At 66.5% G+C, this 112,697-nt stretch carries 102 protein-coding genes, 2 pseudogenes and 3 riboswitches (1 of these 107 cut by a window edge); of the genes and pseudogenes, 57 read left to right on the forward strand and 47 right to left on the reverse strand.

The window, feature by feature from the left end; genetic code table 11:
* Window positions 1–22: 22 nt before the first annotated feature.
* The 8 genes from ABLE91_RS04320 to ABLE91_RS04355 form a co-directional block, all read right to left on the reverse strand.
* The gene (locus ABLE91_RS04320; protein WP_348928747.1) at window positions 23–676 is read right to left on the reverse strand and encodes a 2-hydroxychromene-2-carboxylate isomerase; all 654 of its coding nucleotides are present in this window, start codon (window positions 674–676) and stop codon (window positions 23–25) included.
* Between the two features lie 25 nt (window positions 677–701).
* Window positions 702–1,430: an ABC transporter ATP-binding protein gene (locus tag ABLE91_RS04325; protein WP_348928749.1), complete on the reverse strand. Its 729-nt coding sequence runs from the start codon at window positions 1,428–1,430 to the stop codon at window positions 702–704.
* Window positions 1,427–2,176, reverse strand: a complete 750-nt coding sequence (locus tag ABLE91_RS04330; RefSeq protein ID WP_348928751.1) for an ABC transporter ATP-binding protein — start codon at window positions 2,174–2,176, stop codon at window positions 1,427–1,429. The genes ABLE91_RS04325 and ABLE91_RS04330 overlap by 4 nt, the downstream gene beginning before the upstream one ends.
* A complete protein-coding gene (locus ABLE91_RS04335; RefSeq protein ID WP_348928753.1) occupies window positions 2,176–3,123 on the reverse strand; it encodes a branched-chain amino acid ABC transporter permease in 948 nt (315 codons plus the stop codon). Before ABLE91_RS04335 ends, ABLE91_RS04330 begins: the two co-directional genes overlap by 1 nt.
* Window positions 3,120–3,986, reverse strand: a complete 867-nt coding sequence (locus ABLE91_RS04340) for a branched-chain amino acid ABC transporter permease (RefSeq protein ID WP_348928754.1) — start codon at window positions 3,984–3,986, stop codon at window positions 3,120–3,122. Before ABLE91_RS04340 ends, ABLE91_RS04335 begins: the two co-directional genes overlap by 4 nt.
* 118 nt (window positions 3,987–4,104) lie before the next feature.
* Window positions 4,105–5,295, reverse strand: a complete 1,191-nt coding sequence (locus tag ABLE91_RS04345) for an amino acid ABC transporter substrate-binding protein (RefSeq protein WP_348928756.1) — start codon at window positions 5,293–5,295, stop codon at window positions 4,105–4,107.
* 56 nt (window positions 5,296–5,351) lie between these two features.
* Entirely contained in the window at window positions 5,352–6,122 is a 771-nt protein-coding gene (locus tag ABLE91_RS04350; protein ID WP_348928758.1) for an ABC transporter ATP-binding protein, read from the reverse strand.
* Window positions 6,098–6,859, reverse strand: coding sequence for an ABC transporter permease subunit (locus tag ABLE91_RS04355; protein WP_348928759.1), 762 nt, complete (start codon window positions 6,857–6,859; stop codon window positions 6,098–6,100). The genes ABLE91_RS04350 and ABLE91_RS04355 overlap by 25 nt, the downstream gene beginning before the upstream one ends.
* 224 nt (window positions 6,860–7,083) lie before the next feature.
* On the opposite strand from ABLE91_RS04355, the gene ABLE91_RS04360 reads away from it, so the two are divergent.
* The 4 genes from ABLE91_RS04360 to ABLE91_RS04375 are packed head-to-tail and all read left to right on the forward strand — an operon-like array spanning window position 7,084 to window position 10,141.
* On the forward strand, window positions 7,084–8,148 hold the full coding sequence (locus tag ABLE91_RS04360) for an LLM class flavin-dependent oxidoreductase (protein ID WP_348928761.1): 1,065 nt from the start codon (window positions 7,084–7,086) through the stop codon (window positions 8,146–8,148).
* Between the two features lie 13 nt (window positions 8,149–8,161).
* Complete coding sequence (locus ABLE91_RS04365) at window positions 8,162–8,581, forward strand: carboxymuconolactone decarboxylase family protein (protein WP_348928763.1); 420 nt, start codon at window positions 8,162–8,164, stop codon at window positions 8,579–8,581.
* Window positions 8,582–8,615: 34 nt separating this feature from the next.
* Window positions 8,616–9,566, forward strand: a complete 951-nt coding sequence (locus tag ABLE91_RS04370) for an ABC transporter substrate-binding protein (RefSeq protein ID WP_348928765.1) — start codon at window positions 8,616–8,618, stop codon at window positions 9,564–9,566.
* Between the two features lie 32 nt (window positions 9,567–9,598).
* Window positions 9,599–10,141, forward strand: a complete 543-nt coding sequence (locus tag ABLE91_RS04375) for a flavin reductase family protein (RefSeq protein WP_348928767.1) — start codon at window positions 9,599–9,601, stop codon at window positions 10,139–10,141.
* 57 nt (window positions 10,142–10,198) lie between these two features.
* Here ABLE91_RS04375 and ABLE91_RS04380 read toward each other — a convergent pair whose 3' ends face one another.
* The 4 genes from ABLE91_RS04380 to ABLE91_RS04395 all read right to left on the reverse strand — a co-directional run bounded on the left by ABLE91_RS04380 (window position 10,199) and on the right by ABLE91_RS04395 (window position 14,005).
* Entirely contained in the window at window positions 10,199–11,158 is a 960-nt protein-coding gene (locus ABLE91_RS04380) for a D-2-hydroxyacid dehydrogenase (protein ID WP_348928769.1), read from the reverse strand.
* A gap of 67 nt (window positions 11,159–11,225) precedes the next feature.
* Window positions 11,226–12,221: a Bug family tripartite tricarboxylate transporter substrate binding protein gene (locus tag ABLE91_RS04385; RefSeq protein WP_348928771.1), complete on the reverse strand. Its 996-nt coding sequence runs from the start codon at window positions 12,219–12,221 to the stop codon at window positions 11,226–11,228.
* Between the two features lie 36 nt (window positions 12,222–12,257).
* Window positions 12,258–13,064 carry an N-acyl homoserine lactonase family protein gene (locus tag ABLE91_RS04390; RefSeq protein ID WP_348928772.1) on the reverse strand — a complete coding sequence of 269 codons (807 nt, stop codon included), beginning with the start codon at window positions 13,062–13,064 and terminating at the stop codon, window positions 12,258–12,260.
* Between the two features lie 50 nt (window positions 13,065–13,114).
* Window positions 13,115–14,005 (reverse strand): isocitrate lyase/PEP mutase family protein, encoded by an 891-nt coding sequence (locus ABLE91_RS04395; protein ID WP_348928774.1) that lies wholly within the window; start codon window positions 14,003–14,005, stop codon window positions 13,115–13,117.
* Between the two features lie 168 nt (window positions 14,006–14,173).
* On the opposite strand from ABLE91_RS04395, the gene ABLE91_RS04400 reads away from it, so the two are divergent.
* Window positions 14,174–14,890 carry a GntR family transcriptional regulator gene (locus tag ABLE91_RS04400; RefSeq protein WP_348928775.1) on the forward strand — a complete coding sequence of 239 codons (717 nt, stop codon included), beginning with the start codon at window positions 14,174–14,176 and terminating at the stop codon, window positions 14,888–14,890.
* Window positions 14,891–15,199: 309 nt separating this feature from the next.
* Here ABLE91_RS04400 and minE read toward each other — a convergent pair whose 3' ends face one another.
* From minE to ABLE91_RS04420, 4 genes are all read right to left on the reverse strand, one after another.
* Window positions 15,200–15,463 (reverse strand): cell division topological specificity factor MinE, encoded by a 264-nt coding sequence (gene minE / locus ABLE91_RS04405; protein WP_348928777.1) that lies wholly within the window; start codon window positions 15,461–15,463, stop codon window positions 15,200–15,202.
* Window positions 15,460–16,275 carry a septum site-determining protein MinD gene (gene minD / locus ABLE91_RS04410; protein WP_348928779.1) on the reverse strand — a complete coding sequence of 272 codons (816 nt, stop codon included), beginning with the start codon at window positions 16,273–16,275 and terminating at the stop codon, window positions 15,460–15,462. Before minD ends, minE begins: the two co-directional genes overlap by 4 nt.
* Before the next feature lie 33 nt (window positions 16,276–16,308).
* On the reverse strand, window positions 16,309–17,043 hold the full coding sequence (minC, locus tag ABLE91_RS04415) for a septum site-determining protein MinC (protein WP_348928781.1): 735 nt from the start codon (window positions 17,041–17,043) through the stop codon (window positions 16,309–16,311).
* Window positions 17,044–17,267: 224 nt separating this feature from the next.
* Window positions 17,268–18,011, reverse strand: coding sequence for an SDR family oxidoreductase (locus tag ABLE91_RS04420; RefSeq protein ID WP_348928782.1), 744 nt, complete (start codon window positions 18,009–18,011; stop codon window positions 17,268–17,270).
* A gap of 97 nt (window positions 18,012–18,108) precedes the next feature.
* Between ABLE91_RS04420 and ABLE91_RS04425 the strand changes: the two genes are divergently transcribed.
* Window positions 18,109–19,011 carry an AraC family transcriptional regulator gene (locus ABLE91_RS04425; RefSeq protein ID WP_348928784.1) on the forward strand — a complete coding sequence of 301 codons (903 nt, stop codon included), beginning with the start codon at window positions 18,109–18,111 and terminating at the stop codon, window positions 19,009–19,011.
* Between the two features lie 164 nt (window positions 19,012–19,175).
* Here the strand turns inward: ABLE91_RS04425 and ABLE91_RS04430 are convergent, their stop codons facing one another.
* The 5 genes from ABLE91_RS04430 to ABLE91_RS04450 are packed head-to-tail and all read right to left on the reverse strand — an operon-like array spanning window position 19,176 to window position 24,236.
* Window positions 19,176–19,982: an ABC transporter ATP-binding protein gene (locus ABLE91_RS04430; protein WP_348928785.1), complete on the reverse strand. Its 807-nt coding sequence runs from the start codon at window positions 19,980–19,982 to the stop codon at window positions 19,176–19,178.
* On the reverse strand, window positions 19,979–20,773 hold the full coding sequence (locus ABLE91_RS04435; RefSeq protein WP_348928787.1) for an ABC transporter permease: 795 nt from the start codon (window positions 20,771–20,773) through the stop codon (window positions 19,979–19,981). The genes ABLE91_RS04430 and ABLE91_RS04435 overlap by 4 nt, the downstream gene beginning before the upstream one ends.
* On the reverse strand, window positions 20,770–22,176 hold the full coding sequence (locus ABLE91_RS04440) for a dihydroorotase (RefSeq protein WP_348928789.1): 1,407 nt from the start codon (window positions 22,174–22,176) through the stop codon (window positions 20,770–20,772). The genes ABLE91_RS04435 and ABLE91_RS04440 overlap by 4 nt, the downstream gene beginning before the upstream one ends.
* A 27-nt stretch (window positions 22,177–22,203) precedes the next feature.
* Window positions 22,204–23,235: a CobW family GTP-binding protein gene (locus tag ABLE91_RS04445; protein WP_348928791.1), complete on the reverse strand. Its 1,032-nt coding sequence runs from the start codon at window positions 23,233–23,235 to the stop codon at window positions 22,204–22,206.
* A 26-nt stretch (window positions 23,236–23,261) separates the two neighbouring features.
* Entirely contained in the window at window positions 23,262–24,236 is a 975-nt protein-coding gene (locus ABLE91_RS04450; RefSeq protein WP_348928792.1) for an ABC transporter substrate-binding protein, read from the reverse strand.
* A gap of 156 nt (window positions 24,237–24,392) precedes the next feature.
* Between ABLE91_RS04450 and ABLE91_RS04455 the strand changes: the two genes are divergently transcribed.
* From ABLE91_RS04455 to ABLE91_RS04485, 7 genes are all read left to right on the forward strand, one after another.
* Complete coding sequence (locus ABLE91_RS04455; RefSeq protein WP_348928794.1) at window positions 24,393–25,151, forward strand: IclR family transcriptional regulator; 759 nt, start codon at window positions 24,393–24,395, stop codon at window positions 25,149–25,151.
* Between the two features lie 433 nt (window positions 25,152–25,584).
* Window positions 25,585–26,268, forward strand: coding sequence for a class II aldolase/adducin family protein (locus ABLE91_RS04460; RefSeq protein ID WP_348928796.1), 684 nt, complete (start codon window positions 25,585–25,587; stop codon window positions 26,266–26,268).
* A gap of 34 nt (window positions 26,269–26,302) precedes the next feature.
* A complete protein-coding gene (locus ABLE91_RS04465; protein WP_348928797.1) occupies window positions 26,303–27,457 on the forward strand; it encodes an LLM class flavin-dependent oxidoreductase in 1,155 nt (384 codons plus the stop codon).
* A 57-nt stretch (window positions 27,458–27,514) separates the two neighbouring features.
* Window positions 27,515–28,519, forward strand: a complete 1,005-nt coding sequence (locus ABLE91_RS04470; RefSeq protein ID WP_348928799.1) for an ABC transporter substrate-binding protein — start codon at window positions 27,515–27,517, stop codon at window positions 28,517–28,519.
* Window positions 28,516–29,343: an ABC transporter ATP-binding protein gene (locus tag ABLE91_RS04475; protein WP_348928801.1), complete on the forward strand. Its 828-nt coding sequence runs from the start codon at window positions 28,516–28,518 to the stop codon at window positions 29,341–29,343. The genes ABLE91_RS04470 and ABLE91_RS04475 overlap by 4 nt, the downstream gene beginning before the upstream one ends.
* Window positions 29,340–30,206, forward strand: a complete 867-nt coding sequence (locus ABLE91_RS04480) for an ABC transporter permease (protein WP_348928803.1) — start codon at window positions 29,340–29,342, stop codon at window positions 30,204–30,206. Before ABLE91_RS04475 ends, ABLE91_RS04480 begins: the two co-directional genes overlap by 4 nt.
* Before the next feature lie 9 nt (window positions 30,207–30,215).
* Entirely contained in the window at window positions 30,216–31,265 is a 1,050-nt protein-coding gene (locus tag ABLE91_RS04485) for an ABC transporter substrate-binding protein (protein WP_348928805.1), read from the forward strand.
* A 72-nt stretch (window positions 31,266–31,337) separates the two neighbouring features.
* Here ABLE91_RS04485 and msrA read toward each other — a convergent pair whose 3' ends face one another.
* A complete protein-coding gene (gene msrA / locus ABLE91_RS04490) occupies window positions 31,338–31,856 on the reverse strand; it encodes a peptide-methionine (S)-S-oxide reductase MsrA (protein WP_348928806.1) in 519 nt (172 codons plus the stop codon).
* Window positions 31,857–31,938: 82 nt separating this feature from the next.
* On the opposite strand from msrA, the gene ABLE91_RS04495 reads away from it, so the two are divergent.
* The gene (locus ABLE91_RS04495) at window positions 31,939–32,583 is read left to right on the forward strand and encodes an alpha/beta hydrolase family protein (protein WP_348928807.1); all 645 of its coding nucleotides are present in this window, start codon (window positions 31,939–31,941) and stop codon (window positions 32,581–32,583) included.
* On the opposite strand, the gene ABLE91_RS28930 is transcribed toward ABLE91_RS04495, so the two are convergent.
* The 3 genes from ABLE91_RS28930 to ABLE91_RS04505 all read right to left on the reverse strand — a co-directional run bounded on the left by ABLE91_RS28930 (window position 32,580) and on the right by ABLE91_RS04505 (window position 34,777).
* Window positions 32,580–32,933 (reverse strand): porin, encoded by a 354-nt coding sequence (locus ABLE91_RS28930; RefSeq protein ID WP_510181907.1) that lies wholly within the window; start codon window positions 32,931–32,933, stop codon window positions 32,580–32,582. The two genes, ABLE91_RS04495 and ABLE91_RS28930, sit on opposite strands and share 4 nt — an antisense overlap.
* 93 nt (window positions 32,934–33,026) lie before the next feature.
* Window positions 33,027–33,974, reverse strand: a complete 948-nt coding sequence (gene tehA, locus ABLE91_RS04500) for a dicarboxylate transporter/tellurite-resistance protein TehA (protein ID WP_510181908.1) — start codon at window positions 33,972–33,974, stop codon at window positions 33,027–33,029.
* Between the two features lie 170 nt (window positions 33,975–34,144).
* On the reverse strand, window positions 34,145–34,777 hold the full coding sequence (locus ABLE91_RS04505; protein WP_348928811.1) for an isochorismatase family protein: 633 nt from the start codon (window positions 34,775–34,777) through the stop codon (window positions 34,145–34,147).
* A gap of 240 nt (window positions 34,778–35,017) precedes the next feature.
* Here ABLE91_RS04505 and ABLE91_RS04510 point away from each other — a divergent pair, with 240 nt between their 5' ends.
* The 10 genes from ABLE91_RS04510 to ABLE91_RS04555 all read left to right on the forward strand — a co-directional run bounded on the left by ABLE91_RS04510 (window position 35,018) and on the right by ABLE91_RS04555 (window position 46,394).
* Window positions 35,018–35,941 carry a LysR substrate-binding domain-containing protein gene (locus tag ABLE91_RS04510; protein WP_348928812.1) on the forward strand — a complete coding sequence of 308 codons (924 nt, stop codon included), beginning with the start codon at window positions 35,018–35,020 and terminating at the stop codon, window positions 35,939–35,941.
* Window positions 35,942–36,044: 103 nt separating this feature from the next.
* Window positions 36,045–36,923, forward strand: coding sequence for a pirin family protein (locus ABLE91_RS04515; RefSeq protein ID WP_348928814.1), 879 nt, complete (start codon window positions 36,045–36,047; stop codon window positions 36,921–36,923).
* 144 nt (window positions 36,924–37,067) lie between these two features.
* Window positions 37,068–38,015 carry an alpha/beta hydrolase gene (locus ABLE91_RS04520; protein WP_348928816.1) on the forward strand — a complete coding sequence of 316 codons (948 nt, stop codon included), beginning with the start codon at window positions 37,068–37,070 and terminating at the stop codon, window positions 38,013–38,015.
* Between the two features lie 42 nt (window positions 38,016–38,057).
* Window positions 38,058–39,569, forward strand: coding sequence for a GMC family oxidoreductase (locus ABLE91_RS04525; protein WP_348928817.1), 1,512 nt, complete (start codon window positions 38,058–38,060; stop codon window positions 39,567–39,569).
* A gap of 211 nt (window positions 39,570–39,780) precedes the next feature.
* Window positions 39,781–40,155, forward strand: coding sequence for a hypothetical protein (locus tag ABLE91_RS04530; protein ID WP_348928819.1), 375 nt, complete (start codon window positions 39,781–39,783; stop codon window positions 40,153–40,155).
* Between the two features lie 65 nt (window positions 40,156–40,220).
* Window positions 40,221–41,492, forward strand: a complete 1,272-nt coding sequence (locus ABLE91_RS04535; RefSeq protein WP_348928821.1) for a TolC family protein — start codon at window positions 40,221–40,223, stop codon at window positions 41,490–41,492.
* On the forward strand, window positions 41,489–42,463 hold the full coding sequence (gene ihpB / locus ABLE91_RS04540; RefSeq protein ID WP_348928822.1) for a divalent metal ion exporter adaptor subunit IhpB: 975 nt from the start codon (window positions 41,489–41,491) through the stop codon (window positions 42,461–42,463). Before ABLE91_RS04535 ends, ihpB begins: the two co-directional genes overlap by 4 nt.
* A gap of 30 nt (window positions 42,464–42,493) precedes the next feature.
* Window positions 42,494–45,703, forward strand: coding sequence for an efflux RND transporter permease subunit (locus ABLE91_RS04545; RefSeq protein WP_348928823.1), 3,210 nt, complete (start codon window positions 42,494–42,496; stop codon window positions 45,701–45,703).
* A gap of 19 nt (window positions 45,704–45,722) precedes the next feature.
* Window positions 45,723–46,100 (forward strand): hypothetical protein, encoded by a 378-nt coding sequence (locus tag ABLE91_RS04550; protein WP_348928825.1) that lies wholly within the window; start codon window positions 45,723–45,725, stop codon window positions 46,098–46,100.
* A gap of 18 nt (window positions 46,101–46,118) precedes the next feature.
* Window positions 46,119–46,394 carry a hypothetical protein gene (locus ABLE91_RS04555; RefSeq protein ID WP_348928827.1) on the forward strand — a complete coding sequence of 92 codons (276 nt, stop codon included), beginning with the start codon at window positions 46,119–46,121 and terminating at the stop codon, window positions 46,392–46,394.
* Between the two features lie 77 nt (window positions 46,395–46,471).
* On the opposite strand, the gene ABLE91_RS04560 is transcribed toward ABLE91_RS04555, so the two are convergent.
* The 4 genes and pseudogenes from ABLE91_RS04560 to ABLE91_RS04575 form a co-directional block, all read right to left on the reverse strand.
* Window positions 46,472–47,647 (reverse strand): alpha/beta fold hydrolase, encoded by a 1,176-nt coding sequence (locus ABLE91_RS04560; protein WP_348928829.1) that lies wholly within the window; start codon window positions 47,645–47,647, stop codon window positions 46,472–46,474.
* 257 nt (window positions 47,648–47,904) lie between these two features.
* A complete protein-coding gene (locus tag ABLE91_RS04565; protein WP_348928831.1) occupies window positions 47,905–49,356 on the reverse strand; it encodes a DUF1254 domain-containing protein in 1,452 nt (483 codons plus the stop codon).
* A gap of 25 nt (window positions 49,357–49,381) precedes the next feature.
* A pseudogene (locus tag ABLE91_RS04570) lies at window positions 49,382–49,558 on the reverse strand (efflux transporter periplasmic adaptor subunit); the annotation flags it as partial.
* A gap of 80 nt (window positions 49,559–49,638) precedes the next feature.
* Window positions 49,639–49,884: a DUF3302 domain-containing protein gene (locus ABLE91_RS04575; protein ID WP_348928833.1), complete on the reverse strand. Its 246-nt coding sequence runs from the start codon at window positions 49,882–49,884 to the stop codon at window positions 49,639–49,641.
* A gap of 166 nt (window positions 49,885–50,050) precedes the next feature.
* Between ABLE91_RS04575 and ABLE91_RS04580 the strand changes: the two genes are divergently transcribed.
* The 11 genes from ABLE91_RS04580 to ABLE91_RS04630 all read left to right on the forward strand — a co-directional run bounded on the left by ABLE91_RS04580 (window position 50,051) and on the right by ABLE91_RS04630 (window position 60,858).
* On the forward strand, window positions 50,051–51,610 hold the full coding sequence (locus tag ABLE91_RS04580) for an arylsulfatase (RefSeq protein ID WP_348928835.1): 1,560 nt from the start codon (window positions 50,051–50,053) through the stop codon (window positions 51,608–51,610).
* Window positions 51,611–51,693: 83 nt separating this feature from the next.
* Window positions 51,694–52,635, forward strand: coding sequence for a SphA family protein (locus ABLE91_RS04585; protein ID WP_348928836.1), 942 nt, complete (start codon window positions 51,694–51,696; stop codon window positions 52,633–52,635).
* Between the two features lie 62 nt (window positions 52,636–52,697).
* On the forward strand, window positions 52,698–53,627 hold the full coding sequence (locus tag ABLE91_RS04590) for a formylglycine-generating enzyme family protein (RefSeq protein ID WP_510181909.1): 930 nt from the start codon (window positions 52,698–52,700) through the stop codon (window positions 53,625–53,627).
* Window positions 53,628–53,637: 10 nt separating this feature from the next.
* Complete coding sequence (locus tag ABLE91_RS04595; RefSeq protein WP_348928838.1) at window positions 53,638–54,657, forward strand: HAD family hydrolase; 1,020 nt, start codon at window positions 53,638–53,640, stop codon at window positions 54,655–54,657.
* Window positions 54,654–55,646 (forward strand): AAA family ATPase, encoded by a 993-nt coding sequence (locus ABLE91_RS04600; RefSeq protein WP_348928839.1) that lies wholly within the window; start codon window positions 54,654–54,656, stop codon window positions 55,644–55,646. The genes ABLE91_RS04595 and ABLE91_RS04600 overlap by 4 nt, the downstream gene beginning before the upstream one ends.
* A 12-nt stretch (window positions 55,647–55,658) precedes the next feature.
* Entirely contained in the window at window positions 55,659–56,603 is a 945-nt protein-coding gene (locus ABLE91_RS04605) for a DUF58 domain-containing protein (protein ID WP_348928840.1), read from the forward strand.
* Window positions 56,600–57,073, forward strand: a complete 474-nt coding sequence (locus ABLE91_RS04610; protein ID WP_348928841.1) for a DUF4381 domain-containing protein — start codon at window positions 56,600–56,602, stop codon at window positions 57,071–57,073. Before ABLE91_RS04605 ends, ABLE91_RS04610 begins: the two co-directional genes overlap by 4 nt.
* Window positions 57,067–58,059, forward strand: a complete 993-nt coding sequence (locus ABLE91_RS04615) for a VWA domain-containing protein (RefSeq protein ID WP_348928843.1) — start codon at window positions 57,067–57,069, stop codon at window positions 58,057–58,059. The genes ABLE91_RS04610 and ABLE91_RS04615 overlap by 7 nt, the downstream gene beginning before the upstream one ends.
* Window positions 58,056–58,958, forward strand: coding sequence for a VWA domain-containing protein (locus ABLE91_RS04620; protein WP_348928844.1), 903 nt, complete (start codon window positions 58,056–58,058; stop codon window positions 58,956–58,958). The genes ABLE91_RS04615 and ABLE91_RS04620 overlap by 4 nt, the downstream gene beginning before the upstream one ends.
* The gene (locus ABLE91_RS04625) at window positions 58,955–59,605 is read left to right on the forward strand and encodes a tetratricopeptide repeat protein (RefSeq protein ID WP_348928846.1); all 651 of its coding nucleotides are present in this window, start codon (window positions 58,955–58,957) and stop codon (window positions 59,603–59,605) included. Before ABLE91_RS04620 ends, ABLE91_RS04625 begins: the two co-directional genes overlap by 4 nt.
* Window positions 59,602–60,858, forward strand: coding sequence for a hypothetical protein (locus tag ABLE91_RS04630; protein WP_348928847.1), 1,257 nt, complete (start codon window positions 59,602–59,604; stop codon window positions 60,856–60,858). The genes ABLE91_RS04625 and ABLE91_RS04630 overlap by 4 nt, the downstream gene beginning before the upstream one ends.
* Before the next feature lie 106 nt (window positions 60,859–60,964).
* Here the strand turns inward: ABLE91_RS04630 and ABLE91_RS04635 are convergent, their stop codons facing one another.
* Window positions 60,965–61,747 carry an acyl-CoA thioesterase gene (locus ABLE91_RS04635; RefSeq protein ID WP_348928848.1) on the reverse strand — a complete coding sequence of 261 codons (783 nt, stop codon included), beginning with the start codon at window positions 61,745–61,747 and terminating at the stop codon, window positions 60,965–60,967.
* Window positions 61,744–64,095, reverse strand: coding sequence for a 5-methyltetrahydropteroyltriglutamate--homocysteine S-methyltransferase (gene metE / locus ABLE91_RS04640; RefSeq protein ID WP_348928849.1), 2,352 nt, complete (start codon window positions 64,093–64,095; stop codon window positions 61,744–61,746). Before metE ends, ABLE91_RS04635 begins: the two co-directional genes overlap by 4 nt.
* A 107-nt stretch (window positions 64,096–64,202) precedes the next feature.
* Window positions 64,203–64,427, reverse strand: a riboswitch (cobalamin riboswitch).
* 149 nt (window positions 64,428–64,576) lie between these two features.
* Between metE and zigA the strand changes: the two genes are divergently transcribed.
* The gene (gene zigA / locus ABLE91_RS04645; protein WP_348928851.1) at window positions 64,577–65,785 is read left to right on the forward strand and encodes a zinc metallochaperone GTPase ZigA; all 1,209 of its coding nucleotides are present in this window, start codon (window positions 64,577–64,579) and stop codon (window positions 65,783–65,785) included.
* Window positions 65,786–65,789: 4 nt separating this feature from the next.
* Here the strand turns inward: zigA and ABLE91_RS04650 are convergent, their stop codons facing one another.
* Entirely contained in the window at window positions 65,790–66,908 is a 1,119-nt protein-coding gene (locus tag ABLE91_RS04650; RefSeq protein WP_348928852.1) for a ribonucleotide-diphosphate reductase subunit beta, read from the reverse strand.
* A 20-nt stretch (window positions 66,909–66,928) separates the two neighbouring features.
* Window positions 66,929–69,820: a ribonucleoside-diphosphate reductase subunit alpha gene (locus tag ABLE91_RS04655; RefSeq protein WP_348928854.1), complete on the reverse strand. Its 2,892-nt coding sequence runs from the start codon at window positions 69,818–69,820 to the stop codon at window positions 66,929–66,931.
* A 116-nt stretch (window positions 69,821–69,936) separates the two neighbouring features.
* Window positions 69,937–70,156: riboswitch (cobalamin riboswitch) on the reverse strand.
* A 100-nt stretch (window positions 70,157–70,256) separates the two neighbouring features.
* Window positions 70,257–70,467: riboswitch (cobalamin riboswitch) on the forward strand.
* 107 nt (window positions 70,468–70,574) lie between these two features.
* Here ABLE91_RS04655 and ABLE91_RS04660 point away from each other — a divergent pair.
* The 5 genes from ABLE91_RS04660 to ABLE91_RS04680 are packed head-to-tail and all read left to right on the forward strand — an operon-like array spanning window position 70,575 to window position 75,893.
* On the forward strand, window positions 70,575–72,569 hold the full coding sequence (locus tag ABLE91_RS04660; RefSeq protein WP_348928855.1) for a TonB-dependent receptor plug domain-containing protein: 1,995 nt from the start codon (window positions 70,575–70,577) through the stop codon (window positions 72,567–72,569).
* Between the two features lie 9 nt (window positions 72,570–72,578).
* A complete protein-coding gene (locus ABLE91_RS04665) occupies window positions 72,579–73,409 on the forward strand; it encodes an ABC transporter substrate-binding protein (RefSeq protein ID WP_348928857.1) in 831 nt (276 codons plus the stop codon).
* A complete protein-coding gene (locus ABLE91_RS04670) occupies window positions 73,406–74,389 on the forward strand; it encodes a FecCD family ABC transporter permease (protein WP_348928859.1) in 984 nt (327 codons plus the stop codon). Before ABLE91_RS04665 ends, ABLE91_RS04670 begins: the two co-directional genes overlap by 4 nt.
* Window positions 74,386–75,171, forward strand: a complete 786-nt coding sequence (locus tag ABLE91_RS04675) for an ABC transporter ATP-binding protein (RefSeq protein ID WP_348928860.1) — start codon at window positions 74,386–74,388, stop codon at window positions 75,169–75,171. The genes ABLE91_RS04670 and ABLE91_RS04675 overlap by 4 nt, the downstream gene beginning before the upstream one ends.
* Entirely contained in the window at window positions 75,168–75,893 is a 726-nt protein-coding gene (locus tag ABLE91_RS04680) for a DUF6925 family protein (RefSeq protein ID WP_348928862.1), read from the forward strand. The genes ABLE91_RS04675 and ABLE91_RS04680 overlap by 4 nt, the downstream gene beginning before the upstream one ends.
* Before the next feature lie 25 nt (window positions 75,894–75,918).
* On the opposite strand, the gene ABLE91_RS04685 is transcribed toward ABLE91_RS04680, so the two are convergent.
* Window positions 75,919–76,884: a GntR family transcriptional regulator gene (locus ABLE91_RS04685; RefSeq protein WP_348928864.1), complete on the reverse strand. Its 966-nt coding sequence runs from the start codon at window positions 76,882–76,884 to the stop codon at window positions 75,919–75,921.
* A 113-nt stretch (window positions 76,885–76,997) separates the two neighbouring features.
* Between ABLE91_RS04685 and ABLE91_RS04690 the strand changes: the two genes are divergently transcribed.
* The 5 genes from ABLE91_RS04690 (at window position 76,998) to ABLE91_RS04710 (ending at window position 84,809) form a co-directional block, all read left to right on the forward strand.
* Window positions 76,998–78,065 carry a Bug family tripartite tricarboxylate transporter substrate binding protein gene (locus ABLE91_RS04690; protein ID WP_348928866.1) on the forward strand — a complete coding sequence of 356 codons (1,068 nt, stop codon included), beginning with the start codon at window positions 76,998–77,000 and terminating at the stop codon, window positions 78,063–78,065.
* Between the two features lie 13 nt (window positions 78,066–78,078).
* Window positions 78,079–78,831, forward strand: coding sequence for an MBL fold metallo-hydrolase (locus ABLE91_RS04695; protein WP_348928867.1), 753 nt, complete (start codon window positions 78,079–78,081; stop codon window positions 78,829–78,831).
* Window positions 78,828–79,865, forward strand: a complete 1,038-nt coding sequence (locus ABLE91_RS04700) for an Ldh family oxidoreductase (protein WP_348928869.1) — start codon at window positions 78,828–78,830, stop codon at window positions 79,863–79,865. The genes ABLE91_RS04695 and ABLE91_RS04700 overlap by 4 nt, the downstream gene beginning before the upstream one ends.
* A gap of 70 nt (window positions 79,866–79,935) precedes the next feature.
* Complete coding sequence (gene acnA, locus ABLE91_RS04705; protein WP_348928871.1) at window positions 79,936–82,548, forward strand: aconitate hydratase AcnA; 2,613 nt, start codon at window positions 79,936–79,938, stop codon at window positions 82,546–82,548.
* A gap of 218 nt (window positions 82,549–82,766) precedes the next feature.
* Window positions 82,767–84,809 carry a calcium-binding protein gene (locus tag ABLE91_RS04710; protein WP_348928873.1) on the forward strand — a complete coding sequence of 681 codons (2,043 nt, stop codon included), beginning with the start codon at window positions 82,767–82,769 and terminating at the stop codon, window positions 84,807–84,809.
* Window positions 84,810–84,871: 62 nt separating this feature from the next.
* On the opposite strand, the gene ABLE91_RS04715 is transcribed toward ABLE91_RS04710, so the two are convergent.
* From ABLE91_RS04715 to ABLE91_RS04740, 6 genes are all read right to left on the reverse strand, one after another.
* Window positions 84,872–86,086, reverse strand: coding sequence for an efflux RND transporter periplasmic adaptor subunit (locus ABLE91_RS04715; RefSeq protein WP_348928875.1), 1,215 nt, complete (start codon window positions 86,084–86,086; stop codon window positions 84,872–84,874).
* 82 nt (window positions 86,087–86,168) lie between these two features.
* Entirely contained in the window at window positions 86,169–89,357 is a 3,189-nt protein-coding gene (locus tag ABLE91_RS04720; protein WP_348928876.1) for an efflux RND transporter permease subunit, read from the reverse strand.
* 281 nt (window positions 89,358–89,638) lie between these two features.
* Window positions 89,639–90,886: an MFS transporter gene (locus ABLE91_RS04725; RefSeq protein WP_348928878.1), complete on the reverse strand. Its 1,248-nt coding sequence runs from the start codon at window positions 90,884–90,886 to the stop codon at window positions 89,639–89,641.
* Window positions 90,887–91,192: 306 nt separating this feature from the next.
* Complete coding sequence (locus tag ABLE91_RS04730) at window positions 91,193–92,122, reverse strand: dihydrodipicolinate synthase family protein (protein WP_348928880.1); 930 nt, start codon at window positions 92,120–92,122, stop codon at window positions 91,193–91,195.
* Between the two features lie 11 nt (window positions 92,123–92,133).
* Complete coding sequence (locus ABLE91_RS04735; RefSeq protein ID WP_348928882.1) at window positions 92,134–92,919, reverse strand: SDR family oxidoreductase; 786 nt, start codon at window positions 92,917–92,919, stop codon at window positions 92,134–92,136.
* Between the two features lie 157 nt (window positions 92,920–93,076).
* Window positions 93,077–93,982, reverse strand: coding sequence for a LysR family transcriptional regulator (locus ABLE91_RS04740; protein WP_348928884.1), 906 nt, complete (start codon window positions 93,980–93,982; stop codon window positions 93,077–93,079).
* Window positions 93,983–94,105: 123 nt separating this feature from the next.
* Between ABLE91_RS04740 and ABLE91_RS04745 the strand changes: the two genes are divergently transcribed.
* The 10 genes and pseudogenes from ABLE91_RS04745 to ABLE91_RS04790 all read left to right on the forward strand — a co-directional run bounded on the left by ABLE91_RS04745 (window position 94,106) and on the right by ABLE91_RS04790 (window position 105,708).
* Window positions 94,106–94,768, forward strand: coding sequence for an RraA family protein (locus ABLE91_RS04745; RefSeq protein ID WP_348928885.1), 663 nt, complete (start codon window positions 94,106–94,108; stop codon window positions 94,766–94,768).
* 79 nt (window positions 94,769–94,847) lie between these two features.
* On the forward strand, window positions 94,848–96,011 hold the full coding sequence (locus tag ABLE91_RS04750) for an alpha/beta hydrolase family protein (protein ID WP_348928887.1): 1,164 nt from the start codon (window positions 94,848–94,850) through the stop codon (window positions 96,009–96,011).
* 84 nt (window positions 96,012–96,095) lie between these two features.
* A complete protein-coding gene (locus tag ABLE91_RS04755) occupies window positions 96,096–97,106 on the forward strand; it encodes a Bug family tripartite tricarboxylate transporter substrate binding protein (RefSeq protein ID WP_348928889.1) in 1,011 nt (336 codons plus the stop codon).
* Window positions 97,107–97,120: 14 nt separating this feature from the next.
* A complete protein-coding gene (locus tag ABLE91_RS04760; RefSeq protein ID WP_348928891.1) occupies window positions 97,121–98,029 on the forward strand; it encodes an amidohydrolase family protein in 909 nt (302 codons plus the stop codon).
* 21 nt (window positions 98,030–98,050) lie between these two features.
* Window positions 98,051–98,734 carry a cysteine hydrolase family protein gene (locus ABLE91_RS04765; RefSeq protein WP_348928893.1) on the forward strand — a complete coding sequence of 228 codons (684 nt, stop codon included), beginning with the start codon at window positions 98,051–98,053 and terminating at the stop codon, window positions 98,732–98,734.
* A gap of 21 nt (window positions 98,735–98,755) precedes the next feature.
* Window positions 98,756–99,934 (forward strand): alpha/beta hydrolase family protein, encoded by a 1,179-nt coding sequence (locus ABLE91_RS04770; protein WP_348928895.1) that lies wholly within the window; start codon window positions 98,756–98,758, stop codon window positions 99,932–99,934.
* A gap of 12 nt (window positions 99,935–99,946) precedes the next feature.
* Window positions 99,947–100,414, forward strand: a complete 468-nt coding sequence (locus ABLE91_RS04775) for a (2Fe-2S)-binding protein (protein WP_348928896.1) — start codon at window positions 99,947–99,949, stop codon at window positions 100,412–100,414.
* The gene (locus tag ABLE91_RS04780) at window positions 100,411–102,561 is read left to right on the forward strand and encodes a xanthine dehydrogenase family protein molybdopterin-binding subunit (RefSeq protein WP_348928898.1); all 2,151 of its coding nucleotides are present in this window, start codon (window positions 100,411–100,413) and stop codon (window positions 102,559–102,561) included. The genes ABLE91_RS04775 and ABLE91_RS04780 overlap by 4 nt, the downstream gene beginning before the upstream one ends.
* Before the next feature lie 210 nt (window positions 102,562–102,771).
* Window positions 102,772–103,962, forward strand: a pseudogene (locus tag ABLE91_RS04785) (FUSC family protein); the annotation flags it as partial.
* A gap of 123 nt (window positions 103,963–104,085) precedes the next feature.
* Complete coding sequence (locus ABLE91_RS04790; protein ID WP_348929600.1) at window positions 104,086–105,708, forward strand: ABC-F family ATP-binding cassette domain-containing protein; 1,623 nt, start codon at window positions 104,086–104,088, stop codon at window positions 105,706–105,708.
* 53 nt (window positions 105,709–105,761) lie between these two features.
* Here ABLE91_RS04790 and ABLE91_RS04795 read toward each other — a convergent pair whose 3' ends face one another.
* From ABLE91_RS04795 to ABLE91_RS04825, 7 genes are read right to left on the reverse strand one after another with little or no spacing between them, the layout of a single operon-like run.
* Complete coding sequence (locus ABLE91_RS04795) at window positions 105,762–106,724, reverse strand: dihydrodipicolinate synthase family protein (protein ID WP_348928899.1); 963 nt, start codon at window positions 106,722–106,724, stop codon at window positions 105,762–105,764.
* A gap of 24 nt (window positions 106,725–106,748) precedes the next feature.
* A complete protein-coding gene (locus ABLE91_RS04800; RefSeq protein WP_348928901.1) occupies window positions 106,749–107,456 on the reverse strand; it encodes an ABC transporter ATP-binding protein in 708 nt (235 codons plus the stop codon).
* Window positions 107,449–108,174 (reverse strand): ABC transporter ATP-binding protein, encoded by a 726-nt coding sequence (locus tag ABLE91_RS04805; RefSeq protein ID WP_348928903.1) that lies wholly within the window; start codon window positions 108,172–108,174, stop codon window positions 107,449–107,451. The genes ABLE91_RS04800 and ABLE91_RS04805 overlap by 8 nt, the downstream gene beginning before the upstream one ends.
* The gene (locus ABLE91_RS04810) at window positions 108,171–109,097 is read right to left on the reverse strand and encodes a branched-chain amino acid ABC transporter permease (RefSeq protein ID WP_348928904.1); all 927 of its coding nucleotides are present in this window, start codon (window positions 109,095–109,097) and stop codon (window positions 108,171–108,173) included. The genes ABLE91_RS04805 and ABLE91_RS04810 overlap by 4 nt, the downstream gene beginning before the upstream one ends.
* Window positions 109,094–109,972 carry a branched-chain amino acid ABC transporter permease gene (locus ABLE91_RS04815; protein ID WP_348928906.1) on the reverse strand — a complete coding sequence of 293 codons (879 nt, stop codon included), beginning with the start codon at window positions 109,970–109,972 and terminating at the stop codon, window positions 109,094–109,096. Before ABLE91_RS04815 ends, ABLE91_RS04810 begins: the two co-directional genes overlap by 4 nt.
* 14 nt (window positions 109,973–109,986) lie before the next feature.
* Complete coding sequence (locus ABLE91_RS04820) at window positions 109,987–111,165, reverse strand: ABC transporter substrate-binding protein (RefSeq protein ID WP_348928908.1); 1,179 nt, start codon at window positions 111,163–111,165, stop codon at window positions 109,987–109,989.
* 51 nt (window positions 111,166–111,216) lie between these two features.
* Window positions 111,217–112,113 carry an amidohydrolase family protein gene (locus ABLE91_RS04825; protein WP_348928909.1) on the reverse strand — a complete coding sequence of 299 codons (897 nt, stop codon included), beginning with the start codon at window positions 112,111–112,113 and terminating at the stop codon, window positions 111,217–111,219.
* A gap of 102 nt (window positions 112,114–112,215) precedes the next feature.
* Here ABLE91_RS04825 and ABLE91_RS04830 point away from each other — a divergent pair, with 102 nt between their 5' ends.
* Window positions 112,216–112,697, forward strand: partial view of a GntR family transcriptional regulator gene (locus ABLE91_RS04830; RefSeq protein WP_348928911.1) — the 5' portion only. The gene runs 223 nt beyond the window's last position; the window shows 482 of its 705 coding nt (coding positions 1–482); the start codon lies at window positions 112,216–112,218; its stop codon lies off the right edge, out of view.

Here is a 112,697-nt window from a genome sequence, read left to right on the forward strand (position 1 = left end):
AGGCCGCGTGCAGACCGGGGCGCTAAAGTTCGGAGCGCGCCGGTGGCAGGATGGGCGGGCGCCCGGAGGTGATTGCCGCCTCCAGCAGATCGAGCCGGTCCTGTCCCCAGAACGGTTCGCCCTTGTAGAAATAGAAGGGCGCGCCGAACAGATCGCGGGCGATGGCTTCTCGCGTCAGGCCTGCGGCCTTCTCGGCAAAGGCAGGGGCGTCGGCCGCGGCGAGCAGCGCGCGCCCGTCGAATCCACCGCGTTCGGCGAGGCCGACCAGCGTTTCCGGATCCTCCACATTCAGTTCGTCCGCCCACACCGCCTTCAGGCCGAGATGGGCGAAGGCGCCGAGATCTCCAGCGCCTCCCGCGCCGGCCTGCGCCGCGAGGAACATGCGGTGGCCGAGGCTCGGATCGGCGGGATAATGCTTCGGGTGCAGCACCAGGGGAATGTCCCGGAGGTCGCGCCAGCGGCGCATTTCCAGCAGGCGGTAGGCCTGCCGCTGGATCGGCCGCTCCTTGACGGGCTTTCCCCCGCCCGCCGCGAATACGGCAAGCAGGTCAATGGGCTTGTATTCGACCTCGAGATCTTGCCGGCGCACCAGATCCTGGAAGACGAGGCTCCCCACATAGGACCAGAGGGAGATGAACGAGAAATAATACTCAACCTTGCGCTTCGGTCCGGACATTGCGTGCTCCAGGGCAAGAAGGGTTTCAGATGCCGAGATAGGCGCGGCGGACGGCGGGATCCGCCGCGACGTCTGCGACAGGGCCGCCCGCACCGGAGCGTCCCTGGTCGAGCACATAAGCGAGGTCGGCAAAATCAAACGCTACAGCGACGTCCTGCTCGACCACGAGCAGGCTGGTCCCGTCGCGATTGATGCGCTTCAGGGCGGTAATCAATTCCTCCACCACCGAGGGGGCGAGGCCGAGTGAAAGCTCGTCGATCAGCAGAAGACGGGGTGCCGCCATGAGACCGCGTGCGATAGCGCACATCTGCTGCTCGCCGCCCGAGAGGGTGGAGGCGTCTTGCCGTCGCCGCTCCGCAAGCCTGGGGAACAGGGCATACATGCGCTCCACGTCCCGCTTCGCCTCGGCCTTGTCGGCGCGGGCATAGGCGCCCAGCAGGAGGTTGTCGTAGACCGACAGCCCGGTGAACAGGCGGCGCCCCTCAGGAACCAGCACAAGGCCGCGCCGAACCCGGTCGCGGGCCGTATCGCCGGTGACATCTGTGCCGTCCACTCGGATGGCGCCTTGCCGGGGCGGCAGCGCACCGGCGATGGTCCGCAGCAGCGTCGTCTTGCCGGCGCCGTTCGAGCCGATGAGGGCGACGATGCTGCCTTTCGGCACCATGAGATCCGCCTGCCAGATAACCTCGACATCTCCATAGGAAACCGCGAGGCTGCGGACGTCGAGAAGAGGGGCTTCCCGGTGATCGTTCACGATGCCGCCTCCCTCATCCTCTGGGCGTAGCCCTGCCCCAGATAGGCTTCCACCACGTTCCGGTCGGCCATGACTTCCGCGACGCCGCCATCGGCGATGAGGCGCCCCTGGTGCAGCACCACGATGCGGCTTGAGACACGCGTCACCACCTTCATCAGGTGCTCGATCACGAGCACGGTGATGCCACGGGCGGCGATCGCCTGGATGAGCGCGATGGCGTGGTCGATCTCTGCCGCATTGAGGCCGGCATTCACCTCGTCCAGCAGCAAGAGTTTCGGGCGCTGGGCGAGGCTTTTCGCAAGTTCGAGCCGCTTGCGGCTCGCGAGCGTGAGTGTCGACGCGCGCTTGTGGGCCTCCTGGGATAGCCCACAGAATTCCATGGCCTCGCCGGCCCGGTGCCGGGCCTCTTCGAGCGAGGCCGCCCCTCCCGCGAAGAGGGCGGCGGCCGCCACGTTCTCCAGCGCTGTCATCCGGGGAAAGGGCTGCACGATCTGGAAAGTCCGGGCGATGCCGCGCCGTGCGATCAGGTCCGGCCGGAGGCCGTCGATGCGTGCGCCGTCGAAGGCCAGGTGTCCGGCATCGGGCCGGTACACGCCGCTGATCACGTTCACGAGCGTCGTTTTCCCCGCTCCGTTGGGGCCGATCAGCCCGATCACCTCCCCCGCCTCCACGCTGAGCGAGACGTCGTCGAGAGCGACCAGCCCGCGAAAGCGCTTGGTGACGCCGTTGATCTCCAGCAGTGCCATCAGCGCCCTCCCTTCTTCGCGCGCTGCAAGCCCACGAGCCCGCGCCATGGGATGGATTTCGGTCCGTCGGGAAGGAACAGCACGAGGGCCACCACAAGGAGGCCCAGGAGGCCGGCATGGAAGGAGAGCAGGTTGCGCCAGAGAAGCTCCTCCAGGCCCAGGAAGACGAGGGCCCCCACCAGCGGCCCGAGGACCGTTCCCGCCCCGCCCAGGAGGGCCATGAGGATGGGCTTCACGGAGAGGGAGACATCATAGACATCGGTCGGGTCGATATAGGTGACCCAGGAGGCGTAGACGCCGCCGGCCGCCCCCGCGAGCATGCCCGACAGGATGAAGGCCTCCACCTTCGCCCGTCGCGTATCGACGCCGATCATCTGGGCCGCGTCCTCGTTCTGCGCGATGCAGCGCAGCGCCACGCCGAGCCGCGAGCGGTCCACCGCCAGCGTGATGCCGACGGCGCCGAGGGCCAGCGCCGTCATGACCCAGAAATAGAACTGGGCCTGCGCCTCCACGCTCCCGCCCACGAGGGGCAGGTTGAGGCCCATGCCGCCGCCGGTGAGCGCGGTCCAGGAATTCGTGACCTCTCGCAGCACGTCCGCCACCACGAGGCTGGCGATCGCGAAATAGTGGCCGCGCAGGTGCAGGATCGCGAGGCCAAGCAGTGCTGCAAAGGCTGCGCAGACGGCGCTGCCGGCGGCCCACGCCAGCGGGAGCGGCAGCCCCGAGGTCTGCGCGACCGCGGTGCCATAGGCGCCAAGCCCGAAGAATGCGGCGGTCGCGAACGAGGGATAGCCGCCATACCCGCCGATGAGATTCCACGACAGCGCGAGCGCGGAATACATGGCGAAGGTCGTGGCGAGGCGCAGGAGGTAGTTGTCCGCGAACAGCGCGAGAAGGGCGATGGCGACCGCGCCGCCAAGGAGGCCTACGATGATGCGAACGCTCATTGGAACCCCCGCCGCCCGAGGAGGCCCTGGGGGCGCACGATGAGCAGGGCGATGAGCGCGAGAAAGGCCACCGTCAGCGCATGCTCGGAGCCGAACACCAGGGCCCCGAAGCTCTCCAGGAGCCCGAGCGAGAAACCGCCGATGATGACGCCCGGCACACTGCCGAGGCCGCCCAGCACGCAGATGACAAACGCCTTGCCGAGATAGAGGCTCGAGGCGAGCGGCGAGATGGGGAAGATGGCGCTCAGCAGCGCGCCCGCGGCGCCGGCCATGAAGGCGCCGAGGCCGAAGGCGAGGGCATAGGTGGATTTGACGTCGATGCCCATCAATTCGGCGGCGTCGCGGTCCATCCGCACGGCGACAATGGCCCGCCCGAGCTGCGTTCCCCGCAGCAGCGCCCATAGGGCGGCCACGATGATGAGCCCGCATGCGGTCGCGTAGATGCGGTCCAGCGGGACGATGACCGAGCCGAGGTCGAGGATACCGAGAGGCGGATTGAGGATCACCTTTCGGTAGTCCGCGCTGAAACCCTCGATCATGAGGTTGTCGAGGAACAGGTTGAGCCCGAAGGTCAGCAGCAGGCTCATGAGCACGGGCCGGCCCATGACCGGATTGACCGCGACCTTCTGGATGGCGAAGCCCAGCACGAACAGCAGGGCGCCCGCGATCGGCGCGAACAGGAAGGGACTGATGCCCAGCGTCGCGTGCGCGAAGAAGGCCAGATAGGCGCCGAGCACCACCAGCGATCCGTGCAGGATGTTGATGATGTTCAGCACGCCCCACACCAGCGAGAAGCCGGCGGCGACGCACGCATAAAGCCCGCCCAGCGCAAGGCCGTTGGCGAGAACCTGCAACCACAGCATGGTGTTTTCCGGTCAGCGGTCGATGCCGGATCGAGGGCCTGGCCCATCGATCCCGCACGCCCGGCCACAGATGCGGGTCGTCCGCCGCGCGGCGAACGACCTGCGGGACGGCATGGCGCTATTCGCCGATGCCGGTGCGGAAGGAACTGGTGGCGACGTCCGCCGGCAGCACCACTTCCACCTTGCCCTTCTGGATCTGCAGCACGGGCGGCACGTAGCTGTCCGCAATGCCGATGGGGGAGAAGGAAATGGGCGCGAAGAAGGTCTTGAACCCGCCCTTCCGGAGCTGCTCGCGCACCTTGGCATGGTCGATGGAGCCGGCGCGCTCGATGGCGAGCTGGAGCACGACGCCGACCGCGGACCCCGAGGCCTGGGTGAAGTCGGGTTCCGTGCCGTACTTCGCCTTGAACTGCTCGACGAAGGCCTTGGTAGATCCGAACACGTCTTCGCTCGTGTAGTTCACGGCGGGGTGGAACCAGCTCGCGGTGGTCACATTCTCCGCCAGCGGGCCCACCGCCTCGATCCATTCCTTGTAGGCGGGGCCGTTGATGAGGGTGAACACCTTGGCGCCGATGCGCAGGTCGCCCGCCTGCTTGCGCACGAGGATGAGGTCGTTGATGTAGCCGGTGGCGATGATCCAGTCGGGCTTGGCGGCGCGAAGCTGCGAGAGCGCCGCGGAATGGTCGAGCGTTCCGATCGGGTACTTCTCGAAGAACACCACCTCGAAGCCGCGCTTCTTCGCGCTCTTCTCGAACTCGTTCGCCAGCGAGAGCGGGTAGAGGTCGTTGCGCGCGAGAATGGCGACGCGTTTCACCTCCGGCACCTTGGTCTTCACGAGGTCTGCGAGGGGCTCGCTGAAGGTGGAATTGTCGGTGTAGACGCCGAACAGGTTCTTATAGCCCTGGTCGAACACCTCCGCCGAGGAGGCGGACGAGGCGATGAGGGGGATCTGGTATTTCTCCGCGACGGCGCTCACCGCCTTCGTGGCGCCCGAGCCGAATGGCGAGAAGAGGAAGTTCACCTTGTCATCGGTGATGAGCTTCTCCGCCAGCTGCACCGCCTTCGGCGTGGCCGACTGGTAGTCGTAATAGACGAGATCGACCTTCAGCCGCTTGTCGCCAACCTTGATGCCGCCGGCGGCGTTCACCTTCTCCTGCCAGAGCTCATAGCCCTGGCGAAGCTTCGCCCCTTCAGGGGCGAGCGCGCCCGTCACCGGCAGGGGCGCCCCGATCTTCAGGGTCTCCTGAGCCTGCGCCGGGATGGTCGCCATGGACAGCGCCATCGCTGCGGCGAGAACCGCGATCTTCATTCGTGATCTCCAGGTATCAGATTTCAAGTGTGGTCGGGCGGGGCAGGGCTGCCGGCCTATTCGTCGGGGACGCCCAGCTCGCTGAGCAGGCCCCGGCGGAGCGGAAGGAGCTTGGGGTTGGTCCGCTGCCTTGGGCGCGGCAGGGACACGTCGTGTGCGGAGGCGATGCGTCCCTCGGCCATCACCAGGATGCGGTCGGCGAGGAGGATCGCCTCCTCCACATCATGGGTGACGAAGAGGGCGGTGAAGCCGTGGCGCCGGTGCAGGGCCATGAGCAGGGCCTGCATCTGCATGCGGGTGAGGGCGTCGAGCGCGCCGAAGGGCTCGTCCAGCAGCAGCACCTTCGGCTCGTTGAGGATCGCCCGGGCGAACGCCACCCGCTGGGCTTCGCCGCCAGAGAGGGTGACGGGGAAGTCGTCGAGGCGCGCGCTGAGGCCCACCTCCTCCAGCGCCGCCTTTGCCCGCGTGCGCCGATCGGCTTTCGAGCCCTTGTCGCCGAGCGTGATGTTCTCCCACACCCGCCGCCAGGGGACGAGGCGGGCATCCTGGAACACGTAGCTGAAGGAGGGGTCGCTGGTCACCGAGCCGGTGACGTCCGCTTCAAGCCCGCTGAGGATGCGCAGCAGGGTGGACTTTCCGCAGCCGCTGCGGCCCACGAGGGCGACGAATTCGCCCTGGTGGATGGCGAGGTTCACGTCCTTCAGGACCGTCCGGCCGGAGAAGGCCTTCCGGAGGTCGCGCACGTCCACCGCGAGCGGACGCGCATCGGCGCCGCCATGCGCCAGAGGAGCGGGGGCAAGCTTCAGGTTCGCGCGCTGGGATGCCATTTCAGGGCCGACTTTTCGAGGGAACGGACCAGTACGTCGGCGAGGATGCCGACAAGTGCGTAAAGGCACAGGCAGGCCATGATCACCGAGGTCTGCGCGAACATGCGGGCCTGCATGGTGAGGAAGCCGATGCCGGACTGGGCGTTCAGCTGCTCGGCGACGATCAGCGACAGCCACGCGGTGCCGAGCGAATAGCGCAGGCCCACCAGGATGCCGGGCATGGCGCCCGGCAGGATGATTTCCCGGATGAGCTGGAACCGGCTCAGCTTCTGCACCTTGGCGAGCTCGATCAGCTTCGGGTCGATGCCGCGGATCGCCTTGAAGGTGTTGAGATAGAGTGGGAAGAAACTGCCCAGCGCCACCAGGGCGACCTTCGATTCCTCGCCAATGCCGAACCAGATGAGGAACAGCGGCACCAGCGCGAGATGGGGCAGGGTGCGCACCATCTGGATGGTGGCGTCCAGCGCAGTCTCCGCACCCCGCAGCAACCCGACGGCAATGCCGGTTGCGAGGCCCGCAAGGCCACCCAGGAACAGTCCCAGGAAGGCCCGCCCCAGCGAGACGGCGACGGAGCCCCACAGGATGCCCTGATCGTTCAGCTCCCGAAACGCCTGCACGACACCTGCGGGCGAACTGAACCAGTCCTTCGAGAGAAGGCCCGCCCCAACGGCCGCCTGCCACGCCACCAAGAGGGCGACCGGCACCGCAGCGCGCGCCGCGAGGGATGCGCCTTTCATGAGCGCACCAGCGCGGATTTTTCCGCCTCGGCTGAAGCGGGGCGGTCATGGTCAGAGGTTGTGCTTTTCATCCTGGAAACCTGTGCGCGTCGGCGGTCGGCCGCATGCGCCAGCCTCTCGACATCGAATGGAAAATATGAAATCTATCGAAATAGTCAATTAATCAATTAACTGATTTATCTCGGGTTTTCACCCGGTCTAAACAGGCCATCGAAAGGGACATCATGAGTGGCCGTCCGCCCCGCTTCGGCATCTGGGCCTTGGCCCATGGCGTCTTCGGCTCGCGCCATCATCCCGGCGAAGTCGTGGATGCGTCCTGGAAGCGCAATCGCACGCAGGTCATCGAGGCCGAGCGGCTGGGATATGATTCCACCCTCATCCTCCAGCACACCATCAGTCCGCAGGGCGACGACAACGACGTCATCGAAGCCTGGACGGCGGCGGCCGCGCTGGCAGAAGCGACCAGCCGCATCGAGATCATCGCGGCCATCAAGCCGCTGCTCTACCATCCTGCAGTGTTGGCCAAGATGGCGCTGCAGATAGAGGCCATCAGCCGAGGCCGCTTCGCCATCAACTTCGTCAATGCCTGGTACAAGCCGGAAATCGAGCGGGCCGGCATTCCCTTCCCGGACCACGACGACCGCTATGAATACGGCGCCGAGTGGCTGGAGGTCGCTGCGGGCCTCATCGAAGGTCGAAAGGTCACCTTCAAGGGGAAGCACTTCGATGTCCGCGACTATGTGCTGAGCCCGAAGTCGGAATACCGCGAGCGGCCGACCGTCTATGTCTCCGGCGAATCCGAGCCGGCGCGGGCCATCGCGGCGCAGACGGGCGATGTCTATTTCCTGAACTCGCGGCCGCTCGAGGAAATCGCCGAATTCATCGCCGATCTGTCCGCCCGTCCCCGCAGCCGCGCGCCGCTGCGCTTCGCCATGCCCGCCTTCGTGATCGCCCGGCCGACCGAAGTGGAGGCGGAAGAAGAGATCGCCTATGCGCGCGAGCTGTTCGTAAAAGACCTGCCGGTGGCGCTGAACCGGGAGAAGCACACCGACGCGAAGTCGCGGATGCTGTTCCAGACCCATGAGAAGCTGCCGCAGATCGGCATTCGCGGCGGCACCGCCTCCGGGCTCGTCGGCAGCTACGAGCAGGTGGCGCGGCGCATCGCCCAGTTCAACGAGATCGGCATCGAGACCTTCATGCTCCAGTTCCAGCCCTTCGAGGCGGAGATGAAGCGGTTCGCAGAAGAGATCATCCCCCGCGTGCGGCGCCTGGAGCGGCGTGCCGGCTGAAGGAGAAATGGACATGTCGAAGTCGTCTCACGCCCTTGCCGCGGCGCCCGCCGGCACTGGATCGCCGGGTCGCGAGGCGGTCTACAAGACCCTGTTCGGTCATGTGCCGGAGAAGGTGCAGAAGCGCTGGCTGGTGCAGGAGCATCTCGGCCGCGCTGCGACCATCGATGCGGTCGAACACGTTCGACGGGTCGCCATCGCGGACAATCCCCTCGGCCTCAAGACGCAGCAACTGGTGCAGTTCGGCCAGCTGGCTGTCCTCAGCCATGCTGATTCGGCGCTTTTGCATGCCCGCGCCGCGCTGCGGGCGGGGGCGAGCCTTGAGGACCTCGCAGGCGTCGCGGAGACCGCGCTCATCACCGCCGGCGTGCCGGGCTATTCGCTCGGCCTGCGGATCATCGAGACCCTCATCGAAGAGCAGACGAGCCGCTGAGGCGAGCCGTGCATCCCATCATTGAAAGACTGACATGACCGTTTTGTCCCGACGCGCCGCACTGGGTGTCACCTTCGCCGCGGCCTTTTTCGCCGGCGGCCTCCTGCCTGCCTCCGCGCAGGAGACCGTCCTCAAGGTGGGCTATCTGCGCACCCAGGGCTTCATCATGGATTTCCCCGTGGAGCCGGTGAACATTCCGGGCGTGAAGCTGGAACTCTACCCGTTCGAGACCGGCAACGATGTGCTCGAAGCCGTGAATGCCGGCCGGGTTGATGTGGGCGAGACTGGGGAACCGCAGCCCATCTTCTCGCAGAATGCCGGCCGCCTCGTGAAGATCATCGCCGCCAGCGCCCCGGCGCGGCTCACCAGCCTGCTGGTGAAGGAGGATTCGCCCATCCGCACCGTCGCGGACCTGAAGGGCAGGAAGATCTCCTTCGTGAAGGGCACGAACACCCATTGGCTGACGCTGAAGGCGCTCTCCAAGGCAGGGCTGACGCAGGCCGATATCCAGCCGGTCCTGCTGAGCAGCAGCGAGGCGCTGCCCGGGCTTCTCTCCGGGCAGGTGGACGCAATCGGCCTCACGGCGCCGACCACGCAGATCGCCCTCAGCCGCGGCGCCCGGCTGCTGCTGGACAGCGAGGGGCTTGTGAACAGCTCGCTCTATTATCTCGCCACGCCGGAGACCATTCGCACCAAGGAGGCCGCGCTCGCCGGGTTCGTCGCTGCGCTGAGCAAGCACATGGCCTGGATCCCGGGCCACACGCAGGAACGGGTCGCTTATCTCGCCCCCAAGCTCGGCATCCCGCCGAACCTCCTGACCGAGATGGCGAAGATCCTTCCCTCCAAGCTCGTGCCTGTCGGCGACAGCTCGCTTGCGTCCTACCAGCAGCAACTCGCCAACGCCTTCGCCGACCAAGGCCTTGTGAAGCCGCTGGACGTCCGCGAAGAGTTCGACGGGCGCTTCGACAAAGAGCTGACGCGCTGAAGGCGCGCCCGTCTCCTCAGGAGCCTGATGTCATGACCTTCCATGTGAGCCCCCACCCCGCAGTGGATGATCGCCAGGCTTCGCTGCCGCTGATCTACCGCGCGGCCATGCGCAAGCTTGCAGGAGCCGTCTCCATCCTCACCGTCGGCGAGGGCGAGAGCCGCACCGGGTTGACCGCCACCTCGGTGTCCTCGCTCTCGGTGGACCCGCCGGTGCTGATCATCTGCGTGAACCGCGACGCCTCGGCCCGCGCCGAGATCGAGAGGCGCAATGCGTTCGCCATCAACCTCCTGCGCCCCGAACACCAGGAGATCGCCGACCGGTTCGCAGGCCGCGGCGGCATCAAGGGGGCGGCGCGCTACCAGGGGGCGCAGTGGACCACGCTCGAGACCGGCGCACCGGTGCTTTCGGACGCGCTGGCGGTGTTCGACTGCGCCATCGACGACCTCATCGAGCGCCACTCGCACACGATCATCCTCGGGCGGGTGGTCGCTGCGCGGGTCACGGAGGGGGCGGAGCCGCTCCTCTACTGGGCCGGCAGCTACGCGCGGCTGACCCGCGGCGCGGCCGAATAGGGTCGGATCCCATCCGGCGGTCCCTGGGGCCGCTCTACGGCTTCTGAGGCCGGCACTCTATCGCGTAACCACGTTGCGGGGCGCGCCGGAAACGAAGGCCTCGATATTGTCGATGAGCTGGTCCGCGAGCACCTGCATGGCCTGCTCGCCCGCCCAGGCCACGTGCGGTGTCAGAATGAAGTTGGGAAGCTCGGTCAACGCCATCAGGGGATGGTCGAGCGGCGGCGGCTCGGCGGAGCACACGTCGATGCCGGCTCCCGCGATCTTGCCCGCGCGCAGTGCATCCGCCAGCGCGGCCTCGTCGATGAGGCCGCCGCGCGCGGTGTTGATCACCAGCGGCCGGCGCGCCATGAGATCGAACTCCCGCGCCGAGAGCAGGTTGCGGGTTGCGGGCGTGAGCGGGCAGTGGAGCGTGATCACATCGCTCACCGCCAGCATTTCCTCGAAAGGCGTGTAGAGCGGGCCCATGCCGGTGGAGCCCTTATGGGCCGCGAACAGCACCCGCATGCCGAAGGCGCGTCCCAGCGCCGCCACCGACTGGCCGAGCGCGCCCTCGCCGATAATGCCGAGGGTCTGGCCGCTGAGATTCATGACGGGGTGGTCGAAATAGCAGAACTGTCCCGCTTTCTGCCAGGCGCCGGCCCGCACTGAATCCCGATAGGCGGGAAGGCTGCGGCGCAGCGCCAGGATCAGCGCGAAGGTGTGCTCGGGCACTGTATGGTCCGCATAGCCACGGATGTTGGAGACCACGATGCCCCGCTCCGCGCAGGCGTCGAGGTCCAGATTGTCGGTGCCGGTGGCGGCAACCGCGATGTGGCGCAGGTCCGGCAGCCGCTCGATCACCTGGCGCCGCACGGGCACCTTGTTGACCACGGCGATGGCCGCGCCTTCCAGGCGGGCCGCCACCTCTCCCGGCGCGGTGCGGTCGTGGTCGGTCCATTGGTGGGGGAAAGCGGGCGGGCGCAGGATGGTGCTCGGCGCGATGGTGGACCGGTCGAGGAAGACGATCCTGTGCATGGGCTCTCCGAGGTCCTAGGAACGTGCCGGCCGGCGATGCCGGCCAGCCGGTTTCGTGCCGTCCACTCTAGTCTATGGTCGCGCCGGAGGCTTTGACCACCTTCACCCAGCGGTCGATCTCTTCCTGGTTGAACTTGACGAAGTCGGCGGGCGTCTTGTCGGTGACCACATCGCTCCCGTCGGCGGCGAAGCCATCCTTCACCGACTGGAGCTTGCCGGCTTCGTTGATGGCCTTGGAGAGGGTGGCCACGACGGGCTCGGGCGTGCCCGGAGGGGCATAGACGGCGATCCATACGGACATCTTGGCGTTCTCCAGGCCCGCCTCCGCCACGGTTGGCACCTGGGGCATCAGAGGGGAGCGCGCGTCCGAGGTGATGGCCAGGGCGGTGAGGGTGCCCTTATCCACGAAGCCGCGCACCACCGCGATGGGCCCGAAGATCATGTCCACCTGCCCGCTCACCACGTCGGTCACCCCCTGCGACGTGCCCTTATAGGGAATATGGACGAGGTCGATGCCGGCTGCCTGCTTCAGCAACTCGGCGGCGATATGGGCCGTGGTTCCGTTGCCGCCGGAGGCGAAGGTGAGGGGCTTGCCTTCCGTCGCCCGCTTCTTGGCAAGCGCGATCAGCTCGGCGAGCGTCTTCACCTTCAGGCCTGGGTTGACCACCAGCACGTTGGGCGCGGCGCTGATGCGCGAGACGGGCGCGAAGTCCTTGATGGGGTCGTAGGGCAGGGACTTGTAGAGGCCCACATTGATGGCATGGGTGCTCTGGGTGCCGGCGAGCAGCGTGTAGCCATCGGGCGTCGCCTTCGACACATAGGTGGAGCCCGTAGTGCCGCCCGCGCCGGTGCGGTTCTCGACCACCACAGGCTGATGCAGGATTTCGGTGAGTGCCTGCCCGAGGCGCCGGGCGGCGAGATCGGCGGGCGTTCCAGGGGTGAACGGCGCCACCAGCGTGATGGCGCGGGAGGGATAGGTGTCCGCCTTGCCTGGCGCGGCGGCGAAGAGGCAGCCGGCCGCGAGGATGGCGGCCAGCAGGCGCTTGGACATGGATAGCGACATGGCGTTTCCCTCTTTCTGGTTGGTTTTCCTTGATGGTCAGCTCGTGCTTGGCGGCACGTCAAGGCGCACCACGATGCCCTCGAGGTCGGAGCTTGGCGCGGGATAGCGGCTCATGACCAGGGGATCGTGGCCGGGCACGATATGGGCAGGGGAGGGCGCGAGCGCGCGCAGCGCGTCGAAGCCTTCCAGCATCTGCCCCACGTGAAAAGCGGTGGGGAAGGGCCGGTTGCTCTCCATGTTCTCGTAGAAGTGCGAGACATCGATGGCGAGCACCACCCAGCCGCGCCTCGTGTGGACGCGCACGAACTGGAGGCCGGCGGAATGCCCGCCGGCCAGATGGACACTGATGCCCGGGGCCAGCTCGGCGGAGGAATTGTAGAACAGCACCCGCTGCTGGAAGTTCAGCCGGACGATGCCGCAGATGTCCTCCACCTCGAAGGAGTGCGACAGGCGCGGATAGCGCATGTAGCGGCCTGTCGCGTAGTGCATCTCCGGCTCCTGGAGATGGAACTGCGCGACCGGGAAGCGGTGGAAGTTCCCCACATGGTCGTAGTGGAGGTGGCTGATGATGACGTCCTTCACGTCGTCCGCATCCACGCCCACCAGCTTCAGGGCGTCGATGGGATCGCGCAGGAAGGTGCGCTTGCGCTTGTCGGCCACCTCCTTGGTGAAGCCGCAGTCGATGACGAATGTCCGCTCCGGCGACTTCGCCACCCACAGGAAATAATCCATGGGCATGGGACCCTCGTGAGGGTCGCCGCCGATGAAGTGATCCCGCCGCTGCGCATTGCGCATGGCATAGCGGATGGCGAACAGGTCGTATTCGGGAAGGGTCTCGGACATCTTCTCTCCCACCGAGCCGCTTGCTGTTTTTCTCTGGAGATCGCCCGCGCTCACACGGCGCGGCGGGTCTCCACGGTGCTTTCCTCGATCTCGTAATATTCATCGAGGCCGATCGCGTCCTCGATCCCCTGGCGGCACTGGACATATTGCTCGGGGGTCAGCTGGTCGTAGCGGCCACTTTCGGCCAGTTCCCGCAGCGCCTTCTCCATGTGGAAGAACGCATGGAGCATGGCGAACTGGGCCTCGATGCAGCCCGCATAGCCCATCTCCTGCAATTCCTTGCGGCTGAACACCGGCCGGCCGTCGCGGTTGCCGAGGCTCTGCACATAGATGAGCGGCACGGCCGCCATCTTGGGCGCCCGGCGCGCCTCGTCAGAGTTGCGCGGGAAAAGCAGGCCCATGTCTGCACCCACCTCCGCCGCCTTGTTGATGCGCATCACCGCCTCTTCCACGCCGTAGAAACGGCACGTGTCGGTGCGGGCGATGATGACGAAGTCGGGATCGACCTTGGCGCGCTCGCGGCACGCATAGTCGATCTTCTCCACATACTCCTCCACCGGGATCGCATGGGCCACATACTTGTGGTAGTGCGCCCGCTTCGGAAAAAGCTGGTCTTCCAGGTGCAGGCCGGCAATACCGGCGCGGGCGAACTCGCGCACCGTGCGCATGGTGTGCAGCGCATCGCCCCAGCCTGCGCCCGCATCCACCACCACCGGGATAGAGATACGCTCGGCCACATTGGCCGCCGTTTCCACCTGCTCGGTCATGGTGAGCAGCGGCTCCGAAACCGCGCGCGATGCCCCCGTGACATAGCCCCCGACGAATGCCGCCTTGAAGCCCGCCGCTTCCACGGCCCGGCCGCCGAGCCCGTCATGGACGGAGGGCATGTGGAGGAATTCTCCGGCGGCGATCAGCTCACGCAATTGACGGGTCTTGGACATGGCGGCGTCTCCTTTTTTTCAGAAATACGAGAAAATATTGATGTATACAACGGGGGTGAGCGCATTTTCCGCACCGCCCGGGCGACCGCGCTGCGGGCTTGACGGGGCATGGTCTGCAATGCGCCTTATGGGTGCAGAACGCGCGCCCGAAGCCTTAAGGAACCCGTGATGTCGCTAGGCGGAGTTGAATTTCCAGAGGCGCCCGGCAAGGAGGCCGGGCCGGCGGCGATCCAGAGCGGGCGGCGCGCGACGGCTGTCTATGAGTCCCTGTGCGAGAGTTTCCGCCAGCAGCATTTCCGCCCCGGCGAGCGCATCGTGGAGGATGTTATCGCCGAGCGGCTCGGGGTGAGCCGCACGCCCGTGCGCGAGGCCCTGAACCGGCTGCGCGCCCGCGGCCTCATCAAGCCGGCCGAGGGCGGCGGCTTCGAGGTGACGCGCCTCACCCGCCAGGAAGTGATCGAGCTCTATGCTTTCCGCGAACTTCTGGAAGGTGCGGTCAGCCGGGATGCCGCAGCCAACGCCACCGAGGCGGACATCGAGACCCTCCACGCCCTCAATGCGCGCTTCCGCGCCGCCTGGGGCAAGGATGTCACCACTCTGAGCCAGGCGAACCGCCGCTTCCACGTGGCCATCTATGATGTTGCCCGCAACCGCTATCTGCGCGCGACGCTGCACGACCTTCTGGACCATCTGGCGATCCTCGGCGGCACCACCCTGGTCTCAGCGAGCCGGTTCGAAGAGGCTTTCGCTGAGCACGAGGCTCTGATCGCGGCCATTGCCGCGCACGATGCCGAGGCTGCGGAGGCTGTCGCCCGGCGGCATGTGAGTTCTGCACAGAAGCTGCGGATCGCCCTCATCGCCCGCGGCGAAGCGGAGAGTGCCTGATCCAGCCTCTCGCCGGGCAGATCGTGGGAGGGGGCTGAGGGCTGCGCTGATCCCGGTTATGTGCTGGGTTTCGCAGCCGGGGTTTGCCCGGATTTTCATCCGCGACGAAGATGCCGAACGGCGCCCGGACGATGGTCACGTCGGGAAAGCCGAAGCTGTTGAGCGGGCTGACAGTCGCTCCTCCGCCGCAGGTCATCACATGGATGGGGCCGGCGACGGATGTCTTCGTCCCCTTGATGTGCAAGGGATCTCGCAGGAAAGGACGGTCGACGAAAACGCTTGCGGGGCCGAAGGCGACGAAGCTTTCGATTAAGCCGCCTTCTGCCCCGCGCTGAGCGGAATCTCGATGTCGACGGCGAGGGTGGATACCTGCGCGCCGCGCTCCATCCTCACGTTGACCTTTTCGTCGTCGATTTGCATGTGGTTGGCGATGACCCGAAGGATCTCGTCGCGCAACTTGATCACCAGGTCGGGGCCATCCATGGACGCGCGCTCGTGGGCAAGGAGCACCTGCAAACGTTCGCGCGCGGCCGGGGCCGATGGGGACCTGGAAAAGAGGCGGAGAAGGTTCATGCCGCTTTCCTTCCGAAGAACTTGCCGAAGAAGCCTCTCTTATCCCCGGGAATGGTTACCGGCAGGTTCTCTCCCCTGAGGCGCTTCACCGCGTCGAAATAGGCAATCGCCGGAGCGCTGTTTTCATCGGCCAGGGTGACGGGAGAGCCGAGGTTGGAAGCCCGCAGCACCTCCATGCTTTCCGGGATGATGCCGAGCAGGGGGATCGACAGGATCTCGAGGACGTCGTCCACCTTCAGCATGTCGCCGCGCTCAGCCCGGTTCGGGCAATAGCGGGTCAGGAGAAGGTGTTTCTCCATGCGCTCGCCATTCTCGGCCTTGACCGTCTTGGAGTCGAGCAAGCCGATGATGCGATCGGAATCGCGGACCGAGGAGACCTCGGGATTGGTCACGACGATGGCCACGTCGGCATGGCGCATCGCAAGCGTCGCGCCGCGCTCGATGCCCGCCGGGCTGTCGCAGATGACCCAGTCGAAGGTTTCCTTGAGGGCGCCGATGACGGTCGCGACGCCTTCCTGCGTGAGGTTGTCCTTGTCCCGGGTCTGGGAGGCGGGCAGCAGGTGGAGGGTCTCGAGCCTTTTGTCCCGGATGAGCGCCTGGGTGAGCTTGGCCTCACCCTGGATCACGTTCACGAGGTCATAGACCACCCGCCTCTCGGCGCCCATGACGAGGTCGAGGTTGCGCAGGCCCACGTCGAAATCCACGACGACGACCTTCTCGCCGCCCTTGGCAAGGGCGGCACCGAGCGCGGCTGAGGAGGTGGTCTTTCCGACACCGCCTTTGCCCGACGTGACTACGACTACCTTGCCCATCGATATCTCCCGTTTGAATGGACGCACCGTCGATCAGGCGAGTGATCCGACATTGAACGTTTCACCATCGAGCCAGAATTGGACGGCCTTCCCGCGCAGGCCGGGTCCGAGGTCGTCCGCCGTCTTGTAGAGGCCGTCGATGGAAACCAGTTCGGCCTCCAACCTGCGGCAGAAGATGCGCGCCTCGGCATTGCCCATGGCGCCGGCCAAAGCCCGACCCCTCAGCGTGCCGTAGACGTGGATCGATCCTCCGGCGATGACTTCCGCGCCGGACGCGATCGACCCGACGACGGTCACGTCACCCTCGAGGTTCATGATCGACTGCCCCGAGCGCACGGGCTGTGTCACGAGGATCGAAGTGACGGCAGCCTTCCGGGGCTGTGCCTTCTCGATCTTCTCGAGGGCGACCTCTCCGGAGGAGGGCGAGGAGGGGGTGACCTCCTCGATGTCGCCGCTGTCGCGCCCGCCGCTCATGGCCGGCGGCAGGTCGGGACCGAGGACGGAGGGGCGCCCCCCTTCGATGCCCAGGACCCTGACGTTCCGCGCGGCGAGATTGGCCGCGAGGTGGCGAAGCTGCGAGCGATCGATGTCGAGCTCTTCGATGTCGAGCACGACCGGCCGCCGCAGGAAGAAGCCGGGGGACCGACCTGCCAGATCGTCGAGCCGTACCAGCCAGTCCTCGACCGGCAGGTCGGGCTTCAACGTGAGCGCAAGATAGGATCGCCCCTTAAGGCGTATCGGTCTTGGTTGCGTTAACACGGCGCTCATCTTGGTAAATTTTCGGTTTCCAAGAAATAGCGGTCGAATGGTTAATGGGCAGTAAAGATCCGGGTGCGTGTGATCCCGCTCGACGTCGTCGGCTTCATCGGCACGCCCGGATTTTCGATGTGTCCGAGGCCCATTACGATAAGACCATGGGCATCGACCTCAGGGGCGTCTGGCTCAGGCCCCAGAGATCAGCCAATCTGCGTGCGGATCGGCGCCGGCAAGGCTCAGTTCGCGCGGGCCAATGCCACAGCGTCGGCTCCCGCCGGGAAGCGCAGCTGCCCGGAAACATCGTTCGCGGCCTGCCACACAGCCTCTGCCACGTCCGCTTCCGTCGTCACCATGGCCGGCTTCATGAACGCGGCGAAGATGGGCTTCGCGAAGGCGGCATACGCCTCGGGAATCAGATCCTCGATTCGCAGGTCCGTATTCTGTGAGAAGCGCGTGGTCGGCGCGTAGCCCGGCTCGACCAGCTTGACGCGCACGCCGAAGGCCTGAAGCTCGTGGGCGAGCGACCCGGTGAAGCCTTCGATGGCCATCTTGCTGGCCGTATAGGCGGCGGCCAGCGGCATCGGGGCGAGGGTCACGCTGGAGGTGACGTTGACGACCACGCCCGACCTGCGGGTGCGAAGCTGCGGTATGACGGCCTGCGTCATCGCCATCACGCCGAACGTGTTGGTCTCGAACACCTTGCGCACGTGGGACATCGGCGTTGCCTCGAAAGCGCCGACCACGCCGATGCCCGCATTGTTGACGAGCACGTCGATCGGCCCGCTCCGGTCGAGCGCCGCCGAGATGCTTTCGGGCTTCGTCACGTCGAGCGGCAGCACAAGCAGACGGTCCGATTGGGGCAGAATTCCTTCGCGTGGGGTGCGCATGGTGGCGACCACGTTCCACCCCCTGGAATGGAAGTGGCGGGCCGTCTCGAGCCCATAACCGGACGAGCAGCCGGTGATCATTACGGTCTTCATGGTGAAGGTCTCTCTTGGGTTGACGCAAGAGAAATAACCTCCACAATCAGGACTATCATCAATCAAAAGTCCGGTTCTCATTTGCGATAGTCCGGAAATGCGTGATCCGCTCTCCCAAGTCATCGAGCTTCTGCGACCCCGCGCCGTGTTCTCCAAAGGGATCAGCGGCGCCGGACGCTGGGGCGTGCGGTACTCCGCCTTCGGTCAGCCGGGTTTCTGTGCGGTGATCGAGGGCCGTTGCCGTTTGGCTGTCGATGGCGAAGAGCCCGTCAGCCTTGAGGAAGGCGACTTCGTGCTTCTGCCGGCGACGCCGGCCTTCACCATGTCCAGCTTCGAGATGGTGGCGCCGAGACACATCGATCCCAAGGCGGTGCCCGCTCCCACGGAGGAAGTCCGTCACGGGAGGCCCGACGGCCCTCCCGACGTGCGCCTGCTCGGCGGCTACTTCATCTTCGATTCGCCTGATGCAGCGCTGCTGGTGTCGCTCCTGCCGGCGATGGTTCACGTGCGCGGCGCTTCGCGGCTCTCGCTGCTGGTGCGCCTCGTGGGCGAGGAGGCGAGCGCGCAGAATGTCGGCCGGGATCTCGTGCTCGGGCGTCTCGTCGAAGTCCTGCTTGTCGAAGCATTGCGGGCCACCCAGGGCGAGAAAGCACCACCGGGGCTGCTGCGCGGGCTGTCCGATATGCGGGTTGCTGTCGCGTTACGGGGGATGCATGGCGACCCCGAGCGCGCCTGGACGGTGGCCGAGCTTGCAGGTGAGGCCGGAATGTCCCGCTCGGCTTTCTTCGACCGCTTCACCCGCACCGTCGGTTTGAGGCCGATGGAATACCTCCTGGCGTGGCGCATGGCGGTTGCCAAGGATCTTCTGCGAAGCGGGGGCATCGCGCAGGACGAAGTGGCGAGGCGCGTCGGCTACGGCTCGGCAAGCACGTTCAGCACTGCGTTCAGCCGCCACGTGGGGCAGCCTCCGGGCCGCTATGCGCGCGCAGTGATCGGCTGACCCGTACAACAGGACAGTTGATCTTCACGAGAGCGCCTGCCCCACGAATTGAAGCTCATCTCCATCGATCGAAAGGCACCACGATCGATGAGCGCTACAAAGCTCGTGCGAAGCCAGCATTGGTCCGAACTGCGGGCAATGGGGCGGACCCCGTCGCCCAGTTCTCATGCGCGGTTGTCGGCCACCGCGCTGCGCACTTCGTGCTCGATGAGGTGCCAGATGCGGTCGACGAGGGCGCCGAACGCCTCCTGGCGCTTCACCTCGAGGCTCCTCGGGCGCGGCAGCGGGATCGGGATCTCCTGGCGCACGGTGCCGGGGCGCGCCGAGAACACGATCACGCGGTCGGAGAGGAACACCGCCTCGTCGATCTGGTGGGTGATGAGCAGCACGGTGGTGCCGCTCTTCTGCCAGATGTTGAGCAGCTCCGCCTGCATGATCTCGCGCGTCTGGGCATCGAGGGCGGCGAAGGGTTCGTCCAGCAGCAGGATCTTCGGGTTCACCGCCAGCGCCCGGGCGACGTTCACGCGCTGGCGCATGCCGCCTGAGAGCTGGTGGGGATAGTGCAGCTCGAAGCCCTTGAGCCCGGCCATGTCGATGAAGCGCTGGGCGACGGCGTGGGCGTCGCGCTTCGGCGTGCCGCCGATGACGAGCCCATAGGCCACGTTCTCGATCACCGTCTTCCAGGGAAGGAGCGCATCCTGCTGGAACACCATGGCCCGGTCGGCGCCAGGGCTGGTCACCGTGGTCCCGGACACCCGGATCACCCCGGCGGAGGCCGGCAGCAGCCCGTCGATGATGCGCAGCAGGGTGGACTTGCCAGAGCCGCTGGCCCCGACGATGGAGACGAACTCGCCCTCCCGGATCGAGAGGTTGATGTCCCGCAGCGCCTCCACGGTCGGCTTGCCCGGACGGCCGAAGACCTTGCTGATGCCCTGGACGGAAAGGGCTTCCGCGCTTTGTGCCACGGTCATTCCTGCCTCCAGGGAGCGAGCCGGCGCTCCAGCCATTCGAAGAAGATGCTGCCGACGAGGCCGAGGGCACCCAGCAGGATGACATAAGCGAGCAGCGTCGCCGTATCGAAGCTCTGGCCGGCGGCGAGGATCGCGAAGCCGAAGCCCGCGAACGAGCCGAAGAACTCGGCGATGATGATGGCCACCAGCGCCCGCGCCCACGCGACCCGGATGCCCGAGACGATGAAGGGCAGGGCGAACGGCAGCGTCACCGTGGTGAAGATCTGCCAGCGCGAGGCGTTGAAGGACCGCGCCGCCTCCACCAGGATCTTGTCAGTGGCCTTCAGCCCGGTCTCGGTCATCACCAGGATCGGGAAGATCGAGAAGATGGTGACGATCACGAACTTGGAGGCGAAGCCGAGGCCGAGCCAGGCGATGAACAGCGGCGCAAGCGCCACCAGGGGCACCGAGTTGAGGGCGGTGAGCATGGGTCCCGCGGTGAGCGCCAGGAACCGGCTCGACGCGAGCGCGAGGCCCATGGCGATGCCGAGCGCGACCGAGATGGGGAACGCCGCCCCCACCGCGCCGATGGTGGCCATGGCATTGCGCCAGAGCGTGCCTTCGACCCCTTCCTTCGCCAGGGCCTGGAACACGTCCATGGGCGGAACAAGCAGCAGCTTGTTCGTCACCACCATGGTGGCCAGGAACTCCCAGACCAGGAGGACGAAGGCCACCGAGATGAGCATGCGGAGGGCGCCCGCCGCGCGCGAGCGCCCCTCGATGAACTCGTAGAATTGGCGCAGAGGTGTCACTCCGCTGCGACCTTCTGGGCGTGGCGGGCGGTGGAGGTGGCCTGCTTGCCGTAGCCCTTCTCGCCCACCACCTTGCCGTCCACATAGATGGTCTTGCCGCGCAGGATGGTGCGCACCGGCTTGCCCTTGAAGGTGCGCCCCGCATAGGGGCTCCAGCCGACGAGCGAGAGCACGTCCTCGTCGCGGACCTCGTACTCGGTCTCAAGGTCCACCAGCACGAGGTCGGCATCGAAGCCGGGCCGGATCTCGCCCTTGCGGTCGAGCTGGAACAGGCGCGCGGGCCGGGTGGAGGTGGCCTCCACCACGCGCTCCAGCGGGATCTTCCCTTCCTGCGCGGCGGTGAGGAACATGGAGAGATAGAACTGGGTGGACGGCGTGCCGGTGTGGGCCTTCCAGCCATCTGTCCAGCCGATCTCCTTTTCCTCGCGCGTATGGGGCGCATGGTCGGTGGCGACGATGTCGATCGTGCCGTCGTTCAGCCCCTGCCAGAGGCCGGGCACGTTCTTCTCCGGCACCCAGTAGGAGAGGGCGTAGGAGCCGAGGCGCTGGATGGCCGCCCACTCGCAGCCGAGGAACAGCGCCCACGGGTTGATCTCGCAGGTCACCTTCTGCCCGGCGGCCTTGGCCTCGCGGATCAGCTGCACGCTGCCGGAGGTCTGGGTGTGCAGGATGTGGAGATGGCAGCCCGCCGCCTTCTGCAGGCGCAGCAGGGTGGCGATGGCGGTTTCCCAGATGACGCCGTCGTGGGCGGCATAGGCCTTGGCATAAGCAAGGGCGTCGCGCTCGCCGCGCTCCCAGAACTTGTGCTCGATAGCGTCCATGAGCGCCTGGTCGTGGGGGTGGACCATGAGCGGCACGTTCTGCGCCGCGCAGGCCTGCATGATCTCCAGGATCTTGCCGTGATCGTGCACGCCGATGCCCGGCATGTGCGGGTAGGAGCGGCCGGTATCCACCACCATGAAGAACTTGAAGGCGGCGATGCCCGTCTGTGCCATGGCCGGCACTTCGGAGAGCACGGTGGGGGCGGGGTTGAAGTTCCAGTCCACCACCGCGTCGCGCTCATAAATCGCGAACTGCTTGTTCAGCAGGTCCAGCGAGTTGGGCGGGGGTGTCACGTTCGGCATGGCGACGGAGGTGGTCACGCCACCGGCCGCACACTGGAGGGTGGAGGTGTAGATGGTGTCCTTGTATTCGAAGCCCGGCTCCGAACCCTCGCGGTGGTGCGAGTGCATGTCGATGACGCCGGGGACGATGGCGAGGCCCTTGGCATCGATCACCTCGGCGGCAGCCGGCTCCTCGCCCACCTCGTAGATGGCCGCGATGGCGCCGTCCTTGATGCCGATGGAGCCCTGGAAGCGCCCGTCCGCCGTAATGATGAGGCCGTTCTTGATGATGGTGTCCACGCTACTGTCCTCCAGGTACCGGCCGTCTCAGACGGCGATGTCGAAATGGATGGGGCGGGTGCGGATCACGTCGAGCACTTGGCGGACGTAATCCTGCGACAAGCCGCGGGTGATGAAGACGATGCGGGAGCCCTCCAGGCCCTCCGGCCAAGCGGCGAGCTCCACCGGCGGCGAGAACAGGCGCTGCACGGCCTGGACCACCACCGGCTTGCTCCGCCCCTGGATGGACAGGATGCCCTTCACCCGCAGCAGGTCGTCGCCATGGGCGATGACCAGGGCATCGAGCCATGCGGCCACGTGCTCCCAATGAAGCGGCTCGTCGAAGGCGAGGCAGAAGGAGCCCACATCCTCGGCATGCCGCGCGGCGGGGTCCGCCTCTTCGATCTGCTCGGCGCGCAGCCACGCCCTGACTTCGCTCGGGCGGGTCTTGGGGTCGGCCGGGTCGATGCCGTCGAGCAGGCTCGGCTGCGACAGCGCCCCGAGCGCGGATTCGTGCACCCGCGCGCCCGGCGCCAGCGCGGCGAGCCGCTGCTTCAGCGCCTCGGTGCCGCCGGTGAGCAGGTCGGTCTTGGTGAGGACGATCTCGTCCGCGACACCGGCCTGCTTGCGCGCTTCGGCGTGGCGGTCGAGCGTGCCCATGCCCTGCACCGCGTCCACCGCCGTGACGATCCGGCCGAGGCGGTATGTGCGGGCGACGGGGAAGGTGATGAGCGCCTGGATCACCGGGCCGGGATCGGCAAGGCCTGTGGTCTCGATGATGACGCGGGCGAAGGGTTTCACCTCGCCCGTGGCGCGCTTCTGCGTCAGGTCGCGCAGCGTCTCCACGAGGTCGCCCTTCACCGTGCAGCAGAGGCAGCCGGTGGAGAGCTCGATGGTGTTGTCGCTGCTCGCCGCGATCAGCGCATGGTCGATGCCGATCTCGCCGAACTCGTTGACGATCACGGCGGCATCGCTCAGCGAAGGGGCGCGCAGCCACGCATTCAGGAGCGTGGTCTTGCCGCTGCCGAGGAAGCCGGTGAGCAAGGTCACCGGCGTCCGCATGTCGCGAAAATGGGCCATGGATCAGGCCTCCCTCTTAGGCCCCCTCACTTGCCCGCGATGAAGCTCGGATCGTAGTAGCGGCTCAGCACGAATGCCTGCGTGGGAGGCTCGCCGCCCACGGCCGCGTCGATCTTGAAGAGGTTCTCCAGGCCGGCGGCCGGCACCGAGAGGTCGGCCGGGATCGCCTTCTGCTCCTGGACGATGAAGGCGTAGGAATCCACGCACACGTCGCGGGGCGTCTTGGTGTAGCTGGAGAGGACGTCGATGGCCGCGTCCTTGTTCGCCGGGTCGTTGATGAAGGCCGCGGCCTCCTTCAGCGCCTGGGTCAGGGCGATGGCGGTGGGGCGGGTCGCGGGCGCATTGGCCCAGGTCTTGTTCACCACCAGGGGGGTCTGGACGTAGGGCTCGTGATAGACGTCGAGCAGCACTGCGCCTTCCTGGGCCGCCAGCGTGTCGAAGGGAGCGATGAGGAGCGCGCCCGCCACCTGGCCGTTGCCCATGGCGATGATGCGGTCGCGGGAATTGGCGATGGAGACCATCTGCACCCCGGCCGGGTCCACGCCGGCCTGCAGGAGCTGATACTTCAGGAGGTTGGCGGTGCCGCCCTTCACCGCGCCGGCGGTGAGCGGCTTGCCGGCCAGCGCCTTAATGGAAGCGGTGCCCTTGGCGCCGTAGAGCCGCAGGATGGTCTTGTCGAGCACCGCGCCGGCGATGATCACCGGGGCGCCCTTGTCCACCGCGCGCACGGCGAGATCGCCGAGGGAGATGCCGGCATCCGCACTGCCGGAGGCCACCGCCTGGAGGAGCGCCGGGCTGTCAGAGGCGCGCAGCTCCCGAATCTCAAGATTGCGCTTGGCGTAAAAGCCCTTCTGCTCAGCGATGGCGTGCAGCCACAGCAGCGCGCTCGGCGCCAGAACCGCCAGCTTCACCTCGGTCTTCGGGGCCTGAGCGGATGCGCCTGCAAGCGGCACGGAGGCCGCCAGAATCATCGCGGTAAGAAGCGTGCCGATCCGTGTCATCACTGTCTCCGGAGGAAAGGTTCGAGGCCCGTCTGGTGCGCGCCTTTCGGAAAGGATAAATCCTGTCCAAACACGAGTTCAAGCATTATTATCAGATGTTGAGAATTTTGCTTTTTTCTCATATACAGAGATAATGTATCATCTGGGAGGCGGATGTTGGCCAGTCGTATCCTTCAGGTTCTGGCCCTCTTCCGCGGGCAGCCCGGCCCGTTGACGGTCGAGGAGATCGCGCGCGAGACGGGGGTGTCCCAGAGCTCGGCCTATCGCGACGTGCAGGATCTCTCCCGCGCCGGCTTTCTCGATCCGGTCATGGGCGCCGGCTACGTGCTGGGGCCGGCCTTCATCGAGTACGACCGCCTTTTGCGGCAGGGCGATACCCTGATCCCCCTGGCATCGGAGATCATGCGGCGGCTGCTGGACGAGACCACCCAGCACGCCACCGCCATCCTGTGCCGGCGCTATCGCGACACGGTGATGTGCGTGCACCAGGAGCACGGCTCCGCGCCCCATCCCATCACCACCTATGAGCGCGGCGTTGCCATGCCGCTGTTCGCGGGCGCCTCCTCCAAGGTGGTTCTCGCCCACCTGGAGGACCGGGCGCTGAAGCGCATCTATCTCGACAATGAGGACACCATCCGCGCCCGCCTGGGCCACGGCGACTGGAAGGCCTTCAAGGCCGAGGTGCGGAACATCCGGCGCGCAGGTGTCGTGGAGACGGCGTCCGAGGTCGCGCACGGCCGCGCCGGCATCGCCGCGCCGGTGCTCGTCAACAAGCAGGTGATTGCCGGCGTGAGCCTCGTTCTCGCCGAAGAGGAGCTTGCCGGCACCGCAGCCCGATTCCGCGACGCGGTGATCCGTGCCGGGCGCGCCATCTCCGAGGAGATCGCACGGGGCGGAACCTGGGTCGCGCGGTAGAGCGCGCGACCCGCATTCCATGATCTGGCCGGCCAAGGCTGGGTCGACGCGATCGGGCGCCACGTCCGCCTGAGCGCATCTGCTTTCGCCAAGAGCGAATGGCCTCCAAACTGGCTGGCTTCATATCCGCACGCAAATCCTACCTACCTCGGCGAGGCGAGAGCCAGCCGGCTGAAGCCGGCTGACGGAGAGCCGGCCCTGGTGCGCTTTAAGGGTAGGGTTGAACGTGCATTATTTATTTTTTATTTATTCTGATGTCAATTTTTATACATTCTGAATAACTCTATATCTCAAATATAACTTCATTGTTGAAGAGTAATCTCTAGGTAACGTCAATCAATTTCCAAAATCTGCTTTGGGGGCGGATTTCGGCCTTGCAACGGCCGTTGGCGCATTTATGATTAAATCTATCGAATAAATTTGAAAGGTAGTCATGGCAGTGTCGGCAATCGCCCTTGGGGCAGACGTCGCGGCCATCGAAGGCGGGACGCTCGCCCTTGGTCCTGAGGGAAAGCGGATCCGGTCCGAGGTGTTGGAAGCGGTTCGCCATCTGCGGGCGCGGGGCGCCATCGCGGCAGGCAGCGCGGCCAATTTCAGCGCCCTGCTGCCGGACGCGCCGGGCCACGTGTTGATCACCTCGCGCGGCCTTCCGGCCGATCTCAGCGAGGAGGATTTTGGCGTCGTCACCCTGGATGGGGAGTTTGTCAGCGGTCGCCTCGGAGGTGGCATCCGCTCGGTCATCGCCATGCATACCCACGCTTATTCGCGGCCCGGCGTGACGGCGGCGATCCATACCCACTCGCCCCATGCCACCGCTTTCGCGGTCGCCCACAAGCCGATCCCGCCCTATTACGAGCCGCTGCTCACGCGCGGCCAGACGGTGGAAATCCCGGTCACCACCTATGGCGGGCGCAATTCCGGCGAACTGGTGAACCGCATTGACGGCCTGCTCGCCGAGCACCCGGAGACCCGGGCCATCCTGCTCGCCAATCACGGCCTCCTGGTCTTCCACGAGACGCCGAAGAAGGCGGCCGAACTGACGGCCATCATCGACGAGGCTGCCGCCCTCTTCATCCGCGCGGCGGCCATCGGCGGCGCGCAGCCCATCGCCCGCTAGCCCGCGACGGCACTCCTCAGGAAAGCCCATACCCATGGAAATTCTCTGGTATGTGGTCAACCGCGACGGCCGTAACCCGTGGGATCCCACGTGGGCCCGTCCGGTGGACCAGCACTATCTCCAGGCGCTCGCCTCCACCATCGACAGCCGCGGCTATTCGGGTGCGCTGTTCGCGACGCAGCCCACTGCCGGCCTCGATCCGTTCGTGGCCGTTGCGTCCCTTCTGCACTTCGCGCCGCGCATGCGGTTCCTGCTGGCGGTGCATCCCTCGGTGTACGCTCCAACGCAGCTGGTGAAGCTCGCCACCACCCTCGACCAGGCATCGGGCGGGCGTCTGCTGCTGAATATCGTCAACGGCCATGGCAGCTTCGCCGCGGCCGGCGTGCACCTGAACCATGACGAGCGCTATGCGCGCTGCGACGAGTTCCTCACCATCTATCGCGGCATCATGGCCGGCGAGACAGTGGATTTCGAGGGGCGCTTCCTCACCGTGAAGGGTGCGAAGGCCGAATTCCCGGCGCTGCAGCGGCCCTATCCGCCGCTCTGGTTCGGCGGCATCTCCGAGGTGGCCCGCGAGGTGGCGGCGAAGCACATCGACAAGTTCCTCACCTGGGGCGAGCCGCCGCCGGAGACCGCGGAAGTGATCGCCGACATGCGCCGGCGCGCGGCCAAGTATGGGCGGAAGATCACTTTCGGAATCCGCCTGAACCTGATCCTGCGCGACACGGACGAGGAGGCCTGGGACGAGGCGCAGACCATGCTGGACCGCACCAGCGATGCGACCATCGCCGAGACCCAGCGCAAGGGCGCGGCGCAGGACGCGGTCAGCCAGGTGCGCCAGTCCGCCTTCCACGGCGGCGAGCGGCCGAAGCACGCCCGCGACCTCGAAGTCTATCCCAACCTCTGGTCCGGCCTCGGGCTGCTGCGCAACGGACCGGGCATCGCTTTGGTGGGCGGTCCCGAATCCATTGCCGCCCGTATCCGCGAATACAAGAGCATCGGCGTGGACGCCTTCATCCTGTCTGGCAATCCCTTCCTGGAGGAGGCGCACCGCTTCGCCGATCAGGTGATGCCGCTGCTGCAGCTCGATGCGAGCTGGAAGCAAGGCCGGCAGGATCCTCAGCCCTTCACGTTTCCGAAGGCGCCGAAGCTCGATCCGCACCCCAACGCGCTCGCCGCCGCAGGCTGAGGCCATTTCATCCCCGTCGCCTTTCGGGGCGGAGGGGCCATCTTTCGAGGCCCGCTCATGACGTCTTCAGCCAAGCCGCGCCGTTTCGCGGTTCCCCTGCGCACCGCAGCTTTTGCCTTCGGCGCCCTTCTCGCCGCCGCCTTGCCGGGCGCCGCCCAGACCTTGGTAAAGGTGGGCGTGCCCGTCGGCACGGTACCGGGCCTCAAGGCAGCGATCGAGGAGGGTTACTTCCAGAAGGAAAACATCGCGATCCAGTTCGTGACCCTGTCCGGCGGCCCCGCCATCATCACCGCCACGGTCGGCGGCTCCGTGGATGTGGGCTATGCGGACATGTTCGCGTGGGTGGGGTCGCTGGAGAACGGGTTCGACCTCGTCCTCCTCCAGCCCGCCAATGGACGCGGCGCGTCCGACTACATCATCGCCGGCCCCAAGAGCGGCATCAAGACGCCCCAGGACCTGCGCGGAAAGAAGATCGGCATCGCCGCGCATGTCCAATCGAAGCTGCGCGTGACGCTCTATCTGGAGCGCTTCGGCCTGAAGCCCAGCGATGTCACCCTGGTCACCGTCGCCCAGCGCGACACGGTGGGCGCGGCGCTCGCCTCCGGGCAGATCGACGCCGCCATCGCGCCCGACCCTGATGTCGCCCAGTGGGAGCAGCAGTTCAAGGTCTATCCCCTGGATGGGCGGCCCTGGCAGCAGGTGCCGGAAGCGGCCACAACCGCCGGCTTCTTCGTGACCAAGGCCTGGCTCGCGGCCAATCCAAAGGTGGCCGAGGGCTTCGTGCGTGCCGCGCGCAAGGGCGCCGCCCGCTACAACGCGCTCAGCGCGGAGGACAAGGCGAAGATCGTCCTCAAGTACGACAAGCTGGATTTCTTCGAGCTGGAGAAGACCACGCCCGGCGTTCTCGCGCGCCTCAACGACGACATCGCCTCGCAGGACGGGCCGATCGATCTCACCGCCACGGGGGAATGGCTGGCCATTGCCCAGAAATACGGGCTGATCAAGAACACCATCGATCTGAAGGCCCACCTCTACCGCACGGCGACCGAGCCGAAGGTATGACCGCGCATCCCGCGCCCTCTCGGCTTTCCCCAGCGCCCGGCGGCGAGATCGACCTTACCGCCGTCGCCGTGGAATATGCCGGCAAGAAGGGGAACGTGCGCGCGCTGAAGGGCGTGTCGCTCCACATCCGGCCCAACGAGTTCCTGGCCATTGTCGGCCGGTCGGGGTCGGGCAAGTCGACGCTCCTGCGGGTGATCGGCGGTCTCATTCCGCCGAGCGAGGGCACGGCCGCGCTCGGCGGCGAACCCATCGTGCGCCCGCCATCCTCCGCCCGCTTCGTGGCGCAGGACTATACCCAGTCGCTCCTGCCCTGGCTGACGGTGGAGGACAATATCCGCTTCGGCATCCGCCATGCGGTGCGCCCCGACGCCGACCCCGACGGCAGCGTCGCGCGCATGCTCGATCTGGTGGGGCTCGCCCATGCGCGCTCGCGCTATCCCGGAGAGCTCTCCGGCGGCATGCAGCAACGTGTCGCCATCGCCCGGGCACTCGCCTCGCAGCCCAGCGTGCTGCTGCTGGACGAGGCCTTTAGCTCGGTGGACGCACTGAGCCGCGCCAAGCTGCAGGACATGATCCTCGGCCTCTGGGAGACGCTGCGCTTCACCGCCGTGCTCGTGACCCACGACATCGACGAGGCGGTCTATCTCGCCGACCGCGTGGCGGTCATGCAGGAGCGCGGCGCGGGCATCGCGGCCCTCGTGGACGTAGACTTGCCGCACCCCCGCCATCAGGTGGAGACGCGCGAGCGGCCCGATTACCTCGCCTATCGCCGCGAGCTTGCCGCGCGGGTCCTCACATCGGACCTGGAAGGGGCCGCCGCATGAGCAATACGGAGCGCGCGCTCACGCTGAACCGGCTCGGGGAGGTGGATGGCGGCCATGCCGCGCCGAAGAAGCCGCGGAAATCGCTCGGCGTCCTCGGCCTCTTCCACAGCCGCCTGTTCGGCTGGAGCGCGGTCATTGCCCTGCTGGTGCTGTGGGAATGGATCGCGTCCGTCGCTCCCTCGCCGGGCCTGCCGCCCCCGAGCCGGATCTGGAATTCCTGGATGGCGGAGATCACCAAAGGCGACCTCCTCGCACAGCTCGGCGAGACCATGCTTGCCATGCTCTATGGCTATGCGGTGGCGGCGGTCCTGGGCATCGCGCTCGGCATCGCCATGGCGCGCGTGAAGGTGCTCTACGCGCTGTTCGAGCCCATCGTAGAGCTGTGGCGGCCGATCCCCTCCATCATCTTCATTCCGGTGATCATCCTTTATGCCGGCCTCGGGCTGGAGATGAACGTCATCGTGATCGTCATTGCGGCGACCGAATCCGTCATCCTCAACGCCTATGGCGGCGCCCGCTCCATCCCGCCCGCTTTGCTCGACACCGCCGCCACGTTCCGCCTCACCTGGTGGCAGACCCTGCGCGAGATCGTGCTGCCCGCCGCGGCCCCGCAGATCTTCGTCGGGCTGCGCCTCGCGCTCGCCAAGTCCCTGGTGCTCGCCGTGGGCTCGGGGATGATCGCCGGAAATTCGGGCATCGGCTTTTACGTGATCAACGCGCAGCAGACCCTGGACATCGCCAAGATGTATGCGGGCGCGGCCACCGTCGCGCTCACGGGCTATGCGCTCAATCTCCTGTTCCTGTTCATCGAAAGCCGCGTCGTGCACTGGCACGCCGCCCAGCGCGGCAGCGCGATCGTGTGAGGTGATGTGATGTCCGTTGCCCATCAGCTTCAAGCCGTCCCGGCCCCGGGCATCGACCGGCTGTGGTACACGCGCTGCAACGTGCCCACCGCCAGCGGCATCGCCTTCAATCTCGGCTGGCTCGCGGACCGCTATGGCCGCGACGGCATGACCATCGGCGCGCTTCAGGATGCGCCGCTGGAGATCGCCCGGCACCATTACGACCACCTCCTTCCCGGCCTGATCCGGGAGGGCGGCAATGTCCCGGCCCTGGTGGCGCGCTCCAACGGTGCGCCCACAAGGCTCATCGGCCTCACCTGGATCGACGAGCAGCAGATCATCGCGGTTCGCCCCGAAAGCGGTATCGCCGGCCCGCGCGATCTTGCCGGCCGGCGCATCGCCGTTCCCGCTTTTACCGGCCGGGGCGAGACCAGCATGGCGCGTGCCATGGCCCTGCACGGCTTCGAGAACGCGCTTGCGCTCGCCGGCCTGACCTTGGCGGATGTGGAGATCATCGACGTGGGGCTGGAGGAGATCGTGCCGCCCGGCCGCCATCGCAAATCCACGCAGGCGGTCCTGTGGCCCGGCCTGGATCTGGTGGAACAGGGCGCCGCCGACGCGCTCTATCTGAAGGGTGCCGCGGCGGGCCGTGCCGCACGCGCTGCGGGCCTCGTGGTCGCCGTGGACCTCGATGCCACGCCGGACCGGCGCTCAAGGGTCAATAACGGCACGCCGCGCCCATTGACGGTGCATGAGGATTTGCTGGCGCAGCACCCCGACTGGGTGGTGGCCTTCCTCGCCGAGACGCTGCGCGCCGCCGACTGGGCCGCCGCCGATGCCCACGCTGTGAAGGAGATCGTGGCACGGGAGACGCAGGCACCCGTTGAGGAGATGGAGAAGACCTACGGGCCGGACTTCCACGCGACGCTCCATCCCGACCTTTCCGGGGAGCGGCTGGGCCTGCTGGGCATTCAGAAAGACTTCCTGCTGCGTCACGGCTTCCTGGCGCGCGATTTCGACCTTGCAGACTGGGTTGAACCGGGCCCGCTTCAGGCCGCCCGCCGTCTTCTGGAAGGCTGACCGTTTCGGAGTAAGCCCCAGTATGGGAAGAATCGCTGCAGCAGACCAGTGCTGCAGCGATCCGCAAAAGCCTTATCCGGCGCGGCGGACGTCCTCGCGCTTCGGAAGCTTCCAGTTCGGCCGCGGAAAGTGGCAGGTATAGCCGTTGGGATAGCGCTCCAGGTAATCTTGGTGCTCCGGCTCGGCCTCCCAGAAATCGCCAACCGGCGCCACTTCGGTCACGACCTTGCCGGGCCAGAGGCCGGAAGCCTCCACGTCGGCTATGGTCTCCTCAGCGACCCGCTTCTGCTCTTCGTTCGTATAGAAGATCGCCGAGCGGTAGCTCGCGCCGATGTCGTTGCCCTGACGGTTGCGTGTCGTCGGGTCGTGAATCTGGAAGAAGAATTCGAGCAGGTCACGGAAGCTGATCTTGGCCGGATCGAACACGACCTCGATCGCCTCCGCATGGCTCCCATGATTGCGGTACGTGGCATTGGGCACGTCGCCACCTGAGTAGCCCACACGGGTGCCGATCACGCCCGCATTGCGGCGGATCAGATCCTGCATGCCCCAGAAGCAACCGCCGGCAAGCACTGCGCGTTCTGTTGTCATGGTTCTGGACCTCCTGATTTTGGCCTCGGCGTAAATATAGGCATTGTTGCGCAACATATCAGGTGCAGGAGAGCTCCGGCGGATGGCATTGACGTTTCTCTTCGACGGTCCGGAACAGGCGAAACAGACCATCCTCCTGGCGCACGGCGCCGGAGCTCCGATGGATTCACCGTCGCTGACAGCGACGGCAAAGGCCCTGGCGGCGTCGGGCTTTCGCGTGGCGCGTTTCGAATTCGACTATATGGCCCGCCGGCGGACGGAAGCGGGCCGCAAGCCGCCGCCGCGCGCCGAAACGCTCAATCCCGAATATATCGCCGCCATCTCCGCGCTCGGCGCAGACGGACCACTTATCATCGGCGGCAAGTCGATGGGCGGCCGTGTGGCCAGCATGATCGCGGACGAGTTGTTCGCCGCCGGAAAGGTTCGCGGGCTGCTGTGTCTCGGCTATCCCTTCCATCCGCCGGCCAAGCCCGAGCAATTGCGGACGAAGCACCTTATGGACCTGAAGGCACCGACGCTCATCGTGCAAGGCACGCGCGATGTGTTCGGCACGCGAGAGGACGTCTCCACCTACACGCTTTCGCCGGCCATCGAAATTCTGTGGCTCAAGGACGGCGACCACGATCTGAGACCCCGGAAGAGCATCTCTGGATTTTCACCGGCCGACCATCTCAAGACCATGGCTGAAGCGGTCTCGAACTGGGCCGAGCGGACGAACGCGGTTTAGCGCGACTGCTTCCAGGGATCGCTCGGTGCCGACACAGTGCTCGAGATGTCGCCCGAGGACCCCTGGTTGGGCGCATTGTTCAGGGATGTATTGCGACCAGCATCGAACCGAAGGTAGGAACCGACGCGCACGCAGGTATTCGTTCCGGGCACCTGTTTGAATCCGGCACCCTGTTGCGCACACATGTCGTAGCCTGGAGGTTTGGCGTCGCCCGCCATCGCGCCTGCCGCTGTGGCGACCTGTACGGCAACGATTGCCACAGCGCGCATCGTCGCGCGAGACCCTGATGCTAGACCCGACCGGGACATGCAATGCTCCGACTTCCAGCCGCGCCACCAACCCCTCTCCATCGTAGTGTGGGTGGCGCGTGGAAAAAAGGGGGCATCTGAAATCCCGGGATGGAAAGCTGTCACGGATAAGGAAGGCAGCGGTTTGACAGCCAATCAGGCCTTCGGCTGAACTGGCGCGGCGAACATCTTGCCGCGTGCCAGCAGCAACAGCGTCATGATCGAGAGACCCGAAATGACGAGGTTGGCCAGGACAAAGAGAAATGGGCCGAGAATGGAGACCGCGCCATGATCGCCGGCGGCGATGAGGCGGAGGGGGGCAGTGGCAATCGCCGTCGCGCCGAAACTGAAAGCCCACAATCCCGGGACTGCGCCCGCTTCCGCAATCCATGGCGAAAGCCGTGCGAGAATGAAGAGCTGGAGAACGCCATAGCCCACGAGGGCATGGACAAAGACGTCCGGCGTCCCACCGCTCACCGCAATATAGGCCACGGCGCCGACGGGCGCCGGTGCGAGTTGGATCCCCAGCGTCGGGCGCAGGGCGATGGGCGTCGTCGGCCCCGTCAGCAGCCGGTTGAGCAGCACGGATTCCATGGCGAGCCAGGAAAAGAGGCCGGCACCGAAGACGAGTTGGCCCCAGTCCGGATGTCCGAGCGCGGAGATCACCGTCGCCGAAACGAAGCTGCCCGCGACGGTCGGCAAGTAAAGCACGGCTGTCGTCGTGCCCGCGTCCCGCTCGCCATGCCAGAGACCGCCCGTTCGCCAGATGCCGAAGCAGAGCGTGAAGGCAGCGCCGATCAGGAAGACGATGTCGGCACCCACCTGCCAATGGGTTGCCAGACCGCCGGCGATCAGCATGGTCGAGACCCCCGCAAGCCCGATGAAACAGCATTGGACGGGATGCGCAGCCTCCGCCGCCAGTTTCTCCGGCGCGAGGAAGGCCTTGGAAAGATAAAGAGCGACGAGGGTTGCCCAGACGATCCCGGCGACACCGTAGATCATCTCTGCAATGAAGGCCGGAAACTGCCAGGCTTGCGCGGCAGCGCGCCATGCATTTCCAAGCCCCGCAAGCCCCAGAACGATGCCGAAATAGGACGCCGGCATGTTTCCGGCGATCTCGGAAAGACGGAGCGGGGGCTTGCCGGTTGAAAGCGGCTCGGAAAGCATCGCGTCCATGGCTTGTCTCCTTCGACGAAGGCTCTGTGATCGAGAGAATACTGGGGCGTGCCAGCCCAACCTGCCGTGCGGGGAAAGTTGGGCTGGCAAGGGGCCGCTTACTTCCTGAGGGCGCTGGCGATCTGGCCGACGAGCGTTGCCCAGGGCATGTCGAGCGCGCCATAGAGCGCACCCGCCTCGGGCCGCCCGTTGTCCTTGAGGATCTCGACCATCAAGGTCCCGTAGTCGGACAGGATGACACCGGCCTGAAGCATGCGAAGCAACCCGGCCTGCCGCTTGGTCTCGCTGAAGGTTCCGGAAGCATCGACGGCGACATAGGCGTCCAGCCCCCGCGCAACCGCGGTCATGGCCGGGAACGCCGCACAGACCTCGAGGGAGATGCCCGCAAAGATCAGCTTCTTGCGGCCGGTGGCCTCGATCGCCCGCGCGACGCGATCATCGTCGTAGGCATTGACCGAGGAGCGGTCGATGATCTCGATGCCGGGCAGGGCTTCGACGAGTTCGGGGAAAGTCGGACCCCACATGCTGTCGCGCGCCGTGGTCGTGACGACGATCGGAAGATTGAGCGCCTTGGCTGCCTTGGCCAGGGCCACGACATTATGCTTCAGTTCGCCGGTGGAATAGTCGCGGACGCCCGTCATCAGGCCGACCTGGTGATCGACGAGAACGAGGGCAGCGTTGTCGGCGGTGAGAGGCTCATACGCGCGGTTCGTCATTTCATCGTCCTTCACGGTTGCAAACGGTTTCGGCGAACAGGGCGGCGATGTAATAGGTATTGTTACAATCGTCACAGGCGTCATGACCTGATGAGATCTGGCGCTTATCTATCCGCACGCTGCTTCGCTATTTCCGAGCGAGCCAGAACGGTGCGCCCGGTTCACGATGTTCCGTCGTGACGAGCGAAAATTAGCCCCTGGACGATTGGCCCAAAAGCCGTCAAAAACCAAACACAGCGTCCAACTGCTTGAACGATGGGGCGGCGCGTGCTGGATTTGAACGACTTCTTTTTCTTCGTGCAGGTGGTCGATCGCGGCGGTTTCACGGCTGCGGGCCGCACGCTGCGGATCCCCAAATCGACCCTCAGCCACCGCATCCAGCAGCTCGAGGGCAATCTCGGCGTTCGGCTACTCAACCGGACGTCACGGCGCTTCGGCATGACTGATGCCGGGGAGGACTTCTACCGGCACGCGGTGGCGATGCTGCGGGAGGCCGAATTGGCCGAGACGACCATTCGGCAGCGTCTGACCGAGCCGACCGGGACGGTCCGATGCACGGCGGGCGTCGCGACCATGCAGTTCGCAATGTCCGACATCATCGCCGATTTCCTGGTGCAGTATCCGAAGGTGAATGTCGTCGCCCACGCCGCAGACCGGACGGTCGACATCGTCGGCGAGAATTTCGACGTTGCTGTCCGTGCGCATTCCGATGCCCTGCCGGATTCCAATCTGGTCCAGCGGACGCTTGCACCCGCCCCGTGGTTCCTGTTCGCCGGATCGAACTATCTCGACGCCAATGGCGCGCCCGAGACGCCCCACGACCTTCAGCGCCACCCATCCCTTTTCATGATGAGAAGCGGCGTCGTTCCGGTCTGGCGGCTTCGCCATGCGCGCGAGGCGCGGGACGAAGTCGTCATGCCCCTCGCGCCGCGCCTGCTGGGAGACGACATGGTCGGACTCCAGCAGGCGGCGATAAAGGGCCTCGGCGTGGTGGCGCTCCCGGGCTATGTCTGCCGGGCCGCGGTCCGATCCGGTGCATTGCGGCGGGTGCTGCCGGACTGGCTCGCCGGCGATTCTACGATCACGGCCCTTATTCCCTTCAGGCAGGGGCTGCTGCCGTCAGTGCGCGTCTTCCTCGATCATCTGGCGGCCGAATTTCCCAAGACCGTGCTGATGTAGATCGTCCATTCAGTTGGACGTTAAGTCTCGATTTTCGCGACTTCCCGGCCGATGCGCCCACTCCCTAGACTGGTCGCCAAGATCGTTGGGGAGTGTTCGAGCAATGCGCAATACGGCGACGGCGGAGAAGATCGATGGTCCTTTGGAGAGGATCGGAAAGATCATCTCGGGAACATCGCACATGATGGGAAGCGGGTTTACCGCGCATCACTTCTCGGAAGAGATGTTCGAAGGGCGGATGGATCCGCTTCTGATGGTGGATCACTTCGTGATGACCGCCCCGACGTTCGAGCCGCATCTTCATGCTGGCATTTCGGCGGTCACGGTCATGTTCGAGGACTCGCGGGGCGCGTTCCTGAACCGTGACACCCTCGGCCGCAACGTCGCCCTGAAAGCGGGTGATCTCTATTGGCTCGCGGCGGCCAGCGGGGCCGCCCATGAGGAGAAGCCGGAAGAGGGGGCGCGGACGCACGCCTTGCAGATCTTCGTCAACCTGCCCGCTCGCCTCAAGATGGAGCCGGCGCGCGCGCTTCACGTGCCCGCGCAAGAGGTGCCGGTCCTTCAAGGGCAGGGGCATCGCGTGCGGGTCGTGCTGGGGCGCAGCGGGACCGCCGTGGGCGCCGAAGGCACGCCGCAAGAGATGACGATGCTTGACGGCTTCCTGGAGCGGGATGGGTGTTTTGCCCACCACCTGCGGGAGGGGCGGCAGGCCTGGATCTACGCTGTCTCTGGCGGACTGACGGTTTGCGTTCAGGGGGAAGCGCACGCGCTGGAGGCGGGCAGCGCGACGACCGTCGGCGCCGGACCAGAGGCGGAGGTCATGCTGGCCGCCACGGAGCCCGCCCACTTCGTGCTGATGGCCGCGCAGCCGATCCGTGAGCCGTTCGTCAAGCACGGACCATTGGTGATGTCCACGGCGGCGGACGTCCGGCGGACGCTTGCGGGCTACGCCGAGGGTCGGCTCGGCCGCGTGCCGACCTAGCCGTTTCCTCACAATCGCAATCCGTGCGCGCGCCGCCCGAAGCGGCGGCGAACCGTCGAACTTTGCCCGTTGGGCAAGGCGCTACGACAAGGCCCGAGGCCCTGCTCGCTTTTCCTCATCGCAACGGCTCAATGGAGACTGGCAATGCCCGAGGTTGAAATTCACGACACGGAGCAAAGCGGAACTGAGATCATCAAAATCTCAGCCGAAGAGAGCGTTCGTGAAGCCGTTTTGCGTGCGCGGTTCGCCAGCTTCTGGGGAACCGCGGCCGGAGAGCCGAGGGCGGTTTACGACGCGTTCATCTCCGCAAGTCCTCTGGCGGACGACGTCACGCTCGAAGTTGTCGATGAGGAGGGTGTGGGCGGCTGGTGGGTTCGCCCCGTGCGCTCGGAGCCCGGCGCGGCGATCCTCTTCATCCATGGCGGCGGCTATGTGCAGGGCAATGCGAAGGCCTATCGCGGCTTCGTCAGCCAGCTCGTGAGCCGCACCCAGGTTCCCGCGCTCGTCATCGATTATCCTCTGGCGCCCGAGGCGACGCTTCCGGCGGCTCCGACCGCGGCCCTGAGGGCATGGCGGTGGCTGGCCTCTCAAGGTTTCCAGCGGATCGCGATCGTCGGGGATTCCGCGGGTGGCGGTCTGACGCTGGTCACGCTCGCAGCGTTGGCCAGGCTGGCTGAGGGGGCAGCGCCAGTCGCAGGAGCCGTGTTCTCTCCATGGGCCGATCTGGCCTTCACCGGCGCATCCATGACGGATCCGGCCGTGGAAGATCCGCTGATCGGCCATGAGTATCTGCAGGATTGTGCCCGGAAATATCTTGGCGCTGCAGATCCTTCGGATCCGCTCGCCTCGCCGCTCTTCGGCGATCTGCGGGGCTTGCCGCCCCTCCTCATCCAGGTCGGGACCGACGAGCGCCTGCTCGATGATTCCCGGCAATATGCCGAGCGTGCGCGGCGGGCAGGCGTCCCCGTCCAACTCGAGATCTGGGAGGGCATGCATCATGTCTTCCAGCTCGATGTCGCGCATCTGGAAAGCAGCCGTGCCGCGCTTGATCGCGCCGCCTGCTTCCTGCGCAACGCCTTCAACCCCGATTGAAGACGTCTCGACCGGTCGATCCATCAGGAAAGGAGAATTGCCATGCCCACATTCGAGGGGTCTTTCGACGTCGTCATCGTCGGTGGGGGATCCGCGGGCGCGGTGCTTGCGAACCGGCTGAGTGAGGATCGCGCCAGGCGCGTTCTCCTGCTGGAAGCAGGGCCGGCCTATGCTCCGGCGGACTATCCCGATGTGATCGCGAACGCGAACCGCGTGGGTGGGGACCAGGCGCACGACTGGGGTTATCACACCCAGGATCATCTCGCGCTTGGTCATGACGTGGCAGCCATTCGCGGGAAGGTGCTCGGTGGCAGCTCGGCCGTGAATGCGGCGGTCGCGATGCGCGCGAGACCGTCCGATTTCGCGCGCTGGGCCGCGCGTGGCGTCGAAGGCTGGTCCTTCGAGGACGTTCTACCGATCTACAAGGCGATGGAGAACACGCCGACGGGTGACGACGCCTGGCATGGGCGATCCGGCCCCTTCCCGATCCGGCAGCGGACAATGGAGGAGAACACCCCGTCGATGCGGGCCTTCGTCCGGGCCGCGGAGGCGGTTGGCCTGGCACGCGTCAGCGACTTCAACGGTGCGGAGCAGAACGGGGTTTCGCCCTATCCGCTGAACGTCGTCGATGGCCGGCGGATCAACACTGGCATGGCCTACTTGACGGATGACGTGCGGCGCCGGCCGAACCTGACGATCATGGGGCGGGCCGAGGTCGACAGTGTCGTCTTCGATGGGTCCAGGGCCACCGGTATTCGTCTTGCGAATGGCGAAACGATAATCGCCGGACAGGTGATCCTGTCGGCTGGCGCGTTCGGCAGCCCGGCAATCCTGATGCGCTCCGGCATCGGACCGTCGTCGCATCTCCGAGAGCTCGGCATCCCCGTTCTTCTGGACGCTCCCGTCGGCGAGCGGCTGAAGGAGCATCCCTTCTACTACAATGTCTACGCCCTCAAGCCGGAGGCCAAGTCCATGGCTCCGGTTGCAGGGGCAATCATCTGGACCAGCTCCAGCGAGGCGCGTGCGGACGAGCTCGATCTGCACATCTCCGGCACGCACATCTTCGACCCTGCGCAGAGCCCGACGGGAGGCGCGATCGTCCTTGCCTGCGCAGTGACGCTCCCGAACTCGATCGGATCCGTCCGGCTTGCGAGCCGCGATCCGCGCGCGATGCAGGTCATCCGCTACAATTTCTTCCAGGATCCGAGCGACCTGCGGCGAATGATGGAGGCGGTGCGGCTGTCTCGCCGGATCGGGAGAACGGCACCGTTCAAGGACGTGGTCGCATCTGAGATGGCCCCTGGAAGGGATGTCGAGGATGATGCCGCACTCGAGAAGGCGGTGATCGCCTCAGTGGACGGCTACGCTCATCCAACCTCGACGGTGCCGATGGGAGGCGCCGACGATCCGCGTGCCGTGGTCGATGCGAACGGCGCTGTACGCGGACTGGACGGCCTCCACGTCATCGACGCGTCGATCATGCCGGACATTCCTTCGGTGGCGACGAACGTCACGACGATCATGATCGCCGAAGCCATTAGCCGAAGGCTCTGAATGAAGCGGATGGATCGATATCCACGCCTCCGGATGGGACAGCTGGATGCTGTCCCATCCGGTGTTGATGCTTCTCGGCCGTCTCGCCGAAGCCTCTGGGGATACATAAGTTTTTCGTCGGTTCTGACGTGCTCCATGCCTCTGATGTCAAAGTGACGCGTAACGGCCTCGTCGCTTGACACCATCCGATGCTTCGGGTCTTCCTGTGGCCATGGTCCGCAACCTTGCACATGCCCTGCGAGCGATTCCCTGTCTGGCGATCCGCCGGATGGTGGCTGTCGCCGTGATGTTTTGCTTGGTTCTCGGCCCCCTGTGCGAGACGGTGGCTGCGCACCATGTCGATGATGTCGACAGCATTGTCGCGATGAGCGACGGAGCCGTCGACCAGGGTGCCGCGAAGACGGTTCCAGACCACGGGCCGTCTCTGCCCTCCGCCGACCACGATTGCCACGGCTGCGCCGCCGCGGTGCTTCATGCACCCATGGAGATCGCGATCGCACGCGTCCCGACAATTCTCGAGATCCTGTCTGAGAACCTTGTCGCGGGCCGTGTTCCCGGCGCCGAACTGCGTCCTCCCCGAGCCTGATCCTTCCGCACGTCGCGTGCTGACGCCCTGCGTCGGCCAATGCAGACCCATGCCCGGAATGGATCATGTTTTCTCGTGCCCTCGCGCTTGCGCTTGGGGCAGCGATCGCGCTGCTTCATGCGCCGGAGACGCGTGCCGCGTCCCCGCGCCCCATCACTTTGTCCCAGGCCCTGGCGAGCGCGCTCGCCGCCAATCCGAGGCTGACCGCCGCCGAGCGTGACATCGGCATGGCGGGCGGGCGGAGCATTCAGGCGGCGGCGCTGCCGAACCCGAGCCTGTCCCTGGACGTCGAGAATGCCTTCGGCACCACCTCGTACCAGGGGCTCGATCTCGCCGAGACGACGCTCCAGGTCAGCCAGCTCGTGGAACTCGGCGGAAAGCGCGAGGCGCGGATCGCGGCTGCGAATGCGGGATTGGGCGTCGCCCGCTGGGAAAGCGAAGCCCTGCGCCTTCAGGTTCTGGCGGAGACCACCGCCGCGTTCGTCACCGTCCTGAGCGCGCAACGGCGCCTGGACGTCCTCCAGGTGCAGGCCGGCGCCATCGAGCGCCTCGCGCCGCTGCTTCAGAACCGCGTCCAGGCTGGCGCCTCATCGCCGGCGGAGATTTCGCGGGCCAGGGTCGCCGCCGATCTCGCCAAGGTTGAGAGGGAACGCGCCAAGGCGGCCCTTTCGACCGCCCGGCGGGATCTCGCCCTTCTCATGGGACTGTCCGAGGCGAAGTTCGGACCCGTGACGGGTAACCTCGCCAAGGTGGGCGCGCCCCCGCCGCTCCAGCGCATTCTCAAGGCATCGCAGGAGAACCCGCAGCTCACGCGCTTCACCGCCCTCAAGGCGCAGCGGAGCGCGGAGCTCAGCGGCGCCCGGGCGAAAGCCGTGCCCGACGTGACCGTCGGCGTCGGCTATCGCCATTACAACGAGACCGTGGACAGCGGCATGGTGTTCTCGCTGTCGGTCCCGCTCCCGCTGTTCGACCAGAACCGCGGCGGCATCCTCGAAGCGAATGAATCCTTGAGGAAAGCAGAGGCCGAGGAGGCCATCGTCCGCAGCGCCCTGATCTCCCAGCTCGGACGGGCCCACGACACACTGAATGCCGCCTACGACGAGGTGATCCTGCTGCGCTCCAGCACCATCCCGGACGCCAGGGCAGCCTTCGAAGGGATCGAGAGCGGCTATTCCGAGGGGCGCTACACCCTCCTCGAACTCCTCGATGCCCAGTCGGTGCTGACCGACACCACGCTCCGCGAGCTTGACGCTCTCGTCTCGTTTCACACGGCCCTCGCCACCCTTGAGGGGCTGACCGGCCGTCCCGTGACCTTCGCCAAAGGAAAATCCAAATGAGCCGCTCGGCGCGACGCGACGTGGCGCTGCTTCTGCTCGGCCTCGTGGCCGGGGCGGGCACGCTCTATGCCCTCCAGGACCGGCCTGCCTCCGGCAGTGCCAGCCATGCCGCCGAAAGCGGCCACGGTCATGGGGAGGAGGAGGGGCATGCGGAAGGGGCGGTCGAACTCAATGACGCCAAGCTCGCAGCCGCGGGCATTGGCCTCGAGACGGCAGGGCCGGAGACGCTGCGCCGGAAACTCCGCCTGAACGGGCTGATCCAGCCGAACCAGGAAGCCGTCGTCCAGGTCGCTCCGCGTTTTCCCGGCATCGTCCGGGAGATCCGCAAGCGGCTCGGCGACAAGGTGAACAAGGGTGACGTCCTGGCCGTCATCGAGAGCAACCAGAGCCTCACGGCATACGACCTGAAATCGCCGATCTCAGGCACCGTGGTGGATCGCGCGGTGGCACTGGGCGAATACGTCTCGGAGCAGAAGCCCGCCTTCATTGTCGCCGACCTCTCCACCCTGTGGGTCGATCTTTCCGTCTACCGGAAGGACTTCGCGAAGGTGCGCGTCGGCGACCCGGTGCAGATCGACCCCGAGGATGGCGGCGCGCCCATCAGCGGGCAGGTGGCCTACGTCTCGCCCATCGGCGCGACGGATACGCAGAGCGCGCTGGCCCGCGTCGTCATCCCCAATGACGGCATGCGGCTGCGACCGGGCCTGTTCGCCGTGGGCACCATCGTGCTGGCGGAGAAGCCGGTCGATCTCGCGGTCAGGGCCAATGCCCTGCAGACCGTCGACAACCGAACGGTCGTGTTCGTGCGGAATGGCGATGCCTTTGAGCCGCGGGATGTCGAGCTCGGCGAGCGTGACGGGGAATGGGTCGAGGTGCTGTTCGGCCTGATGCCCGGGGACGTCTACGCCGCGAAGAACAGCTTCGTCATCAAGGCCGAGCTCGCCAAGGGGAGCGCCAGCCATGAGCACTGACGCGTTCCATCCGGCCCGGGAGGCATCGCGATGATCGACGCCATCCTCGCTTTCTCCATCCGCCAGCGCTGGCTCGTGGTTCTGGCATGCCTCGGCATAGCCGCCTTCGGCGCCTGGAACTTCACGCGCCTGCCCATCGATGCGGTGCCTGACATCACCAATGTCCAGGTGCAGATCAACACGTCCGCGCCCGGCTTCTCGCCGCTGGAGACCGAGCAGCGCATCACCTTCCCCATCGAGACAGCCATGGGCGGCCTGCCGGGGCTGGACTACACGCGCTCCATGTCGCGATACGGCCTGAGCCAGGTGACGGTCGTGTTCCGCGACGGGACCGACATCTACTTCGCCCGGCAGCTCGTGAACGAGCGCATCCAGCAGGCGAAGGACCAGCTTCCACTGGGCGTCGAGACCGCCATGGGGCCCATCTCCACGGGCCTCGGCGAGATCTACATGTACACGGTGGAGGCAAAGGACGGGGCCAGGAAGCCCTCGGGCGAGCCCTACAGCCCCACCGACCTGCGCACCATCCAGGACTGGATCATCAAGCCCCAGCTCCGCACCGTGCCCGGCGTGGTCGAGGTGAACACCATCGGCGGCTATGAGCGCGAGTTCCACGTCCTGCCGGACCCGGCGCGGCTCATGGCCTACCGCATCTCGTTCCGGGACGTGATGACCGCGCTCGCGGCCAACAATGCGAACGTGGGCGCCGGCTATATAGAGCGGAACGGCGAGCAGTATCTCGTGCGCACGCCCGGACAGGTGGCAAATGCGGACGAGATCCGGGAGATCGTCATCGGCAGCCATTCCGGCACGCCGATCCGCGTGGGCGACATCGCCGATGTGCGCGAGGGCAAGGAGCTGCGCACGGGCGCGGCAACGCTGAACGGGGAGGAGGTGGTGCTCGGCACCACCATGCTGCTCATCGGCGAGAACAGCCGCACGGTGGCCCAGCGCGTGGAGAATCGCCTGGAGGACATCTCTCGCTCGCTGCCCGAGGGCGTCATCGCCCGCGCTGTCTACGACCGCTCTCACCTCGTGGAAGCCACCATCGCCACGGTGGAGAAGAACCTCGTCGAAGGGGCACTGTTCGTCATTGCCGTGCTGTTCGTGCTGCTGGGCAACATCCGCGCGGCGCTGGTGACGGCCTGCGTCATCCCGCTGGCCATGCTCTTCACCATCACCGGCATGGTGGAGAACAAGGTCAGCGCCAACCTGATGAGCTTAGGTGCCATCGACTTCGGCATCATCATCGACGGCGCCGTCATCATCGTCGAGAACTGCCTGCGCCTCCTGGCGGAGGAGCAGCACAAGAGGGGCCGCCTGCTGACCCGGGCGGAACGTTTCGAGACCATCCTCGCAGGCTCGAAGGAGGTGATCCGTCCAAGCCTGTTCGGCACCATGATCATCGCGGTGGTCTACTTGCCGGTGCTCACGCTCACGGGCGTGGAAGGCAAGATGTTCACGCCCATGGCGGTGACGGTGCTGATGGCGCTGCTCGGCGCGGCGCTGTTCTCCATGACCTTCGTGCCCGCCGCCATCGCGCTGTTCGTCACGGGCAAGGTGTCCGAGCATGAGAACTTCATCATGCGCGGCGCGCGGCGCATCTACACGCCGCTGCTGGATGCCTCCATCAATTATCGCGGCGTGGTGGCCGTGGCGGCCGCCGCTTTGGTGATCGCCAGCGGCTTTGCGGCTTCGCGCATGGGCGGGGAGTTCATCCCGAGCCTTGACGAGGGCGATGCCGCCATCCAGGCGCTCCGCGTTCCCGGCACCAGCCTGACGCAGTCCCTGGAGATGCAGGAGGCCCTCGAGAAGCGGCTGCTGAAGGTGCCGGAGGTGAAGGAGATCTTCGCCCGCGTCGGCACGGCCGAGATCGCCACCGACGCGATGCCGCCGTCCATCTCCGACGGCTACATCATGCTGAAGCCCCGCTCGGAATGGCCGAACCCATCGAAGCCGAAGGCCGAGCTGATGGAGGACATCGAGAAGGCGGCCGCGGATGTGCCGGGCAGCAATTACGAGCTTTCCCAGCCCATCCAGCTCCGCTTCAACGAGCTCATCTCCGGCATCCGCAGCGATGTGGGCGTGAAGATCTTCGGCGACGATCTCGACACGCTTCTCCAGGTGGCGGGCCAGGTGCAGGCGGTGCTCCAGAAGGTGCCCGGCGCGGCGGACGTGAAGACCGAGCAGGTCTCGGGCCTGCCCATGCTCACGGTGGAGCTCAACCGGGCGGCCATGGCGCGCTACGGCGTCTCCGTCGCCGACGTGCAGGAACTGATCGAGATCGCGGTGGGCGGCAAGGAGGCGGGCGTCCTGTTCGAGGGCGACCGGCGCTTTGACATCGTCGTGCGCCTGCCGGAGGACCTGCGCACCGACATCGAGGCGCTTCGCACCCTGCCGATCCCGCTGCCGCCGGCGAACGACGAGGGCAGGCCGGTCCGCGCGACCTGGGGGACGGGCGCAACCTCCCAGATCCGCTATGTGCCGCTCTCGTCCATCGCCAACCTCACGGTGTCCCCCGGCCCCAACCAGATCAGTCGGGAGAACGGCAAGCGGCGCATCGTGGTAAGCGCGAATGTTCGCGACCGGGACCTCGGCTCGTTCGTCGCCGACGCCCAGAAGCAGGTCACTGAACAGGTGAAGCTTCCGGAGGGCTACTGGGTCGGCTGGGGCGGCCAGTTCGAGCAACTGGTCTCCGCCAGCCAGCGCCTCGCCATCGTGGTGCCCATCGCGCTGCTGCTGATCCTGCTGCTGCTGTTCATGAGCTTCGGGTCCATGGGCGATGCCCTGCTGGTGTTCTCGGGCGTGCCGCTGGCGCTCACCGGGGGCGTGGCGGCGCTGCTGCTCCGGGACATCCCCCTCTCCATCAGCGCGGGCATCGGCTTCATCGCTTTGTCCGGCGTCGCGGTGCTGAACGGCCTCGTCATCATCGCCTTCATCCAGCGCCTGAGGGCCGAGGGGAGGGCGATCCTCGACGCCGTGCGGGAAGGGGCGCTCACCCGCCTGCGGCCGGTGCTGATGACAGCCTTGGTGGCCTCCCTCGGCTTCGTGCCCATGGCGCTGGCGACGGGCCCGGGCGCGGAGGTGCAGCGCCCGCTCGCCACCGTGGTTATCGGCGGCATCATCTCCTCCACCATCCTCACTTTGCTGGTCCTGCCCGCGCTCTACGTCCTGTTCCGGCGCGAAAGCGAGCGGCCGGAACCTCTTCCCACCGCGACCCCCGAGGCCGCCTCAACCTAGCAAACCCAAGGAGACACCCATGTTGAAAGCCATTGCCATTGCCAGTGCGCTGCTGCTGTCAGGACCCGCTTTGGCGCAGCACGCCCACGGCGCGCAGAAAGGCCCGAATGGCGGGCCCATGGAGGACGTCGCCGGCGTCCATGCGGAATTGGTCGTGTCCGGCCAGGCCGTGACGGTCAACGTCTTCGACGAGGCCGGAAAGCCCCTCGACACCACCGGCTATACCGGCTCGGCGATGATCGTCTCCGGCAGCGACCGCAAGACCCTGCAGCTCGCCGCCTCCGGCAATGCCCTCACGGGACAGGCTGCAGCCCCCGTCGCGAAGGGCGCCGCCATCACCCTCGTGGTCAAGACCGCCGCCGGAAAGTCCGGGCAGGCGAAGTTCTCCGCCCCCTGACGTGAGGAGCAGGCAGACATGAACACCCCATCCCGCCTTATCCGAACCGCCGCCGCGACACTCGCGATGGTGCTAGCCGCGTCCGAGTTCCCCGCCTTTTCCCTGGAGAGCAATCCCCAGGGAAAGAAGCATGCGGAACGGCACGTGTTTCGCGACGTGCAACTCGGATTGAGCCATCCTTCCACCCACGGGAAGAGCACGCAGACCTCCGTCCCGCCGAAGCCTTTGTTTCCCTGGCTCCTGCCGCCGTCGGATCCGGGCGCTGTCGTCCAGGGTGGAACGGGCGCCCGGTAAAGGCCACATCACGCTGACGTGGCGAAGGCGGAGGGGAGCCCTCCGCCTTCAAGCGAGGATGTCCCCGCCTTCCCCGGTCATTGGCAATCGTTGGGTGGGGGCTCGCCGCGGAAGCGGGCGCTGATCCAGGCCACTGCGTCTCCCGCGGCATCCCGTGCGGAGAAGAGATGGCCGACGTCGGGAAGCCCTTCATAGCGCACCTTGCTGCCGCGCTGGCAAAGCCCATTCACATAGGCGGTCGTCACGGAGGGGCGGACCAGCTTGTCGCTCATTCCCTGGACGACGAAGACGGGGATGCCGGGGGGCAGCGGGCCGGGGGAGTTTTCTTTCAGCAGGCGGTTCCAGGGTTCGAGGTCGGCAATGTCGTCCACGCTCAGGAATGCCTTCTCAAGCGCCTGGGTCGGACCCCGGCGGGTGAGAACGTCGAACCAACCTTCGATGCAGTCGTCCGCAAGCTGATCGATGACGGGCACCGCCTGCGGAAGCACGACGGGCGTGAGCGGGGCGTGATAAATCCGGGACCAGGACCAGAGCGTCATGGCGGTGATGTTGTTGCCCGCGGCACTCCCCAGGTCGTCATTCATCAGAACACGCAGATCGGTCGCCGGTGCGGCGACTGCGATGCCGGAGAGGTTCAATTCGGGTGCATAGTCGTGCGCCAACAGCCCGGCGAACAGCGCCGCATGGCCGCCCTGCGAATGCCCCCACACCGCGAAGGTGTTGCTCGCGTCGGGGCCGAGCAGGTTCTGCGCGGCCCGCACGGAATCGATCACGGCACGGCCTTCGCTGACCCCGACCAGATACGGGTGCACCTCCGGGGTTCCAAGGCCCGGATAATCCGTCGCGGCCACAACATAGCCGCGCTGCAGGAGCGCGTTCAGGCCCTGGACGGATTCGAAGAACTTGAAGGACAGCGAGGGTGCGCACCGGGGCACCACGCCCGTCGTCGGATGGGCCCAGGCAACCACGGGCCGCCCGCCCGATGGAGCCGCCCCGGCGGGCGCGATGATCACGCCCGAGACCGGGATCGACGCGCCCGAAAGTCCGCGCGACCTGTAGATCACCCGATAGGCCGAGGCGCCATCTGGCGCGCCTTGCATAGGTTCGAAGCTGATCAGGCTACCCGGGGTGTCGTCGGCCCCGGCGGAACTGGCGGCGAGCGCGGCGGCCGTCAGGGCGACAATGAAGGACCATCTAAAGGTCTCAGCCAGGTGCTGGATTGAAGAGATCAGAGCGCGGTGAAAGGCGGTCATCACGCAGTCCCGTGTACGTGTCTTACCCAAGCCCAATGCTTAGCTGATTTGCCAGCAGTCCGCGCGTCGCTTTGCTCCTCCGCTCCATGCGGGGTCTCGTTCTCAAGATGCAGGGTCGAGGCGTCGAGGGTAGGGATGCGGTCTCTGGCATCAGGTCGAGGACCAGCTCGCGATGACGCGCGCGGACTTCCAACGCAAGGTGTGCCCGGTGCATGAGCGGGTTCGGAGCGAGCAGACTCAGTGCAGCGGCCTTAACGTCACTTCACCTCTTCCATGTCCCCCGGCTTCCAGCTTCCATCGAAGGCCGCGTGCTCGGGGCCATAGATGCGCAGATAGGTGAACCAGCCGCGCCCCGGCACCGTCTTGATCCAGCGGCCCTCATTCCTCGCTGGCGCGGTGGGGCCGAAGTAGAGGACGGTAGGCTCATTTTTTGAGGCGTCTTTCAGCTCGAACATGGACCGCAGGGCGGCCTTGTCCTGGTCGGTCTGGACCTCCGAGCGGGTCTGGGCGTCATAGAGGGTGACGGACCAGAACAGCCGGTACGGCACCGGCTGCGGGATGGTGAGCCGGTAGCTCTTGCCGCCGTCGAGATAGGCCTCGGTCGCATCGCGCGCGGCAAGCCAGTAAAGCGAGCCAGCCCCGGCGGAGCGGCGGAACATGGCAGGGGAGGTGACGATGGCCTGGGCGAACCAGCGGTCGCGCGCCTCAAGGTCGATTCCCGTGGGCGTCTCGAACTGCGCGCTGCCGGGCACGAGGCCGGCCCACTCCCATTTGCGGTCCGGCCAGGCGAAGCGGTCGGGCCGGTCGCTCGCGAAGGCGGAGACCAGCATCTGCTCCCGGCCGGCCTGCGCCGCCCGCTCCAGGATTGCCGTCATGCGCGCGTCCGGGGCGAAGGGCTTGCCCTTCTCGATGCCGATGGCCTCCAGCAGCCCGTACATGGGCAGGAATTTCTCGACGATGGGTTCTTCGTTGATGACGCGGTGGAGCACCTGCCAGAACTGGATGTTGTCCTCCCAGCGCAGCGACGTGCTGTCCGCGGGCATCTGGGTGGTATCCACCATCTTGACGGGCGTGGGGTTGGCGGCACCCAGCGGATAGATCCTGACGGCCCGCAGCGCATCCATGGCGCCGGGAACGTCGGCATTCACCGGCAGGGCGCGCACCGCTGCCAGAACCTTGTTAGAGAGCGAGCGGCCAGCGAAATAGCCGGCCGGCACCTCGCCCTTATATCCAGGCGGCAGGATGAGATGCCTGCCGCCCTTTCCCTCGTCGGGGCCGGGCAGGCCCATGTCCAGGACCCAGCCCTGGTGGTGGTCGTCCACGAGGCCAATATAGGCGCCCGGCGGCAGCTCGATCACCATGGGGCCCCGGGAGAGGTCGAGGGCGGCCGCGCCGTAGGGCGTATCGGAATTGAGTGTGAAGCCGACCTGCCGGGGACCGGCGGCCATGATCGCCATGGCCGCATTGTCCTCCAGGCCCAGCGCGCGGTTGCCGTTGAAGATGCCTTCCATGGAGACGGTTGGATACCAGAAGCGATAGGCGGTCACCGCCCGCTGGAAGTCCGCATCGTCATAGGCCTGCTTCGCGGCCTGCGCGGTGGGATAGCCCTTCTCGAAGGCGTACGGGCTGGCCGCGGGAGCCGTTTGTGCCATCGCGGCGGACATGAGCGCTATCTGTGCTGCATAGGTCATGGAGAGAAGCGATCTCATGGCTTGGTTCTCCCGGATGCCGGCCTCAATAGGGCCAGACGTAATTGACGATGGCTTCCTGGCGCAGCAGCACCTGGCGGATGATGTGGCTGCCTTTCACATGTTCGGTGAAGATGGCCGCCGTCCCGGCGCTTCCCGCGGGCAGCTTATGGGCAAGCGCGGCGTCATCGAGCGCGAGGCGCACCACGAAGGGCGATGTCTTCCAGAACAGGTTGAAGGGGACGATCTTCAGCCAGACCAGGAGGAAGAGCAGGACAAGATAGACGTTGAGCAGAAAGATGATCACGGCGCCGCCCCCGGTCCGGTCTTGGACGGCACATCCACATAGGCCCAGACGAACACGATGGGCCACAAAGCGAAGCCGCAGATGAGGGAGATCCACCCCGCAACCTGCACCGCGTGAGCCTGAGGGTGCCCCCGCTTGCGGGCGATGTGGCCGGGGAGCCAGCCGAGGATGAGGATCACTCCGACCGTGCTGATGGCCAGTACGGCGAGGACGATCCAGGCGAAGATGTCGAGCCTGGACATGAACGCTCCTTCACCTCGGTTACGTATCCATTATTTCACGTCGGTATGATGCCAATGCTTTCGCGGCGAATAAATCTTCGAATAACTACATACACTTAGGGCGTTTCTTGCGCTATCGTCATGTGGTGGGAAGGCGGTACATGACAGCACCGCAAGGGAGGCGATCATGCGTGTGAAAGCATTGCTGGCTTCGGTAGCGCTTCTCGGCGCCGGACTTCTGGGGGCCGATGCTCCCGCTTTCGCGCAGGCCCCACCCCAGCCCGGCCGGCCCAACATCCTCGTGATCTTCGGCGACGATATCGGCCAGACCAATCTCAGCGTCTATTCCATGGGGCTCATGGGCTATCGCACGCCCAACATCGACAGCATCGCCCGCGATGGCCTGATCTTCACGGACTATTATGCCGAGCAGAGCTGCACGGCCGGCCGTTCCACCTTCATCACCGGGCAGTCCACGCTGCGCACGGGCATGTCCAAGGTCGGGCTTCCCGGCGCCAGCCTGGGCCTCCAGAAGGAGGACATGACCATCGCCGAGGCGGTGAAGCCGCTCGGCTACGCCACCGGCCAGTTCGGCAAGAACCATCTGGGCGACAAGGACGAGTTCCTGCCCACCAATCACGGGTTCGATGAGTTCTTCGGCAATCTCTACCACCTCAATGCGGAGGAGGAGCCGGAGCATCCCGACTATCCCAAGGACCCGGAGTTCCGGAAGAAGTACGGGCCGCGCGGGGTCATCAGGTCCAGCGCCGACGGCAAGATCGAGGATACCGGGCCGCTCACCAAGAAGCGGATGGAGACCATCGACGACGAGACCACCAACGCCGCCATGGATTTCATGGACCGGCAGGTGAAGGCGCAGAAGCCGTTCTTCGTGTGGATGAACACCACGCGCATGCATCTCTACACGCATGTGCGCCCCGAAATGCTCGGCAAGAGCGGCATCTCGGAATATTTCGACGGCATGCTGGAGCATGACGGGGATGTGGGCAAGCTCTTGAAGAAGCTCGACGATCTCGGTATCGCCAACAACACCATCGTGGTCTACAGCACCGATAACGGCCCTCACATGAATTCCTGGCCGGACGGCGGGATGACCCCGTTCCGGGGCGAGAAGAACACTAATTGGGAGGGGGCCTACCGCGTGCCGGCCATGGTGCGCTGGCCTGGCCGCATCAAGCCCGGCACGATCTCCAACGACATCTTCTCCGGCCTCGACTGGTTCCCGACGCTGCTGGCGGCCGCCGGCGACACGGACGTGACCGACCGGCTCCTGAAAGGCTGGACCGTCAATGGCCGCACCTACAAGAACCATCTCGACGGCTTCAACCAGCTGCCCTACCTGACCGGGCAGACGGACAAGTCGGCGCGCAACGAGTTCTTCTACTTCAACGACGACAATCAACTCGTCGCGGTGCGGGTTGGCCCGTGGAAGCAGAATTTCTGCGAGCAGCGGGTGGAGGGCACATTGCAGGTGTGGGCGGAACCCTTCGTCTGCCAGCGCCTGCCCAAGCTGATCAACCTGCGCATGGACCCGTTCGAGCGCGCGCCGATTACGTCCAACACCTATTTCGACTGGCAGATGCGCCATGCCTTCCTGGCAATCCCGACCCAGGACGTGGTGGCGCGGTTCCTCGCCACCTTCAAAGAATACCCGCCGGCGCAGCGGCCGGCGAGCTTCTCCGTCGACCAGATCACGGACCAGCTCATGCGGCAGCTTCCGAACTGAAGGCAACCGGGCGGGGGCTGACGCTCCCGCCCGCCCGCTCTGAGGATATCGCCGTGCGTTCCAGACCGTGTCTTGTGGCTGGCATGACCTTCATCGCGGGCGCCATGGCAGGCGCCGTGCCCGCATGCGCCGCCGAGAACGGCATCGGCTTCTATCTGCTCGGCAGCCGCGGCCCCATGGCCGGCTATCTGCCGCCGCCGGGCGTCTATCTCCAGAACGATCTCTATCATTACAGCGGCACCGGCGGAGGCGGGAAGATCTTCTCCACCGGCGGGCGGCTGATCGCCGATGTGGAGAGCCAGGCCACCGCCGACTTCGTCACCGGCACGTGGGTGCTGCCGTTCGACGTGCTGGGCGGTAACCTCGCAGTGGGGGCGATCCTCCCTTATGGCCATGTGAACGTGGACGCCGGGCTGCAGCTTTTCGCGCCCCGCCTCAATGCGGTGTTCAACCGCGACATCGGCGATTCCGCGTCCGTTTTCGGCGATCCGGTCTTCTCCACGACGCTCGGCTGGCATGCGGAGAATTTCCACTGGAACGTGACCCTGCTGGTGAACACCCCCGTCGGCAATTATCGGGAGAATGCCCTCGCCAATCTCTCCTTCAACCGGTGGGCTAACGATCTCTCAGGCGCGCTCACCTGGTTCGATCCCAAGCTCGGCATCGATCTTTCGGGCGTCGTGGGCATCACGTTCAACGGCACGAACGACGTGACGGACTACACCACCGGCACCGAGTTCCATGTGGAATGGGCCGCCACCAAGACCCTCTCCAAGGAATGGTCGATTGGCATCCTCGGCTATTATTATCAGCAGCTCACCGGCGACAGCGGCTCCGGTGCCACGCTCGGCGCCTATGAGGGGCGCATCGCGGCCATCGGCGGCACCATCGCCTACAATTTCGAGGTGGGGAAGACGCCGGTCTCCACCCGCCTCAAGGTGTTCCAGGAATTCGCCGCCGAGAACCGGCTTGAGGGCACGCTCGGTTATTTCACGGTGGCGTTCCCGTTGATCACCGGCAAATAATCCGACGGGAGGAGACGAGGGTGAGCAGGGCGACGCGGGCACGGCAGGTGAAGGCGGCCACCATGGAGGCGCCCATGGTGCGCATCCAGGGCGGCACCTTCCTCATGGGCTCGGACCGCCATTATGCCGAGGAGCGGCCGGTCCACCGGGTCACCGTGGGCGATTTCTTCATGGACGAGACGCCGGTCACGAATGCGCAGTTCCGTGCCTTCGCGGAGGCGACGGGGCACGTCACTTTCGCCGAGATCGCTCCCGACCCGAAGGACTATCCCGGTGCGCTGCCGGAGATGCTGAAGGCGGGCTCGCTGGTTTTCTCGCCGCCCGACCATCCGGTGAACCTGAAGGATTTCAGCCAATGGTGGGAGTTCCGCTTCCGCGCCAACTGGCGCCGTCCCTATGGGCCCGGCAGTTCCATCAAGGGGCTGGACGATCACCCCGTGGTCCACGTGGCCTATCGGGACGCGGAGGCCTATGCGGCATGGACTGGCAAGGACCTGCCGAGCGAGGCGGAATGGGAATATGCCGCGCGGGGCGGCCTCGATGGGGCGGAGTTCGCCTGGGGCGATGCGCTCAGCCCTGAAGGCCGGCAGATGGCGAACACCTGGCAGGGCGAGTTCCCGCTCGAAAATCTCGGTCTCGACGGTTTCGAGCGTACCTCGCCCGTGCGCACCTTCCCGCCCAACGGGTTCGGCCTCCACGACATGATCGGCAATGTCTGGGAATGGACTGCCGACTGGTGGTCCACCCGCCATCCCGAGGATGCGCCCAAGGCCTGCTGCGTGCCGGTGAACCCGCGCGGCGGGCCGATGGAGGGCAGCTTCGATCCGCGTCAGCCCAACATCGCCATCCCACGCAAGGTGCTGAAGGGCGGCTCGCATCTGTGCGCGCCCAATTATTGCCGCCGCTACCGCCCCGCCGCGCGGCATGCGGAGCCGGTGGACACGTCCACCAGCCATGTGGGGTTCCGCTGCATCCGCCGCGTGACGGCTTAGGGGGTGAAGCATGCAACGGTCGGTCTTCCTCTGGACCCGGCGCCGGGTCCTCGGCGTCCTGCTCGGCCTCGGCCTTGCGGCCTTCGTGCCACTTGCCGCATTCGCCCAGAGCGATCCGCTTGCCTCCTGGAACGAGGGTCCCGCCAAATCCTCCATCATGGATTTCGTGCGCCGTGTCACCACCCAGGGCGGGCCGGATTTCGTGCCGGTGGAGGAGCGCATCGCCACCTTCGACAATGACGGCACGCTGTGGGCCGAGCAGCCCATGTATTTCCAGATCGCCTTCGCCATGGACCGCGTGAAGGCCATGGCGAAGGACCATCCCGAATGGAACGACCGGCAGCCCTACAAGGCCGTGCTGGAGGATGACCGTACGGCGCTCGCCGCGCTCGGTGAAAAGGGCTTTCTCCAGATCATGGCGGCAACCCATGCCGGCATGACGGTGGCGGAGTTCGAGACGATCGTTTCCGAGTGGCTGAAGACCGCCCGCCATCCCCGCTTCGACCGCCCTTACACCGACCTCGTCTACCAGCCCATGCAGGAGCTGCTCGCCTATCTCAGGGCGAACGGCTTCAAGACCTTCATCGTCTCCGGCGGCGGTATCGAGTTCATGCGGCCCTGGGCGCCGAAGGCCTACGGCATCCCGCCGGAGCAGATCGTCGGCTCCTCGGGCAAGACGCAGTTCAGGCTGGAGGGGGACACACCCTCGATCCTGAAGCTGCCGGAGATCGAGTTCGTCGACGACGGCCCCGGCAAGCCCGTGGGCATCAACCGCTTCATCGGCCGCCGCCCGGTCTTCGCCGCCGGCAATTCCGACGGTGACCTCGAAATGCTGCAATGGACGACGCTCAACACCGGCCCGCGCTTCGCCCTCATCGTCCATCACACCGATGCGGAGCGGGAATGGGCCTATGACCGCGACAGCCCGGTCGGGCGCCTCAACAAGGCGCTGGACCAGGCGCCCGCGCGCGGCTGGCTGGTGGTGGATATGAAGCGGGACTGGAAGCTCGTCTTCCCGTTTCAGAAATGACCGGCACGGCCGCCCCCTCCGACGCCCGCGCCGCGATCCTCGACATCAAGGCGCGCGTGAATGCCAGCATCATCGGCCAGGAGCGGGTGGTGGAGCGGCTCATCCTGGCGCTGCTCGCCAATGGCAACGTGCTGCTGGAGGGGCTTCCGGGCCTTGCCAAGACGCGGGCCATCAAGAGCCTGTCCCAGGCGCTGGTTTCCGATTTCAGCCGCATCCAGTTCACGCCGGACCTCCTGCCGTCGGATGTCACGGGCGGGGAGATCTACCGCACCGACGCGCAGGGGCAGGGGAGCTTCGAATTCCGCAAGGGGCCGGTCTTCGGAAACCTCGTTCTGGCCGACGAGATCAACCGCGCGCCCGCCAAGGTTCAGTCCGCGCTGCTGGAGGCCATGGAGGAGCGGCAGGTGACGGTGGCGGGCAAGCGCTATGCGCTACCGGACCTCTTCATGGTGCTCGCCACCCAGAACCCCATCGAGCAGGAGGGCACCTATCCGCTCCCCGAAGCGCAGATGGACCGCTTCCTCATGCATGTGCGCATCGGCTATCCCCGCGATGCGGACGAGGAGAAGGTGATGCTGCTGGTGCGCGCGGAGACCGCCGGCACGGCGGCGCCGCCGGCCGAGAAAGTTCCGCAGGAGGTGGTGTTCGCAGCGCGCGGGCAGATCGACGCCGTGAAGACGGCGCCGCCGATGGTCTCCTACATGGTCGCGCTCGTGGTTGCGACGCGGCGGCCCGCCGAGTTCGGGGACAAGCTGAAGGACTGGATCGCCATCGGCGCGAGCCCGCGCGGCTCTCTGGCGCTGGACAAGGTCTCGCGCGCCTACGCCTGGCTCCAGGGACGCGACTATGTGATCCCGGAAGACGTGCAGGCAGTGGTCCATGACTGCCTGCGCCACCGCATCTCGCTCTCCTATGGGGCGAGCGCCGACGGCGTGACGGCGGACGACGTCCTGGATGAGGTGGTGAGGCAGGTCGCCGTCGCGGTGTGAAGGAGGCGGACCATGACAAGGGAGGCGCGCGTCCACGTCACGCTCGACGGTCTCCTTCGCCTGCGTCACCGGGCCAGCGGCTTCTCCTTCCTGCCGCGCCAGCCTGTTCACAGCCTGCTGGCCGGGCGCCACGCCTCGCGGCTGCGCGGTCGCGGGCTCGATTTCGCGGAATTGCGCCACTATGCGGAAGGCGACGACGTGCGCACCATCGACTGGTCGGCCACCGCCCGCCAGGGTGAGCCCTTCGTCCGGGTCTATACCGAGGAGCGCGACCGATCCGTCCTGCTGCTGGTGGACCAGCGGCTCTCCATGTTCTTCGCCAGCCGCGGCGCCATGAAGTCCGTGGTGGCAGCGGAAGCCGCGGCGCTCGCCGCCTTCCGCGTGGCCTCCCTCGGCGACCGGGTGGGCGCCGTCATCTTTTCCGAGGACGGGTTCGTGGAGATCAGGCCGGCGCCACGGGACGGGGCGGTGTGGCGCATCCTTGATGCGGTGGCACGGCAGAATGCGCGCCTCACCGCTGCCGATCCCCGTCCTCTCGACCCGTCCCTCCTCAATGCGGCCCTGGAACGGGCGGGCCGGCTCGTCCCCCATGATGGCCTCGTCTGCCTCATCACCGATGCCTTCGGCGCGGATGCGCAGACGGTGGAGCTGGTGACCCGCATCACCGCCCACAACGATGTCCTCACCATCTTCATTTCCGATCCTTTGGAAGCGGAGCTCCCGGACGTGGGGCGGGCCGTCATGGCGCAGGCCGACTTGCGCCTGGAGGTGGACACGGCCTCCCCCGCTCTGCGCCGACGGTACGCCGCCGATTTCGTGGCGCGCCGGGAGGCCATCGAGAATTTCTCACGCAAGCGGGCGATCCCCGTCCTGCCCGTGTCCACGGAACGGGATGTGGCGGAACAGTTCCGCGATCTCCTGGGCGAACGGTTGGCGAAGGGGAGGCTGCGCACATGAGCGATCCCGCCGACCTCTCCAACCTCAACGACATTGTCCTGCCGCCGGCGGTCTCCTATTGGCCGCCCCAGCCCGGCTGGTGGATCCTGGCAGCAGGGCTTTTCGCCATCGCCGTCATCGCCGTGGTGCGGCTCATCCTGCGGTATCGCGCCAATGCCTATCGCCGGGCGGCGCTCGCCGAATTGGCCCGCATAGGCCAAGCCACGGATGCGGACAGCGCGCAGCGCATCTCCACCATCCTCAAGCGCGCGGCGCTTGTCGCCTATCCGCGCGAGCAGACCGCGGCACTCACCGGGCCCGCATGGCTCGCTTTCCTCGACCGCACGGGCGGGACATCGGCCTTCACCCAGGGCCCCGCGCGCGAACTGGTCCCGCTCGCCTTCGGTGCCGCATCGCATGCGGACGGCATCGCCATCGCCCGCGCGGCCGCCCACTGGGTGCGACGGCACCGGGGAGGGCGGGAATGCTGAGCTTCGCCTATCCCTGGGCGGCCTTGGCGCTGCCCCTGCCGGTGATCGTCTATCTTCTCGTCCCGCCCTACGCGCAAGGGCGCGCCGGTGTCCGCGTGCCCTTCTTCGGCCGCCTCGCGGCCCTGACGGGCGCAACGCCCGGCCGGGATGCGGGCGTCATGCGGCGCGGTCCGTGGCGGATGCTGGCCTTGACGCTCTGCTGGCTGCTGGCGCTCGCGGCCCTCATGCGCCCCCAATGGATCGAGCCGCCGATCCACCATGAGACGCCCGCACGGGACATGCTCCTGCTCGTGGACCTCTCAGGCTCCATGGACACGCAGGATTTCACTGATGCCGCCGGACAGAAGGTCAACAGGCTCGCCGCGGTGAAGGAGGTGCTGGACGGCTTCCTCAAGCGCCGCACCGGCGACCGGGTGGGCGTGGTGGTCTTCGGCAACGCGCCGTTCACGCTGGTGCCCTTCACCACCGATCTCGGCCTCGCCCGCAAGCTGGTGGAGGAGATGCAGGTGGGCATGGCGGGCCCGCGCACCGTGTTCGGCGACGCCATCGGCCTCGGTATCATGCTGTTCGATGCATCCAAGGCGCCGGCAAAGACCATGATCGCGCTCACCGACGGCAACGACACCGCGAGCCGCGTGCCCCCGGCGGAGGCGGCGCGCATCGCCAAGGACAAGGGCATCGTCATCCATACGATTGCGATCGGTGATCCTGTCGCGGCCGGGGAGGAGAAGCTCGACGAGCAGGCGCTCAAGGACGTCGCTGATGCCACCAGCGGCACTTTCTCCCGTGCCCTGGACCGCGCCGGGCTGGAGGACATCTACGCCCGCCTCGATGCCATGGAGGCCCGCAAGGTCGAGACGGTGACCTTCCGGCCCAGAACGGACCTCTTCTGGGTCCCGCTTGCCGCACTCACATTGGCGTCTCTGCTGTTCCAGGCCGCCCGGCTGGTTCGCTGGCCGTGCCGCAGGGCAGAGGCGGCGGCATGACGGAACTGCTCGCCAATGCCCATTTCCTGCGGCCCTGGTGGCTCCTCCTGCTGGGACCCGCCGTCATGCTCTGGTGGCTGGAGCGGCGCGCCCTTGATCCCGCCGCCCGCTGGCGCGGCGTCATCGATCCGGTGCTCCTCAGAAACCTCACCGTCGGCGTGGATGCGGCCCGTCGCTTCGCTCCCAAGGACCTGCTGTTGGCGGGATGGATCCTCGGCATCGTTGCCATCTCCGGCCTCACCTTCCGGCAGGAGCCGTCGCCCTTTGCGGCCGCGGCGCGTCCGGCCATGTTCGTCCTGAAGGTGACGCCCTCCATGCTGACGGAGGACCTGAAGCCGACGCGCCTCGACCGTGCCCGGCAGAAGATGGCCGACCTTCTCGGCCTGCGGGAAGGCGCCCCGACGGGCCTCATCGCCTATGCCGGCTCCGCCCATCTCGTCTTGCCGCCGACCCCGGATGGAAGCGTCATCGCCACCATGGCGCAGGCGCTCTCGCCCGGCATCATGCCGAAGCCCGGAGATGCCCTTGCCGCAGCCGTGGAGCTCGCCGCCAAGGTGCTGTCGGATGGTGGGGAAGGCGGCTCTATCGTCGTCTTCGCCGATACCTCGCCGGCGGATCAGGTCACACGGCTGCGCGAGATGCCGAACCTCGTAATCCTGCCCATGGAGCTGCCGGAGCGTGCGCAATCCGACCCGGGCTGGCGGGAACTGCGGTCCGATCTCGTGCCGCTCTCCCTCGATACAAGCGATGTCACCAGCATCGCGCGGCGCCTGGAGAGCGGACCTGCACCGGCGGTGCCGGGCGAGGGCCAGCGCTGGCAGGAGGCGGGGTATTGGCTGACGCCGCTGATCGCGCTGCTGGTCCTTGGCTGGTTCCGGCGCGGATGGGTGCTGGCATGAAGAGCGCGCTTCATGCCGCTGTCCGTCGCCCCATCGTCTTTACGCTGGTGCTGACGGCGGCCGCCCTCGGAATAGCCAGTGTCGGATTTGGCTGGGCGGACCTCTGGGCCACCGCCGACCAGCGCGGCCGTTTCCTGTTCACCCGCGGCCAGTACCAAGCTGCGGCGGATGCCTTCGTCGACCCCGTGTGGCGCGGCGGCGCCCTGATGAGGGCCGGGAACTTCAAGGATGCCGCCCAGGCCTTCGCGGGCGTGGATACGGTGGAGGGCGCCTATGACGAGGGGAATGCCCTCGTCATGCTGGGGAAATATGCCGAGGCCATCGCCCGCTACGACCGCGCGCTTGCGGAACGGCCTGAATGGCGCGAGGCGCAGGGAAACCGAGCCATTGCCCAGGCGCGGGCGGAACGCCTGAAGGCGCCGGGCGGGGACGCGGGCGAGCAGCGCGAAGGGGCGGACCAGATCGTCTACGACAAGGATGCCAAGCGGCCCGATGGTGAGGCGACGGAGACCGCCGGCGCGCCCATGAGCGACGCGGAGATCCGCGCCCTCTGGCTGAAGCGCGTGGAGACCCGGCCCGCCGACTTCCTCCGCGCCCGCTTCGCCTATCAGCTCCAGGCGGCCGAACCGCCGGCAGGCGCAAAATGAAGCTCCTCGCGCTCATCCTGCTGCTGGTGCTCGGTGCGGCCTCGGTCCGCGCCCAACCGGCCGCGCAGCCGCCCGTTCTCGTGCGCACCACGCTGGCGCCGCCCAGCGGCGCGGTGATCGGCCAGCACGTGCGTCTGTTCGTGGATGTGCTCTTTCCCGGCGACATGCCCCACCCGCCGCGCATCGCCCTTCCCGATGTGCCGGGCGCACAAGTGCTTCGGTTCGAGACCCAGGGCACCACCATGGGCGACACGGTGGGCGGCGTCTCCTACACGGGGCAGCGTTTCGAGTTTGCCCTTTATCCCCGGCGGGGCGGGACACTCATGATCCCTCCCGCCAAGGTCACGGTTCTCGATCGGGCGGGCGATATCACTGGAACCGTGCAGGGAGAGAGCCTCCAAACGGAGATTTCGGTCCCGCCGGGCGTTTCCGCCGCCACGCTTGTGATCGCCACGGACAGTCTCACGCTCCGGGAAACGTGGTCGCCTGATCCAGCCTCCTCGTTCAAGGCGGGTGATGCCATCACGCGAACCATCGTCCGTCGCGCCGCCGATATCCCCGCCTTGGCCATGCGCGACCTTCCCTTCACCGCCCCCGCAGGCATCCGCGTCTACGTGCAGCCGCCCGGGAGTGACGACCATTTGTCCCGAGGGGATCTCACCGGTGAGCGGACCGACCGGGTAACCTACGTCTTCGAGACCGGCGGGAGCTTCGTGATCCCCGCGGTCTCCCAGCCATGGTGGGATCTCGATGGGAAGGTGCTGAAGGTCGAGGAAGGGCGGGGAATTTCGATAATCGTCGCGGCCGTCCCGCCATCAGAGGAAACACGGCCGTTTCCGTGGCTTCTCCTGTGGTTGGCGGCTGCGCTTCTCCTTGCCGTGTGCATTGCCGTGATGTGCTTGCGGTCTCGTATCCGGATATGGATCGCCGCATGGCAGGAGCGTCGGCACGGGTCCGAAGCGGCTGCGTTCCGGGATCTCCTGAACGCCTGCAAGGCGGGCGAGGCCGCTACGACCTATGCGGCGTTCCGGAAATGGAAGGGGAGGTTGCCGTCGGGAGCAGCCGAAGCCACGTCCGCGATCGTCCGCGAGCTGGAGCGCAGCCTATTCCGGGGGGATGGAAATTCTGCCTGGTCCAGGGAGGACGGCTACTCCATGGCGCAGGCCCTGCGCGCATGGCGACGTCAAACCCAAGACCAGCATCGTGCCCACCTCACGGGGCCGCTTCCTCCCCTCAATCCCTCTCGCAACTGACCGCTCCTCTCCACTGGAGCGATATCCTCTTGCTGATGCCGCGGAGGCGGAGCCCTGCTGGCGATCCGCCTCCCGGTATGCGCCGACGTGGAGCGCGGCCCTGCCGTCAGGCGGCTGTGGGCAGGATGGATGTGGGCCTGTGCCCGGCATCCACCGCCACCATGACGAACAGGCCCCGGCCGCAGGTACGGCGCTCACCGGAATGGAGGTTCTCGGCGCAGAGCTCCACCTCCACCGTCATGGAGGTCCGGCCGGTCCCCGTGATCCTGGGCACCAGTTCCACCACCTCGCCTGTCTGGATCTGGTGCTCGAAATCCACCCGCCGGGAGGAGGCCATGACCACCGCCTTGCGGCACCGGCGCGTGGCCGCCACGAAGGCGGCCTTGCCCATGGCGGCGAGGGCATTCCCGCCATAGAGGCTGCCGTAATGGCTGGTCTTCTCCGGGAAGACCATTTCCACCATGCGCAGGTCCTCTTCCACGGCAGGCTGCACCAGGGGGCTGAGCGGGGGCAGGCGGCCGCCCATGCGTTCGAGGCCATCGCCCACCGCCACCATGTTGAAAACCCCGGCGCCGCAGCGCCGGCGCGCGCCGGACAGGGGCGCTTCGGCAATGAGCTCCACCTCGACGCCAAGGGACCGCCCGCCGACGCGGGTCACGCGGCCGGTCAGCTCCACGATGTCGCCGAGATGGGCGGGCGCATCGAAGTCGATGCGCTCGCAGGAGGCCGTCACGAAGTCGACGGGCGCATGGCGCGCGGCGGCGATGAAGGCCACCTTGTCCATCTGGGCAAGGCCGATGCCGCCGAACAGCGTGCCGTGGTGGTTGGTGTCGCCCGGAAAGACGATGTCGATGAGCCGGGTGAGGCGCGGTGGGGGGAAGCCGGTCATTCCGCCGCCTCCGCTAAAGTGGACCTCAGCGCGCGGGCCGTCGCCACCATGTTGACGAGGGCGGGGCGGACCTCCTCCCACTTCCGGGTCTTCAGCCCGCAATCGGGATTGACCCAGAGCTGGGCGTCCGCGAGCCGCTGGCGGGCCAGCATCATGAGGTCCGTCATCTCGCCCACTTCGGGCACGCGGGGCGAGTGGATGTCATAGACGCCGGGGCCGATCTCGTTCGGGTACTTGTAGGTCCAGAACGCGTCCAGCAGCTCCATCTTCGAGCGGGACGTCTCGATGGAGATGACATCCGCATCCATGGCGGCGATGGCGTCGATGATGTCGTTGAATTCCGAGTAGCACATGTGGGTGTGAATCTGGGTTTCGTCGGTGACGCCCGAAGAGCAGATGCGGAAGCACTCGACCGCCCAGTCGAGATAGGTCTTCCATTCCGACTTGCGGAGCGGCAGGCCCTCGCGGAGCGCGGCCTCGTCGATCTGGATCATGGCCGCGCCGGCGGTCTCCAGATCCTGCACCTCATCGCGGATGGCGAGCGCGATCTGGCGGCAGGCGGTGCTGCGGGGAACATCGTTCCGCACGAAGGACCAGTTGAGGATGGTGACGGGGCCCGTCAGCATGCCCTTCATGGGCTTGTCCGTGAGGGATTGGGCATAGCTCCACCACTCCACCGTCATCGGCTCCGGCCGGGAGACGTCGCCGAACAGGACGGGCGGTCGCACATAGCGCGAGCCATAGCTCTGCACCCAGCCATGCCTCGTGAAGGCGAAGCCGGAAAGCTGCTCGCCGAAATACTGCACCATGTCGTTGCGCTCGAACTCCCCATGGACGAGCACGTCGAGGCCGATCTCCTCCTGCCAGCGCACCGTGCGCTCGGTTTCCTCGCGCAGGAACTGCGCGTAGGCGGCATCGTCCAGCGTGCCCTTGGCATAAGCGGAGCGGGCTTTGCGGACTTCCGGCGTCTGCGGGAAGGAGCCGATGGTGGTGGTCGGGAAGGCGGGCAGATTGAAGCGCTGCCGCTGGGCCTGCGCGCGAACAGCGAAGGCGCTGTCGCGGTGCTTCAGGACGGTGGCGACGGAAGCGGCCCGGGCCGTGACGTCCGGGTCATGGACCTTCGGCGAGGCCTTGCGCGCGGCGGCAGCCTGGGCGGACGCCGCGAGCTTGTCCTTCACGCGGTCGCGGCCTCCGCCGAGCGCGGTGCCCAGCGTCGCCAACTCGTCCATCTTCTGGACGGAGAAGGAGAGCCAGGACTTCAGGTCTGGATCGAGGTCCGGTTCCAGTTCGAGGTCGATGGGGACGTGGAGCAGCGAGCAGGACGGGGCGATCTGGAGATGGTCGGTGCCGCGACGGGTGACCGCCCTTTCCAGGCGGTCCAGCAGCGCCGGAAGGTCGGCGCGCCAGATGTTGCGGCCGTCAATGACGCCGAGTGACAGGACAAGCCCGCGCGGCGCCTTCTCCAGCACCGCATCGAGCTGTTCAGGTGCCCGCACGAGATCGAGGTGAAGCCCGGCGACGGGCAGCGAGAGCGCCGTATGGAGATTGTCGCCGAGGCCGCCGAAATAGGTGGTCAGCATGACCTTCAGGCTCGGCAGCGCATAGGCGATCATGCCGTAGGCGTCCCGCAAAGCGAGCTGCGTCGCGGTGTCGAGATCGAGGACGAGGCAGGGCTCGTCCATCTGCACCCAGTCCGCGCCGTTTGCCGCAAGGCGCCGCAGCACATCGATATAGACCGGCATCAGACGGGGAAGGAGGGACAGGGGATCGAGCGCGGGATCCTTGCTCTTGCCGAGCTTGAGATAGGTGACGGGGCCGAGCAGGACGGGGCGGGTGTGGTGGCCGAGAGACCTCGCCTCCAGGAACTCGTCCACCGCCTTGAGGGAGGCAAGCGTGAAGGTCTGCTCGGCGGAGAATTCCGGCACCATGTAGTGGTAGTTGGTGTCGAACCACTTCGTCATTTCCTGGGCCGGAACGCCATGGCCGTGGTCATGCCCATGGGTGCAGGAATGGTCGTGCGAGCCGCCCTCGGCGCCGCGCGCCATGGCGAAATAGGTGGCGAGCGGGACCTTCCCGCCCGTCCAGCCATAGGCCTGCGGGATGGCGCCCACCATGACGCCGGTGTCCAGCAACTGATCGTAGAGCGAGAAGTCGTTGGAGGGGATGACGGAGACGCCAAGCGCCTTCTGGCGGTCCCAGTTCGCCGCGCGCAGCGAAGCGGCGGTCGCGAGCAGGGTGGCCTCGTCGGACTTGCCCGACCAGAAGCTCTCAAGCGCGGTCTTCAGCTCGCGGCGCGGACCGATGCGCGGCGTGCCCAACGTTGCGACGGGGATGGAGGATGGGGTCATGGCTCAAGCCCTTGAGGTTTGGGCAAAGGCCATGGCGGAAGGCGTTCGGGCCATGGACGGCATGCGCCCGCGGAGCCAAAAGCGCACCACCGGGACACCCCGCCCGAGGACGATATGGTGTCGGGGCAGGTCTCCTGGCTCGCGGGTCGTCGCCTTGGTCCGGCCTTCCCGGGATCGCTCCCAGTGACACTGATGGACTTCGGCTCACCGCTTACAGTTGCGGGGGCAGCTCCGGCTTTGGCGGGATTCCCAGATGAGAATCTTGCCGCACCGGCTTCCCTCTTAGCCCTGGCGCCGAAACGGCCCAGGGAACCACGACGCGTTCAATGTGCCGGGGGAAATCGCTGTCGTCAAGTAAGATATAAAGACATCTTTATATCGTGATTTCGCGGTCCTATTTCTTATCGAGGGTGCATAAGTCCGTTGCCTTCTCTCCGCTCACTGCGTAATTGATACATTATATCATTTAAAGGAGGCGCCCATGCGCGATGCCCGGCTTCCCGTCACCGTCCTCTCCGGCTTCCTCGGCGCAGGCAAGACGACTTTGCTCAATCATGTGCTGGCCAACCGCGAAGGCCTGCGGGTCGCGGTCATCGTCAACGACATGTCGGAGGTGAACATCGACGCGGAACTGGTGCGGGTGGGAGGAGCCAATCTCTCTCACACCGAGGAGAAACTGGTGGAGATGACCAACGGCTGCATCTGCTGCACCCTGAGGGACGACCTTCTCGCCGAAGTGCGCCGGCTCGCCGGGGAAGGGCGCTTCGATTATCTGCTGATCGAATCCACCGGCATCGCCGAGCCGCTTCCCGTGGCCGCCACCTTCGACTTCCGGGACGAAGACGGCGTCTCCCTCTCGGATGTGGCCCGGCTCGACACCATGGTCACGGTGGTGGACGCGGCGAACCTCCTGAAGGATTTCGGCAGCCGGGACTTCCTGAGCGACCGCGGCGAGACGGCGGGGGAGGAGGACGCGCGCACGCTGGTGGACCTGCTGACCGACCAGATCGAGTTCGCCGACGTGATCGTGCTCAACAAGGTCTCCGATCTCGCGCCGGAGCGCCTGAGGGACGTGCGCGGCGTGGTGAAGGCGCTGAATCCCGACGCGCGGCTTATCGAGACGGACCATGCGCGGGTGGCGCTCAAGGAGGTTCTCGGGACCGGGCGCTTCGATTTCGAGAAGGCGAGCCAGCATCCGGTCTGGTTCAAGGAGCTGAACGGGTTTCGCGATCATGTCCCGGAGACGGAGGAGTACGGGGTTTCCAGCTTCGTCTACCGTGCGCGCCGGCCGTTCCATCCTGAAAAGTTCAACGCCTTCCTCGCCCGCACATGGCCGGGCCTCGTGCGCGCCAAGGGCCTGTTCTGGCTGGCGACGCGGCCGCACAAGGTGGGAGAGATGAGCCTTGCGGGTGCCATCTGCCAGACCGGCACCATCGGCCGCTGGTGGGCAAGTGTCCCCCCGGAGCACTGGCCGACCCAGCCGGACTGGCGCTCCTGGCTGCGCTCCCACTGGATGCCGGGCTATGGCGACCGCCGCCAGGAACTGGTCTTCATCGGCATGGACCTGGACGAAGCCGGCATTCGCGCCGCGCTCGATGCCTGCCTCGTCGGCCCGACCGACCCGAAGCAGTTCGACCCGGCCGCGCTGAAGCACCTGCCGGACCCATTCCCGGCGTGGGAGGCCGCCTGAGGGGTCAATCCCAGGCGAGCGCGCCGCCATTCTGATACTCGATCACCCGGGTCTCGAAGAAGTTCTTCTCCTTTTTCAGGTCCATGGCCTCGCTCATCCACGGGAACGGGTTCTCCGCTTCCGCGAACACCGGGGCGAGCCCGAGCTGGGCGCAGCGGCGGTTGGCGATGAAGTGCATGTACTGTTCGCACAACACAGCGTTCAGTCCCAGGAAGCCGCGGGGCATGGTGTCCCGGCCATAGGCGGCCTCCAGCTCCGCCGCATCCTTCAGCATGCCGCGCATTTCGTCCTGGAACGCCTTCGTCCAGAGATGCGGGTTCTCGATCTTGATCTGGTTGATGACGTCGATGCCGAAGTTCAGGTGGATGCTCTCGTCGCGCAGGATGTACTGGTACTGCTCGGCGATGCCGACCATCTTGTTGCGGCGGCCCAGCGAGAGGATCTGCGCGAAGCCGGTATAGAACCACATACCCTCGAAGATGACGTAGAAGGCCACGAGGTCCCGCAGGAAGGACTGGTCCGCCTCCGGCGTGCCGGTCTTAAATCCGGGATCGTCCAGGTGCTGGGTGTGCCTCAAGGCCCAGGCCGCCTTGTCGGTGATCGATGGCACTTCGCGGTACATGTTGAAGAGCTCGCCCTCGTCCAGCGCGAGGCTCTCCACGATGTACTGGAAGGTGTGGGTGTGCACGGCCTCCTCGAATGCCTGGCGCAGCAGATACTGGCGGCATTCCGGGTTGGTGAGGTGGCGATAGATGGCCAGCACGATGTTGTTGGCAACCAGGCTCTCCGAGGCAGCGAAGAAGCCGAGATTGCGCTTCACCATGCGCCGCTCGTCCTCGGTGAGGCCGTCCCGCGACTTCCATAGGGCGATGTCCGCCTGCATGGAGACCTCGGTGGGCATCCAGTGGTTGTTGCAGCCAGACAGGTACTTCTCCCACGCCCATTTGTACTTGAGGGGCAGGAGCTGGTTCACGTCGGCGCGGCAGTTGATCATCCGCTTCTCGTCCACCGAGACGCGGCCGCCATGGCGGTCGATGTCGCCGAGACCGGCGGCCTCCTTCGCGTCCGTGGGCGCGAAAGCGGGATGGATGGGAGCGGGCTTGGTATCCGACCAGTCGAGCATATGCGTGTCTCCTTCGCCGCTCACTGGCAGGCTTCGCAGGTGGGGTCGTCGATGGCGCACGCCTTGCCCCAAGGGGCACTCAACGCGGCATCAACGCTGATGGGCGCGGCGGCTTCTGCCACCACCGCGGAGACTGCGTTGAGCTTGCCGTCCGTGCCCTTCAGGGTGGATTTCTCCACGTGGGTGGCCGAGCGCGAGCGCAGGTAATAGGTGGTCTTCAGGCCGCGCCTGAAGGCGAGGCGGTAGAGCGCGTCGAGCGCTTTGCCGGAGGGGTTGGCGATGTAGAGGTTGAGCGACTGGGCTTGATCGATCCACTTCTGGCGGCGCGCTGCGGCTTCGATCAGCCAGGACGTGTCGATCTCGAAGGCGGTGGCGTAGAGGGCCTTCAGGTCATCGGGAATGCGGTCGATCTGGCCGAGGCTGCCGTCGAAATATTTGAGGTCGGAGACCATCACCTCGTCCCATAGGCCGCGCGCCTTCAGGTCATGCACCAGGGCGGCGTTCACCACTGTGAAGTCGCCGGACATGTTGGATTTGACATAGAGGTTCTGATAGCCGGGCTCGATGGACTGGCTCACCCCGCAGATATTGGAGATGGTGGCGGTGGGGGCGATGGCCATGCAGTTGGAGTTGCGCATGCCTGTCGTCTTCACCCGCGCGCGCAGGCCATCCCAGTCCAGCGTCCGCGAGCGGTCGAGGTCGAGCCCGCCACGCGCTTCCGCCAGCAACTCCACGCTGTCGATGGGCAGGATGCCCTTCGACCAGAGCGAGCCTTCGAAGCTTGGATAGCGCCCGCGCTCGGCGGCGAGGTCCGCGGAGGCGGAGACGGCGTGGAAGGACAGCGCCTCCATGCTTTCGTCGGCGAAGCGCACGGCCGCCTCCGACGCATAGGGCAGGCGCAGCGCCTGGAGCGCGTCCTGGAAGCCCATGATCCCGAGGCCCACGGGCCGGTGCCTGAGGTTGGAGCGGCGCGCCTCGGGGATGGTGTAGAAATTGATGTCGATGACGTTGTCGAGCATGCGCATGGCGGTCTTCACCGTCCGCGCAAGCCGGTCATGGTCGAGCCCCTCCACTGTGACATGGGCGAGGAGGTTCACCGAGCCGAGATTGCACACTGCCACCTCGTCGTCGGACGTGTTCAGGGTGATCTCGGTGCACAGGTTCGAGGAATGCACCACGCCCGCATGCTGCTGCGGCGAGCGGATGTTGCAGGGGTCCTTGAAGGTGATCCAGGGATGGCCGGTCTCGAACAGCATGGTAAGCATGCGCCGCCAAAGGTCTACAGCGCGCACCTGCTTGAACACTTTCATCCCGCCCTGCGCGGCTTTGGCCTCGTAGCCCTCATAGGCGGCCTTGAAGGCGGGGCCGAAGAGATCGTGCAGGTCGCTCGCCTCGTCGGGTGAGAACAGGGTCCAGGGGCCGTCTTCCTCGACACGCTGCATGAACAGGTCCGGCACCCAGTTGGCGGTGTTCATGTCGTGGGTGCGGCGGCGCTCGTCGCCGGTGTTCTTGCGCAGATCGAGGAAGTCCTCGATGTCCACGTGCCAGGTTTCCAGATAGGCGCAGACCGCACCCTTGCGCTTGCCACCCTGGTTCACGGCGATGGCGGTGTCGTTGGCAACTTTGAGGAACGGCACCACGCCCTGGCTCTCGCCGTTCGTGCCCTTGATGTGGGCACCGAGGCCGCGCACCCGCGTCCAGTCATTGCCGAGCCCGCCGGAATATTTGGCCAGCAGCGCATTGTCCTTCACCGCCTTGAAGATGCCGTCGAGGTCGTCCGCGACCGTGGTGAGGAAGCAGGAGGAGAGCTGCTGGCGCAGCGTGCCGGAATTGAACAGGGTCGGCGTCGAGGCCATGAAGTCGAAGGAGGAGAGGAGGCCGTAGAATTCGATGGCCTTCGCCTCCCGGTCGATCTCGCGCACAGCGAGCCCCATGGCGACGCGCATAAAGAAGGCCTGGGACAGTTCGAAGCGCGTGCCGCGCACGTGCAGGAAGTAGCGGTCATAGAGGGTCTGGAGACCGAGGAAGTCGAAGGCGAGATCCCGCTCCGGCTTCAGCGCTGCGGCGAGGCGCGGGAGGTCGAAGCGGGCCAGTTCCGGGTCCAACAACTCGGCCGCGACGCCGGCTTTCACGAAGCCGAGGAAATAGTCGCCATAGCGGCCTGCCATCTCCTCATGGGTCGCTTCGTCGGCGCGCCCGGCGATGAAGCTCAACGCCTCCCGACGCAGCTTGTCCAGCAGCAGGCGGGCGCTGACCTTGGTGTAGTTGGGCTCCGTCTCGATAAGGGTGCGGGCGGCGAGGATCGGCGCGAGGCCGAGCTCGTCCGCGGAGATGCCGTCATAGAGGTTCCGCCGGGTCTCTCCGAGCACGGTTTCCCGCGAGACGCCATCGAGGCCCTCGCAGGCTTCGCGCACCACGGCATCGAGCCGCGCCGTGTCGAGGGGAACGAGCGCGCCGTCCGCCGCCTTCATGCGCAGGGCGGGCACGGCTGACGCGGCGGGCGCATCCGTCTTCGCACGTTCCCGGGCACGCTCCTCGCGATAGAGCACATAGGCGCGGGCCACCTTGTGGTGCTCGCCGCGCATCAGGGCCAGTTCCGCCTGGTCCTGGATGTCCTCGATATGGAAGGTGCGGCCGCCCTCCGCGCGACGGGTGAGCCCCGCCACGATCTGAGCCGTCAGATCGGCGACGGCGTCATGGACGCGGCGCGAGGCGGCGGCGCTGCTGCCTTCCACGGCGAGGAACGCCTTGGTGAGGGCAACGGAGATCTTGGAGGCGTCGAACGGCGTGACCGCGCCGTTGCGGCGGATCACCTGATAGCCCGGTTCCGAGGCTGTCCGGGCGCCCGGCGCAGGCTGTGCGGGGACGAGGATCGCGTCCGAGGGACGCACGGTTTCGATCTGGAGAGACATCGGCTTGGACCCCAAAAGTTGGGGGCAAAGGCCGAGCGGATGCGCGAGGGAAGATCGCCTCGGGCATGAAGCCCCCAGCGACAGCCAAGCGTTCCACCGGGGCACCCCGCCCGAGGACGTTCATCGAGGTCGCGGCAGGTCTCCTGGCTCGCGGGTCGTCGCCTCAAGTCCGGCCTTCCCGGGATCGCTCCCAGTGACTCTGATGGACCTTGGCTCGCCGCTTACAGTTGCGGGGGCAGCGCCGGCATTGGTTCGACCCTTTCGGGCGGTCCCGCACCGGCTTCCCTCTTAGCTCTCGCTCTTGCGAGTCGAGAGACCGTGACCACCACATCTAGCAGCATGGTTGCGATGGCTGTCAATATGTGGGGATGATGAATCGGAGCAGACATGTCTCATCCACCGCCGAAGCGGATGGTTGACCGTGAATGAGCAGCCCTCTACCGTCACCGTGACGGTTCCCTAACGGGACGAAAAAGGGAACGCGGTGAGGAGGGTGCCCGGAGACGGGGATCCGACGATGCCGCGGCTGCCCCCGCAACTGTAAGCGGCGAGTCCTTCGTCACACGCCACTGGGCTTCGGCCTGGGAAGGCGACGAGATGGACGCTGACCCGCGAGCCAGGAGACCTGCCGTCAGCCGTGGTCACGCGCGAGCACGTCGGGCGGGGTGTCCTGATGGTGGTTAATCCCAGCAGCTTTCCGGCCGCAGGGGAGCCTCGTTCGCGGTGACGGACCACTCGTCCCGCTGAGGCCATCATGCCTTCCGCTTTGTTTCGTCACGCCCGCGCCGCCGCGCGCCGTCCCGTGCTCGCTGCCCTCCTCCTGTCGTCGGCTTCGGGGCTCGCTCATGCCCAGTCCCCGGCACCCGGCGGCACCGCCCAGCAGCCCATCGACCTTCCCGAAGTGGTGGTGAGCGCCACCGGCATCCCGACCCCGGCGAACCGGATCGCCTCCTCGGTTAGCGTCGTCACCGCCGAGGACATCGAGCGCCAGCAGCTGCGCACCGTGCCCCAGGTGCTGCAATCGCTTCCCGGTCTCAACGTGGTGCAGACTGGCGGACCGGGCGGGCAGACTTCGGTCTTCATCCGCGGCACCAATTCCAACCATGTGAAGGTGCTGATCGACGGCATCGATGCGGGCAACCCCTCGACCCCCAACGGTGCCTTCGACTTCGGCCAGCTCCTCGCCACCGATCTCGCCCGCATCGAGGTGCTGCGTGGGCCACAGAGCGGTCTCTACGGCTCGGACGCCATCGGCGGCGTCATCTCCATCACCACCAAGAAGGGCGAGGGCCCGCCGAAATTCTTCGGCTATGTGGAAGGGGGCTCGCTCGGCACCTTCAACCAGGCGGCGGCGGTGAGCGGGTCGACGGAGCGGCTTTCCTACTCCTTCAACGTCACCCATTTCTCCTCGACGGATATTCCGGTGACCCCGCCCGGAATCATCCCGCCGGGCTATCCAAACAATCCCAACGCCTATGACAACTGGACCTATTCGACGCGCCTCGACCTCCAGATGACGGATAATCTGGCGCTCAACTTCGTCGCCCGCTACATCGACAGCCAACTCGCCTTCACGCCGGACATCTATCCCCCGCCGCTGTTCGAGGGCATCCCGGCCCCGCAGACTTCCACCAGCCTCAATTCCATGTTCTTCACCAAGGGCGAGGGCGTGTGGAGCGCGCTCGACGGCGTACTCCACACCACGTTCGGGGTGAGCGCCATGAACACCTCGAACCCGACCGTGGGGCCGAACCTGTCCGTGAACGGCCAGTATGAGGGCGACCGGCAGACCTATTACCTGCGCTCCAACCTCGCCGCCGCCGCCGGGCAGAACCTCATTGCCGGCGTGGAGCGGCGGAACGAGAGCATGACCTCGTCCACCCAATACACGGAGATGAGCGCATCGACCGGCGACACCGGCGCCTATGCGGAATGGCAGGGCACGTTCGGCGATCGGTTCTTCGGCGCGGCGAACGTCCGCTATGACAGCGACGACACCTTCGGCGACCACTCGACCTTCCGCCTTGCCCCCGGCTTCCTCATTCCCGAGACGGGGACCACCATCAAGGGCAGCTACGGCACCGGCTTCAAGGCGCCCTCACTTTATCAGCTCTATGCGCCGATCTATGGCAATGCGGCCCTCGAGCCCGAAGAGAGCACCGGCTACGATATCGGTTTCGAGCAGCAGGCCTTCGGCGGCAGGGTGACGTTTGGCGCCGCCTATTTCCACAACGACATCACCAACCTCATCAGCTACGACCCGGTGACGTTCGAGAACGTGAATATCTCCAGCGCCACCACGCAGGGCGCGGAGACCTTCATCGCTTTCCAGGTGATGGAGCGGCTGAAGCTGCGGGTGGACTACACCTACACCTACGTCATCGGCTACATGCCGCCGGGCGAGCCCTTCGGCGCTTCCTGCGCGCCGCTGACACCCACCTCTTGCACACCCCTGAGGCGGCCCAACAACAAGGTGAGCGTGACGGCGGACTGGAACCCCACGGACCAGCTCAATCTTTCCGCCACCCTGATCTATGCCTCGGCATGGTGGGACATCGTGCGTCTCACCAGCGACACTATCGACCAGCCCGGATACACCGTGGTGAATCTTGCGGCCAACTATGCGTGGACACCCAACGCGACTCTGTTCGCCCGCATCGACAATCTGTTCGATCAGACCTACGAGAACCCCAACGGCTTCCTGGCTCCCGGCTTCGGCGCCTATGGCGGCTTGAAGTTCACCTATTGAGGCGGAGGGATGAAGCGCGTCGCCAGCCTCCTTGCCCTGGTTTTCCTCTGCGCTCCCGTTTCGGCGGAGGCGCAGAGGCCCGCGCGCATCGTCTCGCTCAATCTCTGTGCGGACGAACTGGTGCTGCGCCTCGCGGACAAGGAGCAGGTTGCCTCGGTGACCTGGCTCGCCCGCGACCCGCGTGGATCCAACGTGGCGGATCTCGCAAAGGATGTGCCCGTGAACCGGGGTCTTGCGGAGGAGATCGCCGCCCTCAAGCCCGACCTCGTCATCGTCGGCGCCTTCACCACTCGCACCACCGTGGCCATGCTGCACCGGCTCGGCCTGCCGGTGCTGGAACTCGGCGTGCCGGAGACGCTTGAGGACGCCTATGCCCAGATCCGGGAGGTGGCGGCCCGCATCGGCGCGCCGGAGCGCGGCGAAGCCATGATGGAGGATATGAAGGCGGCCTTTGCCCGCCTGCCGTCCGCGCCCGCCCACCGGCCCACCGCCATCGTCCTGCGCCCGAACGGCTTCACCGCCGGGCGCGGCTCCATGGCCGACGAGATCCTGGGCTTGGCGGGCCTCGACAATCTCGCGGCTCGCCTCTCTACCGACCGGATGGGACAGTTGAATTTGGAAGAGATCGTGCGCGCCCGCCCGGACGTCCTCGTCATCAATGCATCCGCAGACGGCCCGCCCTCGCTGGCGGACGACCTGCTGCATCATCCCGCGCTCGCCCGGCTCGCCGCCGAAGGCCGGACCGTGCCGCTGCCGACGCGGTTGTGGACCTGCGCGGGTCCCGAACTGGCGGAAGCGGCGCGGCGGCTCGCGGCGGCGCGGGAGGCCCTGCCCGAATGACCCGCCTCGTTGTTGCCCTTGCTCTCCTCACGATCATCCTCATGGCCGTGTCGGTGGCCGTAGGCTACGCCCCGCTGGATGTGGGCGAGGCCCTGTCCGATCTTCTCGCCGGGCGCCAAACCCTTGAAGCCATGGTGCTCTCCGAACTGCGCCTCCCGCGTGCCGTCCTGGGCGCGGCAGTGGGCTTCAGCCTCGGCGTCATGGGCGCCGCCCTCCAGGGGCTCATGCGCAATCCCCTCGCCGATCCGGGCGTGGTGGGCGTCTCTGGAGCGGCAGCCCTGGGCGCGGTGGTGGTGTTCTATTTCGGCGTGTCCTCCGCCTTCGCTCTGGCTCTGCCGCTCGGCGGCCTCGCGGGTGCGGGCCTCGCCACGGCCTTCCTCCTGACCCTCGCGCGGCGCGGCGCCAGCACGGCGACGCTCATCCTCGCCGGCGTCGCGCTGAACAGCCTCGCCGGAGCCCTCACAGCGCTCGCCCTCAACCTCGCGCCGAGCCCCTATGCGGCGCTGGAGGTGGTGTTCTGGCTCATGGGCTCGCTCTCGGACCGCAGCCTCCTGCACGTGGCGCTCGCGCTGCCCTTCATGATCTTCGGCTGGGCGCTCGTGCTTTCCACGGGCCGGGCCATGGACGCGCTGACCCTCGGCGAGGATACGGCCGCGAGCCTCGGCTTCTCGCTCCGCCGCACGCGGCTCCTCGTGGTGGGCGGCACGGCGGCGGCGGTGGGGGCGAGCGTCGCGGTGGCGGGCGCCATCGGCTTCGTCGGGCTCGTGGTGCCGCATCTCATGCGGCCCTTGGTCGGGCACCGGCCGGGGCGACTGCTGCTGGTCAGCGGCCTTGCGGGCGCCGCCCTGACACTTGGGGCGGACATTCTCGTGCGGCTCGTTCCCACACGGCCGGAGCTGAAGCTGGGCGTCGTCACCGCGCTCATCGGCGCGCCCTTCTTTCTGGCCTTGCTGCGGCGCCTGAAGGTGGAGGGCGAATGATCCTCGAGGCTCTCGACATCACCATCCGCAGGAGCGGGTCAACCGTAGTGCATGGCCTCTCGCTCACGGCCCGTCCGAACGAGGTGCTGGGCCTCATCGGCCCGAATGGCGCGGGCAAGACGAGCGTCCTGCGCGCCCTGTGCGGTCTCGATCCGCTCGCCTCGGGCCGCGTGACCTATGATGGTCGCACGGCCGATGCGTTCGAGCGACAGGCCTTGGGGCGAACTATCGCCTATCTGGCGCAAGGTGCGCGCATCCACTGGCCCATGACGGTTGCGGAAGTCGTCGCGCTCGGCCGCCTGCCGCATGGCCGGGCCGAGGTCGATGCCGCCGTCGCCCGCGCCATGGACGCGGCGGATGTGGCCCACCTGCGGGATCGCACCACCGGTGCCCTGTCCGGCGGCGAGCGCGCCCGCGTTCTTCTCGCCCGCGCCCTGGCGGTCGAGGCGCCCATCCTGCTGGCGGACGAGCCGGTGTCCGCGCTCGATCCCTACCATCAGCTCCAGGCGATGGAATTGCTGCGCGCCACCGCCCGCTCCGGAACGACCGTCATCGTCGTGCTGCACGACCTGACGCTGGCCGCCCGTTTCTGCGATCGGCTCGTGCTCATGAAGGACGGCCGATTGCTGGCCGAAGGCCCTCCGGGCGAGGTGCTGGCTGCCGACCGCGTGGCACATGCCTACGGCGTCACCATCGAGACGGGCACGCGCGACGGTGAGCCCTTCGTGCTGCCCTGGCGCCGCCGCGCCACTCCACCCTCCACCACGGAGTCCTCCCGATGATCCTGACCGGCAGCGATGCCTTCACCATTCTGAAGCGCCACGCCCTCGACGCGCACACCGGCTGGAGCCTTGGCATCTTCGGGGCGATTGCGGAGTTCATGCGCGCGCCGGATGAGCCCGTGCAAGTCGTGGCGGACCAGGAGGGGATCGAGATCACCACCGGCCGGGGCGGGCTGCGGGTGCTGCCGCACGATGCCGCCGTCATCATCGACTACCAGATGCCCTCGCGCCATGAGGAGCGCCGTGTGTGCGCGCTCGCTGCGTGCCTTCCCGACGCTGTGGCGGCGCGTGCGGGCCGCGCGGTCGTAACCGAAATCGGCCGCGACGTAGCGGCGCTGCGGGACGGCGACCGGGGTGACTTCCTGTTCGACCTCGGCATCGGCCTCGACACTGTGGAAGCCTGCGTGCGCACCCGGGAGCCGCATCTGATCGCCGCGCTGCGGGCAGCGGAAGGCCGTGAACTGTTCGCGGCGGAAGGCGTGATCGGCGCCATCCTGGCCCATGCCCCGCACCGGGTGTTCGTCTCGGCGCTGGGGCGTATCGAGGTCTACCAGCCCATCCCTCCGGCGGACGGACGCAGCCCGGACGGGCCACACACGCACGTGCTCCCGAAACTCTTGGCCCACCGGCGGACCCATGCTGCAAGCGTTCCCATTCCCGATGGGCTGGTCCCGTGCCTCTCGATCCATCCGCCCCATGGGAGTGGCTCGGGAAGAGCTTGATCGAAGGGGCCGGATAAGGGGCCGATCAAGCAGTTCTGCTTTCTTGTCCAGGCCGGGTACCGGCCTCCAGCAGAGGCCTGACATTCGAAATATTCTTCATGACACCCTCCAGGTGTGCCCTCAATTTCTCGGAAGCAAAGCCAAGATCACCACTCTCGATCAACTTCAATATTTCGAGATGCTCGGCAGCCTGTGTCCAATAACGGCTTCTATCCGCGAGGGATCGATAGACGAGCAGGCGGCGGATGCGGTTCACGCGCTTCAGCGCATCGAGGAAGAATGAGTTTTGCGAGGCCCCGACGATGGCCTCGTGAAATCGTATGCCCCGTTCATATAAGAGGTCGGCATCCAGCGTCTCGATTTCTCCATCGAGCATGCGCTCTTCCGTTTCCCAGCATTGCTTCAAGACATCCGGATGCAAAGCGTAATCCGGTTCCAGGAGGCTGGCGGGCTCGATGGCCATGCGCAGGCGATAGCTTTGCTCCAGTGCCGCAGGCGTCGTGAGAACGGCGGAAAAGCTCCAGCCATACCCTGGGCGCCTTTCGGCCCAGCCCTCGGCGGCAATCCGATTGAGCAGCTGGGTCAGTTGGCCACGCGAAAGATTGTAGCGATCGCGCATGGCTTGCTCCGATACCCGATCCGGCAGCGTGCCATTCAGTCGATCTTCGGCAACCTGGAAGTATACGGCCGAAAGCAGGTGATCCCGCTGGCTCTTGTCGAGGTTCCCCGCGAGCCGCGGCGCATCGCTCGCGACCGTGAAACCACGTCCGGGATCGGCGACGACGACACCTCGCTCCGCCAACATCCGCATCGCCTGCCCGATCGGGAACCGCGACACGCCGAGCTGGTCGGCCAGCTTCTGTGACCGCAACCTGTCTCCCGGCTTCAGTACGCCGTCGGCGATCTGCGCAAGGATCGCCGTGGCTGCTTCACTTACGACGCTGCCCTTCATCGATGTCCGACACCGTTCATTGCGCAACCGCTCTTCCATGCTTCGCGCGGGGATCATAGCCCGTCGCAATCGCGACCGATGGAAAATACCATATTGCATTTTTTGCGATCAAAATCCATTCTTGGCACAAGCAATGGATGGGAGGATGCGCCGTGACTGCAAGTGAGGGAGTGAATTGCGAGGGCTCCGGCTCCGGGGACACGCAGCGGGGATGGACCCGGCGCGGCGCTATCGCCGCGCTGCTTCTTGGCTCGCTCGGCCTTGCGGGGGGAGCCCCGTCGGCGGCGAATGCTCAATCCACCTATCCGGATCGTCCGATCCGCCTGATCGTGCCGTTCGCCCCGGGTGGCGGGGTCGACATCGTCGCTCGCCTGCTCGCGGGGCCCATGGGGGCGGCGTTGAGCCCAACTGGATCGGCGACGATCGTCATAGAAAACCGGGGCGGTGCGGGCGGACAGTTGGGTGCGCGCGCCGCAGCGACCGCGACGCCGGACGGCTACACCATAGTGCTGGCCTCGGCCGGTGAGGTGGCCGCCGCACCGGCGCTCTATGGCGCCAAGCTGCCGTACAATCCGGCCAAGGATCTGGTGCCGATCACGCTCGTCGTGCGGATACCCAATCTCCTGGTGGTCGCCAGCGACGTGCCGGCGCGCAACGCGGCGGAGCTGATTGCGCTGGCGAAGAAGGAGCCGGGAAAACTGACCTACGCGACGTCCGGGATCGGCAATCTCCAGCATCTCAATGGAGAGTTGTTCAACAGGATTGCGAAGGTCGACACCGTTCACGTCCCATATCGCGGAACGGGTTCCATCCTGACCGATGTGGTGAGCGGCCGCGTGAGCATGACCTATGGCGGCGCGCCTGCGCTCTTGCCGATGGTCAAGGAAGGCAAGCTGCGCCCCATCGGCGTCACATCGCGCCAGCGTATTCCGAGCCTGCCGGACGTTCCGGCCCTGTCGGAGACCCCGGAACTGGCGTCCTATGAACTGGTCAATTGGTTCGGGCTTTTCGCGCCGGCCGGCACGCCGGCGCCCATCCTCGAGCGCCTCCATGCTGCCGCCACGGCGGCGTTGCGCGATCCCACGCTGATCAAGAAGCTGGAGGAGCAGGGCGCCGAGCCGGCCCCCATGTCGGCGGCGGATTTCAAGGCCTTCGTGGATGCCGAAACCGCCAAGCTCACCCAGCTCATTCGCGACGCCGACATTCGCCCGGAAAACTGAGAGGAAGCGGCTCATGTATCGTGTGGATGTGCTCGTGCAGGGCTATCCCGGCAAGAGCGTGTGCCACGGTGGCCTGGGGTGGAGCACCATCGCGATGCTGCGCGGCGAAGGCCGCGTCATCCTGATCGATGTCGGGGCTTTCGGCGTTCGCAAAGAGCTGGAAAAGCAGCTCGCCGCCAACGGCGTCTCCCCGGATGACGTCACGGATGTGGTTCTGACCCACGCCCATTACGATCACAGCGTGAACTACACGCTGTTTCCCGCCGCGACCGTCTGGATCGGGCGGGTCGAGCTGGAATGGGCGCGCGATGTGCCGCCGGGCTTCAACCCGCTCCCTGAACTCTACGTCCAGGACATGGTGCGCTCTCCGCGCGTGCGTCTCATCGAGGAGAATTCGACCTTCCTCCCCGGGCTGACGGCGATCGCTGCACCAGGGCATACGCCCGGATGCATGCTGTTCCGGCTGGAGTCTTCTCCGCCGGTCCTCTTCACCGGTGACGCGGCGAAGAACCGCGCGGAGCTGCTCTCGCTCCGAACGGACATGACGATGGACGCCGAGGCAAGCCGGGCTTCGCTGGAAACGGTTTGGCGCCAGTGGCGTGAGGCGCCGGACATGATCGTGGTGCCCGGCCACGATCTCTCCCTGCGCCTGAATGCCGAGGGCCGGCCGGAGTATATCGGCGAACGCAAGGCGGCCATCGCCGCATGGTTCGACGAAGACCTCTCCGTGACCACTTCAATCGACCTGACCAAGGGTATGGAATGACGGACGCAGTTGTCGCCGAGGAAAAGCTCGGCAGCCTTGCCACGCGCGCTTTGGTGAGTGGCGGGATGCTGGAGGAAGATGCGCGGAGCGTCGCCCAGGTGCTGGTGCTTGCGGACCTGTTCGGCTTGCGGACCCACGGGGTCAGCCGCGTGATGCAGTATCTCGACCGGGTGAAAGTCGGGGGCATCGACGCGCGGGCGGTCGTGGCGACCAACCGCGTCGCGCCCGGCCTGTCCCTCGTGGATGGCGCCAACGGAATGGGGCCGCTCGTCGGCATGCGCGCGCTGGAGGCCGCCATGGCGTCTGCCCGCGAAGTCGGTATCGGAGCCGCCTTTGCCCGCGCCTCCAACCATTTCGGCCCTATCATGCCCTATGCCTTGATAGCGGCCGAGGAGGGTTTTGCCTCGATCATCGGGACCAACGCGACGACGACCATCGCGCCCTGGGGCGGCATGGACACCCGGCTCGGCAACAATCCGCTTGGCATCGGCGTTCCCGCTCCGGGCAGCGATCCGATCCTGCTGGATCTCGCCATGAGCGTGGCGGCGCGGGCCAAGATCCGCCGGGCATTGAAGCAGGGCGCCTCCATTCCTGAGGGCTGGGCGACGGACCCGAAAGGCCAGCCGACGACCGACCCCACGGCCGCCCTCGCTGGCTTTCTGCTGCCGTTCGGCGGACACAAGGGCTACGGCCTGGCCCTGCTGGTGGACCTCCTATCCGGCGTGCTCTCGGGCGCCTCTTACCTCACGCGAGTGAAGGCATGGGACAAGCAGCCCGAGGCGCATCAGGACCTCGGCCACTTCTTCATCCTGATCGACACCAAGCGGCTCGCGGCTCCTGACGAGCTCGCTAGGCGCATGGCCGACTTCAAGGACATCATCCGGTCGACACCGGCTGCCGATCCGGAGCGGCCGGTGCGTCTTCCTGGTGATACGGAATTCGATCTGCTGCGGCGGCAGCGGGCGGAAGGTGTCGCGGTGGCCGCAGAGGATCTTGAGGCCCTTGAGGTGCTCGCGGAGCAGTCTCAGAGCTAGAAGAAGTGCGACAGGCGCCGCGGGCTGAGCTGAGCAAAGCCAGCCCGCGGGCTTTCCGAGGTTTCAGGGCATGGATCGTTTTTCGGATGTCGAGCTGGCGGGCCACACATATCGCGTGGTCGATTTGCCTGCTTTTGCCGGAACAAGGCTCGCTCATCTGCCCTGGCTGCACCGGGTCCTTCTCGAGAACCTGCTGCGCTGTACCCCCACGGGCGATCCGGCGCTGGAGGCCATTCCCGCCTGGCTGAACGATGCGGGAAGCGAAGCCGAGATCCCCTTCCATCCCGGCCGTGTGCTGATGCACGACACCACCTGCGGTCCGGCGCTGGTGGACATTGCCGCGTCCCGCTCCGCGCTTGCGGAGGCGGGCGGCGACCCCGCCCTGCTCAACCCCGTACTTCCCGTGGACGTGTCGACGGATCACTCGCTGGCCGTGGACGTGTTCGCCCGCAGCGATGCCCGCGAGCGCAACATGGAGGTGGAGCTCCGGCGCAATCTGGAGCGCTACCGCTTCATGAAGTGGGCGGCCAACACGCTGGCGAACGTCACCGTCCACCCGCCCGGCACGGGCATCATGCACACCATCAATCTTGAGCGCCTCGCCACCGTGGTCACGAGCGAGATGCGCGGGGGCGTCCTGTGGGCGGTGCCGGACACGCTGATCGGAACCGACAGCCACACGCCCATGATCAACGGGATCGGCGTGGTGGCGTGGGGCGTGGGCGGGCTTGAGGCCGAAAGCGTTATGTTCGGCATGCCGGTCACCATGCGCGTCCCCGAGGTCGTCGGTGTCCGTCTGACCGGACGGCTGCGGGACGGCGTCCTGGCCACCGACCTCGCGCTTCGCGTGACGAGCCTTCTGCGATCGATCGAACTCTCAGGCCGGTTTGTCGAATTCTTCGGCCCCGGCGTGTCGGGCCTTTCCGCGGGTGAACGCGCCGTGGTGGCAAACATGGCGCCGGAATATGGCTCCTCGTCCGGCTTCTTTCCCATCGACCATATGACCGTCGATTACCTCAGGGCCACGGGCCGCACGGCGGATCACGTCGTGTTCGTGGAGGCATATGCGCGCCGCGTCGGTCTCTGGTTCGATCCCGAGGCAAATCCGACATATGCCGAGGTGCTTGAGCTTGATCTAGGGAGCATCGAGGTCGCCCTGGCAGGCCCGCGCCGGCCACAGGATCTGCTCCGGCCGCAGGACGCACGCGCATCGCTCGCGCCCATGCGTCGTCATGATGTTGCGCCACCCACCGACACCGACCCCGTGCCGGACGCCGCAGTGGCGATCGCCGCGATCACCAGCTGCACCAACACCTCCGATCCCCGTCTTCTGGTCGCGGCCGGGCTTCTGGCGCGCAGGGCGCGCCTCCTGGGCCTCACGCCGAAGGGCTGGGTGAAGACATCGCTGGCGCCCGGTTCGCCGGCCGCGGAGCGTTATCTTCATCGCGCCGGCCTCCTGGAGGACCTCGAGGCAGTGGGCTTCGGAATCGTTGGACACGGCTGCACCACGTGCATCGGGAATTCCGGCACGCTCACGCAACCCATTCTGGACGCGGTGGCCGACAGGGGCGTGCTGCCGGTCGCGGTCCTCTCCGGAAATCGCAACTTCCCCGGGCGCGTCCATCCCCAGCTTGAGGCGGGCTTCCTGGCCTCGCCTCCGCTCGTCATCGCCTATGCCCTTGCCGGTGATATGGATCGGGACATCCTGAGCGATCCGGTCACCGCGACGCCGGACGGTCGTCCCGTGCACCTCTCCGAACTGTGGCCGACCGGGCCGGAGATCGACGCAGCCATGAGCCGCGCGGTGCGACCGGGCGATTACGCACCCGCTTATGACGAAGCCGAGGCCAATCCTGTGTGGCTGCGCCTGGACGCGCCAACGACACCGCTTTTTCCGTGGGACGAGGCATCCACCTACATTCGCCAGCCGCCGTTCGCGGCAATGGATTGCGAAAGCCGCCTCGGCCGCTACGTCGCGACGCCCATCCTCGTGGTCGGTGACGACATCACGACCGATCACATCTCTCCCGCCGGCGCGGTGAATCCCAAGAGCGCAGCCGCGACCTACCTGATCGAGCGCGGCGAGGATCCCGCCGACCTCAATGTGTTCTCGTCGCGGCGCGGAAACTGGGAGGCCATGATCCGCGGCCTCTTCACCAACAAGACCGTGAAGAACCTGCTGGGTGAGGCCGTTCCGCCCGGCAGCACCATCCACCATCCCAGCGGCGACCTGATGCCCCTGTGGCTCGCGGCGGAGCGCTACAAGGCGGAAGGCCGTTCCGTCGTGATTGTCGCCGGCGAGAGATACGGAATGGGCTCGTCGCGCGACTGGGCTGCCAAGGGCGCCGCTCTGCTCGGGACGCGGGCGGTGCTCGCATCCAGCTTCGAGCGCATCCATCGCTCGAACCTCGTGAACATGGGTGTGCTCCCGTTGCGGCTCCCGCCTGGTATGGGCCCGGGCGACCTTGCCTTGAGCCCCTCGGACGAGATCATTGTCGATGCCCCCCTCGAGCGCCTAAGCCCACGTTGCGAGATCGAAGTCGTCATCCGACGTAAGGGCGGCTCGACGCTGTCGTTCAAGGCGGCGGCCGCGGTTGAAACCAGTCTCGAAGTGGATGTCCTCGCCGCCGGAGGTGTGATCCCGCTGATCCTGAGAGAGCGGCTGTCCAAGCAGTTGCACTAGAATGAGTGGAATTTCCATTCATTTTTGAATCAAATAGATTGAAATTACTAAGATATATTGCGCTCGCGTTAAGTAATGTCGCGATGTAGTCTGTATTTCGAGGGTCGATGCAGGCGTTGCAGCAGAGATGAATGTATCGCGGCTAAGCAGATCGTGCCGCTGCCGCGCGACGGGCCTTATGCCCGGCCATCGCCCTCCGCCCCATAATGGAGGACCCCATGGCTCCCATCATCGGAACAGACGACAACAATTACATGAGCGGCACCGCGGGCAACGACGAGATGTCCGGGCTCGGCGGCAACGACATCATGGACGGCGGCGCTGGCGATGACCATCTGCTCGGCGGAGACGGCGACGATTCCCTGGTCGGGAATCTGGGCGCCGACTGGCTGGAAGGCGGAGCCGGCGATGACGAGCTGAACGGCGACTGGGCTTATGACCAGCCGCCAGCCGACGACCTGCTCGATGGCGGGGAAGGCTCCGACACGGCGCGCTACATCTATTCGCCCGGCGCCGTCACGGTCGATCTCTCCCAGGGCATCGGCCATGGCTTCGGCGCCGAGGGCGATGTCCTGATATCCATCGAGAACCTGGTGGGCTCCGGCTACGGCGACACGCTCATCGGCGATGCCGGTGACAACACGCTCGACGGCGTCGAGGGCGATGACACGCTCCAGGGCGGTGCCGGCAACGACGTGCTGGTGGGCGACGACGGCACCGACATCCTCGATGGCGGCTCTGGCAGCGACACCGCCTTCTATCGGTATTCCGGCCCGAATGCGGTGATCGACCTCGTCAACGGAACCGGTCCCGGCGGCGACGTCCTCATCAGCATCGAGAATGTCAGCGGCTCGAGCGACAACGACACCATCATCGGCGATGCCGGCGACAACATCCTGAACGGCCAGGGCGGCCGCGACCTCATCATCGGCGGCGCGGGCGCCGACACCATCATCGGCGGCGACGGCGTGACGACCCAATCGGACACGGCGAGCTATGAGGGTTCCGCTTCGGGCGTCACGGTGAGCCTCGCCACCGGCCTCGGTAGCGGCGGCGATGCGGAGGGCGACCATCTCTCGGGCATCGAGAACCTCATCGGCTCCAACCATGCCGACACCCTCACCGGCGACGGCGTGGCCAACGCTCTGGACGGTGGCGCAGGCGCCGACATCCTCGCCGGCGGCGGCGGCAACGACATGCTCACCGGCGGCGCCGGCGCGGACACGCTCAACGGCGGGGCAGGGGCGGACTGGGCGCTCTACGCGCTTGGTGGCAGCGCCGTCACCGTGGACCTCGTGGCGGGCACCGGCAGCGGCGGCGAAGCCCAGGGCGACACTTTCGCGGGCATCGAGAATGTGCGCGGCACGGCGCAGGCCGACACGTTGATCGGCAACGCCGCCGACAACGTGCTCGACGGCGTCGATGGCAATGACACCATCAATGGCGGCGCTGGCAATGACAGCATAACCATCGCCCACGCGGGCACGGTGGATGGCGGCAGCGGCGATGACACGCTGACCCTGTCGCTGTCCGGAGCCGGTCCGGGCGTGGTGGACGGCACGATGGGACTGTCCTCGGACGGCGCCAGCTTCACCAATATCGAACACCTCATCGTCACCGGCGCGGAGACCAACGACTGGCTGATCGGCCTTGCGGGCGCGGACCAGCTCGAAGGCGGTGGCGGCGCGGACCATATGGAGGGCCTCGGCGGGGACGACGATATTTCCGGCGGAGCCGGCGACGACTTCGTCTCCGCGGGCGACGGGAGTGACAGCGTCCAGGGCGGCGACGGCACCGACTGGCTCTATGGCGATGCCGGCGACGATTTCCTCTATGGCGACGCCGGCCGGGACTATCTGCGCGGCGATGATGGGAACGACCGGCTGGTGGCTGGCCAGGGCCACGATTCCCTCAGGGGCGGTGCCGGCGACGACGTCCTCATCGGCGAGGGCGGCAATGACTTCCTGGTGGGCGGCAGCGGCTCCGACCGCTTCATGTTCGACTGGGAAGCGAGCAGCAGGGACCGCATCATCGACTTCCAGCCCGGCGAAGGAGGCGACATCCTCCACATCTCCTACACCCTGGAATATCTGGGCGGCGGCCTCTTCAGCTATGAGGACGTGATGGCCCACGCCACCCAGACCGCCGAAGGGACCTATATCGACTTCAGCGGCATCCAGCCCTGGACCTTCGGCGTGATGCTCGATGACGTGAACATGGCCGACCTTACGTCGGCCAACATGGCGTTCGACTTCGTCTGAGCCGCCATCCGCGGCGCGGGCCGGAAGGTCCGCGCCGGCACCACAAGTGCCGGCGCGCGCCCTCAATGCGTCGGTGCGCGATTGCTCTGCACGACCGCAGGCGGCTTGGCGGCGGGGGTATCGCCAAGGCGCACCGTATCGCCGGTGGTGAGGGTCTCCAGCGGGCCGTTCACGACACGGTCGGATGGGGAGAGGCCGGCCAGAACCTCCACGTCGCTACCGATGTCCTGGCCGATCTGCACCTGCTTCATGACGATGGCGTTGTCGTCATTGATCGTCGCCACCTGGACCCCTTGCTCGCCGAAGACCAGCGCCGTCGCTGGCAGGCGCAGCATGTTGGCGTTGGGCTCCAGGTGGAAATGCACTTCGGCATAGGTGCCGGGCCAGAGCTTGCCATCGGGGTTTTCCGCCTGGAGCTGCACCAGCGCCGTGCGGGTCTCCTGGGCAATGGCATTGGACGTGCGGACCACGGTCGCGTCGAAATGCTGGCCGGGATACTGGATGAGGTCCAGCGTCGCCTTGGCGCCGGGCTTCATGTAGGCGATATAGGCCTGCGGCACCCGCACATAGACCTTGACGCGGCTGATGTCGGAGACCTGGAACAGGCCCGTGCCCGTGCCGCCGCCGGAATTGACCAGCGCGCCCACGTCCAGCGCCCGGGCGGTGACGATGCCGTCGAACGGCGCCGACAGCGACTTGAACTGCATCAGGGCGTCGATGCGGGCAAGGTTGGCCTTGGCGGAATCCAGCGCCGCCTGCTTGGCGCGCGCATCGCCGCTCTTCTCGTCGTCGGACTGCTGCGACACCACGTTCTTCTGCACCAGGACCGCGTAGCGCTTCGCGGTGGCGTCGGCGAGGTTGAAATTGGCCTCGGAGGTGGCGACGTCGAACTTGGCCTGGGCGTATTGCTGGTCCAGCTCCGGCGTGTCGATCTCGGCGAGCACCTCGCCCTTCTTCACCGTATCGCCGATGTCCTTATAGAACGCCTTCACATAGCCGCTGGCGCGGGCATAGAGGGAGGCTGCGGCATGGGCCTGGATGTCGCCGGGCAGCACCAGTTCCTGCGCCCCGCCGCCCCGCTGGGCCTTGATGACGTCCACGGTGGGAAGCGCCTGTTCCTTCGTCCAGCTCGCAAGATCCGTCTCGGTTTTCGCCCGGCTGCGGATGCCGGTGAAGACCAGGACGCCGGCCGCCAGCAGGAGGCACAGCCCGCCGAGAAGCACGACGCGCGGCTTCGGTTCGCGGATCTGGTCCGTTTTCAGCTCGTCCGAAGACATTCAGGGCTCCATGGGATGTCGGAGTGAAGAGTGCGGAATGGCACGTCCCTCCGCAAGTAGTCTCTTTTGATATTTGTTCTGATCATGCGTGGGCCGCCCCTTCGGGCGCGCTCGTCCCCTCCGGCAGGGGCGTCTCGGCCGGCTTCTTCAGGTGGTCGCGGGCATGCACGAGGCTGAAGAGGGCGGGCACGAAGAACAGGGTGGCGCAGGTGGCGAAGATGAGGCCGCCGATCACCGCCCGGCCCAGGGGGGCGTTCTGGCCCGCCTCGATGGCCATGGGTGCCATGCCGATGATCATGGCAAGCGCGGTCATGATCACCGGGCGGAAGCGCGTGGCGCCTGCCGCGAGCGCCGCCTCGAATGCATTGGCGCCGGCGGCCAGCTTCTCGCGGGCGAAGCTGATGACGAGGATGGAGTTCGCGGTGGCGACGCCCATGCACATGATCGCCCCTGTGAGCGCCGGCACCGACAAGGTCGTGTTCGTCACGAATAGCATCCAGACGATGCCGGCGAGCGCCGTGGGCAGCGCCAGAACGATGACGAAGGGGTCGATCCAGGACTGGAAGTTCACGACGATGAGCAGGTAGATCAGGACGATGGCGAAGGCGATGCCGATGAAGAGCTGCTGGTAGGCGGACTGCATGGTCGCCACCTGGCCTCGCATGGTCACCCGCGAGCCCTTGGGCAATTGCGGGGACATCTCGGTGATGATCTTGCTCACATCGCTGGCCACGGCGCCGAGGTCGCGCACGGTGGGCGTGCCATAGATGTCCACCACCGGCTGGATATTGTAGCGCGAGACGACTGCGTTGCCGGCGGTGGGCCGGAACAGCGCGAGGCCGCCGAGGAGCTGCGAATTGCCGTTGGCGGAGACCGGCAGGTTCTTCAGGCCCTCCAACTTGTTCATCGTGTATTGCGGCGTCTGGATGGACACCGGGTAGGAGACCCCGTTGTCGGGGTTCAGCCAGTAGACCGGATTGGTCTGGCCGCTGCCCGCAAGGCTCTGCTGCATGCTGGTGGAGGCGTTCTGCTCGGTGAGGCCGACGAGGCCGCCCAGCGTGCGGTTGAAGTCCACCCTCATGGTCGGCTGCCGGAATGCCTGCTGCACCCGCACGTCCGCAAGGCCGGGCACCATGCGCATACGCTCCGCCAACTCGTTGGCGAACACGCGGTTCTCCGCCAGCTTTGCGCCGCCGATCTGGACGTCGATGGGGGCGGGGGAGCCGAAATTGAGGATCTGCGAGACGATGTCCGCCGGCAGGAAGGAGAACACCGTGCCCGGGAACTTCCGCGGCAGCGCCTCGCGCAGCTCGCGCACGTAATCGGCGGTGGGGGCGTGCTCCTCGTTGAGGGTGATGAGGATGTCGGCGTCCACCACGCCGATGGTGCCCGAATTGGAATAGGCGATGTTGATGCCGCTGACGGGCTGGCCGATGTTCGACACCACGCTGCGCAGTTCGTCCGGCGGGATGATCTCGCGCACGGCGGTCTCGACCCGGTCCACGAGCCGTGTCGTGGTCTCAAGCCGGCTGCCGGTCTGCACGCGCACATGCAGCTTGATCTCGCCGGAATCGATGTCCGGGAAGAAGTTCGAGCCGAGGAAGGGCACGAGGCTGAAGGAGACCGCGGTGAAGGCGAGGAAGCCGCCGATCATGTAGAGTCGCTTGCGCAGACCGAGATGGAGCAGCCCCGCATAGGCGCTGTGGACAGCCGCGAAGCCGCGCTCGAACCCCCTCTGGAAGCGCACGAACGGGTTGCGCTTGCGCTTCCCCTCGTTGAGGTGCTGGACATGCTGGCGCAGCAAATAGTTCGCCATGGTGGGCACCAGCGTGCGCGACAGGATGTAGGAGGCGATCATGGCGAACACCACCGCCTCGGCCAAAGGCCGGAACAGATAGCCCGCGACGCCGCCCAGCCCGAACATGGGCACGAAGGCGATGCAGATGCACAGCAGGGAGACGGTGGCCGGCACCACGATCTGCTGCGCGCCATCCAGGATGGCGGTCTCCACCGGCTTTCCCTGCTCCAGGTGCCAGTTGATGTTCTCGATGGTGACGGTGGCATCGTCCACCAGGATGCCCACCGCGAGCGCGAGGCCGCCAAGGGTCATGACGTTGATGGTCTCGCCAAGAAGCGAGAGCATGGTCACCGAGGCGAGGATGGCGAGCGGGATCGACACCGTAATGATCAGGGTCGAGCGCCAGCTGCCGAGGAAGATGAGGATCATCAGGCCGGTGAGGCCGGCGGCGATGAGGCCCTCATGGATCACGCCGGACACGGCGTTCTCCACGAAGGCGGACTGGTCGGCCACCAGCTTCAGGTCGAGCCCGGCCGGCAGGGTCTCCTGGATCAGCGGCATCTTCGCCTTGATGCCGGCGATGATGTCGAGGGTGGAGGTCGACCCCGTCTTCAGGATCGACATGAGCACGCCGCGCTTCCCGTCCAGCTCCACCACGTTCATCTGCGGCGGCGAGGCGTCGTGCACGTTCGCCACGTCGCGCATGTAGACGACGGTGCCGTTGACCACCTTGATGGGGAGGTCACGGAACTCGACCATGCGCTTGGGCGCGTTGTTGAGGCTGACGGTGTATTCGAAGCTGCCGATCTTCTGGGTGCCCACCGGCGTGATCAGGTTCTGCGCGGTGAGGGCGGACACCACATCCTGCGCGGCAAGGCCATAGGAGCGCAGGGCGCGCTGGTCGAGGTCGATCTGCATCTGCCGCACCTTGCCGCCATAGGGGAAGGGGATGGCGACGCCGGGGACGGTGATGAGCTGCGGGCGGATGAGGTTGAGGGCGGTGTCGGCGAGCTGCTGCTCGGTGAGGGTGGCGCTCGACAAAGCGATCTGGAGGATCGGCACGCTGGAGGCGCTGAAATTGAGGATGTTGGGCGGCGTGATGCCCGCCGGCATCTGCTTCAGCACGGTCTGCGAGATGGCGGTGACCTGCGCATTCGCCGTGTTGATGTTCACGTTGGGCTGGAAGAAGACCTTGATGATGCCGTAGCCGGCGACGGACTGGGATTCGATGTGCTCGATGTCGTTGACGGTGGTGGTGAGCGAGCGCTCGTAGACCGAGACGATGCGCCCGGCCATCTCGTCCGGCGGCAGGCCGTTATAGCTCCAGATGGCCGCGATGACCGGGATCCGGATATCGGGAAAGATGTCGGTGGGTGTTCGGAGGGCCGACATCGTCCCGAAGATCAGGATCAAAAGGGCCATGACCACAAAGGTATAGGGCCTGGCCAGGGCCAGCCGGACAATTCCCACCATCGAAAACCGCTTTCCCCAATGCGGTGCCCACGAGGTATCGGCCCCGTACCGGCCACCTAAGCGATGGCATGTTAAAGACGCACCGATGTGAGCAGAGTAACATTCTGTTCATTTGAACGGAAAGGGGCAATTCACTTGTCCCAAATAACGATGCGCGTTGCGTGATGTTACGTTGCGTAATTCATAAGAAGTCGAGACAATCGCGCCCGCTGGGCGCCGGAGCAGGGGCCGAGGGCGCCATCGGCGCGGCAAATCCCCCCCGCAAATGATGGGGTGAACATCTAAAGGGCAGGGGGCGTGTCGTGGCTCACCCTCATCAGGAGCAGGAAGGCCAAGGCAGGCATGGCGGCGATGGAAAAGCACGCGAGATCGAAGCGTCCCGTCAAAGTGAGCACCGTGGCGAACAGGCTGGGACCGGCGACGAAGCCCAGGAAGATGAACACGGTTCCGCCTGCCGAGGCCTCGCCCACCAGGTGAGGAGGGGCGCGGCGAGCGATCTCCGCCTGCTGGATGCCGTTCCAGCCGGACACTGTGATGCCGCCGAGAAACGCCAGAGCAATGAGCGCGGTCAGGGTCCAGTCCGGGTGCGCGAGCGCCAGCGCCAGCGTGACGAGGGTGGAGGCGGCGGCCGCGAGGCGCAGCACCGACAGGCCCGAGCCGATCCGGTCCGCGAGCCAGCCGAGCCCGATGCGCCCCAGAACGCCCGAGGCCTGCATCACCGCGAACACCATTCCCGCCTGGGTCGCCGTGAGATGGAGGGCGCCCACCAGATAGGTCACGAGGAAGGCGTTCCACGCACCCTGGGTGATGCCGAGGATTCCACCTGCGATGGCGATGCGCTGGAGGCCGGGCGCCTTGAGCACGCGGAAGGGCTGACGGACATTGGCGGGCGAAAGAAACAGCCGCAGCCGGAGCTGGTCAGGCGCGCGCCGGGCATCGACGCGCCTTCGCACCATCTGCGCCAGCAGGACCGCCACGAGGAGGACGGCCACCACCGCGAGAAGCGCTGTGCGCCATCCCACATGCAGGGCGAGCGGCGGCAGGAGGAGCCCGGCAGCGGCGCCGCCCAAAGGGACGCCGGCCTGCTTGAGGGAAAAGATCAGGGAGCGGTGGCGCGCCGGCGCATAGCGCATGAGCACATCGCTGCCCGCCGGTGTGGACGGGCCGTAGGCAAGGCCGATCATCAGCGCGGCCATGAACGGCGCCGCGGCCAATGGGGCGGGAAGAAGTGCGATCCCGACGATGCCGAGGAGGAGGCCGATCTGCACCGCCCGGATCGGCCCGACGCCGCGCACCAGCGGATTGCCGCAGGTGAGGAACAAGATGGAGCCCGCCGTGCAGAGGGCAACGAGATAGCCGACCATGGTGGCGGGCCATCCCAGCTCCGCGCCCAGGATGGGGGCGAGCGTGGGCAGCATCTGGTTGAGGAAGGAGGAGATGGTCTGGAGCAGTATGATGGCCGCCAGCGCCGCGACCCAACCCTCCTCGGCATGGGCATGATCCGGAACCCTGCGGCTTTCACCGGACACGGGGCCCTCCCGGCGCCATCGCGCATGGGGCGATGCGAGACGGCCGCGCCCGCTTCAACCGGTCGTGGCCGGCGGACGCCGTTCGCCTGGGGAATGTCATCTGGAAAGTTCTGCTCCGCCTGCTGTAGCGGAACGGTAGCGCTCCTGTGGGGCCCGCATAACCCGGCGCGCAGGCATACTGCTATAACCGGAACGAGGGGTGGCTAGGGGGCTAGGCGGATGGCCGTGCGTGGCCGGACGCTCATCTCCCCATCTGCCGTCGTACCACGGCCGGACGAAGCCCGGCCGTGGTCTGATCGGATCTCCTCAGACCTTCGCGCGCGGGTCTGTCCTTGCGAGCCTTGTGAGGAGATAGTCCACCTCGGCGCGGGCGGCGGGGTTGAGGGCGCCGCCGGGCTTGCGCTGGGCGTCGGAGCCGATGAAGCCGCGGCGCATCAGCACATATTTGCGCACGGCGAGGCCCACCCCCTGCTGCTGCTCGTAGCGCAACAGCGGGAGGTGCGCGTCGAACAGGTCGTGCGCCGCATCGCGCTCGCCCGCCTTCTGCAGGCGCACCACGTCCGCCAGCATTTCGGGGAAGGCATAGCCCGTCATGGCCCCGTCCGCCCCGCGCTCCATCTCGAAGTCGAGGAACAGCCCGCCATTGCCGGTCAGGATGGAGATGGGCCGCATGGACCCGTCCTTTTGGAAGCCGCGCAGCGCCGAGATCTTGTCCAGCCCCGGCCAGTCCTCGTGCTTCAGCATCACGCAGGAGGGGTGGTCCTGGACGATCTGCCGGATCACCTTCGGCGTCATCTGCACCGTGAGGGTGAGGGGATAGTCCTGGATCACGAACGGGATGTCGTCGCCGATGGCCTCGATGGCCTGGCGGTAATAAGTGAGGATCTGGTCGTCGGTGCGCAGGCTGGGGACGGGCGCGATCATCACCCCCGCCGCGCCCTTGTCCATCACCGCGCGGGCGAGCGAGCGCATGGCGGCAAAGCCCGGCGCGGACACCCCGACGATCACCGGAAGCCCCGCCATGCCGGTGACGAAGCGGGCGGCGATGTCGAGGGATTCCTCCGGCTCGAGCTTGGGCGCCTCGCCCATGATGCCGAGCACGGTGACGCCGGTGGCGCCGGCCTGGAGATAGCGCTCCATGAGGGTGCCCATGGAGGCGTCATCGATGCGCCCGTCGGGGAGGAACGGGGTGGGGGCGATGGGGAAGAGGCCGCTGGCGGTGATGTCGAGAGCCATGATGGTCCCCTTCAGATGCTGGCGATGAGCCCGCCATCCACGCGGATGACCGAGCCGGTGAGATAGGAGGCGCGGGCGGAGGCGAGGAAGGCGACCGTGTCGGCATATTCCTGGGGCTCGCCATAGCGGCCGACAGGGATGGAGCCGGTGCTCTCGGCGGAGACCTCCTCCACCGTGCGGCCCTCGCGCTTGGCCTTCTGCTCGTCGAGGAACTTGATGCGGTCGGTGGCGATGCGGCCGGGCAGGATGATGTTGGCGGTGACGCCGTCGCGCGCCACTTCGCGGGCCAGCGTCTTGGACCAGCCGACGAGGGAGAGGCGCAGGGCGTTGGAGATGCCGAGGTTGGGGATGGGGGCCACCACGCCGGAAGAGGTGGAGGTGACGATGCGGCCCCATTTGCGGGCGCGCATGCCGGGCAAGGCGCGGTCGGTGACGGCGATGACCGAGAGCACCATCTGCTGGAAGCTCTTGGACCACAGGTCCGAGGACTGGCCGGCGGCCGGGGTGGGGGGTGGTCCGCCGGTATTGTTCACGAGCACGTCCACCGGGCCGAGCTTGGCCTCGATGGCGGCGAAGCGGTCCTCGATGACGGCGAGGGCGGCGAGGTCCCAGGGCAGCGCGAGGGCGGTGCCGCCGGCTGAAGTGATGGCGGCGGCGGTGCGCTCCAGCGCGGCGGCATCGATGTCGCCGAGGGCGACCTTCATGCCCTCGCGCGCCAACGTGGTGGCGATCGCCGTGCCGAGCCCGCCCCCCGCGCCCAGCACAAGCGCGACCTTGCCGTTCAATCCGAGATCCATGGGATGTCCTCGCCTGGCCCGCCGGATGCGGGCAAATGGGGTGATGGCCGATGACGGAAAGCGCGCCGGGAGGTGTGGCGCCGAAATGCGGGTCAACGACGGCCAAATGCATAAGTCGAAGAATAAATGTCGTCAACGGTAAGATGAAATAAAGTTGTCAGTCGGGTGTCTGGAACATGCGGGAGAAATTGCAGTGTTCCTGCGCGAGCGCGACGAGCGCCGCCAGCAGCACGCTTTCCGAGTCCGCGCGGCGCAGCGCCACATAGCGCACCTCGGGCGGCGGACGGCGGGTGCGGACCACTTCCAGCATGCCCGTATCAATGAGCCAGCCCACGCAGGTGCGCGGCAGATAGCTCACCCCGAGGCCCGACACGGTCATGCTGATGAGCGCCACGAGGCTGTTGGTGCGGATGGTGTGGGCGGGGTTCACGCCCTGGGTGCGCAGCCAGCGGTCATAGAGCAGGCCGGTGCCCGATTTCTCCGCATGGGTGAGCAGCGTGTAGCGCTCAAGATCGTGCATTGCCAATGGCTTATCCACGGGAACGAGGCCCGGGCGGCACATCCAGGCATTCTCCACGGCGCCGAGCTTGGTCCAGGTGACGCGCGGATCCTTCATGGTGTCAGGGACGATGACGATGTCGAGCTCGCCGGCGAGGAGCTTGTCGCGCAGGTTCGTGCTGAGGTCCACGTCCGGCTCGATGGAGACGCCCGCATAGCGCTCGCGGATCGCGCCGATCAGGCGCGGCAGCCAGGTCAGCGCGGTCAGTTCCGTGACGCCGAGGCGGACCTGCCGGCGGATCATTTCCAGCCGGGAGAAGCGTTCCATCGCCGCGTCCCTTTGCTCCAAAAGGTCCTTTGCGAGCTCCAGAACCTGCTTGCCCGCCTCCGTGAGCCAGGCCCCTCGGCGTCCGCGGTCGAACAGCTCGGTGTCGAAAACATTCTCCAGCTCCTGGATGCGCTTGGAGATGGCGGACTGGGTGGTGTGGAGATGGCGGGAGGCAGCGGCAAACCCGCCCAGATGGTCGATCCAGTACAGGGCCTCAAGCTGCTTGAAGGTCATCATGACGGCGCATCCCGGCTAAAATTCAATCGAATTTAGAGATTAAACGCGATCAATAAAAATCGCTTTTTTTTCGCGCCCCGACAAGGAAGACTGAAGGGAAGGAAAAAGGGGATACGTGGGGGAATGGGATCGCAATTCACGATCAATCCGATGCCGCCGCTGGTGCCGGATGCAGTTCTCGATGCATTGCGTGACGTCTCCACGTCGCACATATCCGATAATCTTCAGCGTTTTTCCGGCCTGTGTGGCCTGACGCGCCTGCATGGGTCGGCAAAGCTGGTGGGAACGGCGCTGACCGTGCGCACGCGGCCCGGCGACAACCTCCTGCTCTACAAGGCGCTGACCCTGATGTCCCCGGGCCACGTCCTTGTGGTGGACGGCGCGGGCGAGCCCACCAACGCCCTCGTGGGCGAACTGATGATGCTCTACGCCCAGCAGCGCGGCTGCGCCGGCTTCGTCATCGACGCGGCGGTGCGGGATCGCGCCTCGTTCCGCGAGGCGGATTTTCCTTGTTATGCCAGGGCCATATCCCATCGTGGCCCCTACAAGCACGGGCCGGGCGAGATCAACGTGCCCGTCACCGTGGGTGGGCAGGTGGTGATGCCCGGCGACGTGGTGGTGGGCGACGAGGATGGTATCGTCACCTTCCCGGCGGCTGCCGCGTCTGCCCTGATCGCGGCAGCCGCCAAAACCGCCGAGATGGAAAGCGGCATCCGGGCCGAGATCGCCAACGGAAAGCGCGAACAGGCATGGCTTGATCGCGTGCTCGGGCCACACGGCCTGTAGAGAATTTGCCGAGTACTTAAAATAACAAGACCGCTCAAGAAGAGCGCGCGTCACCCTCAGGAAACGCCCGGGAACACCGATGTCGGATCGCAGCCGCAGAAACCAGAAGTGGATCAACGAGGAATTCTACAAGGTCCTGGATGTCTTCGGATTCCGGGCCGTGATGTTCGTGGAATGGGGCTTCCGTCCGGCGGACGTGCGGCGCACCACGGAGCGCATCAAGATCCCCGGCATGGTGGTGAAGGAATGGGTGCGTACCGCGCGGCAGGAGGAAGAGCTGGCGCGCGAGGCCGAGGCCAAGGGGCACCGCGAGAGCGCGGCTGAATTCTATTATCGCTCCGCGCTCTATTATGGCCCCGCCTGCGGCGTCATCCACGCCAACACGCCGCGCAAGCGCGAGCTCTATGAGCGCCTGATCCACTGCTACACCAAGTTCACGGAGCTGTTTGACGACGCCCCGGTGCGGCGCGTGGAAATCCCCTTCGAGAACGGCAAGACCATCCCCGGCATCCTGCAGACTGTGCCGGGCGTGGAGAAGGCACCCTGCGTGCTCGTGGTGCCCGGCATGGACACCATCAAGGAATACATGCCGAGCCCCTACCACAATCATTTCCGCCGCCGGGGCATGGCGACGCTGACCATCGACGGGCCGGGCCAGGGCGAGAGCAATGTCCGCGAGACCTGGGTGACGCTGGACAATTTCGAGCGCGCCGGCGCCGCCGCCATCGACTTCCTGGAGAAGCAGCCCGGCATCGATGCGAGCCGCATCGGCACCTATGGCTGGAGCATGGGCAGCTATTGGGCGCCCCGCATCGCCGCCCACGACAAGCGCATCAAGGCGCTGGTGGGCGCCATGGGCGTCTACGGCCAGAAGGACACCATCTTCAAGCATTCCAAGCCCGCCTACCGGGCCAATTACATGTACATGTCGAACATCCGCGACGAGGATGCCTTCGACGAGATGACGGACCAGATGCTGCTGAGCCCGGTGGCCGGCGACATTAAATGTCCCACGCTGCTGGTGATGGGCGAGTTCGACGAATTGTGCCCGCTGGAGGATGGCGAGGAACTGTTCGACGAGCTCACCTGCCCGAAGGAGCTGTGGGTCTACGAGAACGAGACCCACACCTTCGGCGGGCGCCTCCCGGACTTCTACCTGCACGTCGCCGACTGGATGCGCGACGCTCTGGACGGAAAGCTGGCCGAGGGACACGCAAAGCGCGTCGACTTCGCGGCCCGCTGATGAATGCCGCCGGCGGCAAGACCGCCGGCCAATAAGAATAAATCGGCAAAAGATGCCGGGATGAGCAACCCTTGGGGAGTGAACATGACAGGCCTTTTCGCGGACGCTCGCACCTCTTTCAAACCTCGCATCCTGGCCGCTGCGGCCCTGCTCGCCGCTGCCATCTGCGGCGCGCCGGGGGAGGCCGCCGCGCAGGCCGACTACCCGAACAAGCCGATCCGCATGGTGGTGCCGTTCCCGCCCGGCGAGTCCCTGGACGCGGTGGCGCGCACCATTGCCGAGCCCTGGGGCAGGCTGCTCGGCCAGAACTTCGTCGTCGACAACAAGCCCGGTGCCGGCGGCATGATCGGCACCGACTTCGTCGCGAAGTCCGCGCCTGACGGCTACACCATCCTGATGGGCAATGTGGGCGGCCTCGCCATCATCCCGGCCATCAAAAGCGATGTTCCCTACAACGTGTCGAAGGATCTGACGCCCATCTCGCAGGTGGCGAGCGTTCCGTTCTTCCTGTTCGTAGGCGCGAGCCAGCCGTTCCAGTCGGTGCAGGACATCATCGACTACGCGAAGCAGAATCCGGGCAAGATCAATTACGCATCCACCGGCATCGGCTCGGGCGTGCATCTGGCCGGCGAGCTGTTCAAGTCGCAGACGCAGATCGACATTGTCCATGTTCCCTATAAGGGCGTGAGCCAGGCGCTGCCGGATATCATCTCCGGCGGCATCCAGATGGTGTTCTATCCCGTCACCTTCGCGCCGCAGGTGAAGGCCGGCCAACTTCGGGCGCTGGTGGTCACGGCGCCCAAGCGGATCGCCGCCTTGCCGGACGTGAAGACTTCGGCGGAGATCGGCATGCCGGACCTCATCGCTTCGTCCTGGCACATGGTGCTCGCCCCGGGGGGAACGCCGCAGCCCATCATCGACAAGCTGTCCAAGACCCTGCTCCAGGTGCTCGCCGATCCCGCGATCCAGGCGAAGCTGGCCAATCTCGGCGCGGAGACGGTCGCGAGCACGCCGGCCGAGGCCAAGGTGTTCCTTGACGCGGAACTGGCCAAGTGGCGCGCCGTCGCGAAGTCCTCGAACATCACCATGAACTGAACGAAGTGACAGAGATGACCACCACACCCACGGGAGACGCGGCGCCGTTCGCCGCGCCGCCCCACCTCGATGTCCGCACGCCCAATGTGAAGCTGCCGCCGAACTCCTGCGACAGCCACGCCCATGTGTGCGGCCCGCTGGACCGCTATCCCTGCTTCGCCGACCGCATCTATTCGCCGCCGCCGGAGGCGAACCTCGAGAACTACCGCGCCATGTTGGCGGCGCTGGGCGTCGAGCGGGCGGTGCTGGTGCAGCCGAGCTTCTATGCGGACGACAACACCGCACTGCTCGACGGCCTCAATGCCATGGGCGCGAACGCCCGCGGCATTGCGGTTCTGCGCGATGATGTTCCCACCGCCGAGCTGGAGCGCCTCAACGCGGCCGGCGTGCGCGGCGTGCGGTTCAACATCGTCGATGTGAAGGACGGCAAGGGCGTCCTGCCCATGGAGCAGCTGCACCATGTGGCGAGCCGCGTCGCGCCGCTCGGCTGGCATGTCGAGTTGCTGATGCACGTGAACGAATTCCCGGACATGGACACGGCGTTCGCCGGTTTTCCCACCGACATCGTGGTCGGCCATCTCGGCTATGTGCCCTCGCGCCTTGGCACTGGCGATGCCGGCTTCAAGGCGCTGATGCGGCTGATGCGCGACGGCAAGGCGTGGGCGAAGCTCACCGGGCCCTACCGCATCTCTGCCCAGGACATGCCCCATGCGGATATCGTGGAGTTCGCCCATGCGCTGGTGGACGCTGCTCCGCAGCAGCTCGTCTGGGGCTCCGACTGGCCGCATGTGAAGGTCTCCTGGTCCATCCCCATGCCCAATGACGGCGACATCGCCGACCTCCTGGGCACCTGGGTGCGCGATCCAAAAGTGCGCGAGCAGGTGCTGGTGGAGAATCCGGCGCGGCTCTACGGCTTCTCCTGAGCCTGAGGCACGGAGGCTTCCATGACGTCCCTGATAGATCGCTCGTCCACCCTCGATCGCATGCGCGCCGCGCTGAAGCTCGATAAGGCGAAGACGGTGGTGCTCACCATCGATTGCCAGCGCGGGAACCTGGAGCCGGAACTGGCCTCGCTGCCGGTGCCGGCGCCGGAATGCGCCCGCGTGATCGCCGGCACGAATCGCCTCATCGGCCTCGGCCGCACCCATGGGCTGGACATCATCCACCTCACCACGGTGTTCGAAGCGTGCCTTCTGGGCACGCACCCGTTCGAGCGGGCCATGCTGGAGCTGAATGAATCCTTCTCCCCCGGCAAGAAGAGCGACTTCAAGCGCCATAAGAGCCCCGGCTCGAAGGAAGCAGAGTTCGTCCCAGACCTGGACGTCCAGCCGTCCGACCTCATCATCGACGGCAAGCGCACGTTTGACGGCTTCGAGGGCACGCCCCTCGACCGGCTGCTGCGCGCCATGGGCAAGGACACCCTGCTCATCGCCGGCTGCAACACCAACACCTGCGTGCTGTCCACCACCTTCGGCGCCTATAACAGGGGCTACCGCGCGGTGGTCATTTCCGATTGCGTCGCCTCCGCCTATGGCGAGGACCTGCACGCCTTCGCGCTTTCCAACATCCAGCGTCGCCTCGGATGGGTCCTCGACCTCACCGACCTTGAGGCGAAGCTCGCTGCCTGATCTCAGATTACGGAGCCCATCATGTCGTCCCCCGGCACGCCCACCCTTGGTCCTTGGACCCAGACCTTCCCCGGCAACATGGTCTGGTCGAACGCGACCCTGATCACCAAGGGCATGGCGCAGTACAATGCCGTCTCCATGGCCGAGATCGATGAGGTGTGCGAGCGCCTGCGCGTGCGCCAGCAGGAGCCCGATGCGTGGCGCCAGGAATGGAGCGCCATGGGCGCGAAGATCGAGGCATATGCGGACGAGGCGGAGGCGGCTGGTCACATCCTCACGGCGGGCAATTATTACCTGCGCGCAGGCATGTACTGGTTCACCGCCGAGCGGTTCGTGGAGCCGGGCGAGGAGAAGCGCGCCATCGGCCAGAAGGCGCTCGACCTTCAGCAGAAGGGGCTTTTGATCCGCTATCCCAATATCGAGCGCGTCGAGGTGCCGTTCGAGGGCGGCTCGCTGCCCGGCCTGTTCATGAAGGCGCCGGGCGCGGAAGGCCCGCGGCCCACCATCGTCGTCTTCGACGGCATGGATAATTGCAAGGAGATGAGCATCCTGTTCGCCGGGCTGGAATTCGCCCGGCGCGGCTGGAACACGCTCTCCATCGACGGCCCGGGGCAGGGCGAGTCGCTGCGCCTGCGCGACCTGTCCGCCCGCTACGATTACGAAGTGGCGGGCTCCGCGGCCTATGACTGGGTCGCTGCCCGTCCCGATGTCGATCCCGACCGCGTGGTGGTCATGGGCTATTCGTTCGGCGGCTATTATGCCGGGCGGGTCGCGGCCATGGAGAAGCGCTATGCCCTCGGCGTCGCCTTCGCAGCCCTGCACTGGGACCTCGCCGGCTGGCAGGCCGAGATCAAGCGCAAGCAGGAGGCCGACCCCAAGTCCACGGCCCAGTCCACCTTCCATTTCCGCTGGGTGATGGGCAAGGAGACCGCGGGCGAGGCCATCGAGAAGGCGAAATCCTTCTCGCTCGCCGGCATCGCCGACCAGATCACCAAGCCGTTCCTGATCGTCCATGCGGAGGAGGACAAGGTGGTTCCCTCTCCCTCGGCCCGCAAGCTTTACGAGGCCATCGCCTCGCCGCGGAAGCATCTGAAGATGTTCAATGCCGAGACCGGCAGCGCCTATCATTGCCAGATGGACAACCGGCAGGTGGGCGTCGACTACATCTCGGACTGGATCTCCGACAACCTGCCCGCCTGAGCGAGGCGTTCCATGGATGACGTCACGCTCCTGGTGAACGGCGCCGAGCATAAGGTGGCGGCGGCGCCGGACACGCCGCTGCTGTACGTGCTCCGCAACGACCTGAAGCTGAAGGGCGCCAAGTTCGGCTGTGGCCTTGGCCTATGCGGAGCCTGCACGGTGATGATCGACGGCCGCAAGGCCCTGTCCTGCGATACGCCGCTCTGGGCGGCCGTGGGCAAGCAGGTCACCACTATCGAGGGGCTCGCGGAGGACGGCGTGCCACATGCCGTCCAGGACGCGTTCCTGGCCGAGCAGGCGGCCCAATGCGGCTATTGCACCGGCGGCATGGTGGTGGCCGCCGCCGCCTTGCTGCGGGAGAATCCGCAGCCAAGCCGGGAGGAGATTTGCACGGCCATGGCGCGAAACCTCTGTCGCTGTGGGGCCCACCCACGCATCATCCGCGCCATCGAGCGGGCGGCGGACGCTCTACGCCCATGAGCGCCCCTGGCCTTCCCTCCGGCCTGAAGGCGAACCCCCGCATTTCCGGCTGGGTGCGCTTCAATGAGGATCGCACCGTCACCATCGCCACCGGCAAGGTAGAGATCGGCCAGGGCATCGTCACCGCCATGGCCCAGATCGCCGCGGAGGAACTGGATGTGGACCTTGCCCGGTTGCGCATGGTGTCCGGCGACACGGCGGCGGGGCCGGACGAGGGCATCACCTCCGGCAGCCGCTCGGTGAGCGAAGGCGGCGCCGCGCTGAAGCTCGCCTGCGCCGAGGCGCGGCACCTGCTCCAGGAAGCAGCCGCTGCGCGGCTCGGCTGTGCCCCGTCGGACCTTTGCGTTGCGGACGGCGTGTTCCTCCGGGACGGCATACCGACGCCACTCTCCTATTGGGACTTGCCCCACGCGGCGCTGCTCAATGCCGAAGTCAGAGGCACGGCCGCGCCGAAGCCTGTGGCGCAGCATCAGGTGGTGGGGCAGGCGGTCCAGAGGCTCGACCTTTCGGACAAGGTGATGGGCCGCCCGCGCTTCCTCCAGGATATCGAGCTGCCGGGCATGCTGTTCGGCCGCGTGGTGCGCCCGCCCACCGGCGAGGCGCGGCTGCTGGCCTTCGATCCCGAGCCCATCCAGGCCATGCCGGGTGTCGTCGCCGTGGTGGTGGACGGCGCCTTCATCGGCGTCATCGCCGAGCGCGAGGAGCAGGCGGTGGCGGCGCGGGCCAAGGCGCTGAAATCCGCCCAATGGGATCATGTGGCCCTTCCGACCGATGACGGCGATGTCTGCGACTGGCTGCTGGCCCAGCCCAGCGTGGACAAGGTGGTGGTGGATTGGCGCGATGAGGACGCCGCGGCGCGTGGTGAGCGGGAGTTCCAGGCCCGCTACACCAAGCCTTACATTGTCCATGGAGCCATCGGCCCGTCTTGCGCGCTCGCCCGCACGGTGGATGGCCTCTATGAGGTCTGGTCCCACAGCCAGAGCGTCTTCCCGCTGCGCCGGGATCTCGCCACCGTGCTCCAGGTGCCCCACGACCATGTGGTGGTCCACCATGCGGAGGGTTCCGGCTGCTACGGCCATAACGGCGCCGACGATGTGGCCCTCGACGCCGTGCTCCTCTCGCGCGCGGTCGCGGGGCGGCCGGTGCAGGTGCAGTGGATGCGCGAGGACGAGTTCGCCTGGGAGCCCTATGGGCCGGCCATGGTGGTAGACGTCCGCGCCGAACTCGATGCGGAGGGTGCCATCGTCTCCTGGCAGCTCGATGGCTGGAGCAACGGCCATCTCTCGCGGCCGGGCGTTGCCGGGAATGCGGGGCGCGTCTCTTCGCTCATTGCCGCCTGGCATCTTGCCGATCCGGTGGCCCGCTCGCCCCAGGTGGACCCGCCCATGGGCCCGCACGGGGTGGAGCATGGCGGCCTCTCGCGCAATGCGGTCTCAACCATCTACGATTTCCGGAACCAGAAGGTGGTGGGCCACCGGGTGGACGAGCTGCCGCTGCGGGCCTCCTCCCTGCGCGCCATCGGCGCCTATGCCAACGTTTTCGCCATCGAATCCTTCATGGATGAGCTGGCGCTGGAAGCGGGTGTGGACCCGCTGGATTTCCGCCTGCGCCACATGAAGGATCCCCGCGCCCGGGCGGTGCTCCAACTGGCGGCGGAGCGCGCCGGATGGGAGCGCGGCGTTGAGAGCGACGGCACCCGGGGGCGGGGCCTCGCCTGTGCGCAATACAGCAACCATCTCGGCTATTTCGCCATCGTCATCGATCTGGATGTGGACCCCGACGTGCGCGTGGCGCGCGCCGTCGCTGCCGTGGATGTGGGGCTGGTGGTCAACCCCGACGGCGTCCTCAACCAGGCGGAGGGCGGCATCGTCCAGGCCATCAGCTGGACGCTGAAAGAGCAGTTGCGCTTCGGGCGGGACGGCGAGCGTAGCACCAATTGGGAGGACTATCCCATCCTCGATTTCACCGAGGTGCCCGAGATCGAGGTGCACCTCATTTCGCGCCCGGAGGAAGAACCGCTCGGGTCCGGGGAGATGACCATGGGACCCACGGCCGCCGCCATCGCCAACGCCCTCTCCCATGCCCTCGGCGTGCGCATCCGCGACCTGCCGCTCACCCGGGAGAGGATCCTCGCCGCGTTCGGCTAGGGGCGGCCACTGCGTTCGCTCCGGCGCTCGTTGCTGTCGATGCCATAAGGCATGTCGCAAATCGAGCACTGACGCGATGGTACAATCTCCATTGACACGCGCTGGGTCCATCGACTTTCCTGGCTGAATATGGCCAGGACCTTGTCCGGCTCTGGCGGTCATCGGCACGATCTGCATCGTGGGAACCTGGCGGTCGGGGAACGTGGAACGATGAGCCTCGCTGAGACGGCAAGCGGTCCGCGTCGTCTCTTCTCGATCGATATCAGCTGGCAGAATGTGGCCTTCTCGCTGAGGACTGCCGCAGCCGCGGTCCTGGCGCTGGCGCTCGCCTATTGGCTCGAGCTGAGCGACCCGCAATGGGCGACGCTGACGGTCTATGTCCTGGCGCAGCCGACGGTCGGCGCCGCGCTTGCGAAGGGCGCGTGGCGCACGGTTGGAACGGTGGGCGGCGGGGTGTTCGGGCTCGTGCTCGTGGCGCTGTTTTCCCAGGCGCCCGAACTGCTCGTGGCGGGCACGGTGCTGGCGGTCGGAGCGAGCTTCTATGCCGGCGCCCGGCTGCGCAACTATTCCTCCTACGGCGCGCTGCTCGCGGGCTACACGACATTGCTGGTGGCCTATGAGGGTTCCGCCAATCCCCTCCATGCCTGGTCCATCGCCGCCGACCGCACCACCGAGATCCTCATCGGCATCGCGTGCAGCACCGCGGCGAGCCTGTTCGTCTTCCCGCGTTATGCGAGCGATGCCCTGCGTGAGGCGCTGGCCCGCACATTCAGCGGGCTGGTGCGCTATGTGGCGATCGCCCTGCGCCTGTCGACGCCCCCCGACATCTTCGTCCAGCTGCGCCGGCGCATGGTCGCCGAGGTGATCTCATTCCGGGATGCGCAGGTCATGGCGCGCGATTCCAGCGCCATATCGGCCGAGTCCGCCGATGCGTCGCGCACCAAGGCGGGCGAGGCCGCGGCGGCCCTGCAGCTCGCCCGGTCCCAGCTCGCCACCGCTGAGCTCAATCTGGAGCGCAGCACGGTGCGCTCGCCCGTGAACGGCTTCGTCACCAACCTCACCGCCACGGTTGGCGACTATGCCACCAAGGGGACGGGGGTGCTCGCGCTGGTCGATACCGACTCCTTCTACGTCTATGCCTACTTCATGGAAACCAAGCTCCCGGCGATCAAGACCGGCAGTCAGGCCGAGGTCCGGCTGATGGCTGGCGGGACAGTGCTGCGCGGCACGGTGCAGGGGCTGAGCCGGGCTATCGCGAACCCGACAGCCACCGGACGCGGGTTGCTCGCCTCGGTCGACCCGAATTTCGAGTGGATCCGTCTCGCGCAGCGCATTCCGGTGCGTATCGCCTTGGAAAAGGTGCCGGCGGACCTGGAATTGGTGGCCGGCATGTCGGCGACCGTCGTGGTCCATCCGCCAACCCGGGCCATTGATCCGGCGGCTCTGTGGCGGCGTTGCCCTTCCCCCGGAGCCTCAAATGGCCTAAGCGCGGGCGCAGTTCCACCCCAGGGGTTCCGCGCGCGCATGATCCGGCTCGATTCCATCGGCAAGCAGAACGGCAAGCAGATTGTCTTCATCGAAGCCTCCGCGACACTTCTCAAGGGTGAGAAGATTGGCCTCGTAGGGCCCAACGGCGCCGGCAAGACCACCTTGTTCCGGCTCATCACCGGATCGGAGCAGCCCGACGAAGGGCAGGTCTCGGTCGATCGCGGCATCAGCATCGGCTACTTCAACCAGGATGTGGGAGAGATGTCCGGCCGCAGCGCGGTGTCCGAGGTGATGGACGGCGTCGGTCCCGTCAGCGCCATCGCGGCCGAGCTGCGGGAGCTGGAAGCCGCCATGGTGGACCCCGAGCGCGCCGATGAGATGGACGCGATCATCGAGCGCTACGGCGAGGTGCAGGCCCGGTTCGAGGAACTGGACGGCTATTCGCTGGAGGGCCGCGCCAGCGAAGTTCTGGCCGGCCTCGGCTTCTCGCAGGAGATGATGGAGGGCGATGTTGGTGGGCTGTCCGGCGGCTGGAAGATGCGCGTGGCGCTGGCCCGCATCCTGCTGATGCAGCCGGACGTGATGCTGCTGGACGAGCCGAGCAACCATCTCGACATCGAAAGCCTGATCTGGCTCGAGGCGTTCCTGAAGAATTTCGACGGCGCCCTGATGATGACGTCACACGATCGCGCGTTCATGAACCGCATCGTCACCAAGGTGATCGAGATCGACGGCGGCGCGCTGACCTCCTATTCCGGCGACTACGAATTCTATGCGCAGCAGCGCACCCAGAGCGAGAAGCAGCAGCAGGCCCAGTTCGAGCGCCAGCAGGCCATGCTGGCAAAGGAAATCGCCTTCATCGAGCGCTTCAAGGCCCGCGCGTCCCACGCTGCGCAGGTGCAGAGCCGGGTAAAGAAGCTCGACAAGATCGAGCGGGTGGAACCGCCCCGGCGCCGCCAGACCGTGGCGTTCGATTTCCTGCCTGCGCCGCGCTCCGGGGAGGACGTGGTCAGCCTGAAGAACGTGCACAAGAGCTATGGCGCCCGCCGCATCTATGAGGGGCTGGACTTCCATGTGCGCCGCCGTGAGCGCTGGGCGATCATGGGCATCAACGGCGCCGGCAAGTCCACGCTCCTGAAGCTGGTGACCGGCTTCACGGAGCCCGATGACGGCACGGTTTCCCTCGGCGGCAGCGTGAAGATGGCCTATTTCGCCCAGCACGCCATGGAAGTGCTGGAGGGCGAGCGCACCGTGTTCGAAACCCTTCAGGACGCCTTTCCGCAGGCCGCCCAGGGCAGCCTGCGCGCGCTGGCCGGCTGCTTCGGCTTTTCAGGCGATGATGTGGAAAAGAGATGCCGCGTTCTCTCGGGCGGGGAGAAGGCACGGCTGGTGATGGCGAAAATGCTGTTCGACCCGCCCAACTTCCTGGTGCTGGACGAGCCCACCAACCATCTCGACATCGCCACCAAGGAGATGCTCGTCGCCGCCTTGGCGAACTATGAAGGGACCATGCTGTTCGTTTCGCATGACCGCCATTTCCTCGCCGCGCTCTCCAACCGCGTGCTGGAGCTCACGCCGGACGGCGTCCATCAATATGGCGGCGGCTATACGGAATATGTTGCCCGCACGGGCCAGGAGGCGCCCGGCCTGCGGAACTGATCCGCAGGCCAAAGCGTGCGCGTGCCGCCGGCGGGAATGTCCCCTGGTGGCGGCTATTCGGCGGCGGCGCCGAACGCCTGCGGGGCGAGCATGCCCGCTGCCGTGAGCGCCTTGGCGAGGCGGTCGATCTCGGTGCGCGGCAGCTTCATCAGCGGTGGGCGGACCACCGCCTTGTCGAGCTTGCCGAGGAGGACGAGGGCCTCCTTCATGCGGTTGTGCATGTCCACGAAGGGCGGCGCATAGAAGGCCTCCTGCATGGGGTAGAGCCGGTCATTGACCGCCTGCGCGGCACGCAGGTCGCCGGCCTGAACGGCGCGGAAGAGCGCGACCTGGAGCTCCGACACCACGCTGCCGGCGCCGGATAGCAGGCCCTTCGCGCCCATGGTGAGCGAAGACATGAGCCAGGCGCTGTGGGTGGTGAGCACATTCACCGGGCGGGGCAGGTTCTGGAAGGTGCGCACATGGCGCTCATGGAGAACGGGGTCGCCGCTCCAGTCCTTGATGGCGCGGATCGTGGGCACGCGCTCGAACAGCTCCAGCAGCGTGTCGAACGGGTAGCCGAGGTTCGCACGGGGATATTGGAACACGATGATGGGCAAATCGGTGGCATCCGCGATGCGGCTGAAATGCGCCACCGCCATCTCCGGGCGCAGATGCGCCTCCAGGCCGAAGCATTGGGAGGGGAAGACCAGCAGCGCGGAGGCCCCCGCCTTGTCCGCCATGGCGGCGATGCGCGCCGCCTCCTGGCTGCCATCGGCATAGACGCCGTTGATGAGCGGGACCTTGTCGCCCACCTCGTCCAGGCAGAAGTCCAGGATGCGCCGCTGTTCCTCGAAGGTGCAGGCGTGGACCTCGGAGGCATGGCCGTTGACGGTCGCCGCGGTGACCCCGTCGAGGAGTGCGCAGTCCCGCAGGTGCTTGCGGGAGGAGGCCTCATCGATGGAGAGGTCTTCGTTGAAGGCCAGCAGGGTGGCCGGTATCACGCCGTGCGGCACATAATCCTTGAAGCGTCCCATGTGCGTGTCCTCGTTCTTTTTTGGCTAAGCCAGACTGAGGAAGGCCTCCACGAACTTCGGGTCTTCCAGAAGGCTCTCGGTGGAGCGGGCCATCATCACGCGGCCGCTCTGGAGCACATAGATGCGGTCGGCGATGGCGGTGGCGAGCTTCGCGTTCTGCTCCGACAGCAATATGGTCAGGCCCTCGGCCCTGAGCGCGGTCAGCGTGCGCCCGATGTCCTGGATGATCAAGGGCGCGAGGCCGATGGAGGGCTCGTCCAGCATCAGCAGGCGCGGCGCCGCCATGAGCCCCGCGCCGATGGCCACCATCTGCTGCTGGCCGCCGGACATGGTGCCGGCGAGCTGGCGCCGCCGGTCGCGCAGGATGGGAAACAGGGTGAACACCCGCTCCATGCGGCGCGCCACCTCCGCCTTGTCGCGGCAGAGATAGGCGCCCATGAGCAGGTTCTCGTGCACCGACATCATGCCGAAGATGCCGCGGATCTCCGGCACCAGGACCAGCCCGCGCGCAAGGCGCTCGTCGGCCGGCACGCCGGGAAGCGCCATGCCCTCGAAGGAGAGGCTGCCGCCGGCGGGGTCGACGATGCCGGCCACCGCGTTGAGGAGCGAGGTCTTGCCGGCGCCGTTCGGCCCGATGATGCCGACGATCTCGCCCGGCTTCACCTCCAGGTCGACTTTGTCGACCGCGAGGAACTCGCCGTAGCGGATGGTGAGGTCCTTGATCTCAAGCATGGCCGGTCCCGAGATAGGTCTCGATCACAGCCTTGTCCTTCAGCACCGCCTGGGGCGTGTCGTCCATGAGCTTGTTGCCGTTGACGAGCACCACCACGCGGTCCGCAAGGCTGGTGATGACCTTCATGGTATGCTCGATGATGAAGATGCCAAATTCCTGGCGGAGCGACTGGATCAGCGCGATCATGGCGCGGATTTCCTCCGGGTTCAGCCCGCCCACCGGCTCGTCCAGCATGATCAGCTTGGGCCGGGCCACGAGGCGGGTGGCGAATTCCAGCCGCCGCCGGTCATAGAGGCCGAGGCCGCTGGCGGATGCGTCGGGGTCCACCTTCAGCCCCACCCGCGCCAGCGCCGCCGCCATGCGCTCTTCCCCCTCCGTGGTGGAGACGGCGTGCCCGAGCAGGCCGTTCAGCACGTTGTCGCGCACCGTAAGCGTCTCGAAGATGCGCACGGCCTGGAAGGTGCGGGCGATGCCCGCGCGCGCCATCTTGTGCTGGGGAAGGGCACCGAGGTCGAGGCCGTCGAGGCGGATCTCGCCGGTGTCGCGCCTCAGCGCGCCCGTGACCACGTTCACGAAGGTAGATTTGCCGCTGCCGTTCGGGCCGATCATGCCGATCAGCTCGCCGCGCCGCTGCGTGACCGAGACGTCGCTCAGCGCCTTGAGGCCCCCGAACCGCTTCGAGACCCCCTTGGCATCCAGGAGGATGTCGCCGCTCATGACCGCGCCCTCCGCTTCAGCAGATAGCCGTAGATGCCGGACGGCAGGTACATGGTGACGAGGATGATGGCGAGGCCGTAGATCACGTCCTTCAGCCAGGTGTATTGCTGGAGGAAGAAGGGCAAGGGCGCGAGGATGAGGGCGCCGAGCAGCGGGCCGACCAGCGTCGCCCGGCCGCCCATGGCAGCCATCAGCCAGATGTTCAGGCTCACCAGCACGTCGAAGGCGCGCGGCGAGACGAAGCCCACATAATACGCATAGAGCCCGCCGCCGATGCCGGCGATGAACGAGGCGATGGCGAAGGAGACGGTGCGGTTGAGCGTGACGCTCACGCCCAGCGCCCGGGCAAGGTCCTCATCCTCGCGGATGGCGATGAGCGAGGCGCCGAAGCGCGAGCGCATGATGAGCCAGACGACGCCGACCACGGCAATCACGAACACGCCCAGCAGGCACTCGATCCAGGGCGAGGGCAAAGCGGCGCCGAACAGGGTCGGGCGCGGGATCGAGGCGATGCCGGTGTCGCCATTGGTGTAGCGGGGGAAATAGACGAAGGCGATGCTCATGGCCGACTGGATGACGAGGCCGGAGAGCGCGAAATAAAAGCCGCGCAGCCGGATCGCCGGCAGCGAGAGCAGCACGCCCACCGCTGCCGCCAGAAGGCTGCCCAGCGGCAGCGCCAGCCAGAAGGAGAGCCCGCCGAACATGGAGAGGTTGGCGGTGGCGTAGGCGCTGATGCCGGCGATGCCGGCATAGGTGAGGGGGATAAGGCCGGTATAGCCGTAGAGCAGGTTCAGGCCGCTCGCGAGCAGCATGTGGATCAGCGTGATGCCGACGATGAAGACCAGGAACTGGTTGTCGCCGGCCGTGAACAGCACGACCAGCGGCGCCAGGATGACGAAGGCGATGGCGAGGGCGCGGTTCATCGGGCGAACAGTCCGCTCGGGCGCACGAACAGCATGGCGAGCATGGCGAGGAGATAGGCGAAGGTGGCGATGGTGGGGTCGGCGATGACGCTGACGATGGCCTGGGTGAAGCCGAACACGAGACCGACGCACAGCGCGCCGACGATGCTGCCCGGCCCGCCCACGATCATGATGGCGAAGGTGATGAGCGACATGGTCCAGCCGACCGAGAGGTCGAGGGCATAAGCAAGCGCGTAGAGGATGCCGCCGGCGGTGGTGACCATGGTGCCCAGCAGGAAGGCGAAGCGGTAGATGCGCGGCGTGTTGATGCCGCGCAGCCGCGCCACGTCGCGGTTCTGGAACACGGCCCGCAGCGCCCGGCCGATGCGGTGCATGCGCAGGAACACGATGAGCCCCACCAGCACCAGCGCCGCCAGGGCGAAGGCGATGGCGCGGGCATTGGAGATGGGAAACGGCTCCAGCACCAGGAAGCCGGTCACCGGCGGCACGATCTGGAACGTGTCGGTCATCTTGCCGAACGTGCCCGTGTAAACCCCGGAGAGGATCTGGGCGAGGCCCAGCGTGATGATGAGGTAGCTGATGTTGCGGTCCTTCAGCGGATAGAAGTGCCGCAGCACCAGCCGCTCGGTGGCGAACGCGAAGGCCGCCACCGCGAGGAAGGTGAGGGGCACCGCGACCCAGAGCGGCCACTCGAAGGTGGTGCCGAACAGCCAGAACAGCAGCCCGGCACCAAGGAACACCTGCCCGTTCGCCGCCTGCGGCAACAGGATGGTGCCGTGGATCAGCGACAGGCCCGCCGCGACGACGGAAAAGATGGTCCCGACCAGCAGGCCGGAGGTGATGACCGAGACCGTGAGAAGCAGGAACTCATCCATCGCGGCGGCTGGCCTCAGGGCGCGAGGTCATAGACCGGGAGCACTTCCGGCGACCATTCGATGTAGTTGATCTTGGATGCCTTGAAGTCGTCCTTGGAGACTTCCTTGATCTGCTGGAGATACATGTACTCCATGCGCGCCCCGTTCTTGTCGAACACGATGGGGATGCCGGTGGTGATCTCCTTGGTGTTGATGGCGGAGAGCGCCGAGCGGATCGCGTCGCGGGTGGTCGCGCCCTTCTCCACGATCTCCTTCAGGAGATAGAGCGTGGAGTAGCAGTAGTTCTCCACATAGCCCGGAGCGTAGCCCTTCGCCTTGCGGAAGTTCTCCACGAACTTCTTGCCGGTGTCGGTCAGGGTCTCGAGGTTGTGGTCGAAGAAGGTGCCGAAATAGGAGCCGACCGAGCGCGGACCCCAGCTCAGCACCTGCTTGGTGGAGCCGTAGGGGTGGTAGAGCTGGTCCGGCTTGAAGCCCACGTCGAGCAGCTGATTGGTGAGCGTCACGTCGAACGCGCTGCCGCCGGCGACGATCACATAGTCCGGCTTCTTGGCGCGGATCTGCGCCACCTGCACGGTGGCGTCGGAAGCGCTCTGCGGGAACACGATCTCGCTGACGATCTTCAGCCCGTCCTTCTCCGCCTGGTACTTCAGGCCGGCGAGGATCGCCCGGTGGACGGCGAAATCGTTCATGATGATGCCGATGGTGGCGCCGGGCTTCAGGGTGTTCAGGAACTTCACCGCCGCATAGCCCCAGCCCACGGCGTCCGGCTCGATGCGGAAGGTCTGGGTGGTGCCGGGCCGCGTCAGGCGCGGGAAGGCCGCCACGGGCACGAGGAACGGCACCTTGTTCTCTTCCGCATAGCCGTAGACGGCGAGCGAGGTGTCCGCATTGGTCGGCCCGCTGAGCATGGTGACCTTCTCCTGCGTGTCGAGAGCACGGGAGACGGCGGCGGCCTGGGCGGGATTGGTCTGGTTGTCCTGGACCACCAGCTCGATGATCTTCTTGCCGGCATTCACCTCGCCTTCGGCGAGCCGGGCCGCATCGAGGCAGGCATTGCCGAAGAAGGTCCAGGGGCCGGAAAGCTCGCTGTTCCAGCCCACGCGCAGCGGGGTCTGGGCGAAGGCAGGGCCTGCTGCGAGCACAGCAGCGGCGATCAGCGCGCCGCGCAGCGACGCGGCCTTGAAGTCAGCCATGGTTTCCTCCGAAGTTTTCCGGCCTTTTGGCCGGTCGTTCTTATGTTCGTGTCAGAGCTTGTAGATGCGCACGGCATTGTCGTGCAGCACGGCGCGCTGCTGGTCAGCTGGCAAATGGGCGAGCGCATCGCGGTGCGCCTGCGCCAGGGAGGCATAGTCGGTCCAGAGCTTCTCCACGGGGAAGTTGCTGCCGAACAGGCAGCGGTCCGCGCCGAACATCTCCACCGTCTCGCGGACGATGGCATTGATGAGGGACGGGTCGACGGCATGGACGAAGGTGCCGAGGCCCGAGAGCTTGGAAACGACATTGGGCTGATCGGCCAGCCGCTTCATGCCCTCCCGCCACGCGGCCCAGCCGGCCGGCGAAAGGTCTTCCAGCATGCCGGCATGCTGGAGCACGAGGGTCGTGCCGGGGAAGGCCTTCGCGAAGGCCGCGCCATCCGCCATCTGGCCGGTGAAAAGCTGGATGTCGAAGGAGAAGTCATAATCCGCAAGGCGCGCGAAATTACGCTGCCAGGCGCCGTCGTTCATCAGGTCCGGCCGGCTGGCAAAGCGGTATTGCGGGTTCTCGTGCCAGTGGATCTGCTGGCGGATGCCCACCACGCCCTTGATGCGCGAGAGCTGCGCCAGCGTGTCGGCGGCGTCCTCGCTGCCAAGGTCGGTATAGGCGACGGTGGCGTGCGGCCAGCCGTCGTTCGCCTGCGCCACGTCCCGAACCCATTCGGCCTCGGGCACGGCGCCGCCGGCGGGCCAGTTGGTCTGCACATAGACCGACTTCACGGCGCCCGCGGCTTCGGCCTCGGCGCGGAATTCTTCGATGGGGTAATCGCGGCGGATCGAATCGTAGGGTCCGAAGATGCGCGGCACGGTGGGGCCGGACAGCCAGGCAAGGTCGGCGAGCCGCCAGATGTGGTGATGTGAATCAACGAGAGGGCACGCCTCCGTCATCCGATCCTCCCGCTATTTTTGCACCATTGTTTTTTTGCACGATATCCCTGATTTTACCTTCGTCAAACGATTTTCGAAAATGACGGAAGGGACGGCGGGCGGATGACGGCGAGCGGTGAACGGTCCGGGACCTTGGCGGATGTTGCCTATGGCCGCATCTCGCAGGCCATCACCGTGGGCTCGCTCAAGCCCGGCCAGCGGCTGCGGTTCGAGGATCTGCGCGAACTGTGCGAGACCAGCATCTCCCCTGTCCGCGAGGCGCTCACCCGGCTCACCGCCGAGGGGCTCACGACGCTGGAGGGCCACCGCGGCTACCGCGTCTCGCCGCTCTCCCTCACCGATCTGTGGGACACCGTGCGCACCCGCCAGCTCATCGAGGGCCGGGCCATCCGCCTGTCGGTGGAGCTGGGGGATGAGGCATGGGAGGCAGACCTCGTCAGTGCCTTTCACCTGATGTCACGCTGGCAGCGCATCCATCCGCAGCAGCCTTCGGCGGAGAACCATGACTGGCATCGCCACCATGTGCGCTTCCACCAGGTGCTGATCGCCGCGTGCGGCTCACCGCTGCTTCTGGGCTTCTGCGA

This window comes from Aquabacter albus, assembly GCF_040049275.1.
Classification (GTDB): Bacteria; Pseudomonadota; Alphaproteobacteria; order Rhizobiales; family Xanthobacteraceae; genus Aquabacter.

Coding starts and splice junctions, on each gene's coding strand:
- ABLE91_RS04480 (WP_348928803.1), top strand. CDS start 29,340: ATGAGCAATACGGAGCGCGCGCTCACGCTGAACCGGCTCGGGGAGGTG.
- ABLE91_RS04660 (WP_348928855.1), top strand. CDS start 70,575: ATGCCTTCCGCTTTGTTTCGTCACGCCCGCGCCGCCGCGCGCCGTCCC.
- ABLE91_RS04555 (WP_348928827.1), top strand. CDS start 46,119: ATGAACACCCCATCCCGCCTTATCCGAACCGCCGCCGCGACACTCGCG.
- ABLE91_RS04445 (WP_348928791.1), bottom strand. CDS start 23,235: ATGGCCCATTTTCGCGACATGCGGACGCCGGTGACCTTGCTCACCGGC.
- ABLE91_RS04330 (WP_348928751.1), bottom strand. CDS start 2,176: ATGGCACTGCTGGAGATCAACGGCGTCACCAAGCGCTTTCGCGGGCTG.
- ABLE91_RS04475 (WP_348928801.1), top strand. CDS start 28,516: ATGACCGCGCATCCCGCGCCCTCTCGGCTTTCCCCAGCGCCCGGCGGC.
- acnA (WP_348928871.1), top strand. CDS start 79,936: ATGGATCGTTTTTCGGATGTCGAGCTGGCGGGCCACACATATCGCGTG.
- ABLE91_RS04620 (WP_348928844.1), top strand. CDS start 58,056: ATGACGGAACTGCTCGCCAATGCCCATTTCCTGCGGCCCTGGTGGCTC.
- ABLE91_RS04750 (WP_348928887.1), top strand. CDS start 94,848: ATGTCGGATCGCAGCCGCAGAAACCAGAAGTGGATCAACGAGGAATTC.
- ABLE91_RS04465 (WP_348928797.1), top strand. CDS start 26,303: ATGGAAATTCTCTGGTATGTGGTCAACCGCGACGGCCGTAACCCGTGG.
- ABLE91_RS04825 (WP_348928909.1), bottom strand. CDS start 112,113: ATGACGGAGGCGTGCCCTCTCGTTGATTCACATCACCACATCTGGCGG.
- ABLE91_RS04795 (WP_348928899.1), bottom strand. CDS start 106,724: ATGGGACGCTTCAAGGATTATGTGCCGCACGGCGTGATACCGGCCACC.
- ABLE91_RS04755 (WP_348928889.1), top strand. CDS start 96,096: ATGACAGGCCTTTTCGCGGACGCTCGCACCTCTTTCAAACCTCGCATC.
- ABLE91_RS04565 (WP_348928831.1), bottom strand. CDS start 49,356: ATGAGATCGCTTCTCTCCATGACCTATGCAGCACAGATAGCGCTCATG.
- ABLE91_RS04810 (WP_348928904.1), bottom strand. CDS start 109,097: ATGAACCGCGCCCTCGCCATCGCCTTCGTCATCCTGGCGCCGCTGGTC.
- ABLE91_RS04730 (WP_348928880.1), bottom strand. CDS start 92,122: ATGGCTCTCGACATCACCGCCAGCGGCCTCTTCCCCATCGCCCCCACC.
- ABLE91_RS04335 (WP_348928753.1), bottom strand. CDS start 3,123: ATGAGCGTTCGCATCATCGTAGGCCTCCTTGGCGGCGCGGTCGCCATC.
- ABLE91_RS04820 (WP_348928908.1), bottom strand. CDS start 111,165: ATGGCTGACTTCAAGGCCGCGTCGCTGCGCGGCGCGCTGATCGCCGCT.
- ABLE91_RS04400 (WP_348928775.1), top strand. CDS start 14,174: ATGTCGCTAGGCGGAGTTGAATTTCCAGAGGCGCCCGGCAAGGAGGCC.
- ABLE91_RS04420 (WP_348928782.1), bottom strand. CDS start 18,011: ATGAAGACCGTAATGATCACCGGCTGCTCGTCCGGTTATGGGCTCGAG.
- ABLE91_RS04625 (WP_348928846.1), top strand. CDS start 58,955: ATGAAGAGCGCGCTTCATGCCGCTGTCCGTCGCCCCATCGTCTTTACG.
- ABLE91_RS04360 (WP_348928761.1), top strand. CDS start 7,084: ATGAGTGGCCGTCCGCCCCGCTTCGGCATCTGGGCCTTGGCCCATGGC.
- ABLE91_RS04320 (WP_348928747.1), bottom strand. CDS start 676: ATGTCCGGACCGAAGCGCAAGGTTGAGTATTATTTCTCGTTCATCTCC.
- ABLE91_RS04665 (WP_348928857.1), top strand. CDS start 72,579: ATGAAGCGCGTCGCCAGCCTCCTTGCCCTGGTTTTCCTCTGCGCTCCC.
- ABLE91_RS04395 (WP_348928774.1), bottom strand. CDS start 14,005: ATGTCCAAGACCCGTCAATTGCGTGAGCTGATCGCCGCCGGAGAATTC.
- minD (WP_348928779.1), bottom strand. CDS start 16,275: ATGGGCAAGGTAGTCGTAGTCACGTCGGGCAAAGGCGGTGTCGGAAAG.
- ABLE91_RS04380 (WP_348928769.1), bottom strand. CDS start 11,158: ATGCACAGGATCGTCTTCCTCGACCGGTCCACCATCGCGCCGAGCACC.
- ABLE91_RS04720 (WP_348928876.1), bottom strand. CDS start 89,357: ATGGTGGGAATTGTCCGGCTGGCCCTGGCCAGGCCCTATACCTTTGTG.
- ABLE91_RS04430 (WP_348928785.1), bottom strand. CDS start 19,982: ATGACCGTGGCACAAAGCGCGGAAGCCCTTTCCGTCCAGGGCATCAGC.
- ABLE91_RS04600 (WP_348928839.1), top strand. CDS start 54,654: ATGACCGGCACGGCCGCCCCCTCCGACGCCCGCGCCGCGATCCTCGAC.
- ABLE91_RS04375 (WP_348928767.1), top strand. CDS start 9,599: ATGACCTTCCATGTGAGCCCCCACCCCGCAGTGGATGATCGCCAGGCT.
- ABLE91_RS04735 (WP_348928882.1), bottom strand. CDS start 92,919: ATGGATCTCGGATTGAACGGCAAGGTCGCGCTTGTGCTGGGCGCGGGG.
- ABLE91_RS04680 (WP_348928862.1), top strand. CDS start 75,168: ATGATCCTGACCGGCAGCGATGCCTTCACCATTCTGAAGCGCCACGCC.
- ABLE91_RS04790 (WP_348929600.1), top strand. CDS start 104,086: ATGATCCGGCTCGATTCCATCGGCAAGCAGAACGGCAAGCAGATTGTC.
- ABLE91_RS04510 (WP_348928812.1), top strand. CDS start 35,018: ATGGGGCGGCGCGTGCTGGATTTGAACGACTTCTTTTTCTTCGTGCAG.
- ABLE91_RS04745 (WP_348928885.1), top strand. CDS start 94,106: ATGGGATCGCAATTCACGATCAATCCGATGCCGCCGCTGGTGCCGGAT.
- ABLE91_RS04695 (WP_348928867.1), top strand. CDS start 78,079: ATGTATCGTGTGGATGTGCTCGTGCAGGGCTATCCCGGCAAGAGCGTG.
- ABLE91_RS04615 (WP_348928843.1), top strand. CDS start 57,067: ATGCTGAGCTTCGCCTATCCCTGGGCGGCCTTGGCGCTGCCCCTGCCG.
- ABLE91_RS04655 (WP_348928854.1), bottom strand. CDS start 69,820: ATGTCTCTCCAGATCGAAACCGTGCGTCCCTCGGACGCGATCCTCGTC.
- ABLE91_RS04800 (WP_348928901.1), bottom strand. CDS start 107,456: ATGCTTGAGATCAAGGACCTCACCATCCGCTACGGCGAGTTCCTCGCG.
- ABLE91_RS04710 (WP_348928873.1), top strand. CDS start 82,767: ATGGCTCCCATCATCGGAACAGACGACAACAATTACATGAGCGGCACC.
- ABLE91_RS04530 (WP_348928819.1), top strand. CDS start 39,781: ATGGTCCGCAACCTTGCACATGCCCTGCGAGCGATTCCCTGTCTGGCG.
- zigA (WP_348928851.1), top strand. CDS start 64,577: ATGCGCGATGCCCGGCTTCCCGTCACCGTCCTCTCCGGCTTCCTCGGC.
- ABLE91_RS04345 (WP_348928756.1), bottom strand. CDS start 5,295: ATGAAGATCGCGGTTCTCGCCGCAGCGATGGCGCTGTCCATGGCGACC.
- ABLE91_RS04670 (WP_348928859.1), top strand. CDS start 73,406: ATGACCCGCCTCGTTGTTGCCCTTGCTCTCCTCACGATCATCCTCATG.
- ABLE91_RS04760 (WP_348928891.1), top strand. CDS start 97,121: ATGACCACCACACCCACGGGAGACGCGGCGCCGTTCGCCGCGCCGCCC.
- ABLE91_RS04390 (WP_348928772.1), bottom strand. CDS start 13,064: ATGTCCGAGACCCTTCCCGAATACGACCTGTTCGCCATCCGCTATGCC.
- ABLE91_RS04585 (WP_348928836.1), top strand. CDS start 51,694: ATGACCTTCATCGCGGGCGCCATGGCAGGCGCCGTGCCCGCATGCGCC.
- ABLE91_RS04520 (WP_348928816.1), top strand. CDS start 37,068: ATGCCCGAGGTTGAAATTCACGACACGGAGCAAAGCGGAACTGAGATC.
- ABLE91_RS04590 (WP_510181909.1), top strand. CDS start 52,698: ATGGAGGCGCCCATGGTGCGCATCCAGGGCGGCACCTTCCTCATGGGC.
- ABLE91_RS04355 (WP_348928759.1), bottom strand. CDS start 6,859: ATGAAAGGCGCATCCCTCGCGGCGCGCGCTGCGGTGCCGGTCGCCCTC.
- minC (WP_348928781.1), bottom strand. CDS start 17,043: ATGAGCGCCGTGTTAACGCAACCAAGACCGATACGCCTTAAGGGGCGA.
- ABLE91_RS04460 (WP_348928796.1), top strand. CDS start 25,585: ATGGCAGTGTCGGCAATCGCCCTTGGGGCAGACGTCGCGGCCATCGAA.
- ABLE91_RS04560 (WP_348928829.1), bottom strand. CDS start 47,647: ATGACCGCCTTTCACCGCGCTCTGATCTCTTCAATCCAGCACCTGGCT.
- ABLE91_RS04780 (WP_348928898.1), top strand. CDS start 100,411: ATGAGCGCCCCTGGCCTTCCCTCCGGCCTGAAGGCGAACCCCCGCATT.
- ABLE91_RS04765 (WP_348928893.1), top strand. CDS start 98,051: ATGACGTCCCTGATAGATCGCTCGTCCACCCTCGATCGCATGCGCGCC.
- ABLE91_RS04815 (WP_348928906.1), bottom strand. CDS start 109,972: ATGGATGAGTTCCTGCTTCTCACGGTCTCGGTCATCACCTCCGGCCTG.
- ABLE91_RS04485 (WP_348928805.1), top strand. CDS start 30,216: ATGTCCGTTGCCCATCAGCTTCAAGCCGTCCCGGCCCCGGGCATCGAC.
- ABLE91_RS04715 (WP_348928875.1), bottom strand. CDS start 86,086: ATGTCTTCGGACGAGCTGAAAACGGACCAGATCCGCGAACCGAAGCCG.
- ABLE91_RS04365 (WP_348928763.1), top strand. CDS start 8,162: ATGTCGAAGTCGTCTCACGCCCTTGCCGCGGCGCCCGCCGGCACTGGA.
- ABLE91_RS04740 (WP_348928884.1), bottom strand. CDS start 93,982: ATGATGACCTTCAAGCAGCTTGAGGCCCTGTACTGGATCGACCATCTG.
- ABLE91_RS04630 (WP_348928847.1), top strand. CDS start 59,602: ATGAAGCTCCTCGCGCTCATCCTGCTGCTGGTGCTCGGTGCGGCCTCG.
- ABLE91_RS04450 (WP_348928792.1), bottom strand. CDS start 24,236: ATGACACGGATCGGCACGCTTCTTACCGCGATGATTCTGGCGGCCTCC.
- ABLE91_RS04340 (WP_348928754.1), bottom strand. CDS start 3,986: ATGCTGTGGTTGCAGGTTCTCGCCAACGGCCTTGCGCTGGGCGGGCTT.
- ABLE91_RS04385 (WP_348928771.1), bottom strand. CDS start 12,221: ATGTCGCTATCCATGTCCAAGCGCCTGCTGGCCGCCATCCTCGCGGCC.
- ABLE91_RS04515 (WP_348928814.1), top strand. CDS start 36,045: ATGCGCAATACGGCGACGGCGGAGAAGATCGATGGTCCTTTGGAGAGG.
- ABLE91_RS04550 (WP_348928825.1), top strand. CDS start 45,723: ATGTTGAAAGCCATTGCCATTGCCAGTGCGCTGCTGCTGTCAGGACCC.
- ABLE91_RS04770 (WP_348928895.1), top strand. CDS start 98,756: ATGTCGTCCCCCGGCACGCCCACCCTTGGTCCTTGGACCCAGACCTTC.
- ABLE91_RS04635 (WP_348928848.1), bottom strand. CDS start 61,747: ATGACCGGCTTCCCCCCACCGCGCCTCACCCGGCTCATCGACATCGTC.
- ABLE91_RS04685 (WP_348928864.1), bottom strand. CDS start 76,884: ATGGAAGAGCGGTTGCGCAATGAACGGTGTCGGACATCGATGAAGGGC.
- ABLE91_RS04545 (WP_348928823.1), top strand. CDS start 42,494: ATGATCGACGCCATCCTCGCTTTCTCCATCCGCCAGCGCTGGCTCGTG.
- ABLE91_RS04425 (WP_348928784.1), top strand. CDS start 18,109: ATGCGTGATCCGCTCTCCCAAGTCATCGAGCTTCTGCGACCCCGCGCC.
- ABLE91_RS04605 (WP_348928840.1), top strand. CDS start 55,659: ATGACAAGGGAGGCGCGCGTCCACGTCACGCTCGACGGTCTCCTTCGC.
- ABLE91_RS04470 (WP_348928799.1), top strand. CDS start 27,515: ATGACGTCTTCAGCCAAGCCGCGCCGTTTCGCGGTTCCCCTGCGCACC.
- ihpB (WP_348928822.1), top strand. CDS start 41,489: ATGAGCCGCTCGGCGCGACGCGACGTGGCGCTGCTTCTGCTCGGCCTC.
- ABLE91_RS04525 (WP_348928817.1), top strand. CDS start 38,058: ATGCCCACATTCGAGGGGTCTTTCGACGTCGTCATCGTCGGTGGGGGA.
- ABLE91_RS04495 (WP_348928807.1), top strand. CDS start 31,939: ATGGCATTGACGTTTCTCTTCGACGGTCCGGAACAGGCGAAACAGACC.
- ABLE91_RS04595 (WP_348928838.1), top strand. CDS start 53,638: ATGCAACGGTCGGTCTTCCTCTGGACCCGGCGCCGGGTCCTCGGCGTC.
- ABLE91_RS04700 (WP_348928869.1), top strand. CDS start 78,828: ATGACGGACGCAGTTGTCGCCGAGGAAAAGCTCGGCAGCCTTGCCACG.
- ABLE91_RS04370 (WP_348928765.1), top strand. CDS start 8,616: ATGACCGTTTTGTCCCGACGCGCCGCACTGGGTGTCACCTTCGCCGCG.
- ABLE91_RS04535 (WP_348928821.1), top strand. CDS start 40,221: ATGTTTTCTCGTGCCCTCGCGCTTGCGCTTGGGGCAGCGATCGCGCTG.
- ABLE91_RS04575 (WP_348928833.1), bottom strand. CDS start 49,884: ATGTCCAGGCTCGACATCTTCGCCTGGATCGTCCTCGCCGTACTGGCC.
- ABLE91_RS04675 (WP_348928860.1), top strand. CDS start 74,386: ATGATCCTCGAGGCTCTCGACATCACCATCCGCAGGAGCGGGTCAACC.
- ABLE91_RS04775 (WP_348928896.1), top strand. CDS start 99,947: ATGGATGACGTCACGCTCCTGGTGAACGGCGCCGAGCATAAGGTGGCG.
- ABLE91_RS04610 (WP_348928841.1), top strand. CDS start 56,600: ATGAGCGATCCCGCCGACCTCTCCAACCTCAACGACATTGTCCTGCCG.
- ABLE91_RS04805 (WP_348928903.1), bottom strand. CDS start 108,174: ATGAGCGGCGACATCCTCCTGGATGCCAAGGGGGTCTCGAAGCGGTTC.
- tehA (WP_510181908.1), bottom strand. CDS start 33,974: ATGCCGGCGTCCTATTTCGGCATCGTTCTGGGGCTTGCGGGGCTTGGA.
- ABLE91_RS04350 (WP_348928758.1), bottom strand. CDS start 6,122: ATGGCATCCCAGCGCGCGAACCTGAAGCTTGCCCCCGCTCCTCTGGCG.
- ABLE91_RS28930 (WP_510181907.1), bottom strand. CDS start 32,933: ATGGAGAGGGGTTGGTGGCGCGGCTGGAAGTCGGAGCATTGCATGTCC.
- minE (WP_348928777.1), bottom strand. CDS start 15,463: ATGAACCTTCTCCGCCTCTTTTCCAGGTCCCCATCGGCCCCGGCCGCG.
- msrA (WP_348928806.1), bottom strand. CDS start 31,856: ATGACAACAGAACGCGCAGTGCTTGCCGGCGGTTGCTTCTGGGGCATG.
- metE (WP_348928849.1), bottom strand. CDS start 64,095: ATGACCCCATCCTCCATCCCCGTCGCAACGTTGGGCACGCCGCGCATC.
- ABLE91_RS04580 (WP_348928835.1), top strand. CDS start 50,051: ATGCGTGTGAAAGCATTGCTGGCTTCGGTAGCGCTTCTCGGCGCCGGA.
- ABLE91_RS04650 (WP_348928852.1), bottom strand. CDS start 66,908: ATGCTCGACTGGTCGGATACCAAGCCCGCTCCCATCCATCCCGCTTTC.